Genomic DNA, 115,343 nt, shown 5'->3' with positions numbered 1-115,343 from the left:
TTGATTGATTAGGCGTAGAATACGTTGGGCATTCCGGTAAATCATGAGATAAACCGGTTGTTTCTCGGAATGTTCGGCTAACAGTTTCTCTAACGGGCTGATGATAAGAGTCATCGGGGTACGTATTTCATGTGAGATATTAATGAAGAATTGTAATTTGGCTTCGTTAATCTGTTCCATGTGTTTTTGTCGCATCACTTCTTGCCGGTGGCGGATACGTGACAGAATGTACATGGTAAGAGCATAGATTAGTAATGCTCCGAGGCATCCCCAGATTACTTTTGCCCACCAGGTCTGGTACCAGGGTGGAGTGATGGCAATAGTAACTGTGCGGATATTAGAGAAATTATTATGGTCGCGTGCCTGTACGGAGAAAGTGTATTTCCCCGGTTTCAGACTGCTATAAGTCACCCGGTTTGTTCCCGGTTGCGTACTGATCCATTCATCGCCTAATTCTTTTATCTTATATTGATAACTAATCCGGTCGGGATTGCTGAATTCCAAAACAGAAAAATCAATGCTGAATGTATTTTCATTATATGCCAGTGTAAATTGCTCGGTATCCATGACAGCAGTATCAGTGATGACATTGTTGCCGGATTTATCCCCTTTTTTCACAGGGCGGTTAGCAACGTGAAAGCCGGTAATCAATACATTCATTTCTTTTTTGATTTCGGTGATATCCTGGGGGTAGAAAGCTGTTACTCCATTGGTACCTCCAAAAAATATCTTGCCGCGTTTATCTTTAAATACAGCAGTGCGTGTAAACTCATTTCCTTGCAGACCGTCGCCTGCATAATAGTTGATAAACTTCTTTTCCGGAGGATTCAGTTTGGAGATTCCCTGATGGGTACTGATCCATATATTTTTTTTCTCGTCTTCAGCCAGGCCGCAAATAATATCACTGGGGAGTCCATCGGCAGTAGTGAAAAGTACCGGTGTTAGTCTGTCTTTATTCAGGCAGACCAGTCCTTCGGAAGTACCAGCCCAGATCTCTCCATTACTACTTTCCAATAAACTGTAAACGACATACCCGGGGAGGAGATTGTTTTGCTTTTTATAATTGATAAAATTGTCCGTTTGAGGATTGAGTACGGCCAGACCTTTATAAGTGCCGATCCATATCATTCCCTCTTTATCTTCCAGTAGGTAGCTGATCCAATCGTTCGGAAGACGGTTGATGCTCCAGTCATCGTTTTCGTTGCGGGTAGATTCGTAATAGGTGACATGTTGAGTTGGTAAATTGATTTTGTATAAGCCCGAACCATAAGTACCCACCCAGAGATTCTTGTTTTTGTCTTCAATGATGCAGGAAACTTTGGGCTTGCCTGCGTTAAGATTTCCTTGTAAAAGAGAGGTGGCATCTTGACATGTTCCGGTTTGTTTGTTCATCCGTGCCAGACCATCGAAGTAAGATCCTAGCCAAAGTTCCTGATTGGAATCTTCATAGAGACATAGGATAGTGCCGGGGACAGATTGGGGATTACCTGCCTGATGGGTGTAATGGCGTAATTGTTTTCCCTGATCGTTTATGGCATATAATCCGTCGTTATCCGTACCTATCCAGATTGTAGCTTGTTCATCTGTATGAATAGCCATAACACAGCTGGAACCAATAGTGTTGTTGTGTATTGATTTGTAGCCATAGTAGTCGAACTTGTTTGAAATGCCGGGCACTAGTATCAAACCTTTCTGAAAAATGCCCAGCCATAAATTGTGATCTTTATCTTCGATTAACGAGTGAACCTTGGATTTGGAGAAGTCAAAGGGACCCGCATTAATCTCACTGTCCACAATAATATCTTGTTGAGGCTGATATTCTTTTACTCCTTCACCGTCTGTTCCTATGATAAGTTTTCCACGGGTATCAATGATGAGAGTCCGGATATTCAAATTCATCCGGTTTTGGTAGAGGACAGGTTCGAAGTTTCCTTCCTGTCGGGATGATAGTCTGAAAAGACCTTTTGTCAAGGTTCCTACGAAAATTTGTCCGTGTGCATCCTCACAAATGGCAGAAACGTCATCGCCTGCTATATGATAAGGTGCTTTATAGCTTTTAAGCTCTTTACTTTCCGGAGAATAACGGTACAGTCCTTTTTCTTCTGTAGCAATCCATAAATTTTGCCGGGAATCTTCGAAAATGACATTCAGGTAGTTACTACCTATCCGGTCTGTCAGTTCGGTTTCGATATGGAAGGAGGCGGGATTGCTGTTCTTTTTTAGGGATATGGCGCCTTGTCCGGAAGTTGCTATCCAAAGATCTCCGTTCCGGCGTTCAATAATGGAAGTGATATGAGGATTTTTTCGTCCGTCTTTCCGAGAGATGAATAATTCGTGAAAGTTATCTGTGGCGCGGTCATATCGTTGTAAGCCATTGATGCATCCGATCCAGAAATTACCGCGACTGTCTTCGAATAATGTCCGTACATAGTTGTTTTTCAAGCTGGTGCTATCCGTAGCATTATGTCGATAGATCGAGAAACGTGTCCCGTCGAATTTATTAAGTCCGTTTTCGGTAGCTATCCAGATAAATCCTTTCCGGTCCTGATATACGGCATTGATCAGACTGTTGGAAAGTTCTTTGTCTGTTGAATAGAATTTGCCGGTCTGTGCTTTCATAACAGGAGTGCTTCCTATCAGGAAACAGTATATGGAAAAAAGGAATAGGATTTGTGCTTTCATACTCATTAATATAAGCAGGGTTTATTGGTGCTTTTTATATAGACAAAGATACTATATTAAATTAAAATAGCATTAGCTTTGTTACTTTTCCTTTTACTGATGTTACGTGCAAACCCTTTAGGGATGCTTCTGGGAGGGGTATGTAACGGGTGTGCAATAGCTTGTAACGTACATGCAAGTGTATGTAACCGCCTGTCAATTGCTTGAAACAAAATCTCCACCTATGCTTGATATATTATCCATAAATTTGCATTAACCAAAAAAATGAATTGTCGGACACCTTAAAATAATAACTGCTTATGGAAACATGAATTCCTTACTCTATTCCTTATTATAAATAAGAAGAGAAAAACCTATAACTTGGATTAACCACTATCATTATTAATTAAAAAAATGATTTTATGGAAAGCACAAATCATTATTTTCGACCGTTAGGTCTTATCATTCTTTTCTGCCTCTTCCCTGTATGGGTATTGGCACAGACTGTTTCCGTGACGGGAGTGGTCAAAGATGCATCGGGCGAACCGATTATCGGAGCCAGTGTAGTAGAAGCTGGCACTACCAATGGTATAGTTACCGATTTGGATGGTAATTTTAAGTTGAATGTATCAGCCAAAGGTAGCTTGAAGATTTCTTTTATCGGATATCAGACACAAACGATTCCTGTAGCCGGGAAAAAGCAGTTTGATATTACCCTCAAAGAAGATGCAAAAGTATTAGACGAAGTAGTAGTAGTTGGATATGGTCAGATGAAACGTAGTGACCTGACCGGTTCTGTTGTATCGGTCAACGATGAAGCCATTAAGAAATCTGTAGTGACTTCCGTTGACCAGGTACTGCAAGGACGTGCTGCTGGTGTGCAGGTACAGGCTAATAGCGGTATGCCCGGTGGTAGTTCTTCCATCCGTATTCGTGGTATCAACTCTTTGAATGCCTCCAATGAACCTATCTTTGTCATTGACGGTATTATCATCGACGGTTCCACAGGTTCGGGAAGTGATAATGCACTGGCATCTATCAATCCTTCGGACATCGTCTCTATGGACGTATTAAAGGATGCTTCCGCCACTGCTATTTATGGTGCGCGAGCTGCAAACGGTGTGATTATGATTACTACCAAACGTGGACAGAAGGGTGAGGCGCAAATAACTTATGACGGATATATAGGATGGCAGGAAATGCCTAAAAAACTGGATATGCTGAATCTGCGGGAATATGCGGAGCATAAGAATGTTCGTTCAGGAAAAGACTATTCGGGAAATGATTGGGGAATAGTGAACAAGGATAATAACTTTGTTCGTCCGGATTTACTAGGTGAGGGTACAGACTGGCAGGATGAGATGTTCTCTAAAGCTATGATGACCAGTCATAATCTTTCTGTGACCGGAGGTACTGATAAAAGTAACTATGCTTTGGGAGCAGGCTACCTCAATCAGGATGGTATTGCTGTTGGTTCAGGGTTCAGGCGTCTGAACTTACGAGGTAGTTTTGATGCCCAGGTGAAGAGCTATTTAAAAATGGGTATTAACTTTGCGTTTAGTAATTCCCGTCAGAAATTGACTGTATCTGACGAGTCGTTGATTAGAACTGCTTTATTGCAGAGTCCGAGTGTGGCTGTTCGTAATGCTGAAGGCACATTTGACGGACCGGATACGGACGAATGGGTACAAACGAATCCGGTGGGTCTTGCCATGATTAAGGATAACCGCAACGAGAAAATGGGTATTCGGGCAAACACCTATGCTGAAGCTACTATCATTGACGGACTGACGTTTAAAACGGAATTGTCTTTCGATTATGGGGTAGCTAATACTTATAAATTTGATCCCTCATATACTTTTGGTGCGATTGAAAATACGGACCGTCAGGGGACTTTCTCCAAATCATATAATAAGTTCTGGAGTTGGAGAAATATCGTGAATTACATGAAAACTTTTGGAGTGCACAATGTGAATGCAATGATTGGTCAGGAAATGCAGGAGAGCAAATGGGAATATCTGATGGGAAGCCGTATGGGATATTTGTCCAATGCCGCAACCGACCTGACATTGGGAGATGCCGCAACAGCCAAGAATAATGGTAATAGTGGAGAAAGTTCGATTTTATCTTATTTCGGCCGTCTGTTCTATTCATACGATGACAAATATCTATTGACATTTACTCTTCGTCGCGACGGTTCTTCCAAATTCTACAAAGATAATCGTTGGGGATGGTTCCCGTCGGCTGCTTTGGCTTGGAAGGTTTCCAATGAATCTTTTTTGAAAGACAACAATATTATTAATAATCTGAAATTGCGTTTAGGATGGGGCGTTGTAGGTAATCAGAATGTGCCTAATAATGCATATAAAGCCATTTATTCATCTGTTGCTACCGTTTGGGGAACAGGATTGCTGGCTGGCAATACTCCGAATCCCGAATTGAAATGGGAGTCTACTTATTCAAGTAATCTGGGACTTGATATTAATCTTTTCCAGAACAGGATTGAATTGATTGCCGATATTTATTATAAGAAAACAAATGATTTGTTGTTGCAAGTGCCTCTTCCTGCTTACGTGGGAACTTCAGGTCAGGGCTCTACTTCCGCACCCTGGAAGAATGTGGGTTCTTTGGAGAATAAAGGACTTGAGTTGACTTTAAATACAGTGAATATTGATAAAGGCGGATTCCAATGGAGAAGTAACGTGGTATTCTCTATGAACCGTAATAAAGTAAAATCGCTGGATACGGCAACCAGCCTGATAGATAAGAGTAATCAGACAGGCGAAACAATAACCGTACTGACGCGTACATCAGTAGGAAACCCTATCGGACAGTTTTATGGTTATAAAGTGATTGGCCGCTTTGAAAAGGCTACTGACTTTTACTATAAAGATGCTTCCGGAGCAATTAAGCCGGTAGCATTGCCTGAAGGTATGTCGATTTCCAAGAATAGTGTCTGGATTGGTGATTATATTTTTGAAGATGTAAACAAAGACGGTGTTATCAATGAACAGGACCGTACTTATATCGGTAATCCTGAACCGGACTTTACTTTCGGCTTCGGTAACTCTTTCTCTTATAAAGGCTTCGACTTGAGCATTAACCTGACCGGATCGGTGGGAAATGAAGTTGTAAACTGGGGGCGTCGTGAACTTGAAAATCCACGGGGCAATAATAATATCCTGAAATCGGCGTTGGATTATGCACAACTGGCTTTGATTGATCCGAATGGTCCGGATGATTATCGGAATATACAGATTGTAGGCGGTGACCCTTATGCTTGCCGTATGGCTATTGCCAAAGGGACAGATGATTCCAATTATCGTTTCAGTGACCGCTTTGTGGAAGATGGTTCTTTCCTGCGTATTCAGTCTATCTCTTTCGGCTATACGTTCCCGCGTAAATGGTTGGCACCGATTGGTATTCAGAATCTGAAACTTTATTGTAACCTGCAGAATGTATATACATTCACAAAATACAAAGGGATGGACCCGGAAATAGGTTCTGCCAATCAGGACGCTTTGCTTACAGGCTTTGATAACTATCGTTATCCTTCTCCGCGAATTTATACATTCGGTCTGAATTTAACCTTTTAATCATTTAAAGTGACTAAATATGAAAACAAGTAAATATATATACTCTTTCATGTTGGCTGTAGCTTTGGCGTTTGCAGGATGCAGTGACTTCCTCGATTCTGAAGATAACTCCAATATCGCAGGAGATAACTTTTATCAAACGGAAGATGATTTCCGGGCAGCAACAGCTCCTTTGTATAATAAGGTGTGGTTCGACTTTAACGATAAGTTCTATTATGGACTGGGTGATGGACGCGGATTCAACCTTTGTGCGACAACCTCCAATTATATCTATCCTTTTGCCGATTTGACCGAAACCGGATTGACGGGGCCGTTAGTTTCGGCTTGGGGCTCATTATACAATATAGTACAGCAAACTAATAAGATTATTAACGGGATCAAAGGTAACTCATCCAATAGCGAAGAAGTGAAGAACCCATATATTGCTGAAGCACGGTTCATGCGTGGAGTTGCTTATTCCTATCTGGCGATGTTATGGGGAAATGTTATTATTAATGAAGATACGGATGAATTGGTAGCTAATCCAATTGTCAATACCAGCCCGGTAAGTGATGTCTATGAATTTGCGATGCGTGACTTGGAATTTGCGGCAAAATATTTGCCGGAGGTTTCTTCTGCTGCCGGACGTGTCAATAAATACAGTGCCTTTGGTATGTTGTCGCGTGTTTATCTGACGTATGCCGGTTATAGTAGTAACCCTAATAGTGCGACCCGTAATCAGGACTATCTGGATTTGGCAAAGAAAGCGGCTTTAAAAGTGATAGAAAACAGAAATTTTGAACTGATGACTGACTATGCCGATTTGTTTATGATTGATAATAATAACAACTCGGAAACACTGTTTGCTTTGCAATGGGTTAGTAATGGTACGTATGGAGAATGTAATACGATACAGGATTATTTCGCTTGTGAGTCAGCTATTACTGGTAATGACCGTGCATGGGGCGGTTATGTTTTTGCACAACCGGACGTGATTTGGGAGTATGAAAAAGGAGATAAACGACGTCAGCCGACTTGGATGGCTTATGGCGATCATTATCCTGAAATACAGAAAGCAAACGGAGGATATACTTGTGAGAAGAAAGCATCGGGTACTGTTTCCGGAATTTATTGTAAGAAATATGTTTGTGGTTCTAGCAAAGATAATGCGAAGATCACTTCCGGAAGTACTCCTATCAATACTTACATGTTGCGTCTGGCAGAAGTATATCTGATTTATGCAGAAGCTATATTGGGAAATAATCCTTCAACAGATGATGCCGATGCAATGGAATACTTTAACAAAGTGCGCAAGCGTGCCGGTTTGGAACCCCAAAATTCGATTACTTACGAAGATATTCGTCGTGAGCGTAGACTGGAACTTTGTCTGGAAGGACAGTATTGGTATGACTTGGTACGTAGAGCTTATTATAAACAACAGGAAGTACTCAATTATATCACCGGACAGGATAGGGGTACTGCTATCCCTGTAGTATGGGATGCGGATACACAAACTTTGAAGAGAGATGAAGATTCGGATGAAACAAAACGTGCCATAGGTGATATCGATTCCAGTATATTTCTTCTTCCTTATCCGGAATCGGAGACAGTGCAAAATCCTTTGTTGAAAGCGGATCCTGTGCCTTATGCATTTAAGGAAGACAGAATAACCGATTTGTTTAACTAAAAACGAGAATACGAATGAAAAGCTTGATATATAAAAATAGTATGAAAGCATTTGGCTTATTGGTGAGCCTGCTCATCTGCTCTTGTTCATTTGTTTCGTGTGACGACGATGACGATAATGGCGGAAGTTCTGTGATGAACATAACCGGGATCTACCTGGAAGACGCGAAGTCGAATGTTCCTGACCGTTTGGTCGATTTTGCCCGTTTGGGACAACTGATCCGAATTGAAGGTGAAGGATTCAACGGATTGAAGAAAGTGTATATTAATGGATATAACTGTTATTTTAATCCGGTATTTGTTTCGAATAAATCTTTTCTGGTTAGTGTGAACAGTAAAGTTCCGACTACAGAAGCTGACGAGAATGTACGTAATACAATTCGTTTGGTAAAAGATGGCGGTGAATACGTTTATGATTTCCAGATTCGTGCTGCTGCACCGTCTATAACGAGAATCTCCAACTGTATGCCGAATGTAGGTGAACCTATCATTGTTTATGGAAGTGGATTGACGGAAATAGCAAAAGTCGTTTTCCCCGGAAATGTGGTGGTGACAGATGGTATTACTTCTGATCTTGACGGTGAATATTTTATGGTGGATATGCCTGCCGGAGTTTCTGAAGAAGGCGGTTCTATTTTCGTAGAAGGTTCGAATGGTGGTGCTTATTCTCCTGCTTATTTCAATTATAAGAAAGGCTTGTTGTTGAACTTCGATGGAGTGGGTGCACAAGGAGCATGGGGCGATTCTGAAAGTATGATTCAAACAACCGAACTGGAATCTGCTTCGATTGGTGAAGGTAATGTGTCGCAAGGTGCTTACTGTCGTTTGCCATTAGAAAGACAGTTGCCGGTGGCAGCAGCGAAGAATCGTTGTGCTGAAGTTTGGACAGCTGGTAATGGCACTGATCCTGACTGGTTGACGCTGGGTGTCCCTGCTGAAACTCCTGTTGCCGAATGTGCTATTCAGTTTGAAATTTATGTGCCCGAACCTTGGTCTGAATCCGGATTCCTGAAGATTTGTGGTCAGAACGGATTCAATGGTGGAGAATGGGAGAGAGACTGTTATAATTACGTACCGTGGCTTGTAGGCGGAAAGATCGTTCCTTTCCAGACAACCGGTTGGCAGACTGTAACTGTTCCGTTCAGTGAATTCTACAAATCGAAAGCATCCAGCGGAGCTTGGACCACTTTTGCCGATGTGGCCGCTACCCGTGCATCTGCTTCTTATGCCAACTTCGGTTTCTATTTTGAGAACTCTGATATTACATTGGATAAGATCACAGGTGCGAGCTCGGATAAAGAAACAGAGTTTCTATCCAAAACAACTTCCGTGAAGATTTATATTGATAACTGGCGTGTCGTACCTTTGACGAAGCCGGAATATACCGATTTCCCGGATGAAGAAGAGGGTGCAGAATAATAATGACTTTAAATTGAAAAGATTATGAAATACAGAAATATGCTTCCGTTTGTTGCCTTGTCGGTGCTGATATTGACATCGTGTGACGATAATAAGATGGAGTGGTATAAAGACCCTACACATGGAGCGGTTACTTCTTCCGAGCTGCCTTTACAGTTGGCTGAAAAGATTTCCCGTTACAAGCCGTTGAAAGAATATTTATCCGATCCCAACTTTAAGTTGGGTATCGGAGTGGGGATGGATGAATATCTTGGTGACGAGACAACGAATACCATTGTGAATGAGAATTTTAATGATCTGACGATAGGATATGCCATGAAGCACGGTCCTATGGTCGATTCTAAAGGGAATTTGAAATTTGATAAGGTCGATCAGTTGTTTACAAAGACCACAGAAGCGGGTATCAGCATTTATGGGCACTGTCTGATTTGGCACACTAATCAGAATGCGAGTTATCTGAATAGTCTGATTGCACCGGAAGTTATTCCGGGACCGGCGGGCAGTAATTTGTTGGATCTCTCGGGCATTGAAGATGGAACCTTTGATGGCTGGGATCGTAAAAATGGAAGTGATGCGATGTCCATTGTGGAAGGAGAAGGGTTGACAGCTACTTCCAAAGCATTGAAATTTGCAGTAGGATCTTCTGTAACGGCATCTCATTCTGTGCAATTATATACTCCTGGCATTTCAGCAGTAAGTGGGCATAATTATGAAATTTCATTTTTTGTCCGTTCGGATGAACCAGGCAAAGCCCGACTGACTTTTGTTGGATTAGAGAATAATTATCCATATAAAGACTGGTATGCTACAGGTGGCAGTTGGACGGAAGCTTTTGAGACAACGTCTCAATGGCAGCAGGTGAAGATCACAGTGAATGATTTTGTTAGTACTACATTTCAGATTGCATTTGAATTTGGTTATTTGCCGGATGTGACTTATTATGTAGATAATATTGTTGTGACAGACAAAGATGCGGAGCCTACTGTGGTTAATCTGATTTCTAACGGAGATTTTGAAAGTAAGGCTATTACTCCTTGGGGAGCTTGGAGTAGTGGAAAGGCCGCGATTTCGGAAGAAGGTGAAGGATATGGAAGTTCATATTCGATGAAGCTGACTAGTTCTGTTGACGGAGGGGCGGGCAATGCATATAAGGCACAGGCCGGATATGGCTTTGATACTCCTTTGGAAGTCGGCAAGACCTATGAGTTCTTTGCTATGATTAAAGCAAGTGTCTCAACTACTTTCCAAATTCAAATTCAGAACTCAACGAGTTATGCAGGTGAATGCTATGTAGATGGAAATGTGAGCACGACTTGGACAGAATTTAAGAAAGAGTTTACAGTGTCTAAAGAGGATATGAATCGATTCTGTATCAATTTCGGAGTTAGTGCGGGTGATTATTATATAGATAATATCGTATTGTCGGAGAAAGTGGTGGAGACACGTGCTGTCACTCGTGCTTCCGGTCCTACTATCATTGAGAAGACCGACGAAGAAAAAGCCGAGATTATCAGAGATGCTATGGAAGACTGGATTTCAAAGATGGTTACCCATTGCAAACCTTATGTTCATGCATGGGACGTAGTCAATGAACCGATGGATGATGCAAAAACATCAGACATTAAGACTGGTAAAGGCAAAACTGATCTGGCTTCTGATGAATTCTACTGGCAAGATTATTTCCTGACTCCGAAAGACTATGCAGTAGAAGCTTTCAAACTTGCCCGTCAGTATGGAAATCCGGATGACAAACTATTCATCAATGATTATAATCTGGAATATAACCTCAATAAGTGTGATGGTCTGATTAAATATGTGGAATACATCGAAAGCAAAGGGGCCACAGTGGATGGTATCGGTACACAAATGCATATTGCTATTGATTCCAATAAAGACAATATTGCTCAAATGTTCCAGAAACTGGGTGCTACCGGCAAGTTGATTAAAGTATCCGAGTTGGATATTAAGGTTAACACCTCGTCGCCTACTACTGAAAATCTGGCACAACAGGCAGAAATGTATCAGTATGTCATTGATATGTACAAGAAGTATATTCCGGTGGATAAACAATATGGTATTACCATCTGGGGAGTATCGGACAATGAAAAAGAACATGTGAATTGGATACCGAATGACGCTCCGAACCTTTGGGATGCTAATTATGCACGTAAACATGCTTATAAGGGAGTGGCCGATGGTTTGGCTGGTAAAGATGTCAGCGGAGACTTTACCGGAGATTTGGAATAAATGATTTTATAACGATTAAAGAAGGGGAGAGTGAGGGTTACAGTAGTTGTTATTATCTTGGAGTGGATCGAATGAATAACAATAACTACTGTAATCCGCTCGTTCTAAAACTTTCCCTTTCCTCTTGTTTATCGGTGGTTTCAGCTTGAATGTAACATTGCAACAAGTTTTTGTAACATACGTAAACGATGATGTAACAAGCGAGTAATGATTTGAATCAGAATTTCTGGGTAAGTGGGAAGAAACTTCCTAAGTTTGCAAAGTGGAATCCCGATGGATTTCTTCTCTTGCTAAATTATCATGAAATAAAGACATATAAAAGAAAAGACAGAATGAATAAGTATTGGTTTTATAAGGTAGGGTTAGTAGTTGTGTTCCTTTGCTTCGCCTTGTTGGGCGGAGCAAAGGTTAAACTTCCGACTCTTGTTTCCGACGGAATGGTACTTCAGCGTGGGGAACCTGTCAATATCTGGGGAACGGCTGATCCTGATGAAACCGTTGATATAACTTTCCTGAAAAAGAAATATAAGACTGTTGCCGATGCACACGGTAACTGGAAAGTGACTTTGCCTGTATTGAAAGCTGGCGGACCTTATACTATGACCATTAATGATATCGAATTAAAGGATGTTCTTATTGGTGATGTTTGGGTATGTTCGGGACAGTCGAATATGGAATTGCCTGTTTCGCGGGTTACAGATCGTTTTCGCGATGAAATATCTACGGACAGCAACTATCCGATGGTGCACTATATAAAAACACCTCTGCTTTATAATTTTCATGCTCCGCAGACAGACATTCCGGGAATTTCCTGGCAAGCGATGACTCCTGAAAATGTGATGCCTTTCTCTGCTTTGGTCTATTTCTTCGCTAAAGAGATCTATCAAAAGACTAAAGTTCCGGTAGGAATCATAAATTCCAGTGTCGGAGGTTCACCGATAGAAGCGTGGATCAGTGAGGAAGGTTTGAAGCCTTTTCCATTTTATTTGAATGAAAAGCGTATCTATGAGTCAGACGATTTGATGGAGTCGATGAAAAAAGAGGAGAGGAAGAAAAGTCATGCCTGGAATGTGGCGTTGTTTCAGGGAGATAAAGGGATGCATGAGGCTACCCCTTGGTATGCTGCCGATTATGATGATAGCAATTGGAAAGAAACAGATTTGTTTGCTTCCAGCTGGGCAACAAACGGACTAAATACCATCAATGGTTCCCACTGGTTTCGTAAAGACTTTCAGGTGTCTGCACAACAGGCGGGAGAGAAAGCGACTCTTCGCTTGGGATGCATTGTGGATGCGGATTCTGTTTATGTAAATGGCACATTTGTGGGGACTGTCTCTTATCAGTATCCTCCCCGTATCTATACCATTCCTGCCGGATTGCTGAAAGCCGGAAAAAATACAATAACCATACGCCTTTTCAGTTATGGCGGTCGTCCTCAATTTGTAAAGGAGAAGCCTTATAAAATTCTTTTCGGAAAAGGTCAGCCGGAAAAAGGAGAATCGGAGATCAATCTGGAGGGGAGTTGGAAATATCATCTCGGTGCTCCTATGCCCGCTGCTCCGGGACAAACGGCTTTTCATTATAAACCCACAGGACTGTATAATGCCATGATTGCTCCTTTGCTGAACTATACGGTATCTGGTGTTATCTGGTATCAGGGAGAATCGAATGTCTCACGCAGAAATGAGTATAAAGACTTGTTGACGGCTATGATTAGCGATTGGAGACAACGATGGAATAAGTCGGATATGCCTTTCTATATCATTGAGCTGGCGGATTTCCTTTCACCCACAGATAAAGGAGGACGCACTGCCTGGGCGGAATTCCGGAAAGCGCAGACGGAAGTAGCCGATACAAATAAAAATGTTACTCTGATTAAAAATAGTGATTTAGGAGAATGGAATGATATTCATCCATTGGATAAAAAGACGCTAGGGCAACGAGTGGCAGCAGCTATCTTGATAGAAATGAATACGAAAAACTGAAAATGACCAATTTATCTATTTTATGGAGAATACAATAAAGACCAATGAAGCGAAAGGTTTCTATAAACTCTCTTGGCTTCAACGTATAGGATTCGGTTCCGGTGATTTGGCGCAAAACCTTATTTACCAGACCGTATGTATGTATCTGCTGATTTTTTATACCAATGTATATGGACTTAAACCGGAGGTGGCAGCCGTGATGTTTCTTATTGTCAGGATAGTGGATGTGCTTTGGGATCCTCTGGTAGGTGCTTTTGTCGATAAGCACAATCCTAAACTAGGCAAATACCGTTCATACCTTATTTGGGGAGGAATTCCGCTGACAGGTTTTGCTATTCTTTGTTTTTGGAATGGTTTTTCGGGCTCACTATTCTATGCCTATTTCACTTACGTTGGATTATCCATGTGTTATACATTGATTAATGTGCCTTATGGAGCACTGAATGCGTCACTTACCCGCGATACGAATGAAATCACGGTGTTGACGTCAGTGCGTATGTTTCTTGCCAATTTGGGCGGTTTGGCCGTGGCATACGGTATTCCGATACTGGTGAAGGTGTTGTCTCCCGATGGTAAAATCAATACTACTGCATCTGCTAACGCATGGTTTATTACGATGACTATTTATGCTGTTATCGGATTGGCGTTATTGGTGTTCTGCTTTAGCCAGACGAAGGAGCGTGTGGTTATGGATCAGGAGGAGACATCTAAAGTAAAAGTGTCCGACTTGTGGGTAGAATTTTGTAGAAATAAACCTTTGCGTATTTTGGCGTTCTTTTTCATTACTGCTTTTGCAATGATGGCGATTGGTAATTCTGCCGGTTCATATTATATGATTTATAATGTACGTGCACCGGAGATGTTACCCTATTTCATGGCCTTGGGCTCGATACCCGCATTCATTTTCATGCCGATGGTACCTGCCATTAAACGTGCCATTGGAAAAAAGCAAATGTTTTATGTATTCCTTTCAGTCGCTATATTGGGTATGGCATTGCTGTATATTATTTCTGTGGTTCCGGTACTCAAAACGCAGATATGGTTGGTCTTTGTGGCGCAGTTCATAAAATCGACGGGAGTCATTATTGCGACAGGGTATATGTGGGCTTTGGTTCCCGAAGTAATTTCGTATGGCGAATATACTCATGGTAAACGTATTTCGGGTATAGTCAATGCTTTGACTGGTATTTTCTATAAAGCGGGAATGGCTCTTGGAGGAGTTGTACCGGGACTTGTTATGGCTTTTGTCGGGTTCGACCAGACAAATGAAGTGTCACAATCGCCTTTTGCCGAACAGGGAATACTGTGGCTCGTAGCCGTTATTCCGGCGTTGTTGCTTTTGGTCGCTATGTTCATTATTTCTAAATATGAATTGGAAGATAATGTGATTGACAATATAAATGAGGAGATAGAATCGCGCTGTAAAAAAGGCGAATAGATAAGATAGTAGAATGTTTATTACTCAAAAATATAACGTATGAAACTCAAACGAATAATTCTGTTGTTATTGACAGTGATGTTTTCTTTTTCTTATGGAGAAGTTTTTGCGAAAGATGGAAATTCGCTGAAAAAGGCTTTGAAAAACAAGTTTTTGATTGGCGTGTCAGTGAACACACATCAAAGTTCCGGTAAGGATGTCGCAGCTGTTGAAGTTGTAAAGAAGAATTTTAATTCCATCGTGGCGGAAAACTGCATGAAGTCTTCTGTCATTCATCCGAAAGAAAATAAGTATAATTTTGCGCAGGCAGATGAATTTGTCAGTTTTGGTGAGAGCAATCAAATGGCTATCATTGGTCACTGCCTGATTTGGCATTCACAATTGGCTCCTTGGTTTTGCGTAGATAAGGACGGGAACAATGTTTCTCCGGAAGTCCTGAAGAAGCGGATGAAAGATCATATCATGACTATCGTGAAACGCTATAAAGGCCGCATCAAAGGCTGGGATGTAGTAAATGAAGCGATTGAAGATAATGGAGCATATCGCAAGACAAAGTTTTATGAGATTCTGGGGGAAGAATATATTCCATTGGCTTTCCAGTATGCACACGAGGCCGATCCGGATGCCGAACTTTACTACAATGACTACTCAATGGCCCAACCGGGCAGAAGAGAAGCTGTCGTGAAGATGGTGAACGATTTGAAAAAACGTGGAATCCGTATTGATGCCATAGGTATGCAAGGACACATTGGCATGGACTACCCGAAAATCAGTGAATTTGAGAAGAGTATGCTGGCCTTTGCCGGAACAGGAGTGAAGATAATGATAACAGAACTGGATTTGACGGTGATACCATCACCGAATCCCAATGTAGGTGCAGAAGTTTCCGCTTCCTTTGAATATAAAAAAGAGATGAATCCTTATCCGGATGGATTGCCGGAAGAGGTATCGAAAGCATGGACTGAAAGAATGAATGACTTTTTCCGTCTGTTCCTGAAACATCATAACCTCATCACCAGGGTTACTCTTTGGGGAGTAGCCGATCAGAACTCTTGGCGTAATGACTGGCCGATGAGAGGCCGCACGGATTATCCGTTACTTTTTGATCGTAATTATCAACCGAAGCCGGTAGTCGACCTGATTATCAAAGAGGCTGAAAAAACAAAATAAGTTTCTAACAGAAAAAACAGAAATAGTATGAAAACAGAAAAAAGATATTTAGTTCCCGGTGATTATATGGCTGATCCTGCCGTACATGTATTTGATGGCAAACTGTATATTTATCCCTCTCATGATTGGGAAAGTGGTATTGCCGAGAATGATAATGGCGATCATTTCAATATGAAAGATTATCACGTGTATTCTATGGATGATGTGATGAACGGTGAAATAAAAGATCATGGAGTGGTGCTTTCCACAGAGGATATTCCTTGGGCGGGCCGTCAACTTTGGGATTGTGATGTGGTTTGTAAAGATGGTAAGTATTATATGTATTTTCCATTGAAAGATCAGAATGATATATTTCGTATCGGGGTAGCTGTGAGTGATAAACCTTATGGTCCTTTTATACCGGAAGCTAATCCGATGAAGGGAAGTTACAGCATCGATCCGGCTGTATGGGATGACGGAGATGGTAACTATTATATGTATTTCGGTGGATTGTGGGGTGGACAACTTCAACGTTACCGTAATAATAAAGCCTTGGAATCTGCTATTTTGCCGGAAGGAGAGGAGGAAGCAATCCCGTCGCGTGTCGCTCGTTTGAGTGAAGATATGATGGAGTTTGCCGAAGAACCCCGTGCAGTGGTAATTCTGGATGAAGACGGTAAGCCATTGACAGCAGGGGATACGGAACGCCGTTTCTTCGAAGCTTCGTGGATGCATAAATATAATGGTAAATACTATTTTTCCTATTCTACAGGAGACACTCATTTGCTCTGCTATGCAACAAGTGATAACCCTTATGGTCCGTTTACTTATCAGGGAGTCATTCTGACTCCGGTGGTAGGATGGACTACTCACCATGCTATTGTAGAGTTTAAAGGTAAGTGGTATCTGTTTCATCACGATTGTGTGCCATCAGAGGGAAAGACTTGGCTCCGTAGCCTAAAAGTCTGTGAACTTCAGTATGATGCAGACGGGCGAATCATTACTATCGAGGGAAAAGATGAATAATAGGATACATTAAAACAACCGCCTCTATTTGAAAAACATACCTACTTTTACCAGAATATTAGGTAATAGGGATTTTTCAGGTAGAGGCGGTTATTATTAACTATGAATGCTTAATTTACTTATGCTATCATACTGTAAATTAATTGTGATAACATACTTTGTACTATGAGAAATATATTTGCATTGACATTCACTTTGTTTTTTTGCTTTTCTTCTATTTGGGCAGAAGATGGAAGTGCCTTGTGGCTTCGTTATGCATCGGGAGCGAAAGCGGAAATTACCAGCAAGAAACAATCACCTACATTACGTATTGCGGTTTCCGAATTACAGAACTTCTGGCAGGGAGGAATCCCGGTTACTTTGGAGGTCCGGAACAATAAAGAACTTCGTGCACTTGGAAATGAGGGATATACGATTCAGACCTCCAAAGGTGGCAGTCAAATAACGATAGCTTCTTCCGGTGAACAAGGAGTACTTTATGGAACGTATCATTTACTCCGTCTGCAAGCTACCGGACAACTACCGGAATCAGCTTTGCAATCCCTCGATATCTCCGAACGACCTGATTATCGAATTCGTATCCTGAATCATTGGGATAACTTGGATGGTACAATCGAACGCGGATATGCCGGACATTCACTTTGGAAATGGGACGAACTTCCGTCTGTTGTCTCTCCCCGTTATGAAGTCTACGCTCGTGCCAATGCTTCTATCGGCATTAATGCCACTGTAATAAACAATGTCAATGCAAGTCCTAAGATACTATCTAATGATTATTTGCAGAAAGTCAAAGTCTTGGCCGACGTTTTCCGCCCTTATGGCTTGAAAATATATCTTTCTATCAATTTCTCTTCTCCCGCAGCTTTAGGTGGTTTGTCCACTTCCGATCCGTTGAATAAAGAAGTGATAAACTGGTGGAAGCAGAAAGCCAAAGAGATTTATTCTCTGATTCCCGATTTCGGAGGTTTTCTGGTGAAAGCGAATTCCGAAGGGCAGCCCGGTCCATGTGATTACGGACGCACTCATGCCGAAGGAGCCAATATGCTTGCCGATGTGTTGAGGCCCTATCATGGCATTGTGATGTGGCGTGCTTTCGTTTATTCTCCTACCGACAGCGACCGTGCTAAACAAGCCTATCTTGAATTTGAACCTTTGGATGGAAAGTTCCGGGATAATGTTATTGTGCAGATCAAAAACGGACCGATAGATTTCCAGCCCCGTGAACCATTCAGCCCGCTGTTCGGAGCCATGAAAAAGACGGCAGTTATGCCCGAATTTCAAATCACACAAGAGTATCTTGGTTTTTCCAATCATCTTGCATTCCTTGCTCCTATGTGGAAAGAGTGTTTAGACAGTGATACTTATCTACAAGGCAAAGGCTCTACTATTGCCCGTGTGACAGATGGTTCTTTATTCTCTCATCCGCTCACGGCTATTTCCGGAGTGGCAAACATCGGTGATGATACTAATTGGTGTGGACATCCTTTTGCTCAAGCCAACTGGTATGCTTTCGGACGATTGGCATGGAAACATTCGCTCTCTTCCGAACAGATAGGAGAAGAATGGTTGAAACAAACTTTTCTTCCCGTTACCGGTGTGCAAACCAGTACTCCGGCAGGAGAAGGCATTCAAAAAGAGCAAATCGACGCTCAACTCTCCTTTCTCAACTCCCAAGTGCTTCAGAAATCGAGAGAAGCAGTAGTAGACTACATGATGCCTCTCGGCTTGCATCATATCTTTGCATGGGGACATCATTACGGACCGGAACCCTGGTGTGATATTCCCGATGCCCGCCCGGATTGGCTACCTCCTTATTACCACCGTGCCGACAACATGGGAATAGGTTTCGACCGCAGCAGTACAGGAAGTAATGCTACCGGACAATACCATTCTCCATTATGCGAGCAACTGGACAATGTGAATACTTGTCCGGAGAACCTACTCCTTTGGTTTCACCATGTCCCTTGGAATCATCAGATGAAGAGCGGACGTACACTTTGGGCAGAACTGTGCTACGCGTATGATCGTGGTGTAAACGAAGTGAGGAACTTTCAAAAAGTGTGGGACAGGATGGAACCGTATATTGATTCCGAACGTTTTCGTGATGTACAACACCGCCTGAAGATTCAGGCACGGGATGCTGTCTGGTGGCGGGATGCTTGTTTGCTTTACTTTCAGCAATTCAGCAGACAACCGATACCTTACGAATTGGAACGTCCCATACACGAGTTGAAAGATATGATGGAATACAAATTGGATATTACCAATTTTGAATGTCCACCTTATGGGTTTAGTAAGTAAATAAAGATATTCCCTATACGGAACGAATAAGAATATGTTTGCAATCTGGCGTCTTTTATGATAAAATTGTTACCTTTGCGGGCAATAATAAAACAGAATAAAAGAATATGAACCAAAATACATTCTGCATGGCGGGGGGCGTAGCACGCAACCCGCTTGTGCGTTTAGCCAAACCCATCACGGCAACTATCGGAGCGAATGAGCACATAGCCATTGTAGGTCCCAATGGTGGTGGTAAAAGTCTTTTTATAGATACCCTGATCGGAAAATATCCATTGCGTGATGGAACCGTGCAATATGATTTTTCCCCCTCTGCCACCCAGACTCTTTATGATAATGTGAAATACATTGCTTTCCGCGATACTTATGGAGCTGCCGATGCCAATTACTACTATCAGCAGCGTTGGAATGCTCACGATCAGGATGAGGCTCCCGATGTTCGTGAGATGTTGGGAGAAATCAAGGACGAGCAACTGCAATGCGAACTGTTTGAACTCTTCCGTATCGAACCGTTGCTCGACAAGAAAATCATTCTCCTTTCCAGCGGTGAATTACGTAAATTCCAGCTAACCAAAACCCTGTTGACTGCTCCCCGCGTGTTGATTATGGATAATCCGTTTATCGGACTGGATGCTCCTACGCGTGAACTGTTATTCTCTTTGCTCGAACGTCTGACGAAAATGTCGTCCGTACAAATTATTCTGGTGCTTTCCATGCTCGATGATATACCGTCATTCATTACTCATGTCATTCCTGTGGACAAAATGGAGGTCTTTCCTAAAATGGAACGTGAAGCCTATCTCGAAGCTTTCCGTAGTAGAGATGTGGTTACCTCTTTTGATGATTTGCAGCAACGGATTATAGATTTGCCATCTGATGGCAACAATTACGATTCGGAGGAAGTAGTGAAACTGAATAAGGTCAGTATCCGTTATGGCGACCGAACTATTCTGAAAGAACTGGACTGGACAGTCCGTCGTGGTGAGAAGTGGGCGTTGAGTGGTGAGAACGGTGCCGGGAAATCGACTCTGTTGAGCCTTGTCTGTGCAGACAATCCGCAATCGTATGCCTGTGACATCAGTCTCTTCGGACGGAAAAGAGGGACGGGAGAAAGTATTTGGGAAATCAAGAAACATATCGGTTACGTAAGTCCGGAGATGCACCGTGCTTATCTTAAAAATCTGCCCGCTATTGAGATTGTAGCCAGTGGTTTGCATGACAGTATCGGTCTGTATAAACGTCCTCAACCGGAACAGATGGCTATCTGTGAGTGGTGGATGGATATATTCGGCATTGCAAATTTGAAAGATAAACCATTCCTGCAACTATCCAGTGGAGAACAACGTTTGGCCTTGCTGGCAAGAGCTTTCGTCAAAGACCCGGAACTGCTGATTCTGGATGAACCGCTTCATGGCTTGGATACCTATAATCGTCGCCGGGTAAAGAAAGTGATCGAGGCTTTCTGCCGACGCAAAGATAAGACGATGATTATGGTGACACATTATGAATCGGAACTTCCCAACACTATAACAGACCGTATTTTCTTAAAGAGAAACCGGTAAACATTATTTTCTGATATTTATTTTTCTTTGAAATCAGGTTTTAGTTGAGCGGATGCGTAAACCAGAAACAGGACCCTTCTCCCGGTTTCGATTCCACTCCGATTTTGCCACCCAGCTGTGTGACGATACTCTGACAGATGGAAAGTCCCAATCCTGTGCCGGCAATGAAATTATTCAATTTCACGAATCGGGTGAAGATAGCTTCCTGTTTTTCCGGTTCGATGCCCATTCCCGTATCCTGAACCGAGAATCTGACTTCATTTCCGTTGATTTGGTAATCAATGACAATACTACCCTTGGAAGTAAATTTCAGAGCATTCGTTATAAAGTTCAGCAATACCTGATACAACCTGTTTTTGTCGCTGGTAAAAGTAAGTTCGGGAAGTTCCGGTGCTAAAAGAATCTCTACTTGTTCAGTAGCCTTTACCTGCATAGCCTGTAGCAGTTCGTTGCAAAGTTGTTGTGCATCCACTTGTTCCGGGATAATGTCGAAAGTCCCGGCCTCGATCTTTGACAAGTCAAGAATATCCGAGATCAGTTGTAACAAGAGTTTGTTATTCTCTTCAATAATTGTTATATACAGATGTTTTTCTTCTGCATCCTCCGCTTCCTCAAGCAGACTGGAAAAGCCTACTATCGCATTGAGTGGAGTACGTATCTCATGACTCATATTCGCAAGAAAAGCAGATTTTAGCCGGTCGGCTTCTTCAGCTTTCTCTTTGGCGCCAATCAGCATCCGCTCTGTCTCTTTCAGTTCGGTAATATCAAAGTTAATACACAGCATTTCGATGATATTATCCTGCGGCTGATAATTCCTGACTAATACGTTAACCCGTGTCCAAGTGTAATTTCCATCTGCTCTGCGGATGCGGACATCGCGGGATAGCTTGGAACTTTCTCCTTTTATCACTTTATCCAGGAAGTCGATCATCACAGCCCGATCTTCCGGATGGAAATGGGAATGAATACCGATGATTTCCGGCAATGGGGTACCCTCTTCTTCACCTACATTCATGTACCAGCTTCTCAAAGCATACCCGTCCCGACTCAAAGCATCGAAGTGTGCGTAACCTACTTTTGCATAATCTCCCACCAGATCGAAAAAACTCTCGAATTCCTGAATCTTATTATAGGCAATTGTATCTTCGGTCTTGTCTACATTTATTAAGAGGTAGTTGATAGGTGCGTGGTTGTGATCGTATAGAGTGGTGACTTTCGTTGTTAAGTCAATGAAACCGGTTGTACTGTCAGGCTGATAATATTTGTTGATTTTGGAAAAGTCATACCGGAATGTAAAATCTGCGTTCTCATTGTCTCTAATCTTTTGTTTTATTTCCTCCGGCAATATAGGATTCTCGAAAATGTTGACTCCCAGAATATCTTCTTTATTGGAAATACGGAACATTTCCATATCTTTTTTATTCAGGTCGACCATTTGACCGTCCTTATCATATAATTCGATGCCGACCGGAAGATTCTTATAAATATTATGCAGGATCCGCTCGCTATTTTGTAGAGCCTGATGTGCAGAGGCTATATGAATTCCCTCTTGTGTTTCGGCAATTCCATATACTTTGGTGTTACCGTTTTCGTCTGTTTCCTGAAAGCATGCCTTGCTGCGAATCCATACATGGCCTTTGGGAGTATCAAACAAGTATATTTCTTCTACAGTCTGTTGCAATTTGTCAAAAGACGGAAAAGTGGCGTATCCCTGGTCTTCTTTTAGAATACGCTTGTTGAAATCTTCGAAACTGATGAGCCCGTCTTCTCCTATTCCGAGTAGTTGGGAGATAAGTTCCGAACACTTGTAAGTCTTTGCTTTTAAGTCAGCTTCCCACCATCCTATATTCGCTTTGTTCATAAGCTTTTGTAGGAATTCACTTTCGTTTTGTTCGTTTATTTTCAAGATATGTCTGTATTATCAGGAGTTAGACAATAATTTGCTCGTAAAAATAATCATTTTTGTTGAATTCCACCTTAAAAAAGTAAAAGATAGTATGATTGTATCATAAGGAAAGTCTGTACTACAAAGAAAACGGGCATATATGAACAGAATATCAATAAATTATCTTCGTGTAAAAAAAATAATCGAAGCATTCTGTAAGCGTAAAGATAAAGCGAAGATTAAATCAACATCCAGATGAATGGGAACGGTCGGATATAGTTGTGAATCGTATCTTTCTGGGGAGAAACAAGGTGTCAAAATATTAAGAGCCAGACGATGGGAATAGAATATGTCTATAACAACAAATGCATTTATATGAATTATAATCTTTTTTAATAAATAGAATGTTTTTTGCTCTAATTGGTTATCTTTGCGCTCTATAAAATGCAAAAAGTAACTGGAAATACATGAATGATAGTCAAAATGCTATAACTGTTATATACAGGGAACATTGGCAAAAACTCTATATTCATGCATATAATCTGCTGAATGATGAGGAAAGTGCAAAAGATGTGGTGAACGATGTCTTTTGTTCGGTGCTTGAGAGCAGCGAACGGTTGACAACGGAAGAGGATCTGCTGCCGTTATTCTTCGTCATGGTGCGAAATCGTTGTATTGACCAAATACGTCATCAGAACGTGGTGTATAAAAATGCGGAAAGGTATCTGGAAGAACTTTACAGTGGCTGGACTGTGAAAGAATACCGTGAGTATGAAGATAAGATAAACCGGATGCAGGAGAGTATTCGCCAGATGGCTCCACAAATGCGAACCGTAGTGGAAGAGTTTTTCTTAAATGAAAAAAAATGTGCGGAAATCAGTGAAAAGTTACGTATTAGTGATAATACCGTTAGAACGCACATTGCCAGAGCTTTAAAGATACTCCGAAAACAATTAACCATCTTTTTTTAAAAAAATCCTATCGGGGTGTCATCAGTTTCAGTAACCTCTACGTGTTTAATGAAACTATTGACACTATGATAGACCATTCAGATAAAAATTTAGATTATGCACTTCGTGCCATACAACATCCACAATTAAGGGAAACTGATGAATTCCTTCAGTGGATAAATATACCTGATAATAAAGAACTTTTCTTGGAATTAATGGCTTGTAAGGAAGCTGTGATACGTGAGAATCTGCAACGGAAACGCAAGTACAGAAAGAAAATGCGTATCTTGGCAATTGCTTCTTCTGCTGCAGCTGTCTTGATACTGGCTTTTCTGATTCCTTCTTTGCTTCCTTCCACTTCTTTACCTGCAGAACAGCCGATACGTTTTTTTGCTGCGAACAACAATGATGAACATGTGGTCCTACAAATGGATGGTCGTAGTGAACAGCAGTTATTGACAGACAGTGTGATGGATGTGAAAGACTGGAAAACTGTCTCGGCAGACACTGTATGCTGTCAGACTTTGACTACACCACGTGGAAAAGATTTTCTGCTGGTACTGGCTGATGGGACTAAGGTATGGCTCAATGCTGAAAGTCGTTTGCGCTACCCTGTGGCATTTAATGGAAAAGAACGACGTGTGGAACTAGAAGGGGAGGCTTGCTTTGAAGTGGCAAAAGATGCCGAACATCCGTTTATTGTATGTGCTAATGGCATGAATACCATGGTGCTGGGAACTAAATTCAACGTGCGTTCCTATAGTGTTGAAGATCGTCATGTAACTTTGGTGAATGGTAAGGTGCAGGTCACAAACACAGCTAACAATAAGTCGGTAACATTACGTCCGGGACAGGATTTGACCTATACGGAAACCGGAGAGGAAAAAGTATCAGAAGTGAATATCGCTACATATACAGCCTGGACAGAGGGAATGTTCTACTTTGAGGATGTGCCGTTGGAAGAAATCATGGGTGCTTTGGGAAGATGGTATAATGTGAATATCGATTTTGAGCGGTGCGAACTGTACCATATCAGATTGAACTTCTGGGCTAATAAAAATACCCATTTGGATGAAGCATTGGAACTGCTGAATAAGTTGGAGAAAGTGCAGGTGGACTATCAGGACGGGACCATTACAATCAAGCAGATTTAACTATACAAATACAACTCTTATGAAAAAGCAACAAATTACATTATTAGAAAAAAGAATTAAAAGAAAGCTTGTGTGGATGAAAACTGCCTTTCTATTGCTGGTGTTTACAGCAACAACCTTGCAAGGATGGGCGCAGAATGCAGAAAACAGGCAGATTTCTTTAGAGATGAAAAACGAACCGCTCGGTTCGGCCTTGAAACAGTTCAGCAATGTATCTGGTTATAAGGTGAATTTTCCCAGTGAAGACGTTGCACCCTATCGTGTAACTGTGAGTATATATCAGATGGCTCCTTTTGCAGCACTTCAGAAGATTCTGGAAGGAAAGCCTTTTGAGTATGATGTGAAACAAAATTTCATCACTGTCCGTAAAGTGAAAGCTACTTCGACAACTGCTTCAGGTAAGTTCAGAAATGTTGGGGGACAGGTAGTGGATGAGGGTGGTAATCCTTTGCCGGGAGCAAATATCAAAGTGCTCAATAGTCCTTTTGGTGCTATTGCAGATGCAGAGGGAAACTTTACTTGTAAAGTTCCGGTGGATGTACATACATTAGAAGTGTCTTTCGTCGGTATGCAGTCGGAAAAGGTTTCTGTTAAAGACCGTAACAATGTCCGGGTGATAATGCATGAGGACAAGCAACAGTTGGGGGATGTTGTGGTGACGGGCTATCAGCGTATTAGCCGTGAACGTTCTACTGCAGCTTTCGGTTTCGTTGATTCCGAACAACTGAACAGACAGATGCACAGTGACCTGGCCTCATCTTTGGAAGGGCAGATAGCAGGTTTGCGTATGAATATTAATCCGAATACGGGTGATATGAGTCCTATTCTTCGTGGAGTAGGTACGTTCTCGGATGACGTAGGAACAAATCCGCTGATCGTTGTGGACGATATGCCAACCAATTTAAGCTTGAGCGAGATAAATCCTTATAATGTGGAAAGTATCACAGTCTTGAAAGATGCTGCCGCTGCTAGTATTTATGGTGCTTTGGCAGCCAATGGTGTTATTGTAGTGACCACGAAACAAGCTCAGAAAGAAGGTGCGCACGTGAGTATTAATGCAGACTGGTTTATTACTACCAAACCAAGTTTCAAGAGCTTGAACTTAGCTTCAACAAGTGATATTATTGATTATCAAACAGCTGTTTTTGATGCTAATGTGGCGGAAAAAGGAAGTGCGGCGAATTTTTTATCTTCTTTTCAGTACAATTATTATAATCCCTTGTTCCAACTCTATCTGGATCAGGCCAATGGAGATATTACCAGTAGTGAAGTAAATGCTACGTTGGGACAATGGCGTAATAATGATTATTATAAGGAATATCGTGATAATGCTTGGCGTACGGCTATAACCCAGCGCTATAATGTAACTGTATCACAGAAAGCCGGAAATAGCAATCATTTCCTTTCTTTCAATTATGAAAAGGATAGTCAGCGCGTTATTAGTGGTAAAAGCAATAAAATTTCTTTGTACTATAAATCGAATTATGCGGTCACAAACTGGTTGAATCTGAATGCCGGAGTGGACGTACGTATGGGACGTAGTCATACTCCGAATAGCAGCTATACCAGCTATACCCTGCAACAACGATATGAGCGGATATTGGATGCCGACGGTAACCATTATACTTCTCCTTATGTGAATGTAGGTGCATATCCTTCCTATAATGGGAGTGTTGTAAGAAAAGCTGAAGGTGTCTCACCTTATAGAACGTTTGGTTTCAATGTACTTGATGCATTGGAGGAAAGCATAACAAAGTCACATGATGTTAGTATTCGTCCGTTTGTAAGTTTACAGGCTCGTTTCCTGAAAATGTTCAAATACAACTTCATGTATCAATATGAATGGAATAAAGGTAAGAGTGAACTATTTGAGTCGGAAAATACTTATGCAATGCGTATGCTACATAACAGTATGGTTGATACAAATGGAAAAGCACAATTGCCGCAAGGGGGACGTTTTTCTCAGACAGAAGTTGAAAGTAAGCGTTACACGGTACGAAACCAAATAGACTTTGATAAAACTTGGAAGGACCATGCAGTAACTGCCATTGCCGGTCTGGAATTTCGTGAAAATAAGATTCCGACACCTGCCCGCCAATTGTTGTATGGCTACGATCCGCAGACATTAACTTCTGATTTTATGAATTGGCAAGCCTATCGTGACGGTGTAGGAACCAGTGCTCTTTCTGACAGAACGATTACTTTATCGGGGCTGTCTGCTACTTTGCACGAGTCACGCCATCGTTATGCGTCTTTTTATGCAAATGCAGGATACTCTTATCTGTCACGTTATAATCTTTCCGGAAGTATTCGTTGGGATCAAGCCGATTTGTTCGGGCTCGATATACGTAATCAGCGCCATCCTTTGTGGTCAGTCGGTGCGTCTTGGATTCTGTCGGAAGAATCATTCATGAAAGAGATTTCCTGGCTGGATTACCTTAAACTACGTATGACGTACGGTATTAACGGTAATGTAGATCAAGCTTCGACTACCTATTTTGTTGTAAAGAAAAAAACACAGAGCAATCCCATCAAAACGACTTATCTGACTTACGAGGATGATGATCTGCCGAATCCGAAGCTTCGCTGGGAGAAAACGGCTACTTACAATATAGGATTAGATTTCCGTCTTTTCAAGAATCTGATAAGTGGTACTCTGGAGTATTATAATCGTCACTCATCTGATTTGTTGGTACGCCGATATATGGATCCGACTTTAGGAGCTGGCTCACGTGTAGTAAATAATGGTGAGATGCGTAATCGTGGTGTAGAGCTTTCCCTTTCAGCCAATATCATACGTAAGAAAGATTGGAACTTCGCTGTAGATTTTAACTTTGACCATAATAAGAACAAAATGTTGAAGGTGGATCATAGTGAATCCGACAATGCGAGCCTCTTTATAAAGAGTCCGCTGAACTATTTTATGGAAGGTACTAGTTATAATACGTTATGGGCTTACCGTATAGATCGTATGGAGAATGGATATCCGGTAGCAGTGGACAAAGATGGAAATGATCTGGTGAAATTCAATGAAGATGGTACGGTAGCCAGTATCACTTCTGGTTCTTCGCTCAAAGGTACTGATGACTTGGTGAACCTTGGTTCGCTGACTCCGAAATTCAGCGGGTCAGTAGGGTTAAGATTCAACTATAAGAATTTTGATTTGAATGCATTCTTTGTGTATGCTGGTGGTAATAAACTGCGTAACAGTGTATTAAAAATGGATGACCAGTTAGGTACTCAAACCTTGAAAGGAATTGCCAACCGTTGGACTGCGGATGATTCGAATGCACAGGTACGTATGTACCTCGATATACCGGCACAGGTAAAAACTTATGCAACAACTTTCCAGGATTGGTGGCAATTTGGTGACATCAATGTGAAAGATGCAGGTTATGTGAAATTGCGTAGTTTGAGTGTAGGGTATAACTTGCCGTTTACGGTTTGCCAGCACCTCCGCCTCTCTTCTCTGAAAGTGAAAGTGCAGGTAAATAATCTGTTTACCTGGTGTAAGGCAGGAAGTGATATTGATCCGGAAAGCTATGGAATGAATGACGGTACACGTGGCATCGCTTCTCCTAAGACTTACTCCATCGGATTATCAACAAGTTTCTAACCATTTAAAAGATATAAGATATGCGTAAATTACTTTATATATTGCCAGTTATTCTCATATTGGGTTTTGCAGCCTGTGAAGATTATGTGGATATTACTCCTACAGGCAAGAAAACGGTGGATTCTACTGATACTTATTATGAATTGATAGCCCTGCCCAACCGGGCCTACCATCCGGCAGCTTTTGCCTTGTTGAGCGATAATGTCTGGTCGAAAGAATCGAATATCATAGGTAATGAATTTATTTCATGGGATGGTATTAACATGACTTTTAATGAGGCAGCTAACCGAAAAGAGCTAAGTGATAACAATTTATATGAAAATTGTTATACATATATCCTACGGTCAAATATCGTAATTTCATTGGTTGATGCTAGTCTGGGTGATAAAGATGTTAAGGAATTGGCAAAAGCGGAAGCAAAGATCATGCGTGCCTGGGATCACTTTATTCTGATAAATACATTTGCGAAAGCATATAATCCAGAAACTGCAGCCACTGACGGTGGAGTTGCTATCATTGATAAATATGATTTGGAGGCTACTCCAACCAAATCTACGGTTGCTCAAGTATACGATTTTATTATTAAGGATATAGAAGAAGCGCTTCCTTATTTACAGGAAGAGCCGGTGAATGTATATCATCCGTCAAAAGCTTTTGGATATGCGTTGGCTGCTCGTGTTTATCTGTTCCATCGGGATTGGAAAAAAGCGAAAGAAGCTGCCGAAGAATCATTGAAGTTGAATAATACCCTGATTGATTATATTGATTTGGGAGCTAAAGGAGGTCCGACTAAGGTTACTACTTATGCCAAAGGCGGTAACCCGGAAGTGCTGAATTATGCTTATATGGGTGGTCCTACTGAAGTTTTGGCCTTTTGTTATGGTATGCTTAGCCCGGAGATGGTACAACTTTTCGGGCAGAATGATGAACGTTTGAACCAATTCTTTAAAACGAGTGACAACAGTATATACTACTTTGACGAAGGTTCAGGAGCTGCTTTGTGGAATACTTCGATTACTTATTCTAAGTTTCAGCCTATGTCTGTGGGAATGCGTACTGCCGAAGTTTACCTGATTCTGGCAGAAGCGAAAGCACGGCTGAAAGATATACCGGGAGCTGTCCAAACATTGAATCAGTTGCGTGAAAAACGAATCAAGGGAGCCGAAGCTGTATTGCCGGAACCTGCTACCGAACGTGCGATGGTGCAGGCAGTCATTGATGAGCGCCGTAAGGAGTTAATCTCCGGATTTAGTCGCTTCTGGGACTTGAAACGATACAATACGGAAGCTGATTACGCAAAGACAATCACCCGTACTTTCCCGCTGGTATCTACGGATGTCGAGAAAAAGACATATACGTTGAAGCCGGATTCACGGTTGTATATCATTCCATTTCCGTTGGCTGCCCGCGAAAAAAATCCGAACCTGACAATGAACACTAACGAATAAAAAAATAAAGAGAAAACTATGCGAAAGATTTTGGTGATGGCTGTGTTGGCGTTCCTGTCCTTGCAAGGTGTGGGAGCTCGTACCAGTGGTATATCTCTTCTGGAAAGTGGAAAGAAGAAACTGGTAGCACAGGAAGATACGGTCAAGAAAGACACTGTTAAGAAAGTAACGGCTTATGAAAAACTGTTGAAAGAGGGTGGAAGTGAATGTGAGGGTATGTTTACGGTACGCCACATCAAAGATAACTGGTATTTTGAAGTGCCGGATACTCTTTTAGGACGGTTGTTGTTGGCTGTGACCCGGTTTAAAGCAGTGCCACAGGGTTTCAAAATGCTTAGCGGAGAAGAGGTGAACCGGAGTGTTGTTTATTGGGAACAGCATGATGATAAGACTCTCTTTTTACGCGAATATGTGCAATCACAGTTTGCCCGTCCGGGTGATAACATTGCCGAGGCATTGAAACAATCGACTGTAGATCCTGTAATCTATAAATTTGATGTAATCGGTAGAAATCCGGAGACTCAGGCACAACTCATTGATGTATCAAAACTCTTTTTAGGTGATAATAAATTGTGTGGCTTTACCTCAAGCGACCGTTCTATTCTTGGCATCGGTACTTTAGCCCAGGACCGCACATTTATGGATACGATAAAAACCTATCCTATCAACGTGGAGGCAGTGACTTTGCGTACTTATAGTATTAGTGCCGGTAGACTACCGGCTGCACAGACTGGTTCGGTGACTGTGAAACTGAATACAAGCATCGTGATGTTACCCAAAGAACCGATGCAGCCACGGTTTGCCGATGACCGGGTGGGATTTTTCCAAAACTCGTTGACCGAATTTTCGGACGACCAGCAGACTACCGATCGTGGAGCCATCATTCAGCGCTATCGGTTGGAACCGAAAGATCCGGAACGTTACCGCCGGGGACAACTCTCCGAACCGAAAAATCCCATTATCTACTACATTGATCCGGCAACACCGAAGAAGTGGATACCTTATCTTAAAGCAGGTGTCGAAGACTGGAATACAGCATTTGAAGCTGCCGGATTCAAGAACGCTATAATAGCTAAAGAATGGCCGAACGATCCCAATATGAGTTTGGACGATGCGCGTTATAGTGTGATACGTTATCTACCCTCCGAAACGGAGAATGCTTACGGTCCGCGTATTGTCGATCCGCGTAGTGGAGAAATTATGGAAAGCCATATTTGTTGGTATCACAACGTAATGAACTTACTCAAAAAGTGGTATATGGTGCAGTGCGGGCCACTGGATAAGCGCGCGCGCACGATGACTTTTGACGACAAATTAATGGGCAGTCTGATTCAGTTTGTCTCTTCACATGAAGTGGGGCATAGTATCGGCTTACGGCACAATATGGCAGCCAGTTCGGCTACTCCGGTAGAGAAACTGCGTGATAAAGCTTGGGTAGAAGCCAATGGTCATACGGTATCGATCATGGATTATGCGCGGTTCAATTATGTAGCCCAACCGGAAGATCGGATTTCCGAAAAAGGATTGTTCCCTCGTATCGGTGTTTATGACAAATGGGCTATCCAATGGGGATATCGCTATCGTCCGGAATTTAAGGATCCTTATAAAGAAAAAGACGTATTACGTGCCGAAGTAACCAAAAAACTGCGGGGAGATCATCGCTTGTGGTTTGTTGGTGATGAAGGAAAGGGATTTGATCCCCGTAGCCAGAGTGAGGACTTGGGCGACAATAATATGAAAGCCAATGAATACGGTATAAAGAACCTGAAAAGAGTGATGGAAAACATACTGACCTGGACAGCACAGCCTGACGGAGAGTACACTGACTTAACCACCATTTATAATTCGGTTCGTGCCCAACATCTGAAGTATACCCTGCAAGTGCAGAAGAACATAGGAGGACGCTATACCAATAATTTGCCGGATCTCAAAGTGCATGATTATCTGCCACGCAGTTTGCAGAAAGAAGCTGTTGAATGGTTGGGACGCAATTTGTTTGTAGCTCCGCTCTGGCTCTATCCTGATGAAGTGGTGAGTCGTACCGGAGTCAAGCCGGTGGATGAGATTCGTGACCGCCAAAGCTCTGTTGTAGCTTTGCTACTTGCACCGGGAATGTTGTATAATATTTACTCAACCTCATTGTGTTCTTCGGAATCGTATGCACTCGATGATTATTTGAACGATGTATTTACTGCAATATGGAAACCGTTGAATGATCCCAATGAACTGGAGAATAATTTCCGCCGTCAGTTGCACCGGACTTATCTGGGGTTTGTCGAAGGCATGATTAAACCTAGTAGCAAAGATGGTGCCAATGCAAATCTGGCAATCAGCCGTTCTGATATTCAGCTTTTTGTAGAACAGCATTTAGATAAGATTGAAGAGTCGGTAAAAGAGCAACTTGATGCTTCTAAGGAGGGAGATCTCAATTACCGGCATTATGCGGCATTACTGCGCAACGTTCAAAAAATAAAAGAAGGATATTATGGAAAAGATGCTGATACGCAGGCTTCCGATAAATAACTTTGAGGAAAACGAACAATAGAAAAACAGAACAGATTTTCTTGTATATATAAACTCTCTCTCTAACAGGCTTACTCTTCTCTGACGATAAACTTGTTTTGATTCATAAGCGATCAATACATGCAAGTTTTGAGTTAGAGGAGAGTAAGTTTTTTTATATGCCTAATTACTGCACCTTACTTCTTAGCTGAAAGAATCATAATTTCTGGGTATTGATAACTATTTGTTTTCTAGTGAACTTTGTGAAGAAACAATCTGTTGTATATATAAAAAGAAGAAAGGAGACTTTTAGCAATGAAAAAGATAGTATTGCTCCGTCATGGAGAAAGTGCATGGAACAAAGAGAATCGTTTCACCGGTTGGACCGACGTAGACCTGACAGAAAAAGGGGTTGCCGAAGCCGAAAAAGCCGGAGAAACATTGAAAGAGTATGGCTTTAATTTTGATAAAGCATACACCTCTTATTTAAAACGTGCAGTGAAAACGTTGAATTGCGTACTCGATAAAATGAATCTCGACTGGATTCCTGTCGAAAAGAACTGGCGTCTGAACGAGAAACATTATGGTGACTTACAGGGATTGAATAAAGCCGAGACTGCCGGGAAGTATGGTGAAGAACAAGTGCTCATCTGGCGCCGTAGTTATGATATAGCCCCCAATCCACTTTCGGAAAAAGATTTGAGAAATCCGCATTTTGATTACCGTTATCATGAAGTGCCCGATGCAGAATTACCTCGCACGGAATCGTTGAAAGATACCATTGAACGTATTATGCCTTATTGGGAAAGTGATATATTTCCTAGTCTGAAAACAGCTCATACGCTGTTGGTGGTCGCTCATGGCAATAGTTTGAGAGGCATCATCAAGCATCTAAAAAACATCTCCGATGAAGATATTGTCAAACTGAATCTACCTACGGCTGTGCCTTACGTATTTGAGTTTGATGAAAACCTGAATGTATCCAACGACTACTTCCTGGGAAATCCGGAAGAGATTAAAAAGCTAATGGAGGCAGTTGCCAATCAGGGAAAGAAAAAATAAAATAGTTACATATTAAAAAGTAAAGTTATGAGTAAAGTAGTTGAGTTATTAAGAGATCAGGCCTGTTATTATTTGGAACATACCTGTGAAACCATCGATAAATCATTAATTCATGTTCCGTCTCCCGATACGATAGATAAAATCTGGATTGATTCGGATCGAAACATTAGAGTATTAAACAACCTGCAATCTCTGTTGGGACATGGACGGTTGGCAAATACCGGTTATGTGTCTATACTTCCTGTCGATCAGGACATCGAACATACTGCCGGAGCATCATTTGCTCCCAATCCGATCTATTTCGATCCTGAAAATATTGTGAAACTGGCTATTGAAGGCGGTTGTAACGGAGTAGCTTCCACGTTTGGAATTCTTGGATCCGTAGCACGTAAATATGCGCATAAGATACCCTTCATTGTGAAATTGAACCACAATGAACTGCTCTCTTATCCGAATAGCTTCGACCAGGTGTTGTTTGGCACTGTCAAAGAAGCCTGGAATATGGGAGCGGTGGCCGTAGGAGCTACTATTTATTTTGGCTCGGAACAGAGTCGCCGTCAACTGGTAGAGATTGCCGAAGCTTTTGAATATGCTCACGAATTGGGTATGGCAACCATCCTCTGGTGTTACCTGCGTAACAATGATTTTAAGAAAGGTGCAGTCGATTACCATGCTGCCGCCGACCTGACAGGTCAGGCCGACCGCTTGGGAGTGACTATCAAAGCTGACATTGTGAAACAGAAACTTCCTACTAATAATGGTGGCTTCAAAGCCATTGGTTTCGGAAAGATCGACGAACGTATGTATACCGAACTGGCTTCCGAACATCCGATTGACCTTTGCCGTTACCAGGTAGCCAACGGCTATATGGGACGTGTAGGCTTGATTAATTCGGGTGGAGAATCTCATGGTTCTTCCGATTTACGTGATGCTGTCATTACAGCCGTAGTTAACAAACGTGCCGGAGGTATGGGATTGATTAGCGGGCGTAAAGCATTCCAGAAGCCAATGAACGAAGGAGTAGAATTATTGAATGCCATTCAGGATGTATATCTTGATCCGTCAATTACGATCGCTTAATCAGGGATGAATAGAAATAAATTCTTATCTTTGACTATTAGATCGTTAACCATTAAAAATTAAGAGTATGAAGTTTTTTATTGACACAGCTAATCTGGAGCAGATTCAGGAGGCTTATGACCTCGGAGTACTTGACGGTGTGACTACCAACCCTTCGTTGATGGCGAAAGAAGGTATTAAAGGAACGCAGAATCAGCGTGAACATTACGTCAAGATATGTAAGATCGTTGAGGGAGATGTAAGTGCCGAGGTGATAGCAACTGATTATGAAGGGATGATTCGTGAGGGCGAGGAACTTGCCGCACTCAATCCGCATATCGTAGTAAAGGTTCCTTGTATTGCTGATGGAATCAAAGCTATCAAACATTTCACGCAGAAAGGAATCCGTACCAATTGTACGTTAGTGTTTTCTGTAGGACAGGCATTGCTGGCTGCTAAAGCCGGAGCTACCTATGTTTCACCTTTTGTCGGCCGTCTGGACGATATTTGTGAAGATGGGGTGAAGCTGGTGGGAGATATCGTACGTATGTATCGTACGTATGATTATAAAACACAGGTGTTGGCTGCTTCTATTCGCAATACAAAACATATTATCGAATGTGTGGAAGTAGGAGCCGACGTGGCTACTTGTCCGTTGAGTGCTATCAAAGGATTGCTCAATCATCCGTTAACTGATTCAGGATTGAAGAAGTTTCTGGAGGATTATAAGAAAGTGAATGGCTGAATGTAAGTGAGATGCAATGATAAAATGGGTGGTGAACATCATCGTGGATATTTTTTGTCCGCATGATGTTCACCTTTTTTATTTTCCTTCTTTCCTTTTTTGTTTCTGTTTTTCTTTGTATTGAGTCGGCGTTTCTCCTGTGTATTGTTTGAAAGCCGTACTGAAATAGCGTGAAGTAGTAAATCCGATCTTCTCGGCAATTTCCGTAAAAGACATATCCGTATGAGTGATGAATGTGATCGCTTTCTCCATCCGGAATTTATTGATGTAATCATTGGCTCCCATATCGGTTAGAGCTTTCAGCTTATTGTAAAGGGAAGCCCGGCTCATTCCTATTTCTTTGCAAATAAGAGTGACATCCAGATTGCTGTTATCCAGATTCTCCTGAATAATTTTATTCAGTTTCAACAGGAAGGTTTCATCTGCCTGGCTGAATGTGCTTTCTTCCGGTGCAGGAACCAATCCTGCATTTAAATATCTCTTTTTGATAGATTCGCGGTTTCTTAACCGGTTACGAATGATTTCCATTAACATTTCTATCTCAAAAGGCTTTGTAAGATAGGCGTCTGCTCCATTCTTATAACCACTTAACTGGCTTTGTTTATCATCTCTTGCTGTCAGCAGTACAATAGGAATGTGACTGATGGTAATGTCTTCCTTGATGTTTTTACAAAGTTCGTATCCATTCATTCTCGGCATCATCACGTCACTGACGATAATATCCGGAGTATGGCTTCTGGTCAGTTGGAGGGCTTCCACACCGTCCGAAGCAATGATTATCCGTTTGAAATATTCTCCTAGTGACTTTTTTAGGAAATCCGTCAGGTCCGGATTATCATCCACTACTAATATACTGTAAAAACTCGTATCGAAATTACTCTCCTCCGGCAATTGTTCTTTACTGTCATCGCTCATCAATTCGTTCAGATAGGCTTTCGGTTGGCAGATAATCTCTTCTGATTGTTGGCGAAGTGGGAGTTCAAAGAAGAATGTTGCACCGGCTTCCTGATTGTCTAGGGCACCGATGGAACCTCCGTGTAATTCGACCAGAATCCTGGAATAGGATAATCCGATTCCTGTCCCGCTCTGTTCTCCTGTACCCTGATAGAAACGGGTGAAGAGTTTCTGCGTATTTACTTGTTTGAGACCGTTTCCCTGATCTATGATGGAGACACGGACCCTGTTTTCCTCTGAAAGCAACTCCGAAGTAATGATTATTTCTGCATCTTGCGGACTGTGTTTTAAGGCATTGATAAGCAGATTGCTTAGAATAATCTCACACTTGTCTTTATCGAAACTAACAGTGTCGATATGCGGGTCAAGCTGATAACGGATACATACGTTCTTTGCTTCGCCTTCACTGGTGAAATCTTGTGATACATGTTCAATCCATTGATTGAGAGCGTATGGTTGTATCTGCAATTTGCTTTCTCCAACCTCCATCTTACGCACATCAAGTACCATATTGATAAGATTCTTCATTCGCTGTGACTGGCGATATATCGCTTTTATAGGTAGATATTGTGTATCTTCGGCAGAAAGCGATTTCAATATTCGGCTAAGTGGCGCATGTATGAGAGTCAATGGGGTACGCAGTTCGTGACTGATATTAATAAGGAAGCGCACTTTTTCTTCGTACACCTGTTGCTCATGTTCCTTCATTGCCCATTTCAGCTTTTCCTCTTTGCGTTTTAACGTTCTTCGGAAAGTTTCGATGACAGCAGCAGTAATGAACACTGCACAACTAATGATGAACCACCATGTCCGATACCAGGGAGGGAGAATCGTCAGTTCCAGTACCTCTTGACTGGGAATCCAACTACCATCTTTCGCTGTGCAGGAAGCCATGATCTTGTAACTTCCCGGAGGAAGTGAGCGTATGGCCAATTCGGGATTATATGATTCGATTTGCTGATCGTTCAGTCCTTCTATCTGATATCTGTATACTTTCTGCCGGAAGATATCTTTTTCTTTCGACATGATCCGAATGGTTATATTACTGTTCCAGGGAGCAGAAATTCCTATAGGGTTACTACTTAGCTTATCATTAACGGATTCTCCGTTGATAACCACATCCGAGAGTTGTAATTGCGGGAATTCGGAAGTGATTAAGGGCAAGTTGCTGTTAATATGCAGTAATCCTTTCACACCTCCCATATAGATATTCCCCTGTGAACTTAATAAACGGGGCTTGGATAGGTACTCATTCTGAATGACACCGTCGGATTCACCGAATAGAACAAATTTTCTTTCTTTGATTAACCAGGCGAAAAGCATATTGTCTGTTCCTATCCAGACTTTTCCTTGCTGGTCGCATACTATCAGAGTGACTTCTTCAAAGAGGGAGGTTGGTATCGGAGTTTGTTCTTGAGTGACAGGGTTATAATGTATCAGTCCGTAATTGTTTCCTATCCAGAAATTTCCATATTCATCTCGTGAGACAGAATTAATCAATGTGTCTTTACTGCATTGAAATATTATTTCGAGGCGGTTGGTACGGTTGTCCAGACAGAAGATATGTTTGCTGTCGTTCAGATATGTGTTATTCTGACTATTTGCTATAGGCAAAATGGTACCGATAATGTCTGCTCCTTGTTGTTCGGTAGCAATACTGAATGTTTGTTCTTTCAAGTTGTATTGGTAGATATGGTCTCCCAATAGCAGTACACTATGGGGGGAATTGAGGAATAGGTTTACTGTTTTTCCCCGGCTTCCTAGACGTTTGGAAGTTTCGGGATCAATAATAATAAAAGGAGTCTTCTTTCCCGTTGACGGGTTGAAAATAAATACGCCCTGTGAGAAAATAGAAAGCAATAGATTACCGGAGGTAAAAGGGCAGATAGAGGCTACTTTATCTTCCCATGTGGAAGGAAAGTGGGTGAACTTTTCTGTAAGGGGATTAAAAAGGTTAATACCTCCACCGTCCGTGCCTATCCAAATGCGACTATCAGATTCCTGATAGAGGCTTAGTACGGTATTGTTACTTAATCCGCGGTCATTGCCCGGCAATACATCCGTATAAGTTTTCATGGAAACCTCCCGGATGCTGATAAGACCGTTGCGAATACTTCCTGCCCATATATTATTGTTCCGGTCATTATAAAGACAGAGAATGGAGTTAGCGGGCAGTGAGTAGTTATCTCTTCCCGGTACATGCTCCAATAAAGAGAAATTTCCCGTTTCAGGTTCAAGAATATTGATGCCTCCTCCATCCGTTCCGATCCATATCTTCCCTTCCCGTTCAGCAAGACTTAAGACGACATTATTGCTTAAATCCGAGTTATGTGTGGTATACGAAGCCAATGGTCTTCCGTCATGGGAAAAACAGCTTATGCCTTCGTTGTAGGGGGGCTATCCATATCCGGTTTTGTGAATCAATAAGCATATTCATGATTTCCTTTCCGCAGTCAAAAGGAGGAGGTGTGTGTTTACCCGTATTTAAATCCAGAAGAAGTAATCCCTGCCATCGGCTGCAGCAAAGAAGAGTGTGCTCATTCCATAAACTTAGTAACGTGATATTGAAATTGGGCTCTCGATTAAACGTCTGTAAAAGGTGAAGAGAAGAATGCTGATAACTATAGAAATAGACTTTGTTTTGCGAGCCGAATAAAACTCCGTCTTTCATTAAACAAGTCGAGTAGGCTACTATATTATTTCCTTTCTCGTCCGTAGGTATGAAGAAATCATCACTTTGCCGTTGATAACATGCCACTCCTTTTTCTGTCAGAATCCAGATGTTATTCAGTTTATCTTCTGTTATCTGATTGATTTGGTTGTGGGGGATGGAATGAGGGTTGTCTGCTTGATGAGTATACTTTTTAAGTTCGTGGCCGTCGTACCGTCCTAGTCCGGAACGGGTTCCAATCCATACAAAACCTTGTTCATCGGTCAGGATGCATCGTACGGTAGAAGGTAACCCGTCTTTCAGGGAGATTTGCTTGTAATAATAATGTCCGGCTTGAAGGGAGGGAACACCGACAAACTGTATAATGAACGCTATACATAGCAGAATAAAGGTTCTTTTTCTCATGGTATTAGGTCAGTTAAACTGAAACAAAGATAATATATTCAAATGAATATTTGTTAAGAAAGCAAACTTATTTTATTATTCCTTTGAGTCAGAGAATGGTGTTTGAATGAAAATTCTTTTCTTTATTTAGCTGGATTCTCTATCTTTGCCCGAAAATATACGACTATGATTACCGAAGAACTACAGAAACTTTATCAGTCATATACAGGTGTTCCCGCTGAAAACATCGCAGAATTACCGTCTTCCGGTTCCAATCGCCGTTATTTCCGTCTGACGGGCATACAAACACTGGTTGGAGTATATGGAACCTCTATTGATGAGAATGAAGCTTTTCTTTATATGGCAGGACATTTCCGTAAAAACGGCCTGCCGGTTCCCGAAGTTTACATTGCATCGGAAGATAAAACTTGTTATCTGCAAGAAGATTTAGGTGATACTTTATTGTTTCATGCCATTGAGAAAGGCCGGGCCACCAGTGTATTTTCCGAGGAAGAAAAAGAACTGCTCCGCAAGACGATCCGTTTACTTCCCGCTATTCAGTTTGCCGGTGCTGACGGGTTCGACTTTTCCCGTTGCTATCCCCAACCGGAGTTCAATCAGCGTTCTATCCTTTGGGATTTGAATTACTTCAAATATTGTTTTCTGAAAGCTACCGGAATGGAATTTCAGGAAGACAAACTGGAAGATGATTTTCAGAAGATGAGCGATGTTCTGCTACGTAGTTCTTCCGCTACTTTTATGTATCGTGATTTTCAGAGTCGTAATGTGATGATAAAAGACGGGGAGCCGTGGTTTATCGACTTTCAGGGAGGACGTAAAGGTCCGTTCTATTATGACATAGCCTCTTTCCTGTGGCAAGCGAAAGCGAAATATCCGGATAGCCTCCGTAAAGAACTGCTGCAAGAATATATAGACGCTCTTCGCAAATACCAACCGATTGATGAATCCTATTTTTATAGCCAACTTCGTCACTTTGTTCTTTTCCGTACGTTGCAAGTGCTGGGGGCTTATGGCTTCCGCGGATACTTCGAAAAGAAACCTCATTTTATTCAAAGCGTTCCCTATGCTATCGAAAACCTGCGTGAATTGTTGAAAGAAGAATACCCGGAATATCCGTATCTCTGCGAGGTTTTGCGGGAACTTACCGGACTGAAACAATTTACGGACGACCTGAAAAAGCGGCAGCTTACTGTCAAAGTGATGAGCTTTGCCTATAAGAAAGGAATTCCTGATGACTCTACCGGCAATGGAGGAGGCTATGTATTCGACTGTCGGGCCGTCAACAATCCCGGTAAGTATGAGCGTTACAAACCTTTCACCGGACTGGATGAACCTGTAATCACTTTCCTCGAAGAAGATGGTGAAATACTCCGTTTCCTCGATCATGCCTATGCTTTGGTAGACGCCTCCGTAAAACGCTATATGGAACGTGGATTCAGCAATTTGTCCGTTTGTTTCGGTTGTACCGGAGGGCAACACCGTTCTGTTTATTCAGCCCAGCATCTGGCAGAACACCTGAATCAGAAATTTGGTGTGAAAGTCGAACTGGTGCACCGGGAACAGAATATAGAACGTACGTTTGAGGCAACCATCTAAAGAGATTAACTATAAAGGAGGAAGTTACGAATAAAATGAAAGCAATGATATTTGCTGCCGGTTTGGGTAGCCGGTTGAAACCGCTTACCGATACCATGCCTAAGGCTATGGTTCCCATAGCCGGACATCCGATGTTGGAACATGTGATTTTAAAACTGAAAGCTGCCGGATTCACGGAAATTGTGATTAACATCCACCATTTTGGCGATCAAATACTTGACTTCCTGAAAGTCAATGAGAATTTCGGGCTTACCATACATATTTCCGACGAACGTGACTTGTTGCTCGATACTGGTGGAGGAGTCAAGAAAGCCCGTTCTTTCTTTGAAAATTCGGATGAACCTTTCCTGATACATAATGTAGACATTCTTTCAGATGTGAATCTGAAGGAATTATATGACTATCATTTACAGAGTGGCGGTGTGGCAACTTTACTGGCAAGCCGACGTAAAACCTCTCGTTATCTGCTTTTTGATGAAAAGAAGAAACTTTGTGGCTGGACTAACAAGGATACGGGACAGGTGAAGCCGGAGGGATTCCAATATGATGAATTATGCTATCAGGAATATGCATTCAGCGGTATCCATGTCCTTTCACCTGCCATTTTCCAATTTATGGATACGCCTCGTTGGGAAGGGAAGTTTTCTATTATGGATTTCTATCTTGCCACTTGTCGGCAAATAAACTATTCCGGTTATCTTGCAGAGAATTTACAACTGATTGACATCGGTAAACCGGAGACATTGGCTAAAGCTGAAAGTTTTCTATACCAAAGCACCAAATAAAGATACAGAAAGGGACCAAAAGGTCCCTTTTCTAATATGTAGCAAAATATTTGTTTAACTTTGCCCGGCTGAACAAACGAAATTGCAATACTATACAAATCTTGCTACATGGAACAGATTCGGATAAATGGGATAGCTGATAATTTATTACATGACATTTTTAATGATTTGTCTGTAGGACTCGAGTTGTATGATAAGGATGGCATTATGATAGATGTCAATTATTCCCGGTTGAGATCAATGGGGATAAAAGACAAAAAAGACATTTTGGGTTATAATCTATTCAACTATACGAGTTTCTCTGATGAAATCAGAGAACAAATTAGAAAAGGGGAGACTGTGCGTTTCGTTGCAAAATATGATTTTGATGCCTTACGTCATCTTTTCCCTACTTGTTTGTCCGGTACTCGATTCTTTGAGATCACTGTTTCTTTCGTTCATAATGAAAAGTCTGAAATTACGAATTATATGGTGATAACTCAGGATGTCACCGAGCGTATCTTATGGCAAAACAAATATGATAATCTCTATGAAGAAGCTGTGCGCTCGAAAAAAGAACTCCTTGAGAGCGAACAAAGGATGATTCATTTGATTCGTCAGAATGAATTGGTGCTGAACAATATTAATTCAGGCTTGGCGTATATTGCAAACGACTATATCGTACAATGGGAGAATATCTCGCTTTGTAGTAAAAGCCTTTCGTATGAGGCTTATAAGAAAGGAGAACCTTGCTATTTGACAGCCCATAATCGCAACGCTCCTTGTGAGAATTGTGTGATGCAACGTGCCCGCCAATCCGGTCAGGTAGAGTCTATTTTGTTTAATCTGGATAACAAGCACGTCATTGAAGTATTTGCTACTCCTATATTTAATGAACAGGGAGATGTTGATGGTGTGGTAATTCGCGTGGATGATGTGACCGAGCGGCAGCACATGATTGGTGAACTTGAAAAGGCGAGGAGCCGGGCTGAACAATCCGATAGGTTGAAGTCTGCTTTTCTAGCAAATATGAGTCACGAAATCCGTACTCCGCTAAATGCTATCGTTGGTTTTTCCGACTTGCTGATGGTGACGGAAGATAAAGAAGAAAAAGAAGAGTTCATTCAGATTATCAATGCCAATAATGAATTACTTCTGAAACTGATTAATGACATACTGGATCTTTCGAAAATAGAAGCCGGCTCGGTAGAATTGAAATACGAGGATTTTGATCTGGCTGTTTATTTCAATGAATTGGCTGCTGCAATGCATCGTCGTGTAGTGAATCCACAGGTTCGTTTGGTTGCTATGAATCCTTATGAATCTTGTATCGTTCGTCTGGATAAGAACCGGTTGGCACAGATTCTCACCAATTTTGTAACTAATGCCATCAAATATACCTGCGAAGGAATGATTGAAATGGGATATGAAAAGATAAACGGGAGTATTCATCTTTATGTTCGTGATACAGGCATCGGCATACCGGAAGATAAAAAAGACAAGGTGTTCCAGCGTTTTGAAAAACTGGATGAGTTTGCGCAGGGGACCGGATTGGGATTATCTATTTGTAAAGCCATAGTTGAGGCTTTCAAAGGAGAGATAGGTTTTGAGTCGGAATTTGATAAAGGATCCCTGTTCTGGGCGGTTCTGCCGTGCCAGTTCGAATCGGTCGACAGCGGACTGTATATTTCCCGTCAGCGCCTTGGGAGGGAAGTGGAAAAAGAAGAACCTCATGCTTCCGAAGAGATGAAGTCTTCTAAAAGAGTGCTTGTAGTAGAAGATATTCAAAGTAACTTTTTTTAGTATCTTCTATATTGAAAAATAAATTTCAGTTGTTACATGCTCCGAATGGGCTGAAGGCGGTTGAGATCGTCCGGACTCAACCGGTGGATCTGATATTGATGGATATGAAGATGCCTGTTATGGATGGGCGTACTGCAACTTCCGAGATCCGGAAGTTCAATACGGAAATACCAATTATCGCCTTGACCGCTCATGCTTTTGATGCCGACCGGGTGGCTGCTTTGAAAGCCGGTTGCGATGATTATCTAGTGAAGCCGATCAATGGAGCGAAGTTGATGCAGACGTTGAAAGAGTATGGTTGTTAGATGATTTCTTTTTGAGAATCTTTTACTTGCGAAATGTGCTAATCATGCAAAGCTGATTAAGAATATACTAATATGAAAAAAAGTATATTATATCCTTGCTGCTTCTAATATTTCGACCACTTATTTGTAGTATATAGAAAAATGCCCGGCATTTCAAATTATGGAATGTGAAATTGTTTGGTATTTTGTAATATTGCTATTAAAATGTCTGTGATGAGGCTTACTTATCATAGATGTATGTGCTGTTTTTTCTTATTTCCTATCCTTTATGTTATTTAAAACGTCCGACTGTTTGGAAGTAAACTAGCTTACAAATGCCTTTTTAAGAGGGCTACTATACCTTGGTCGGTGGCTAAGGAGGACTTCCTCGGTGAGCAACGGAACCTTGCTCACCGAGGAACGACCTGTTGCACACCGGGGAAACTTATCCATCTCTTAAAGAAAAATGCATATTATCAGAGAATAAATGTGGTATTTCTCTGATAGTATGCATATATATGTAATATCTCAATGCTTTTCTATGCTAAGACACTTCTTTCTGCAGTTATTTTTTCTTCTTGAATCTGAAAAATAGCACACATATAGTGTCTGGAGGAGAATAGGATTGTTATATTTGCTAACTATTATATTTAAAGGTTTCCATATTTGGTTTGGAAGATGTTCAATGATGTCTATAATGCTCTAATTTGTCGATGAATTGGACGATTTTAGACAAAATTGGAAGAATTATAGTAAAAATAGAACATGTGCTTTCGATAACCACATCTATATTTGCGTATCGATTTCAGCAAATAAACTGGAATAAGCTTTTTAATCTTTAAATTTAATAATTTATAAAAATGACTTCTATGAAGAACCTATCAAAAGTTTTTCTGCTATGTTTCATCACATTGTTTGTGTTTTCTGCGCAATCCATGGGACAAGGAAAGACCATTACCGGTCAGGTAGTGGATGCTCTAAATGAAAGTATGCCTGGTGTCAATGTACAAGTAAAAGGTACTACTAATGGAACAATTACCGACATTGATGGAAAATTCTCCATTTCCGTTCCAAACTCAAAATCTGTGTTGATCTTTACTTTTATCGGTTATTCCAAACAGGAAATCATGGTTGGAAATCAGACTAAAATGAATGTTCAATTAAAAGAAGATGCACAAAATTTGGATGAAGTAGTTGTTGTCGGTTATGGAACGGCTAAAAAGAGCGATTTAACAGGTGCCACTGCCAGTCTCCGTCCTGATGCAAATGATGCTTCAAAAGCTGTATCCATCGATGGATTATTACAAGGTAAGATTGCAGGTTTAAATGTAACTGCTTCAATGTCTACTCCGGGTGCTGCTTCTTCTGTTACTATCCGCGGTGCTAACTCGTTACGTGGAGATAATCAGCCATTATATGTGATTGATAATGTGCCGCAAGCATCTACTGGTGAATTTGCCGAGTCTGCTGTAGGCAGTGGTGACTTCCAAATAGCTCAAGATCCGTTGAGTGCAATCAATCCTAATGATATCGAGGATATTACCGTCCTGAAAGATGCTTCCGCTACTGCAATTTACGGCTCTCGTGGTGCTAATGGTGTAATTCTTATTACAACTAAAAAGGGAAAGGCCGGAAAGGCAAAAGTGAATGTCACAGCAAATTTTACGATAGCTAATGCGCGTAACTTGCACGATATGTTAAATTTGGAAGAATATGCCGATTACTCAAATTCTAAATTGGACCAGCCGCGATATTATTTGCAACCTAATGGTGAAATGCGGTACGTATTTAGTGGTAATGAGTCCGCTTATCAGGCAGATCCGAATAATCCGGAATTATATAAGGTTATTACCTATCGTGACTGGCAAAAAGAGGCATATGCATCAGCTTTCTCACAAGTCTACTCGGCTTCTGTCAGTGGAGGAACTGCTGGTATGAAATATTATATATCGGGTAACTTTAAAGATATTAATGGTATTGTAGAGAATACAGGAATAAAACAGGGTGACTTGCGTGCCAATTTAACTGCTGAATTATCTAAAAAAGTAACTTTAAATTTGATATTGAGTGGTTCATTGAAGCAGAATGACATGATGACGGGTGGTAATACAACTGGAGGCGTTGCCGGATCTTTGGCTCGTACGGTTCTCGATACAGCTCCTTATATTGTTCCTGATGATGATCCGGGTGCTTTGGAATCAAAAATGAATGTTTTTAGTTGGGTAAATGATTACGATGATATTACGAATGATAAAACATTCAACGGAAGTTTGAATCTGAATTGGAATATTAATAAATATTTCTCGTATAGCCTGCGTGCAGGAGGAAATATTATAGTGAATGACCGTAAGCGTTGGTACGGGATTCAGTTGCCTCCGGGAGAAAACGTGAAAGGTTTATTGGCAATCAGTAATGTCAATAAGTCTAATTATACAGTGGAAAACCTGTTAAACTTTAACATGGATTTGACAAAGGATTTTCGTCTGTCGGCTACTGCCGGTATCACTTATGATGAATATCATTTTCTGACAGAGAATGTTTCAGGTAATACTTTTTCTATCTATGACTTGCGTACAAAAGGATTATCCAATGCTGGAAAAGTAGATGTGAAACAACCTATACAAAAAGATTATCAGCTGCTTTCTTATTTAGGACGTGTTAATTTATCTGCTTATGATAAGTACTTGTTGACAGCTTCATTGCGTGCTGACGGATCCAGTAAATTTAAAAAAGGTAATCGTTGGGCATATTTCCCTTCTTTCTCATTAGCATGGCGTATGGAACAGGAAGCTTATATGAAGAGCATCGATTGGTTAAGTCAGTTGAAGGTACGTGTGGGTTATGGTGAGACAGGTAATCAAGGTATTGATCCATATCAGTCTCTTTCTATTTATGAGAATAAGGTGGACTATGCTGATGGAGATGGAAATAAATTGACGTCTATGCAAATCAAAAGCCTGCAAAATGAGGGCTTGAAGTGGGAACGTACTTCTTCATGGAATGCTGGTCTTGACTTTGGTTTCTTTAATGGCCGTCTGAATGGTGCATTTGATTATTACCGTAAAAATACAAAGGATTTGTTGGTTGAACGTGCTTTGCCATATTCCAGTGGGTTTGCAACAGTGATGATAAATGAAGGATCGTTATTGAATAAAGGTTTTGAATTTAGTTTAAATGCTGATATCATTCGTAGTAATGGATGGAAATGGAATATAGGCGGAAATATTGGTTTCAACAAGACTACTATTGAAAATTTAGGTTTGGAAATTTCTGATATAGGTTCTTTGAAAGGAGTACGTGGTTATTTAGGAAAGACGATTGGCGATCATTTCGGACCTGCAAATATTTTTATTGAGGGTAAAGCTCCGGGACTATTTTTCGGTTATAAGACACAAGGAATTATTCAGGAAGAAGATGTAGTTGATGGTAAAGTAGGATATATCTCATCGGATGGTTCCACTAAATATTACACTTCATCTGCAGGAAATGATATGGCAGCTGGTAATATTAAATGTGTGGATGTGAATGAAGATGGTGTAGTGGATGCTAACGATATGGTTGTGATAGGTGATCCGAATCCCGACTTCACCTATGGTTTCCAGACACGCCTGGAATGGAAGAATATCTCTCTTTCAGCTTCTTTCACAGGCGTTTATGGTAATGATATTCTGAATACAAATATCCGTTACGAACAAACTCCTTCCAGACAGGCCGGAAACTTGAGAAAAGATGCTTATTATAATGCATGGACTCCGGAGAATCGTTCTAATTTATATCCGTCATCTACTTCAAATGTAAAAGGCGTTGTTTATGATCGCTACATAGAAGATGGAAGTTATTTGCGCTGTTCGGATATTACGCTGAATTATGTTTTGCCTAAAGAGTGGATGACTAAGATAGGGTTTCAGAATACCAGCATTTTTGCTTCAGTGAAGAATGCATTTGTGATTACCAATTATAGTGGATATGATCCGGAAGTAAATAGTTTTGCATTTGACGGTCTGCGTCGGGGTGTTGATATGAATGCTTTCCCCAATATGCGTTCTTTTGTGTTTGGCTTGAATGTAACCTTTTAATTTACAATAAATGATTATGAAAATGAAGAAATTAACCTATATATTTTTATTGGCAAGCTGCTTATTACTGGCTTCTTGTGAATCGTGGTTGGATGAAGATCCGCAATATACATTGAATACACAAATTCAGTTTTCTACTTCTGAAAAGGCGCGTGCAGCATTGTATGGATGCTATGGTTATTTTGCATTGACTAGTGGAGGATATGGTCAGCATTGGCAGGAAATTCCGGTACGGTATAGTGGTTTCGGATGGGCCCAGACCAATGGGGGAACAAATGATATGTGTGGATGGTTGCAATGTGACTATACAGATGATTTGCTGACAAATGCATGGTATGTGATGTATAAAGTAATTAATGAAGCTAATGCATTTATAGCCAATGTGGAAAGCACCTCTTTAGAAGATAAAGACGAAATGGCTGCAGAAGCTCATTTCTTGCGTGCCTTGTCTTATTATAATCTTGCGGTATGTTGGGGAGATGTACCTTTGAAAACAAGCCCTTCTTCTCATGATGGAGTAGCTGTGTCTCGTTCTCCGCGTTTAGAGGTGCTGGATGTGGTACGGACGGACTTGGAATTTGCTGCGAGATATTTACCGGAAACAAATTCTGACGGATTTCCAACGAAATGGGCTGCAGAAGCATATTTAGGAAAATTATATCATACTTTAGGCTGTTTGGGTGATGCCACAGCTTGGGAAAAAGCAAGGACCTATTTTGAAGGAGTGAAAGGTAAATATGATCTGGAACCGAAATTTTCTAATTTATTTGTTGATAAGATTAAAGGTTCAAAAGAGTCTATATTCCAACTGGGATTTCAGGTGAATGGTGAGTTGTCTTCTTTCAATAGAGGGTCTTGGGTCTTTAATCCTGCTGCATCATCTTATGGTAAGAGTTTTCATAGAGTTAAGTGTACGAAAGCATTTTATGATTTTTTTGCGGGAACCTATTTCGGAGATCCTCGTATTGAAACTACATTTATGGCAAAATGGAGAAAATGTACAAACAATGTCGGACCTGTAGCTCAAGTAGAACCTGTGCCGTCTGCCCGCGACTCCACCTATGAATATCCTTATTTCACTTATGATAGTGGTGTAAAACCGGCAGGTTGGAAAAATAACAAGTTGTTAGTTGGTAGAATTCCTTATGAGTTATTGACTAATAAAGAGAATCCGAGCGCAGATGAAATTCTGGCTATCACGGATGATGAAGCGAAATTTGATGAGAAATACCGTAAAGGATTGAAAGATTATCTAAATGTATGTACTGCTGCAGGTAGAACAGGAGAAAGAGCGGCATGGCCTCATTTTGCAAAAACCTTTGATATGAATATGGCAGGTATTGCCAGTCATAAAAATCTGATTTTATATCGTTATGCAGATTTATTATTGATGTTGGCTGATGTCTATAATGAATTGGATAGAAAAGACGATGCTATTAATACGGTAGATCTCGTGTTGGCGCGTGCACGTAAGTCGGGAGCTAAGGTTTCTGCACAACCAGCCAAATGGGAGTCAACCTTAACAAAAGATCAAGTACGTGAAAAGATATTCTTCGAAAGACTTTTTGAAGGTGCCGGTGAAACTGAAATGTATCAAATGATGCGCTTGCGTGGAACTGAATATTTGAAAAAAGCGCTTACTGTGAATAATAATCACTCCATAACTAAAAAGTGGCAGGAAAATAATCCCAATGCAACGGGAGTCTGGGGAGAACGTATTTACAATAATGGAAATTTGGATGATGAGACTTTCTTGAAGAAGAATCTGTTGTTCCCCATTCCGCGCGATGAAATGAATACTAATATAGCTATTACGGAAAATAACTTCGGCTATTAAAAAAATGTAGTTATAACAGGTAATTTTAGATTTCCCGGATGCAGAGGAGGGGTGTTTCTGCTCTTCATTCGGGTTTTCTGTTATTAGTAGAAATCATTGTATATGTTTTCTAGGATTTGCTGGATTGGGAATGAGTCGTAAATAGTGTTTTTTACTACTTTTTCTTTATGAAACAGCTAGAAGTGGAGAATATTGGAAATTAATTGGTGATTTGTGAACATAGATTTGGTCGACAGCCCCCTACCTTTGTCACAACAATCTTATACAAAATAGTATTTATGGAAAAACTGCAATCAAACTTATTTTTTCCTTTAGCGGGAGTAGCTGCTATAGCTTCCCTAGCTTCTTGTGCAGGCAAGCAAAAACCTGCGGAACAGCAACCTCTGAACATTGTTTATATCATGACAGACGACCATACGGCTCAAATGATGAGCTGTTATGACACTCGCTATATGGAAACTCCGAATCTCGACCGTATTGCAGCTGACGGAGTACGTTTTACTCAAAGTTTTGTGGCCAATTCTTTAAGTGGTCCCAGCCGTGCCTGCATGATAACGGGTAAACATAGCTGTGCAAACAAATTCTATGATAATACCACTTGCGTTTTCGACAGTTCTCAGCAGACTTTCCCTAAACTCTTGAGAAAAGTCGGTTATCAGACCGCATTAGTCGGTAAATGGCATCTTGAGAGTTTGCCATCAGGATTTGATTACTGGCAAATCGTCCCCGGACAAGGAGATTATTATAATCCGGACTTTATTACGCAGGACAATGATACCATTCAGAAACATGGTTATATCACCAATCTTATTACGGATGATGCCATTGACTGGATGGAAAACAAGCGTGACCCACAAAAGCCTTTCTGCCTTTTGATTCATCATAAGGCTATTCATCGTAACTGGATGGCAGATACTTGCAATCTGGCTTTATATGAAGACAAGACCTTCCCGTTGCCGGATAATTTCTTTGATGATTATGAAGGCCGTCCGGCTGCCGCTGCACAAGAAATGAGCATCGTGAAAGATATGGATATGATCTATGACCTCAAAATGCTGCGTCCTGACAAGAACTCGCGGTTAAAATCACTGTACGAAAGATTCTTAGCCCGAATGGACGAAGGACAACGTGCTGCATGGGATAAATTCTATGGTCCGATTATCGATGACTTCTACAAACAGAATCCGCAAGGCAAAGACCTTGCCAATTGGAAATTCCAGCGTTATATGCGTGACTATATGAAGACGGTTAAATCGCTGGATGACAATGTAGGTCGTGTACTCGATTATCTGAAAGAAAAAGGATTGCTGGATAATACACTTGTGGTCTATACTTCCGACCAGGGCTTCTATATGGGCGAACATGGCTGGTTCGACAAACGATTTATGTATGAAGAATCCATGCGTACACCGCTTGTCATGCGCTTACCGAAAGGCTTCGACCGTAGAGGGGATATCACCGAAATGGTACAGAATATCGACTATGCACCCACTTTCCTCGAATTGGCAGGAGCAGAGGTGCCATCGGATATTCAGGGAGTCTCGCTTGTTCCTCTGTTGAAAGGAGAACATCCGGAAAACTGGCGCAAGGCACTTTATTATCACTTCTATGAATATCCGGCCGAGCACATGGTGAAACGCCATTATGGAATACGCACAGAACGCTATAAACTGATTCATTTCTATAATGATATCAACTGGTGGGAACTCTATGACATACAGGCAGATCCGACAGAGATGCATAACCTCTACGAGCAACCTGAATACGAGCCGGTAGTGAAGGAATTGAAAGAAGAGATGTTGAAACTACAAGAACAATATAATGACCCTGTCCGATTCTCCCCCGAAAGAGACAAGGAATAACCCTGAAATAATATCATGATAAAATATATCTTCATACTGTTGACCGGATTTCTGGCATCAATAGTGACAGGATGTGATAATACAAACTTAACACGCAGTATTTCTATGGTTCCGCGCCCGGCACAGATGATGCCGGGCAGTGGCAACCATTTATTCTCCGATCAGACAGTTTTTGCAGTGGAGAATGAGGAGCAGGCGGAAATTGCAAGAGGTTTGATTACTTTGTTTACTCGTACAGCCGGTTTTACCCCCAAACTGAATGTAGGAGGAGAGGGGAATGTCCGTTTGCTGACAGACCCTTCTTTGAAGAGCGAAGCCTATTCTTTGGAAGTTTCTCCCCAAGAGATCGTTATTAAGGCTTCGGATAACAAAGGCTTTTTCTATGCCTTACAAACAATTCGCCAATTACTTCCTCCCTCCATTGAAAGAGAAAGTTTGTTGGACAAGAAATTGGAATGGAGCATTCCGGTCGTAATCATTCAGGATGAACCACGTTTCGGATACCGGGCATTGTTGTTGGATGCATCCCGTTTCTTTATTCCTAAAGAAAATGTATTACGTATCATTGATTGTATGTCAATGCTTAAACTGAATACACTTCATTTTCATTTGACAGACGACAATGGCTGGCGGGTGGAAATAAAGAAATATCCCCGATTGACGGAAGTCGGTGCGTGGCGGGTGGATCATCAGGATTTGCCTTTTCCTGCCCGTCGCAATCCGAAAAAGGGAGAACCTACCCCGGTAGGAGGCTTCTATACCCAAGAGGACATCCGGGAAATGGTGGCTTATGCTGCTGAACGTCAGGTTGAGATTGTGCCCGAAATAGATATGCCTGCTCATAGCAATGCTGCATTGACAGCGTATCCCAGACTGGCTTGCCCGACGGTGAAGGATTATATTGGTGTATTGCCCGGCTTGGGAGGACGAAATTCCGAGATCATTTATTGTGCAGGAAACGACAGTGTTTTCAACTTTTTGCAAAATGTGATGGATGAAATCATGGAATTGTTTCCCTCACGCTATATCCATATTGGTGGTGACGAGGCTCAAAAAACACATTGGAAGAAGTGTCCGTTGTGTCAGGCACGGATGAAAAAAGAAAATCTGGCTAATGAAGAGGACCTGCAAGGATATTTCATGAAGCGGATAAGTGACTATGTACGTAGCAAAGGCAGAGAGGTGATCGGTTGGGATGAACTGACCAATAGCAGTTTTCTGCCGGAAGAGTCTATTATTCTTGGTTGGCAAGGGTTTGGACAGGCTGCATTGAAGGCGGCAGAGAAAGGACATCGTTTTATTATGACTCCGGCACGCATCATGTATCTGATTCGTTATCAGGGACCGCAGTGGTTTGAACCGTTGACATATTTCGGGAATAATACCCTGAAAGACGTGTATGACTACGAGCCGGTACAAAAGGATTGGAAACCGGAATATGCTTCGTTATTGATGGGTGTACAGGCTTGTATGTGGACAGAATTCTGTAATAAACCGGAAGATGTGGACTATCTTTTATTTCCTCGTTTAGCCGCGTTAGCCGAAGTAGCCTGGACACAACCGGATAAGAAAGACTGGGCTTTGTTCCTGAAAGGAATGGACAGGTATAATGAGCATCTTGCAGAGAAGGGAATTGTTTATGCTCGTTCCATGTATAATATCCAGCATAAAGTGACTCCCGAAAATGGTGTGTTGCAAGTGAAGTTGGAGTGTATTCGTCCTGATGTGGAAATCCGTTATACAGTAGATGGTAGCGAGCCGACGGCTAGTTCATCTTTATATACCGATTCATTAACGGTAACGGCGACTCAAACCATTAAGAGTGCTACCTTTGCACAAGGTGAGCAGATGGGGCAGACGCTTGTATTACCTATTGTCTGGAACAAAGCGACCGGCAAACCTATCCTCGGAAATAAACCGAATGAGAAACTCATGACGAACGGATTACGTGGTAGCTTGAAGTATACAGACTTTGAATGGTGTTGTTGGGAGAAGAGCGACCACATATCTTTTACGATAGATTTGCTGCAAAAAGAAAAATTGAATGCTTTTACTATAGGTTGTATCACTAATTACGGCATGGCGGTACATAAACCGAAATCAATCCGTATCGCAGTTTCAGATGATAACGAAACCTATCGTGAGGTAGCAGGTCTGAATTTTACTTTCCGGGATATATTCCGTGAAGGAACCTTTATCGAAGATTTCTCCATGGATATGAAAGGAACGGAAGCAAGATATGTCCGTGTAACGGCAGAAGGGGCGGGAGAATGTCCTGCCGACCATGTACGTCCGGGACAAGAGGCGAGAGTTTATTTTGATGAAATAATGATTGAATAATCAATATTGGTTATTTGAGGCATGGATTACACGGATTAACACTGTTGCTTTGCGTAATCATAGTACTGAAGCTGTGAAATCTGTGTAATCCGTGCCTTAAAATAATAGCTTTAAGAAATAGTATGAACTAAATTAATAATGAGTACTTAACCATGAATAACCTGAAGAAACGAACGTTTTTAATCTTATCAGCAGTACTGGCTGCCACAACTTTCATGTTAGCGCAACAACAACCGTTGCCCGAATGGCAAAGCCAATATGCGGTGGGACTGAACAAACTCGCTCCTCACACATACGTATGGCCTTATGCCAACGCTTCCGACATTGAAAAGCCGGGAGGATACGAGCAGTCTCCATTTTATATGAGCCTGAACGGAAAGTGGAAATTCCATTGGGTGAAGAATCCCGATAACCGTCCGAAGGACTTTTACCAACCTTCTTATTATACAGGAGGATGGGCGGACATCAACGTGCCCGGTAACTGGGAACCACAGGGGTATGGTACAGCTATCTATGTCAACGAGACGTACGAGTTTGATGATAAAATGTTCAACTTCAAGAAAAATCCGCCGCTGGTTCCTTATGCAGAGAATGAAGTCGGCTCCTACCGCCGTACCTTCAAAGTGCCTGCCGACTGGCAAGGACGCAGGGTTGTACTTTGTTGTGAAGGAGTTATTTCTTTCTATTATGTATGGGTGAATGGAAAATTACTGGGATATAACCAGGGATCAAAGACGGCTGCCGAATGGGATATTACAGATGTACTGAATGAAGGTGAAAATGTGGTCGCTTTGGAGGTGTACCGTTGGAGTTCGGGCGCTTATCTGGAATGTCAGGATATGTGGCGTTTGAGCGGCATCGAACGTGACGTGTATCTTTACAGTACCCCCAAACAGTATATTGCAGACTATAAACTGAATGCTTCTTTAGACAAAGAGAAATACAAAGATGGTATTTTCGGACTTGAAGTGACCGTAGAGGGACCTTCCGCTACTACTTCTTCCATTGCTTATACACTGAAAGATGCTGATGGTAAAGCTGTTTTGCAGGATGCTATCCGGATAAAATCCCGTGGATTGAGCAATTTTATCGCATTTGAAGAAAAGAAGCTCCCCGGTGTAAAGGCTTGGAGCGCGGAGCATCCTTATCTTTATACATTAATGCTCGAATTGAAAGATGAACAAGGCAAGGTCACTGAACTGACCGGCTGTGAAGTAGGTTTCCGTATCTCGGAGATTAAAGACGGACGTTTCTGTATCAACGGCGTTCCGGTACTGGTGAAGGGAACCAACCGTCACGAACACTCCCAACTGGGACGTACTGTGAGCAAGGAACTGATGGAACTGGACATCAAACTGATGAAGCAGCACAATATCAACACCGTGCGTAACTCACATTATCCCACGCATCCTTACTGGTATCAACTTTGCGACCGTTACGGCTTGTACATGATTGACGAGGCAAACATCGAATCTCACGGAATGGGATATGGTCCTGCTTCCCTTGCTAAGGATAGTACTTGGCTGACTGCGCACATGGATCGTACCCACCGCATGTATGAGCGTTCCAAGAATCACCCGGCTATCGTTATCTGGTCGTTGGGAAATGAAGCCGGAAACGGAATCAACTTCGAACGTACCTATGACTGGCTGAAATCGGTAGAGAAAACTCGTCCCGTGCAGTATGAACGTGCTGAATTGAACTATAACACAGATATTTATTGCCGTATGTACCGCAGTGTGGACGACATCAAAGCGTATGTAAACGAGAAAGACATCTATCGTCCTTTCATTCTTTGTGAATACCTCCATGCAATGGGTAATAGTTGCGGTGGACTGAAAGAATACTGGGATGTATTTGAAAACAACCCGATGGCACAAGGCGGCTGCGTTTGGGACTGGGTGGATCAGTCATTCCGCGAAATAGACAAGAACGGTAAATGGTACTGGACGTATGGCGGTGATTACGGACCGGAAGGAATTCCGAGTTTCGGCAACTTCTGCTGTAACGGCTTGGTAGGTGCTAATCGTGAACCGCACCCGCATTTGCTCGAAGTAAAGAAAGTATATCAGAACATAAAAGCAACGCTCGCAAATCAGAAGAATCTGACCATCCGTGTTAAGAACTGGTATGATTTCTCTAACTTGAACGAGTATATACTGAACTGGAATGTGACGGCAGATAATGGCAAGATATTGGCGGAAGGTACGAAAATGGTTGATTGTGCGCCGCACGCCACCGTCGATGTTACTTTGGGTGCTGTAAAATTTCCGAATACAGTCCGTGAGGCTTATCTGAATATCAGCTGGACCCGTCGTGAAGCTTCTTCAATGATAGATAAGGACTGGGAAGTGGCATACGACCAGTTTGTACTTGCCGGTAATAAGAATTACACAGGCTACCGTCCGCAAAAAGCAGGCGAAACGACTTTCACCGTTGATGAGAAAACAGGAGCGCTTACTTCATTGAATCTGAACGGCAAAGATTTATTGGCTGCTCCGCTGACATTGAGCCTTTTCCGCCCGGCAACGGATAATGACAACCGGGATAAGAACGGCGCACGCCTGTGGCGCGATGCAGGACTGGATGGTCTGACCCAGAAAGTAATTTCACTGAAGGAAAGTAAGACTTCGACTACTGCCCGTGTAGAAATTCTAAATGCGAAAAATCAAAAGGTAGGAACAGCCGACTTTGTGTATTCGTTGGATAAAAACGGTGCACTGAAGGTACACACTACTTTCCAACCTGATACGACCATCGTGAAATCCATAGCCCGCTTGGGACTGATATTCCGGGTAGCGAACTCTTACGATCAGGTTTCTTATCTGGGACGTGGGGACAATGAAACATACGTTGACCGCAATCAATCCGGCAAAATCGGTGTATATCAGACCACACCGGAACGGATGTTCCATTATTATGTTGCTCCGCAGGCTACGGGTAACCGCACCGATGTACGTTGGGCAAAATTGGCAGATACTTCCGGTGAAGGCATCTTTGTTGAGTCGGATCGTGCTTTCCAGTTTAGTATCATTCCTTTCTCGGATGTATTATTAGAGAAGGCCCGCCATATTAATGAACTGGAACGTGACGGATTGCTGACTGTACATCTGGATGCCGAACAGGCAGGCGTGGGAACGGCCACTTGTGGTCCCGGAGTATTACCGCAATATCTGGTTCCATTAAAGAAACAGAGTTTTGAATTTACCCTTTATCCGGTGAAATAGATACTGAATCAATAGGTTTTTAGATAATATATACAGGTGGGGGTTGCACTGATTGGATGGAATATCGTAAGAAAGTATTCTGTGATAATCGTTGAAATCTGCACCTTTATTTTATCTTTGTACGATTACAATAATGAATAGACCATGAATAAACTACTAACCTCTCTTTTATTGTCTGTTACTCTCATGGGTGGAGTGCAGGCGCAGAAAAAAGAAAACTATTATGTGAAGCATGTTGAGTTTCCTCAGGGTGCAACTCTTGAACAGAAAGTCGATATGGCAGCACGGCTGGTACCCACTCCGCAGCAATATGCCTGGCAGCAAATGGAACTGACTGCTTTCCTTCATTTCGGAATCAACACCTTTACCGGACGTGAATGGGGCGACGGAAAAGAGGACCCCGCACTTTTTAACCCTTCGGAACTGGATGCTGAACAATGGGTACGTACCCTCAAGGAAGCCGGCTTTAAAATGGTGCTTCTGACTGCAAAACATCACGACGGTTTCTGCCTGTGGCCTACGGCTACTACCAAACATTCCGTAGCCTCTTCTCCCTGGAAAAACGGACAAGGCGATGTAGTGAAAGAACTTCGTGCTGCCTGTGATAAATATGATATGAAGTTTGGAGTATATCTTTCTCCCTGGGACCGGAATGCGGAATGTTATGGAGACTCTCCCCGTTACAATGATTTTTTTATCCGGCAACTGACTGAATTGCTCACTAATTATGGTGAAGTGCATGAAGTCTGGTTCGACGGAGCGAATGGAGAAGGTCCGAACGGAAAGAAACAGGTGTATGATTGGGATGCTTTCTATCAGACCATCCAACGCCTTCAACCCAGAGCTGTGATGGCAATTATGGGGGATGATGTCCGCTGGGTAGGAAACGAAAAAGGATTAGGACGTGCAACTGAATGGAGTGCAACTGTGCTAACTCCCGGCATATATACCCGTTCACAAGAGAATAATAATCGTCTGGGAGTTTTTGGTAAAGCGGAAGATTTGGGAAGTCGTAAGATATTGGAGAAAGCTACGGAATTATTCTGGTATCCTTCGGAGGTGGACGTATCCATTCGTCCGGGATGGTTCTATCATGCGGAAGAAGACAGCAAAGTGAAGTCTTTGAAACATTTGGCGGATATTTATTTTCAATCAGTAGGTTATAATTCCGTTTTGTTGCTGAATATTCCTCCGGATCGTAGGGGATTGATTAATGAAGCCGATGTGCAGCGATTGAATGAATTTGCAGTTTATCGTGAGCGGGTATTCGCTTCTAACAAGGTTGTGAATGGTCGAAAATATTGGAATGCAACTTTCGGCAGTGAAAAGGTTTATTCATTGAAGCCGAATGCAGAGATAAATGTGGTGATGCTTCAGGAGGATATAACGAAAGGGCAGCGGGTAGAAGCCTTTACGGTGGAAGCCCTGACTGATAATGGTTGGAAGGAAGTTGGAAAAGGTACGACGATAGGATATAAGCGTATGTTGCGTTTTCCGACAGTTAAAGCCAGTAAGCTTCGCGTGAAAATAGACGAATGCCGGTTGACCGCATCTATTAGTCAGGTTGCTGCCTATTATGCGGAACCTTTGCAGGAAGAAACAAAGAAAGAAGACTGGAATAATTTGCCGCGTTCCGGATGGAAACAAGTGGCCGTCTCTCCATTAACGGTTGATTTGGGGAAGACAGTAACATTGAACAGTTTTACGTATGCTCCCGCGAAAGCCGAGGCTAAGCCAACGATGGCATTCCGTTATAAATTCTTTGTAAGTGTGGATGGTAAGAATTGGAAAGAGGTGCCTACTAGTGGGGAGTTCAGCAATATCATGCATAATCCGTTGCCACAGACGGTTGCTTTCAATCAGAAAGTGAGGACACGTTTCATTAAACTGGAGGCCACTACACCTGATGCTGCCGTTGCTAAAGTAAATATGGATGAAATAGGAGTGATGGTGGCTCCCTGATAGAGCCCTCATCGGAAGATATGTTTAGAGAATAGCAGTGTAGACCGGCCTCTTGATTTTTAATGAATCAGGTGCCGGTCTCTTTTTTTTCTAAACCAAATGAATATTTTACTGTTATTAATTAAAAAAAGACAGAAGTTATGTTAGTAGTAGATTTAGGAAAATGGATGAATAAAACCCTCATAAATTGGGGAATAGATCCGGCTGTTGCCGATCGTTTTGATGAGACTATTATGGCTTTATTGATGATAGTGGTTGCCATCGTTCTGAATTACCTCTGCCAGGCGATTCTAATCGGAGGAATGAAACAGTATACGAGGCGGAAGCCCCATCAGTGGAATACATTGCTGATGAAGCGCAAGGTGTTTCATCATTTGATTCATACCATCCCGGCTTTTTTGGTTTATGCTTTGTTGCCGATGGCTTTTATCCGGGGAAAAGAGTTGTTGTTGATTTCTCAAAAGGTATGTGTCATTTATATTATTTTCTCTTTACTATTGGCTATCAATGGGATTCTGTTGATGATAATGGATATCTATGATGGAAAAGAAACGATGAAGGATCGCCCGATGAAAGGGTTTATTCAGGTCTTGCAGGTGCTTCTTTTCTTTGTAGGTGGAATTGTGATCGTTGCCATTATCGTGAATAAGTCTCCTGCCACTTTGTTTGCCGGGTTGGGTGCTTCGGCAGCTATTTTGATGTTGGTGTTCAAGGATTCCATATTAGGCTTTGTGGCAGGTATCCAGCTTTCTGCCAATGACATGGTCCGTCCGGGCGACTGGATAACATTGCCTTCCGGCGACGCAAATGGTACGGTACAGGAGATAACATTGAATACGGTCAAGATTCAGAATTTTGATAATACTATTTCCACTATTCCCCCTTATACGTTAGTGAGCAGCCCTTTCCAGAATTGGCGGGGAATGGTGCAGTCGGGAGGACGACGGGTGATGAAGAATATCACTTTGGATTTAACTACACTTCAATTCTGTACGCCGGAAATGCTGGACCGTTACCGGAAAGAAATTCCATTAATGGCGGATTATCAACCGGAAGAAGGAGTGGTTCCTACCAATTCTCAAGTGTACAGGGTGTATATTGAGCGCTATTTGTGCAGTCTGCCTGTGGTCAATCAGGATTTGGATCTGATTATCAGCCAGAAAGAAGCTACCATGTACGGAGTACCTATTCAGGTTTACTTCTTCTCCCGCAATAAGGTTTGGAAAGAATACGAGCGTATTCAGTCCGATATCTTCGATCATTTGCTGGCAATGGTTCCGAAGTTTGATTTAAAAGTTTATCAGTACTCGGATTAGTCAACCATCAACAGGGGAATATATATTCTCAAGTATTCTCACCACTATGAGAATTTATTCTCATAGTGGTGAGAACTTTTTCTCATTGCAATGAGAATATTTTCTCACTACGGTGAGAATGATCTCTTGTCAGAATATACTGTGACGTCGTTTAGTGAGTTCTAATCAATAGGGAATCAGTTCGAAGTCTGCATAAACAGGAAGATGATCGCTGATACCTCCCTGATATTTCATTCCTTTGTAGGTGCGGAAAGGTTCTTTATCCCCATATTTCTCGTCTTCTTTCAGTAAAAAGGGGAGAAGACAGACGTTTGCTCTTTCTTCACTGGTGAAAAAATGGCTCGATTGATTTAATAGAGTGCCCGATACAATCAGGTGGTCAAGCAACCCCCATTCACCGCGATATTTGTAAGAACCGAAGCTTTTTGACTTTGCTTTCCGGGCAAGCAGATGATATAGTTTTAATGAGGAAGGAACAATTGTTGAACGGTTGGTGGAGTTGAGTGTTGAGGCTGGATCTTGGGTAGTAATGGGAGGTGCTTCGGCTTCCAGTACTTTCTGGATAGATTGATTCGTGGGATAATCATTGAAATCTCCCATAATAATAACTTGTGGATGAGAACGAATATTCAGAATGTGATCGACTTCCGTGCGCAGAATTTGAGCTGCGTATAAACGATAGGGTTCCGATTCTTTAGCTCCACCCGAACGGCTTGGGAGATGGCAGACAAATACATCTAATGTATCTCCTGTCAACAGAAGTCCGCTGACGTGCAGTAAATCTCTTGTCGGGCGGTATTGTCCCAATGGAGGAATGGGGATAGAACGGGAAGATAACAACTTGAATAAATCCCGTTGATAAAGCAAGGCTACGTCAATCCCTCTCAAATCAGGGGAATCAGTCATTACATAACGATAGTTAAGCTCTTTTAAAGGAGAACGGCGGGTCAGATCACGCAGCACCGTATCATTTTCTACTTCGCATAATCCGACTAGCGCAGGAGGATTCCATTCTCCAATAGCTGTGATTACGCGCGCCACATCAGCCAGCTTTTTCTTATATCTGCTATAATTCCAATGACGCAGCGCATCGGGAAGAAACTCACGGTCGTTCTTTAAACTATCATGATGCGTATCAAACAGGTTTTCTATGTTCCAGCTGACAACACGGAAAGGGATTCTTTCTTCCTGACAGGGAGCTTGTTTGCTATGATAGTCTTGTGCGATGACATAACAAGGAGCGAAGAAACTTACGACAATTAAAAACATTGTGAAAAAGAGCATGGCAACAGCATTTTTTTTTCGCTTGTTACCATACTCTTCTTTGTGATATTTGGTCTGTCTGTTATTTCTTGGCAGGTACATGTGCCAAGATATCCAATAGATGTTTCCAGAACTTCTCTACGGTAGGAATAAGCATCCGTTCGTCGGGAGAGTGAACGCCTGTAAGTGTCGGTCCGAAAGAAACCATATCCAACGTTGGATACTTATCAAGGAACAGGCCGCACTCCAATCCTGCGTGGATTGCTTTTACTTTCGCATCTACGCCGAATAAACGTTTGTATGATTCAACAGCTACTTCGAGGATGGCCGAATGTGGATTCGGTTTCCATCCCGGATAACCTTCTCCGAAAGTAACATTGGCTCCTGCCAGTTGGAATACGGCACGAACCGTGTTCGCCATATCGTTGCGTGCGGACAGTATAGAACTTCTCTGACTGGTTTCAATGCGGATGATATGGTTGGGCTTCATCTTGACAGATGCCAGATTGGTAGAAGTTTCCACCAGTCCGGGAATATCCTGGCTCATGGCATATACACCGTGAGGAGCTGCATACAGAGCTTTTAATAAACGGGCGGTAGTATCTTGGTCGATAGCCATTTTGCGCGGAGTTTCCGATTCGAGAACCAGCTTTAAGTCAGGCTCTACAACGGACAATTCGTCTTCCATTTCGCTGGTGAAGATATTCAGTTCGGTGCGGACATCGTGTTTGGCATCTTCGGGAACAGCACAGATGGCATAAGCCTCGCGGGGAATAGCGTTGCGCAGGTTACCTCCGTTGATTTCACATAGGTACAGATCGTGTCTGGCAGCCATGCGGGAAAGGAAGCGGTTCAGAATTTTGTTGGCATTGCCACGTCCCAGGTGAATATCGCCACCGGAGTGACCGCCTTTCAGCCCTTTCACTTCCACCTTGAAGAAGAAATATCCGGCGGGAACTTCCACTTCCTTATAAGCAAATTCTGCAACGGAGTCAATACCTCCGGCACATCCGATAAAGATTTCCCCTTCATCTTCCGAATCGAGGTTCAGAAGGATGTCACCGCTCATAAAACCTTCTTGCAGGGCAAAAGCTCCGGTAAGTCCGGTTTCTTCGTCTACGGTAAACAGGCATTCCAGCGGACCGTGCTCAATGCTGTCGTCAGCCAGGATAGCCAGCTCGGTAGCTACACCGATACCGTTGTCGGCTCCGAGGGTAGTACCTTTGGCTTTCAGCCATTCACCGTCAATTTCCGTTTCGATGGGATCGGTGAGGAAGTCATGTTGAACGTCGTTATTCTTTTCGCATACCATGTCGATATGCGATTGCAGAACGACGGTTTGCAGATTTTCTTTTCCCGGAGTAGCGGGCTTTTTAATCAATACGTTGCCGGCTTCGTCCACCTTGGTTTCCAGATTATGTTTTGCTCCGAATGCCTTCAGGTAGGCAATCATTTTCTCTTCCTTCTTCGAAGGGCGCGGCACTTGGCAGATTTCCTCGAAATACTTGAATACGCCAGCCGGCTTTAAGTCTTTTTTTCCATGCTGTTTCTATTTTATAATAGGAATAGAAGGGCTGTTTTCGCTTCTTCTATTGCTAAATATGGTTAATTTGATTGACTTATCTGAACTCATATCTCATTAAAGCCTATCTTTGCACTCACAAAATTAATAGAAATGGTTGAGACTATACTGATAACTTTGTTAATAGTTGCTATTTCCCTGGTATTATTAGGGGTGAAAGTATTCTTTACGAAGGGCGGGAAGTTCCCGAATGGTCATGTGAGCGGGAATAAAGCGTTGCGTCAGAAAGGAATCGGATGCGCACAATCGCAAGATCGCGAAGCACAAAAGAAACCGCGTTTTTCTATTAACGAGTTGGAAAAAGCCTTGAACGATAGTATGAATTAAATTTATTAAAAACAATACTTATTAATTATGAATAGAATGAACTACCTCATGAACGGTTTGGCTGCTCTTGCGTTTATCGTTTTATTTTCACAATGTGCTGGCAAAACTGACAATCAAACTACAAATGCTCCGGCGCAGGCTAATGCCGAACTGTCAGGAATGAAAATTGCCTATGTTGAAATAGATACGCTGCTTGCCAAATACAATTTCTGTATTGACTTGAATGAGGCGATGGTAAAGAAGAGCGAAAACGTTCGTATGACATTGAATCAGAAGGCTACCTCTTTGAACAAGGAAAAACAAGATTTTCAGAAGAAAGTTGAAAATAATGCTTTCCTGTCACAAGATAGAGCGCAGCAAGAGTACAACCGTCTGGTGAAGTTGGAACAAGATTTGCAAGAGTTGAGCAACAAACTTCAGAATGGTCTGATGGAAGAGAACAATAAGAATAGCTTGCAATTCCGCGATTCTATCAACGCTTTCCTGAAAGAATATAATAAGACTCACGGATATAGCCTGATCTTCAGCAACACTGGTTTCGATAACCTGCTTTATGCTGACAGCACTTTCAATATTACAAAAGAAATTGTTGATGGGTTGAATGCAAGATATTCACCTGTGAAGAAATAAATGATATTAAACTGTTCCGTTCCTTATAAAAAGGACGGAATATTATCGAATTAAAAAAGTTATGCCTGTTCAAGACTGCGAAGCCATGAACGGGCTTTTTTTATGATCTTTCTTTTTCTTCTTCCTGTGGAATACGGAAAGCGGTGTAAAGTTCGAGGATGGCAGCAACTGTGAGGCAGGCAATCCATTCATTGCCTCGTGTGGTAAACATAAAGGCTCCGGTCAGGATAAGTGCCAGTGCACCGAATATCTGCTGAACGCGCAGGCGTTTCAATGTTTTGCTCTTTCCTTTGACGGGTGTGTTCACTTGTGCCAATGCGATACATCCGGCTCCAACAGTATATATGTAAGGAGCGTATATCCATCCGGTGATAAATACGGCTGCTCCGGCGAGAGCCATTATGGCGCCCACGACAAAAAGGGCAGGTACTAATTGTTTCATTCTTTAATCTTCAAAAACGTAAATATCTTCGTTGGGTTTCTTCATCAGATACTTTTCACGGGCGATCTGTTCGATGGCGTCCGGATTGGTACTTATTTCGTTGAGACGTTTGGTATTCTCTTCGTAATCTGTCCGGTACTTTTCTATCTCTTCTTTCAACTGGCTGATTTCCCGTTCATATCCGAAACGACGAATCAGGCTGTTCTCGTCCAGAAAGCCAATGATAACAGCAAATGCAACGACCGTAATGAGGTACTTGCGTCTGCATATGAAACTCCAGATACTGATTAGTTTACCCATAATTTCTCCTTTTAATATCTGCAAAGATAAAACTAATAACTTAAAAACTTATCGCTTCGGCTTCAAAACTTCTCTCTTTATCCCTTATTACTTATCACTTTTTTTGTGTACATTTGCAGAATAAGCGAAAATTCAAAAAACAGAGAGAATCCCGGATATGGAAAACTATATCGTTTCAGCCCGTAAATACCGTCCGTCCACGTTCGAATCGGTGGTGGGACAGCGGGCGTTGACTACTACGCTGAAAAATGCAATTGCTACCCAAAAACTGGCTCATGCTTATTTGTTTTGCGGACCGCGCGGGGTAGGAAAGACGACTTGCGCGCGTATCTTTGCCAAAACCATTAATTGTATGACGCCCACCGCTGACGGAGAGGCTTGCAATCAGTGTGAGTCATGTGTAGCTTTCAACGAACAGCGGTCATATAATATTCACGAACTCGATGCTGCTTCCAATAACTCGGTGGATGACATTCGCCAATTGGTGGAGCAAGTACGCATCCCGCCACAGATTGGTAAGTATAAGGTATATATCATCGACGAGGTGCATATGCTCTCGGCATCTGCTTTCAATGCGTTCCTGAAAACGCTGGAAGAGCCTCCCCGCCATGCAATCTTTATTCTGGCTACGACGGAGAAGCATAAGATTCTTCCTACTATTCTTTCCCGTTGTCAGATTTATGACTTTAACCGGATAAGTGTGGAAGATACGGTGAGCCATCTGTCGTACGTTGCTTCGAAAGAAGGAATCACGGCAGAGCCGGAAGCGCTGAATGTGATAGCCATGAAGGCGGACGGTGGTATGCGTGATGCTTTGTCTATCTTCGACCAGGTGGTTAGTTTCACCGGAGGAAATATCACCTATAAGAGTGTGATTGATAATCTGAATGTACTTGATTATGAATATTATTTCCGTCTGACGGATTGCTTCCTCGAAAACAAGGTGAGTGACGCATTGTTGCTTTTCAATGATATATTGAATAAAGGTTTTGACGGAAGTCACTTTATTACCGGATTATCGTCTCATTTCCGTGACCTGTTGGTCGGGAAAGACCCGGTGACATTGCCTTTGCTGGAAGTGGGAGCGAGCATACGCCAACGCTATCAGGAACAGGCGCAGAAATGTCCGCTACCTTTTTTGTACCGGGCTATGAAGCTGTGTAATGAGTGCGATTTGAATTACCGCATCAGCAAAAATAAGCGTTTGCTGGTAGAACTGACCTTGATACAGGTTGCACAGCTTACCACCGAGGGGGATGACGTGAGTGGTGGGCGTGGCCCTAAGAAGACCATAAAACCCGTATTCACTCAGCCTGCCGCAGCACAGCAGCCGCAGGTAGCTTCTGCCACTCAGGTTCAGCAGGCTCCAGTTCATTCGTCTCCGTCTTCAGTTACAACACAGGCTGCTAATGGCACTACTGCCCAGTATCCGCAGGCTTCTGCGGCTGTGCAACAGGGAGCACCGGCTTCTCCTAGGGCGGCTTCGTCTGCTCCGTCGCAAGGAGCGGGAGTTGCTCAGACTGCCAAGGAAGAACGGAAAATTCCCGTGATGAAGATGTCCAGCTTGGGGGTATCTATCAAGAATCCGCAGCGTGACCAAGTATCGCAGAATGCGACTACAACTTATGTTCCTAAGGTGCAACAACCGGAAGAGGATTTTATGTTCAATGACCGGGATTTGAATTATTATTGGCAGGAGTATGCCGGCCAGTTGCCGAAAGAACAGGATGCTCTCGCAAAACGTATGCAAATGCTCCGTCCGGCGTTGCTTAACAACTCAACGACTTTTGAAGTGGTGGTTGATAATGAGTTTGCTGCAAAGGATTTTACAGCTTTGATTCCCGAATTGCAGGATTATCTTCGCGGCAGACTGAAGAACAGTAAAGTGATGATGACAGTGCGGGTAAGTGAGGCAACAGAAACAGTGCGTCCTGTGGGACGTGTCGAGAAATTCCAGATGATGGCTCAAAAGAATCAGGCATTGATGCAACTGAAAGATGAGTTCGGGTTGGAATTATATTAATGTACTTACTTCTATCAGATTACCATCCGGATCTCTGAAATAAATACTCCGGATGGCATCCTGCGCACCTTGACGCTGGACTATACCGACTTCTATTTCTATTCCTTTGGATTCTACTTCGGCTTTTATTTCCTCTATGTTTCCTTCTGTCAGTAAACAGATGTCCGCACTTCCGAAAGCAGGATGCTTGGCGGCAGGAAGGAACTGTGCTTTTCCTACGTGAAGATTGATTTTCTGATTACCGAACTTGACGGCAAAGCGTTGGTTGCTTGTATCGGCTTCCATTCCCAGGACTTCTGTGTAGAAATGTAGGCTTTTATCTATATCGGACACCGGTATGACGATATGGTCGATATTCTTGATTTTCATATCAATGTAGGCGTTGATTCATGCGGTCTTCATATCCGTCTGAAGGTTTTCTTCCCGGCATGACAATCCACAGGATAATATATATAATCACTCCGGCGAAAGCGGTGAAGAATGTAGCCAATATATATACTATTCTCAATAAAGTAGCATCCCATCCGAAATATTCAGCTATTCCGGCACATACACCTGCAATCATTCGATTGGAAGAGCGGGTTAATTTCTTTTCATTTTCCATGATATACTATGTTCTTTTAGTGCAAATGCTACACAAATATAGAGAATATATTTGGTTTATGGGTTAAACGGAAAGATTTATGTATTATTTGTTAGCATTTTAACTTACTTAATTGGGGGTCAACAATAGACCAACAATAAGGAATATTAGGTAGGATTTAGCATGATTTACTCTCTAAGATGCCTATTTCCTGAAAGCAGAAAACCCTCATAAGCGATTGACTTACAAGGGTTTTTGTTGGGTGGAAGACCGGACTCGAACCGGCGACATTCAGAACCACAATCTGACGCTCTAACCAACTGAACTACATCCACCATGTCTGCGTTTCTCTAACGCGGTGCAAAGATAGATATTATCTTCTAATCTCCAAAAGATTCTGCTATTTTTTTCGAAAAAAGTATATTCTTTTATTCCCCGATTGTGCTTGCTGAAAAGGGTTCGCGCATCATTTACAAAGATTTTCAGAGAGTTACGTGCTTGTAAAGGAATTGAATCAATCGGCAAATTGACAGGGAGCAATTGATGATTTTTTTTTCCTGATTGAATGGGACGGGCTGTCCATACCAAACTATAATCACAATTATTGAGGCGGACAGTGCTGTCTTTTACTAATTCCATTCTTACCATCAGTCCTCCGTCAGTGCGGCGGGCGGACATATTGGAAATATAATTTCCCAGCGAATAGACTACGAGATGTTTGTCATTCGTCAGGCTGTCTGTGCGAACTTCGATGGGCTGAACTACGTGAGGATGGGAGCCGATGATATGGTTTACTCCTTTTTCAATCAGCCAATTGGCGAGGAATTTTTGCTCTTTGTCCGGGAGTGACTGGTATTCGATTCCCCAATGCATACAAGCTATGATGGCATCCGGCTTCATTGCTTTACTCTCTTCAATATCTTTGGCGATGATGGCTGTATCGATATAGTTCACGATATTAGGAGAGGTAACGGGGATGCCGTTTGTTCCATACGTGTAGTTGAGCAGAGCGATGCGGAATCCGTTCTTTTCTAATAAAAGAGGATATTTCTTTTCGCGTTCATCAGCGTTGATATACGTGCCTGCGTGTGGAACCTTTAAAGAGTCTATTAATTGAATGGTTCTCTCCAGTCCGGATTTACCACGATCGAGACTGTGGTTGTTGGCAGTCACTAAAACATTGAAACCTGCATCGTGAATTGCGGTCAGAAATTCGTCCGGCGCGCTGAAAGCAGGATAACCTTTGTAAGGTTTGCCTCCTAATGTCACTTCCAGGTTGGCGATAGAGAGATCGGCTTTTTTTATCTCTTCTTTGACATACGCAAAGCATGTGGAGTAATCATAACCGGTCGATGTTCGTGCAGCGTTGATTTGTCCCTGATGTTGCATGAGGTCACCTACAAAAAGGAGGCGTAGGGTGTCGGTGGGGAAGATGCTGTCGGAAAGTCCGTCCGATAGGGTGTCAATGATAGAATCTCTCTTTGCCTGCGACCGGGAGGTGCAGGACAAAGAGAGAAGCAAAATCATCAGAAACAGGGTATGTCTCATTGATAAATAGCTTTCTTACCAGCTAAGAGTGTATTTTTCATTAACGATACAATCGTCATTGGTCCGACACCGCCCGGTACGGGAGTGATGAATGAGCATTTCGGTGCAACTTCGTCAAACTTTACGTCACCTGTCAGTTTAAAGCCGGATTTCTTGGTTGCATCCGGCACACGGGTAGTACCTACGTCAATAACTACCGCGCCTTCTTTCACCATTTCGGCTTTTACAAAGTTCGGTTGTCCCAAAGCAGCGATAATAATATCAGCTTCCTGACATTCTTTTACCAGGTCTTTGCTACGGCTGTGGCATACGGTTACTGTGGCATCGCCCGGATAGGCTTTCTGCATCATCAGGGCAGCCATCGGTTTGCCGACAATATTGCTGCGTCCGAGTACGACGCATTTTTTTCCGGAAGTTTCTATGTTATAACGTTTCAACAATTCGAGAATGCCGTTGGGAGTAGCAGATACGTAACATGGAAGTCCGATGGACATACGGCCTACGTTGATCGGGTGGAAACCGTCTACGTCTTTACGGTAATCAATTGTTTCGATTACTTTCTGTTCGGAGATATGTTTGGGTAGGGGAAGTTGTACGATAAAGCCGTCCACGTCGTTGTCTTCGTTCAGTTCACGTACTTTGGCAAGCAGTTCTTCTTCGGTCACGTCACTTTCATAACGGATGAGGGAAGACTTGAATCCACATACTTCACAGGCTTTTACTTTGGCAGCTACATAAGTCTCGCTACCACCATCGTGTCCTACAAGAATAGCGGCCAGGTGCGGGCGTTTTTCGCCATGAGCCACCATTTCGGCTACTTCGGCTGCAATCTCTTGTTTTACTTGTTCGGAAATTGCTTTTCCGTCTATCAGAGTCATATTTTCAGAGTATTTATTGGTGATGGACAAAAGTAAAATAAATAACTGAACTCTCCAAAGGGATTGGAATTTTTGTCAAGAGATGAGTGGTATAAAAAAGAGGGAGCCGAAACTCCCTCTTCTTACTTATCATTAGATTTGGATCTATTGAATGATTACTTTTTCATCTTAGGCATCATCTTACCCATTTTGCTGCTAGTCACCATTTTCATCATTTTGCGTGTCTGGTCGAACTGTTTCAGCAGGCGGTTTACTTCCTGGATAGTCGTTCCGCTACCTTTGGCGATACGCGTACGGCGTGAACCGTTCAGTATTTCCGGGTTGGAACGTTCTGCCGGAGTCATGGAATAAATAATGGCTTCGATGCTCTTGAAAGCATTGTCGTCAATATCAATGTCTTTGATTGCTTTTCCTACTCCCGGAATCATGGAAGCTAGGTCTTTCAGATTACCCATTTTTTTGATTTGTGCAATCTGGCTAAGGAAGTCGTTGAAGTCGAATTGGTTTTTGGCAATTTTCTTCTGTAAGCGTTTGGCTTCTTCTTCATCGTATTGTTCCTGAGCACGTTCTACCAATGAAACGATGTCACCCATACCGAGAATACGGTCGGCCATACGGGCAGGGTGGAACTGGTCGATTGCTTCCAGTTTTTCACCTGTACCTACGAATTTAATCGGTTTGTTCACTACCGAACGGATAGAAAGAGCCGCACCACCGCGGGTATCACCATCGAGTTTGGTCAGTACCACACCGTTAAAGTCCAGACGTTCGTTGAATTCTTTAGCAGTGTTTACAGCGTCCTGACCGGTCATGGAGTCTACCACGAACAGAATTTCGTCCGGGTTGATTGCTTTTTTAATAGCGGCGATCTCGTTCATCATCTGCTCGTCTACTGCCAGACGTCCGGCTGTATCGACGATAACGAGATCGTATCCTTTGGCTTTGGCTTCCTGAATGGCGTGTTGTGCGATTTCTATCGGATCCTTGCTGTCCAGTTCACAGTACATCGGTACTTCAATCTGTTCTGCCAATACACGCAACTGTTCGATAGCTGCCGGACGGTAAACGTCACAAGCGACCAATAATGGCTTACGGTTCTTCTTGGTTTTCAGCATCCGTGCCAGTTTACCGGAGAAAGTGGTCTTACCCGAACCCTGCAAACCTGACATCAGGATAACTGCCGGACGGGCGTCGATATTGATCTCGGCTGTCTCTCCACCCATCAACTGTGTAAGTTCATCATGCACGATCTTCACCATCAACTGGCTTGGCTTCACAGCCGTAAGAACGTTCTGGCCAAGCGCTTTTTCTTTCACTGTATCCGTGAAATTCTTTGCAACCTTGTAGTTTACGTCGGCGTCGAGAAGTGCTTTACGTACGTCTTTCAGTGTCTCCGCCACGTTGATTTCGGTGATTTTGCCTTCACCTTTCAGAATCTTGAATGACCGTTCTAGTCTTTCACTTAAATTATCGAACATAGTTATTTAATTACGAATTACTAATTACAATTTACTTGGGCAAAAGAGAGACTTTTCCGTCTACTCTTTATTTGAGCTTGCAAATGTACAAAAATCTCTTGTATTTATATCTTTTTATTTTGCCATTTTGCTTTTTTGAGATAAATATAACTTGTGATCAACAGTAAGCTATAATACACAATCTCAATTGTAAAGCAGATTTCAATCGGTGCTTTCAGCCACATTCCGATGAAAACTATGTAGGACCCGTAGATGATGATTGTAATTGTTTCGAGCAACAGGGCTGCTTGTGTATTTCCTGTTCCGGAGATGCCGTTGAACACCACGTTGGCTACAGATGCGATAAGCATGGCGCAACAAATAACGTATACTGAGGGCACGGATTCCGTAATGAGTGCCGCTTCACTGGTGTAGATGGAGAGCAGGAACTCTGGAAATAATGCTGATACTGCTACTAATCCCAGCATGATGAAAAAGGAGAACCGGGCAATTTTATTGATGAGCGGCATCACGTGCTGGATACCTCCCGCACCGATGGCGTTGCTGACAAGACTGTTGGTGGTAGTAGCCAATGCATTGACCGGAATCAGCAGTACGACGTAGATACTCCGGACGATATTGGCAATCGCCAGTTCCCGTTGTCCCAACCGTTCTACGGCTACGAAGAATACGAACCAGGTAGCCATTGACAGGAAATATTGCAGCATAGTGAAACAGGAGATACTAAGTATCCGCATCAGCAATGCCGGGTCGAATGTACGCAGACGGTTCAGACCATATTTCTTCAAATCGACGGTGAGGTATGTGTAAATGACGAAAAAGAGAATGGAGGAAGCTTCTGCCAGTACGGAGGCGATAGCCGCTCCCTTGATACCCATTTCCGGCAAACCGAACTTTCCGAAAATTAATGCGTAGTCCAGTACTACATTGGTTAATGCCATGACGATGGCATTGATCGTTAGTACTTTAGTGCGTGTAATGCCGATATACAATGCCCGGAACATGACATTGATGAACGAGAAAAAGAATCCGTAAATACGCCAGTCCAGAAACTCCATCGTTCCCTCGTAGATGGATTCTGAAGAAACCAGTAAACGCATGATGTTTCCGCCGAATGCTTTGGTGAATCCGAATAGCAGCAGTGCCATCACGAATAGGAACATGACTCCTTGAATCATGACGGGACCGACATCCGAATAGCGTCCTTCGCCGTTGCGTCGTGCTATGACTATCTGCGAACCGGTACTGAATCCGAATGCGATGGTGAATACGCATATATAGAATAACCCACCCATAGCCGATGCTCCAAGGGCTACCTCACTCACGTGTCCGAGGAATGCTGTGTCGGTGACATTGATGACATTTTGTGCCAGCAAGCTTAGTAGTATCGGATAACTGACACTCCAAATCTGTTTGTTGGTGTACATAATTAAGTGTTTAAGTTTACACTTTGCAAAGATAGTGCTTTATTTCGATTCGGAAACGATGGGGTAGATGAAAACAATTTCCGGACCTTCGGGAGTTTTATCGTTGACGAGATAGTTTCCTCCGAAATGTTTTAGCAATAACAGGTTTATATCATGCCGGATGATGGTTTCCTGTGATACGAATGCATGGTCTGCCAAAGGTGAATTAGTGATCCGGAAACGGAGCATATCTTCATCCCGGTTTAATGTGAATCGGATGATTCGTGCTTGTCTGTGTTCTTGCGGGTATACCAGTGCGCTAAGCAAGGCCTGCGTCAGTCGTGTTATATCGGTATGGATTTGAGCGTCTGTTTCACTGGAAAACTCAATCTGGATACCTGTTTTCTCGTTTTGCATCTGCGCCATGCAACATGCTTCCTTACATAGGGTAGTGGCATCATAGTCTTGCAACTGGAACTTCATCATTTGGGCTTCCAAACGGGATAAGTCGAGAACGTCATTGACAAGTCTCATTAACTTCTCCGAACTTTTGTGGATGATGTTTGAGTATTCTTGCCTTATTTCCTTGTCTATGTTGGGTTCACTGGCTATGAGTTGTGAGAAACCGACTACATTGTTGAGCGGGGTACGGATGTTATAGCTCATGTTGGACAGGAAGCGATTTTTTATTTCATTGGTTTTCCGCACGTTTTCTGTTGTTTTCCGGATTTCGTTTTCTGCGTATTTGAGTGCTTTCCGTACCATAAAGAGTCGCGCCATAAAGATAAAAAGCAGAAGCAGGATAACAAATATAAAGATCAGATAGGTGAGCTGGAGCCGGTTGTTTTCCCTTTTTTGATCCAGTTCTGTTTTTTCGATATTGTATTTGCTCTGTATCTGTGCCATCTGATTGTTTGAGAGTACAGTGGCTGTCGAGTCTTTGATGGCGAGTGCCTCCTCATACAGAGGGATGGCTTTTTCGCTTTGCCCTGCCTGTTTCCATATTCTGGCCTTTTCGAGTAGCTGTTCGGCATAGTCGCTTGTGAAGTCTTTCTTCAACATCGTCAGTGTCGTGTCGATATAATCCGATGCCTGTTGGTAGTCTCCAATTGCTTGGTGATATTTGGCAAATGTGTCGAAATAGAGTACTTTATACATGAAATAAGTATTCTCATCCAGATATTCTTTAGATTTTACAAGATGTTCATAAGCTTGTTGCGGCTGATGGGTATTCAGGTAATAATAGCTGTAGAACAGTTCATTGAACAGATATACATCGGCAAACCCCGTTTTTAAAGATGGGTTCGCACTGATATGGTTATGAAGGGTGTTTTCCAGTTCCTGCAGATATTTGAGTAGTTTTTTATTATCCTTCTTTTCTTTGACAACGGATACTAACTGTGATAATACCGAGATACGGACCACCGGATTTTCTGTCGGGGTGAGTAGCTGGTAGGCAGTCTCCAGTGCTTCTATTCCTTTATCCCAGCGTTGACTGCCGATATATGCATTGCTCAGGCATTGATAGGCGGCTATACTCCCCCGGTTACTATTCCTTTGGGAGGCTTGCTGTTGCATCTTTTGAGATTCGTTGATAGCAAGTTCATATTGTTCGTTGAATGTGTACAGATCTATCTGGAAACGTTTGGCATCAAAGAAGTAATTCCATAAATCTGATTTCCGGGCATGAGGCTCCATTATGGTGAGCCATTTCGCTACACTGTCTTGATTATTACGATTGTAATAGTATAAGATATGGTAGTAAGCGGCCAGACCGGCGTATCTGTCGTTTCTCAGTTGCAATGCTTCTTTCATTAATACATCTGAATATTGGATACATTGCTGGTTGTTTTGTTCTATTCTGATGATTTTATTAAGAACATTCAGCCGTGTCGTATCGTATGGTAACGTTTGCAACACCTTTATCAGGCTATCTGATTCCAAAACAATCTCGGTACTGGCTTTTCCGGTGAAGGCGCAGCATAATAGAAGGAACAGGAGCAGGACTTGTTTCATTCTGCTTCCTCCTTTCCTGGTTGCTCATGGTAAATAGGGTGTGTGAACAGGAAACGGGCTCCTTCCTTATAATTGGAGTCAAGCCATATTTTGCCGCCCAGCTGCTCGATAATGAGTTGGCAGATAGACAAGCCGAGTCCTGTGCCTTGAGCATTTTCATTTAGTTTCTCAAAACGGTTGAATATTTTATTCTGATTCTCCGGAGAGATACCGCAACCGGTGTCGGTCACAGAAAACAGTGCTATATCTTCTGTCTGTTTTTCCAATTCCATGGTGATGGAGCCTTGCGGAGTAAATTTGGTTGCGTTGATGAGAAGGTTGATTAATAATTGTTGCAACCTTGCATTGTCTGTCGTCAGTTCTAATGAATGGAGAGAGGTTGAAAAACGGACGTTTGCATTTGTCTGTTTTATTTTCTCAACCATGTCGATAACATTTCTGCATATTGCTACTGCATCACACCGCTCATATTTGAATTTCATCTTGCCCACTTCGAGACTGGACAAGTCGATTACGTCGTTAATCAGCTTGAGTAACAGTTCTGAATTTTGCTGAATAATATCGCTACACTGTTTCCGGGTCTCGTTGTCGATGGATTCTTCCGTCAGGATAGAGGAGAAGCCGGACAACGCATTGAGTGGTGTCCGAATTTCATGGCTCATGTTGGAAAGGAAAAGGCTCTTTGCCCGGATGGAATTTTCTTCTTGCTTTTTCGCTTTTTCCAGCTCCTGTTGTGATTGGCGCAGTTTTTTATTCCCTCGTTTGACCAAAAGGATGAAAAATACAATCAGTATGACAATGAATAGGATGGTAAACCAACTCCAGAAAAGGATTGTCTTCTGTCTGTTTAAGTTGTCCAGTTCGTTTTTGTCTATTTGGTAGAGGGTGTGTAATTCGTTGATTTGGCGAATATAATTCATTGCGTCCAAAGAGTCTTTGTACGTATTGAATATTTCATAGGCTTCACATGCTTCCTTGCCTTTTCCCATCAGGGCAAGTATGTGGGCACGATCCTTTTGTACTTGTAAGGATGTGTATGAGTTGGTAGTTTTCGTATGTGAAAGTAATTCATCAAGTGTGTTTAATGCCTGAATGTACTCTTTAGATTCAGTGTAGTAGCAAGAGTACAAGTATTTAATCATTAAATGAAAATATGGGTACAGATGCTGCTGACTGATTTGCTTGGCTTGCTGTATGTGGTTTAATGCTTCGGGAAGATGGTGTGTCTGAATACGGTAGAATGCCTGACAGTAAACTAGATGAAAGTCGTCTTGTGGATTCCCGCCTTTGTCAGTAACAGATTCGAGTTCCCGGATATTGTCTTCTATATCTGTCATTTGATGATATTTGAGTTTGGTCAGAATGAGTTGGGGCAGAATTGTTTTGACATATTGGCTGGCATGAGGGATTTTCCGGATCACTTCTAATGCTTCCCTGTATGATTCGATGGCGGCTTGTGGCGTTGATGAACTTAAATAAGTATTTCCAATGGCGTGTAATGCGAGTGCTGTCCCCAGAGGATAATCCATTTCTTTGGCTTTCTGGTACATCTGGTTGGCCTGATTGATGGCAAGACTGATGTTGCCTTCTGCTATCAAGGCCTGAACGGTCAGCAAATTTATTTGAAATAGGAGTGGATATTGTTGTTTCTTTTGTAATTCCGGTTCTAAAAGTTTTTCCCAGGCAATGATGCTGTCGATAGGGATGTCCGGACTGAATGGATGATTATATTCAAGTAAAGGTTGTAATAAAGAAAGACGATCTGAATTTGTACGTGCTGCATATAAGGTGACCGATATTAATACGGTTACGACTATTGCAATTATATGACGTCTGTATTTTTTCACTTGATATAAGAATTGCTTGCTTGTAAGTTTATCTGCAAAAGAACTAAAAAGAGTGAAGATTACAAAGAAATCTTCACTCTTTTTTATAATTTATTTTCTTTTGAGTATCTCTCGTGCCCCAGGGCCCTCGTGGTTGGGGTAGCCGGGAGTATGGTTTCTGCATCGTGGATCGGCATCTACTTTCAAACTCCGGTAATCATCTTTGGTGCGGGCGATGTAATCATCAAGCATGGCACGGTGTTCGGCGAGAACCTTACTGTATTTAGGGTCTTTGGCGAGATTCTTGCGTTCTCCCGGATCCTTTTTCATATCATATAGCTCTTCTCCGTTACCTTCCAGATAGTGAGTGTACTTGTATCTCGGTCCGCGTACCATACGTCCGGGAGTAACGACATATTCATATTCGCTATGCCATTCGGAAACTACATAAGGGTGAGTTTTTTTCTGTTTCTCCCCTTTTAATATAGGTGCAAGGCTGATTCCCGGTTTTTCGGCCGGAACGGGAATTCCTGCCAAATCACAAAGGGTAGGCAGAAGATCTAACGTAGGCTGTGTCAATACTTGGTCTACGGGCTTTTTCTGTTGTTTGATGCCAGGACCTGCAAAAATAAACGGTACGTTGGTCATTTCATCATAGAAACTGATGTGCTTGGTCACCATGCGGTGTGAAGCCATTCCATCACCATGGTCAGCCATGATAATAACGATTGTGTTTTTTCCGGCAGGAGTGGAGTAGAGGGCTTTCAATACGCTGTCTACTTGCTTGGAAACCATCTTGGTATAGTGTTGGAAAGCGGCAATGTAATGACGGTAATTCTCTTCATTCCAATGAGCGGCCTGGGTCATGCGGCGATGGCTGCAGCAGATGTATTGCACTGGTTTAGGGATATTGCTCCAGTCTTCTACATCGAAATTGGCCGGTAGCTCCGGAAGGGTTCCACTGATGGCGCGGTCGGTATGTATTCCTTCGTTTGCTCCTACAAATCCGCAGATATTGTGAGGGTTCTGAAAATCGGCAATACAGATGAATGGTTCTTCCGGCGGATTACTTAGATAAGCAACAGCGTCTTCACATGTTCCTACGTCCAGGAAACTGTCGTTATTGACCGGGAATTCCGGATCGGTGAATGGCTTGGCTACCGGTTCTTTATGCTTGAATCCTCTAAGTGAACCCATGTCGTGTGTTTTTCCGAAGTGTACGGCTTCATAACCGTTTTCAGAGAAAAGGCTTCCTAATGTCGGTATGTTTTCGGGAATACGTGAGTTGATAGGTTCGCTGGAGTTGGAGCGTACATTGGTTTGATGAGGCATCATGCCACTCCATAAAGCAGCACGTGAGGGTTGGCTGAGAGGGCAACCTACATAAGCATTGGAGAAGATAACTCCTCGTGAAGCGACTTCGTCAATAGGGAGGGTACAGCCTTGTGTTTGTCCGTAAGCTCCCACAACACGTTGTGTAAGATGGTCGCACTGAATAATCAGGAAATTGGGCTTTTCTTGAGCCTGTGCTGTCACGCTGCACAGGGCTAATCCCATGAATGGATAAATAGTTTTCATTACTGGTTAGAATTAAGTAATATTTGATTTGGAAGCAAAAATAGGAAAAAAGGAAACGTAAAAAAGGGTGAGGTAGTGGTTTTGGACGCAAATGAAAGTATTTTGTACAAAAATGAAAGGTTGGCTGGCCATTAGGGGGAACTATCGGTGATGGGAGTTGAATGATAAGTGATAAACGGCAGGTGATAAGTCATAAAACGGGTTACTGAAAAAGAAAACGGTGAATAAACTGCACTTGTTATGGCGCAGTTTGTTCACCGTTCATTTATAAGTTTGCTGTTGATTAGCTGTTCATGCTCATCAGGAATTCGTCGTTGTCTCTGGTTTTTTCCAGACGGTCTTTAACGAAGTCCATTGCTTCGATCGGATTCATGTCGGCAAGATATTTGCGTAATATCCACATGCGGTCAAGGGTTGTTTTATCAAGCAACAGGTCGTCACGACGAGTGCTGGATGCGGTAATGTTGACTGCCGGGAAGATACGTTTGTTGGACAGGTTGCGGTCGAGCTGCAACTCCATGTTACCTGTACCCTTAAATTCTTCGAAGATAACTTCGTCCATTTTAGAACCGGTATCGATCAGTGCGGTAGCAATAATGGTCAGTGAACCGCCGTTTTCAATATTACGGGCAGCACCGAAGAAGCGTTTTGGTTTATGAAGTGCATTTGCATCCACACCACCAGAAAGAACTTTTCCGGATGCAGGAGATACTGTATTGTATGCACGAGCCAGACGAGTGATAGAATCAAGGAAGATAACTACGTCGTGACCGCATTCTACCAGACGTTTTGCCTTTTCCAATACGATACCTGCAATTTTTACGTGACGTTCTGCCGGTTCGTCAAAAGTAGAAGCGATTACTTCTGCATTAACACTGCGAGCCATGTCAGTTACTTCTTCCGGGCGTTCATCAATCAGCAACATAATCATGTAAACTTCCGGGTGGTTGGCTGCGATAGCATTAGCGATATCTTTCATTAAGATGGTCTTACCTGTCTTTGGCTGGGCAACGATCAATGCACGCTGACCTTTACCGATAGGAGCGAAAAGATCGACAACACGGGCAGACATAGAGTCTGAATAACCGCCTTTGCAAAGTTTGAACTTTTCATCCGGGAAGAGAGGTGTCAGATGTTCGAAAGGAACACGGTCGCGAACGAAAGCTGCGTCACGTCCGTTGATTTTCGAAACCTTTACCAATGGGAAATATTTTTCTCCTTCTTTGGGTGGACGGATAACTCCTTCTACTACATCACCGGTTTTCAGACCAAATAGTTTGATTTGAGACTGTGATACATAAATATCGTCCGGAGAAGAAAGGTAGTTATAGTCGGAAGAACGGAGGAATCCGTATCCATCCTGCATAATTTCCAGAACGCCTACTCCGTTGAGAATATCATCGAATTCATAAGGCTTTTCGCGTTCAATAACCTTGCGTTCCTGCTGCTGTTGTTGTACCGGAAGATTTTCACCCGCATTGTTCTGCTGAGCGGCACGTGGCATCGGTAAGCGTTGTTGGTTTTGGTTCTGATTTTGATTTGGAATCTGAGCCTGATTCTGGTTATTGTTGTTACGCTGGAAATTATTATTGCTATTATTATTGGCGTTATTGCCATTGTTAGTAGCATTATTATTGCCGTTGTTATTGTCGCGTGGGCGAACAATACGCGGACGTTGCTGCTGGGATTGCTGTTGTTGGGATTGTTGTTGCTGTTGAGGATGAGGTGATTGTTCCGGTGCTGTCTGTGCTGATTCTGTTTTGGTAGCTTCGAATTTTCCGAATAGTTCGGTAGGAAGCTCTATTTTTTCAGAAGGCAGATCTTCGATTGGAATAAAATCATCGTCGTCAACGTTGGACAGGATATTACTTTCCTCGTCGATAACGGGGGCAGCTTTCTTTTGTGGTTTATCTATAACCTTTTTCTCTACAACAGGATTGTTAGGTTCTGCAGCCGGTTTATTTGTTTCTGCAACAGGCTTATTCGCTTCTGATGCAGGTTTGTTTTTTGCTTTCTTCTCGGCTGTTTGCTGTTGTACCGGAGCCGTTTTTTCCTCAGTACCAGTAGCTTTCTCTGCAACAACAGGCTTAGACTCCACTACTTTGGGTGCTGCCGGTTTTGCATTTTCTACTTCTTTTTTCTCTTCTGCGTCAGAGTTCTTACGAGGACGGCCTACTTTACGCTTGGGAGTAGCAGTGTTTTCTGCTTTAGCTTCTACAACAACAGTTTCTTTTTCTTTGTTTGTACTCTCTTCTTTTTGGGAAGGTTGTGGTGCCGCTTTTACAGGAGTGGGCTCTTTTGTCTTGTTAGCCTCTCCACTCTTTGTTGCGGAAACCACCTTGTCTTCTTTTTTGGTAGGAGCTACCCGTGAACGCTTTTTCTTTTGTTCTTCATTTTTGCGTTCTTCTTTTAGTTTATCTGCGGCAACTTTTTTTGTAGCTCCTACAATGGCCTGTTCATCGAGTATTTTATAAACAAGGTCTTCTTTTTTGTATGAGTCTGCTTTTTTTATGCCTAACTCTTTGGCAATAACTTGAAGTTCCGACAGATTTTTGTCGTTTAATTGGATAATGTTATACATATAGTATGGTAAGTTATTAATATTTCTTTTTTTGCTGAATTATGGACAGCATTACTACAGCTCATGGCTACAGATATGCGAGCATACGTTTTGTTTTTTATTCTGAATTAGGGATGTATATGTTGAATCGTAGAATGTTTCAACGGGGCAAAGATAATAATTTTTTTTGGTTTCATGAACAATCAAACATTTTTTTCCACGTAAAAGTGTATCTTTGCTACATAAAAGAAAATAGTATGACAGTAAATGAAGCTCATTTAATTTATTTTTCGCCTACACACACATCTAAACAAGTTGCGGAGGCGATTGTTCACGGAGCGGGCATAAAAAATATTTTTCCTATCAATGTGACACAGCAGATTGCAGATGAAATTGTGATTCCTACATCTTCTTTGGCTATTATTGTAGTGCCTGTGTATGGAGGACATGTCGCTCCTCTGGCAATGGAGCGTTTGCAGTATATCCGTGGAGTGGATACTCCTACCGTTTTGGTAGTGGTTTATGGAAATCGTGCTTATGAAAAAGCTTTAATGGAACTGGATGCTTTTGCTATTCCTCATGGATTTAAAGTAATAGCCGGGGCAACTTTTATTGGAGAACATTCATATAGTACCGACAAATATCCGATTGCAATGGGACGTCCTGATGAAACGGATTTAGCCTTTGCGGTGGAGTTTGGGAAGAAAATCATGGAAAAAATACAGACAGCTGATAATATGGATACCCTTTATCCGGTGGATGTACGTGCTATCAAGCGTCCGAGTCAGCCATTTTTTCCTTTGTTCCGTTTTTTGAGGAAAGTCATCAAGTTACGTAAAAGTGGGACACCGCTTCCCCGGGCTCCTTGGGTGGAAGATGAGAATTTGTGTACCCATTGCGGGTTGTGTGTGGTCCGTTGTCCGGCAGGGGCTATAACGAAAGGGGACGAGCTACATACGGATGAGGCTAAATGTATTAAATGTTGTGCCTGTGTAAAAGCTTGCGTTAGGAAAGCAAGGGTATATGATACCCCTTTTGCAGTTTTGTTGTCAGATTGCTTCAAGAAACAGAAGTTGCCTCAAACTATTTTGTAGATCACGACGCGCTTGGTCGTTTCATCAATACGAAAGCGGTTGTCTGTTCGTTCGCCTATCAGCCATGCGATGTGTTCTCCACAGCAGAGTACCCATTGGCGTTCTTTTTGGCTGATAGAAAATTTGCGGTCGGTCAGATAATCGCTTATTTTTTTCTTTCCTTTCATTCCAAAAGGGATAAAAGTGTCTCCCGGTTGCCATTTCCGGTAATGAATTTCTCCATTCAGTTTGTCGGCATCAAAACAGGCTATTTCCTTTTCACGTGGAATGAGAAAATCCGGGGTGTACTCTCTTTCCTCTTTGATGATTTGAAAAGGAGGAAGAACCTCATTTTCAGATTCAATGGTTTCTATTAATAAGAATTCTCTGTCTTTTATCACTCTCCATTCTTTGCTGCAGAATTGCTTGCCCGGTTGGCTATGAAGCGAATGGGCGATATCTTTGATTTGTGCGGAATTGAATCCTAGAGGATGCAGGACTTCGAATAAAATAGCTTCGGGTGCCGGTTCCTTAACCAAATCACTGATTCGGACACCTTCTGCTGTAATGATTTTCTTTTTAGTCGCCTCTATACATTTATTATATATAGTGGCTACATCATTCAGATAATTACTCGTATCTATCAGAGTGTTTTTGACTGACGGATTAATTTCCTGCATGAGGGGAAGGAGGTTGAGCCGGATTTTATTACGGGTATATTCGTCTTCCAGATTGGTGCTGTCTGTCACATAATCTTGTCCGATGTTTTGCAGGTAACGAATTATTTCTTCCCGGTTGATGCAAAGCAGAGGGCGTACGATGGCTCCATTACGGGGGCGGATTCCTAACAGACCGGTAATTCCTGTTCCCCGAATCAGGTTAAGTAGTATAGTTTCTATGCTATCATCTTGGTGATGGGCCACAGCGATAACATCTGCCTGACATTCTTTTCTAATTTTCTCGAACCATTGGTAGCGGAGTTCCCGTGCGGCCATTTCAATCGAAATATGTTTTTCCGTTGCATATTGGGTCGTGTTGAAATCAATGGTATGTAAATGGATTTCCATTCTTTCGCAAAGTTGGCGGACAAATAACTCGTCCCGGTCTGACTCTTTGCCTCGCAAGTGGAAATTACAATGTGCGGCTTCGCAATGATAACCTGCTGTATGCAGAATATATAGCAATGCTACCGAGTCGGCACCACCACTCAATGCGATCAGGATTTTATCATCCGGTGAGAACAAATGTTCCTTTTCTATATATTTTGTAACGCGTTGTTGTATCATGCCTGCAAAGATACGAGTTTATCAATAAGTTTTTTTATTTTTTCTGAATCTTTTAGAGGATGAAAAAGGCTGCTATTTAAAAACATTCTAAATAATTTGCATGCTCCGAAGTTATGAATTATCTTTGCCAAAAATTTTGAGAGTTATGCGTTTGTCCGAATTAAAAACAGGAGAAAAAGGTGTTATTGTAAAGGTATTGGGGCACGGTGGTTTTCGTAAACGTATTGTGGAGATGGGCTTTATTAAAGGTAAAACGGTTGAAGTGCTGTTGAATGCCCCGCTAAAAGATCCCATAAAATATAAAGTTTTAGGTTATGAAATTTCTCTTCGTCGTCAGGAAGCTGAAATGATCGAAGTGATCAGCGAGGAGGAAGCAAAGAAGCTGGCCGAAAAGACCGTTTATCATGAAGGATTGCCTGAAGACCTTTCAGTAAAAGAAGAAGATATGAAACGGTTGGCGTTAGGTAAACGCCGTACCATCAATGTTGCTTTGGTCGGAAACCCGAACAGTGGCAAGACTTCTCTGTTTAATCTTGCATCCGGTGCTCATGAGCATGTCGGAAACTACAGCGGTGTAACCGTGGATGCCAAAGAAGGTTATTTTGATTTCGAAGGCTATCATTTCCGTATTGTCGATTTGCCGGGAACTTATTCTTTGTCTGCTTATACGCCGGAAGAAATCTATGTCCGTCGTCATATTATCGATGAAACTCCGGACGTGATTATTAATGTGGTCGATTCCTCCAATCTGGAGCGAAACTTATATCTGACTACCCAATTGATAGATATGAATGTCCGCATGGTAGTAGCTCTGAATATTTATGATGAGTTGGAAGCCAGTGGAAATACCTTGGATTATCATCTGTTGAGCAAGTTGTTCGGGGTGCCGATGTTGCCTACTGTCAGTAAGAAAAATCGTGGATTGGACACCTTGTTTCATGTTGTTATCAATCTGTATGAAGGAGTAGACTTCTTCGACAAACAGGGAAATATGAATCCGGAAGTTCTTAAGGATTTGACTGAATGGCATGACTCCTTGGTGGATCGCAAGAAACATGAGGAAGAGCATTTGGAAGATTATGTGCGTGAACACAAAAAGACGGGACGTGTCTTCCGACATATTCATATTAATCATGGACCTGATATCGAAAAAGCGATTGAGGCTGTAAAAAGTGAAGTGTCTAAGAACGAATTTATCCGGCATAAATATTCTACCCGTTTCCTTTCCATTAAATTGTTGGAGAATGATCCTGATATTGAACGTATTGTGCGCACATTGCCAAATGCGGATGAGATATTCCATGTCCGTGACAAGATGTCGAAGCGTGTTCAGGACACAATGAATGAGGATTGTGAATCGGCTATTACGGATGCTAAATATGGATTTATCAGCGGTGCACTGAAAGAGACATTCACAGATAATCACTTGGAGCAGGCGCAGACAACGAAAGTGCTGGATTCGATCGTAACTCATCGTGTTTGGGGATTTCCTATTTTTTTCCTTTTTATGTATCTGATGTTTGAAGGTACGTTTGTCATTGGAGAATATCCGATGATGGGGATTGAATGGGTTGTTGAGCAGATTGGTGACTTGTTGCGCAATAATATGGCAGAAGGTCCATTTAAAGATTTGCTGATTGATGGAATTATTGGTGGGGTAGGAGCGGTTATTGTCTTTTTGCCGAATATCTTGATTTTGTATTTCTGCATTTCTCTTATGGAAGATTCGGGTTATATGGCTCGTGCGGCTTTTATCATGGATAAGATCATGCATAAAATGGGATTGCACGGAAAATCATTCATACCTTTGATTATGGGATTTGGGTGCAATGTGCCTGCTATTATAGCTTCCCGTACTATTGAGAACCGGAAGAGCCGCCTTATTACAATGTTGGTGAATCCTTTGATGTCTTGTAGTGCGCGTCTGCCGATTTATTTATTGTTGGTGGGTGCTTTCTTCCCGAACAATGCAAGTCTGGTGTTGTTAAGTATTTATGTGATTGGTATTGTATTGGCTGTGGTAATGGCCCGCTTATTTAGCAAGTTTTTGGTGAAAGGTGATGATACTCCATTTGTGATGGAGCTTCCACCTTACCGGATGCCGACAGCGAAATCGATCTTCCGTCACACATGGGAAAAGGGAGCGCAGTATTTGAAAAAGATGGGAGGAATTATTATGATTGCTTCTATTATAATCTGGTTCCTGGGATATTATCCGAATCATGATGCTTATGAAACGGCTGCTGAACAGCAGGAAAATTCTTATATCGGCCAGTTGGGGCGTGGCATAGAGCCGGTTATAAAACCACTGGGATTTGATTGGAAACTAGGTATTGGCTTGCTTTCCGGTGTGGGAGCGAAAGAGTTGGTAGTAAGTACATTAGGTGTCTTATATGCAGATGATCCGGATGCTGATTCGGTAAGTTTGGCAGAACGAATTCCGATTACTCCATTGGTTGCTTTCTGTTATATGTTGTTTGTATTGATTTACTTTCCGTGTATTGCGGCGATAGCGGCTATAAAACAGGAATCGGGTAGTTGGAAATGGGCGCTCTTTGCTGCTTGTTACACAACGGGCTTGGCTTGGCTTGTATCATTTGCTGTTTATCAGATTGGAGGACTGTTTGTATGAATAATTGGCAAGATTGGGTAGTCGGAGTACTGGTTGTACTCTGTATTGCCCGCGTTATATATGGAATATTTCTTTTTTTTCGTCGTACGCGAGAAAATCAGAATCCTTGCGATAGCTGTGTAAGTGGCTGTGAACTAAAGGATATGATGGACAAGAAACGCGGAGAGTGTGATGTAAAGAAAAAAAGTACAAAGAAAAATTGCTGCGGATAGTTGGTAGTTTCAAAATTTGTACTACCTTTGCAACCGCAAACGAGAAATAATGGTTCCTTGGATGAGTGGCTTAGTCAGCGGTCTGCAAAACCGTGTACGGCGGTTCGAATCCGCCAGGAACCTCAAGCAAAGCTCCGAAACTACTTATAATAAAGGGTTTCGGAGCTTTTTGTTTTTGAAGAGGACGCAAATAGGGGCGCAAGCTTTGGATAAGTTTATTTTTAAGCAAATCAAGAAAACTCCGAAAGTATGAAATCAATATTCAACGAAGAGCAACAGAAGAAGGCTGTATTTATCTTAGAAAGTCCTTTGGCTAAGTTATCCGAACTTTATTCTAATGAAATAAAGGACTTGGCAGTGGTATGGTGTTATTACTCTGGAAAGATAGAGGGCAATACTTATACCTACGTTGAAACGGAAGCGTTATTGAAAGATGGCATTACTTCTGAAAAGAAGTATGAGGATGCCAAGATGCTTAAAAATCTTTATAACACATTCATTTTTGAACTGGAATATATTAATAAAGGAAACAACAAAGAAGCCATAGATGAACGCACTCTGTTTAGGATACATCAATCTATCTCGACTGGACTGGTTTCAAATGAGGAATCTCCCTACTGACAATTATGGAATTCACTTCCTGTTGGAATAGGTTTCTTCACAGCCGATGGCACTCTGGTAAGATGCAATGAAAGCTTCTGCCGAATTTTTGGAGCTGACTCACAAACGCTTCTTGGTAACAAACTCAACATAAATGAAAATTCAGTGGTTCCTGACGTGTGAAGGAAGCAGTCCGTCGTTGTGTTCCGGTACAGATGAGTTTTTTTGTATGATTTTGATAAACAGAGAACCGATAAACGCTTTTTTTCAACGTGTACCCGGACTTGCTACTTGAAATGTAACGGTAATTAATAAAAAAATGCTGCTTATCTGATGTGATAAACAGCATTCATTCTGGAGAGCCTCTTGTCGGATTCGAACCAACGACCCCGAGATTACAAATCACGTGCTCTCGCCAACTGAGCTAAAGAGGCGTTTTTCTTTTGCGGGTGCAAAGGTATGAATTTCTTTTAAAAATGCAAATACATCGCATACTTTTTTTATATTTGCAAAGTTACCAATGATTAGATGAAAATGAAAATTATGAATGTATGTAGTATGGCGCTTTTAGCCATAGGTATATGGGCTTGTTCCGGACAGAAGAAAGGAACGGCGAATGTTGAAGTTGCAACAGATAGTGTAGAAGTAGCTACGGATGCAAAATCTGTTCAGGCAGATAGTACAGGATATATTGTCCGGGTAGGAGAGATGGCTCCGGATTTCACGATTACCTTGACAGATGGGAAACAAGTGAGTTTATCTTCCCTTCGTGGTAAAGTAGTCATGTTGCAGTTCACAGCAAGCTGGTGTGGAGTTTGCCGTAAAGAAATGCCGTTTATCGAGAAGGATATTTGGTTGAAGCATAAAAATAATGCAGACTTTGCTCTGATTGGCATTGACCGTGACGAACCGCTTGACAAAGTACTGGCTTTTGCTAAATCTACCGGAGTCACTTATCCGTTAGGACTGGATCCGGGAGCTGATATTTTTGCGAAATATGCATTACGTGAATCCGGAATAACGAGAAACGTGTTGATTGATAAGGAAGGGAAAATTGTAAAGCTGACTCGTTTATATAATGAGGAAGAGTTTGCTTCTCTTGTGCAGGCAATTAATGAAATGCTAAAATAAAAGAAAACCCTCATCAGATGTTTCTAACGGAACAGGTATGAGTATATAAAAATAGTAACGCTATCCTGATGTGATGGCGTTACTATTTTGGTTATATAGTGACGCTATCCGGAGTGCATACCGTCACTATATGATGATGTATTTTCAAGCAATGCTAAGTTTGACCAGATAATCGTAATGCTTTCCTTCTTTTATCAATTCTGCCTTAAAACCACATTCGGAAGCATATAAGCTAAGAGTCTGGAAATCTACATATAACCAGTCGAATGTGTCTCCTTCTACATCTTTATACTGCATTTGGAAGTCAATCTCTCCGTAATAATCTCCGGCAAGGTCGATGACTATGCTACCGTCTTCCTCTTCAAAAAGATAACGCAAATCACTGGAATCCATAAGTATGCATCCACCAGGGCGGAGAATACGTTTCATCCGTTGGAAAAAAACGGGCATATTATTCAGCCGTCCGATAATTCCGGAACCATTCATGAGCATTAGGATCGTATCGAATGTTTCGGAAAATGTTTCATCAAAAAGGTTGATGAGGCGGGGATCGTTCACTCCGCGTTGTTTCATTACTTCGACAGATAAGGGAGAAATGTCAATGGCGCATACGTTTTTTTCCATTTCCTGAAGTGCCAGCGCATGGCAACCACTTCCGGCACCTACATCCAAAATCCGTCCGGTAGCCATTTGCAGGGCGGTACGCTCTAGTATAGGCATAGACTGTATATTACGAAACAGTTCTTTGACGGGAATTTCATCTTCTTCGAATTGAGAAGAAAATACCCGCAAACGATCAGCTCTGTGATGGTTGAAATAGTCAGAAATAGCGGCTCCCATCGGGTCCTTTTCTGCAGAAAGAATTGTTGTTGCCATTGGTGGTTACGATTGTTAACTTTGCAAAGATAAATAAATCCGCAGAAAAGGGTTATCTTTGCCATCGGAAATATTGAATACTAATAAATGATTATATGAGTATAGAAGAAGCAATCATGGGTGGCATCGTTTTTAAAGGTAAGAAAGATAAGCCCAAAGAAGAGGAAAAGGTGAAAACGAAAGCGAAAAAAGCGACGTATATTCGTGGTCAGCATGGTTCGGGTGCAGCGAAGATGAAAGCAGATATCCGGAAGAAAAGAGCTAGTCGACATAAAAAATAAAAATATGTTTATAAATATAATAGTTTGTATAGTTGCTGTTATACTTCTATTGCGAGGTGCTTTTCTTGTTCTGCAAATGGGAATCTTGTGGATAATTCATTGCAAGATAATAAAAGCGTATAGCAAGAAAACATATGGGAAGGTAGTGGATATAGAGATACTAAAGTCTGATGGTGTGAATATTACTGATGTATGTATACCAAAAATAAAATATAAATTGGAGGGAGAAAAAGAGGTATGTTGCCAATTTCTTCCTTCTGCTCCAAAGAGTGAAGGGGAAAGTCATGTTTATCTTTATCCAAAACAGTATCATGTAGGTGATAAGGTTGTCATATTGTATGATAAAAATAAGAAAGATGATATGTTTGTGTTGCCAAGCATGCAAATAATGAGGCTGTTTATTAGCCATTTTGTTCTTGGTAGTTTTTTTATAATGTCGGCAATTTTAGGGCTATCCTTTGTTTTTTAGAAACAGCGTTCTATATATAAAAGGTGGGGCAGGATAATTATCCTGCCCCACCTTTTATATAAAATCACTTCTGTGGAAGTATTTCAATCCAGTAATCATCCGGGTCGTTAATAAAATAAAGCCCCATGGCAGTATTCTCAAAACATACACAATTCATTTCTTTGTGATAGGCCCTGATTGCATCGTAATCACCGGCTACACGAAAACAGAGGTGACTTTCGTTTTCCCCCAGTTCGTATGGAGCAGTATGATCTTTGAGCCATGTCAATTCCAATAGGAAACCTGTTTCATTATCTGTCAGGTAAACCAGTGTAAATGAACCGTCGGATGCTTCTTTCCGATGATGTTCTTTTAAGCCGAGTGCTTTCTCATAAAAAGCGATACTCCGCTCCAGGTTTGTAACGTTGATATTAAAATGGTCAAATTTACTTTTTATTTCCATTGTTGCAATTTTCCTTATTTTTTCATTAAGAGTTTCACAATTTCTCCAACATAGGTACGGGGTTGTCCGGCTTGCGGAGTTGTCTGTGAAGGCATTTTCTTACATTCGATAACAGCTGAAGGAGTTGTTTGGTTCGGAGCATACAATTTTAGTGTATAGCTGTCTGCCTTTTCTATTGCGTCATAAGGTTGATCGGGTGAAAGTGTGCAATATGCAACAGCTTTTCCTGATTGATAACCCAATGCACCACCTGCATTTGCAGTCATATTGGTCATGTTGAACTCATCTTTTCCGATGCTGATCACTAATTTGCCACTTCCCATTAAAGCATATACTTCGCCCGGAATTTGTTTCAAATCAATTTCTGTATAACCGGATGCGTCGGATGCAACTTTGGTAGCCGGAGTGGCGGGAGTCAAAGTAGCCGCAGGAATGGTGGTTTGAGCAGATTCGGTAGTGGTAACTTTACCTCCCTGACCGATAATGATCGGACCGGCAGCGGCCACAACAGATGTTTTTTGTTGCTCTTCTTCTTTTTTCTTTTTCTCTGTCTTCGGACGAGTATCAGGTGCTCCGAAAGCTACTGCTACATCCATAAACATATCATCTGCGAAATCTACAGTTTTTCTACGCCATTTAGCTAAGCCGCGCACTAATTTGGTCTTTGCTTTATTGAGCGCATATTTATCAGTGATCCATTCTTCTGCTTTGTATTTCTCTGTTTCACGGTAAGTGAAACGGATTTTCTCAAGCTCTACCAAGCAGTTGCCGGGTTTACAGGTAACGGTAATCTGATAGTTGACCAGTGTACGATCTAATGAAAGGGCGCTTGAACTGAAAACAATCCATTCTTCTCCAACACCGGCAATTGTCCCCTTTGCTTCGTCAGAGAAAACAATGCGGCTATCAATATTTTTATTTTCTTTCAGACGTTCGTCCATCCACTTTGTCATTGTGTCGTAGATTTGTGCCTGACTCATTCCGGGAATCTGGAATTCTTTGGAAAATACTACTTTACCATCTACTTCAGGAACAGCTCCTACAAGGTACCTGGTGTCGTCTTTCTTCTCTTTTGCAGAATCTGCCTTCATCGCCATCGGCAATGCAAGGAACAGGGTAAGAAACAGAATCGTAAATTTATTCATAATTATCATGTGTTTATTTGGTAATCTCAAAACTTTCGCCCCGATGGGTGATGCTGATAAAACGGCATCCGGCATTTTCAGCAAAACTACGAAGCGCATTTCCCCCCTCATAATCTTCACTGAAGTGCATGGGCACAAATATAGTAGTTTTTATTTGTTCGATGAACTGTTTTGCCCCTTTCATGTAATCTTTTCCCATTCTCCGATCCACCGGGAATAGTACTAAATCGATGTTTGGCGCTTTTTCTTTTAAATATTTAACTTCTGCAAGGAAATCACCATTGGCTTTTCGGATCTCTTCTTCAGTAGATTCCTCACTCCAATGCCAGTTGTTCAAGTCGCCGGCATGGAAAATACTCCAATCTTGCAGGTGAAGCAGGAACGAACTGCCGACATCCGTTGAGCCGAAAGCATCGATACGAATTGTCTCGTCTTCGTATGTTTCTCCTTTTTTAATATAGAAAGCATCTTCGGCTTTGGCACGATGGGATTTCAAGATATCTTTGGAGAAAATATATTGAATGTCGGGGCGTTGTTCTTTCCAGGTCAATATCTCACGGTTAAAGTGGTCGGGATGGAAATGGGTGGCCAATACATATAGCTTACCCGGCCTTTTCAGGAGATAATCATGTACGATTCCCCGGTTATGTTCCGTTTCGGAAGAATCTTTGTAGTAATCGATGATAACGGTTACACCTTCCATTTCGATGGCGAAACCGCTGTGATAAATATAATCCAGTGTCATAAGCTGACTATTTTATAGTTGCAATATTACGTATTCTAGTTGGAGTTGCCAAGAAAAATCGACGAAATCAAGGAGCAAGACGACTGATTTTCCATTCCCCGTCCGGTTGCAGGGTATATAGAAAACGGTCGTGCAGGCGGTTGGGACGTCCTTGCCAGAATTCAATCCTTGTGGGGGTAACGGCGTATCCGCCCCAATTATCAGGTCTTTCCACTTCTTTACCGATCCACCGGGCTGCCTCCCTGACAAAAGACCGTATTAATTGCATTCTGCTTATTATAGGTTGACTTTGAGGAGAAATTCGTGCACCGACCCGGCTTTTATAAGGACGTTTCCGGAAATATTCATCCGATTCTTCCGGAGGAACTTTCGTCGCTATTCCCTCTATATGTATTTGTCTTTCGAGGGCGTGCCACACAAAAGAGAGGGAGATATACGGATTTTGTGCCAATTGCCTGCCTTTACGGCTTTCGTAATTGGTATAAAAGACAAATTTTCCATCATGGAGCCCTTTTAATAATACGGTACGGGTAGACGGTCTCCCTTCGGGAGATACGGTTCCTACAATGACTGCAGTCGGTTCGTCCACCTCTGCCTCAATTGCTTCTTGTAGCCAACGATTGAAAAGCGAAAGCGGGTCGCCGGGAAGTTCACTTTCCCGCAACCCGCCTTTCGTATATTCCTGTCGGATATCTGCTATGTTTAATTTCGCCATAAGATTATCTGGCTGTTTTTAGTTCTTAATTTCTAATGATGGAATCACATAGGTACTTCTATTAATAGGATATGTGAATCTTTCAGTGTCTCCAGTTCGAAACTGTTGGTATCGTAAACACCCATACCATCGCGGCGTTTCAATACTTCGCCGTCTACTACAATTTCTCCCTCAATGAGGAAAATATAGACGCCTGCATGACTTTGATGCATATGATAACCCAGTTTCTTTCCGGCTTCAACTTTACCGATTGAGAACCAGGTGTCTTGTAAAAGGGAAGCAGGTGTACTGCCGTCGGGAGATACGATGACTGCCAGTTCATTCGGACGTTCCAGCTCTGCAATGCTAAAATCCTGATAAACGGGACGGGTGTTCCGTTCTCTCGGCATAATCCAGATCTGCAGGAATTCTACCGGTTCTACAGGGCTTGCATTCACTTCACTGTGGAAGATTCCCGTTCCGGCACTCATTGTCTGAATTTCTCCAACAGTAATGATGCGGCTGTTCTTCTTGCTGTCTCCATGTTGCAGATGTCCTTTCAGAGGGATGGAGATGATTTCCATATTCTTATGCGGGTGAGTCTGAAAACCTTCTCCGGGTGCAACCTTATCATCATTCAATACGCGAAGGGCACCGAAGTTGATACGATTGGAGTCGAAGTATTCGTCAAAACTAAAAGTATGGTAACTATCCAACCAGTCATACTGGGAATGTCCTCTTGTATCTGCTTTATGTATTACTTTTTTCATAAAATCTGTCCTTTCTCTTATTTGTTTATATGTTTTGTAAACAAAGAAAGGAGCTTAAAAGTTTTATTTCTTCACTTCATTTAGCAAAGGCTTATGTTTGATAAAATCTTTTATGTTTTGCAGGGTGGTCGCAGCAATATTCTCCATCGCTTCATGTGTGAAAAAAGCTTGATGAGAAGTGACGATCACATTGTTGAATGAAAGCAAACGGGCAAGTACATCATCGTCGATAATACGGTCGGATTGATCTTCGTAGAAGTATTCACTTTCTTCCTCATATACGTCCAGTCCTGCAGAACCTATTTTTTTGTTCTTCAATCCTTCGATCAGTGCGTTGGTATGAATCAGCTGTCCACGGCCGGTATTGATAATCATTACTCCGTCTTTCATTTTGCTGATAGAGTAGTCATTAATCAGGTATTTGGTCGCTTCGGTGAGCGGACAATGTAAGGAGATGATATCCGAATTGTGATATAGTTCGTCCAATGAAGTATAAACTATTTGTTCTTCACGGGCGAAGTTATGGTCCGGATAGAGGTCGTAAGCCAATACGTTCATTCCAAACCCTTTTAAGATGTGAATCAGTATTTTCGCTATTTTTCCTGTGCCGATGATGCCTGCAGTTTTTCCGTGCATGTCGAATCCCATCAGACCGTGCAGGGAGAAATTGCCGTCTTTGGTACGCCAGGAAGCACGGGGAATTTTCCGGTTTAGCGATAACATAAGAGCTACGGTGTACTCTGCAACGGCATAAGGAGAGTAGGCAGGAACCCGTACTACGGTAATTCCGGCAGCGGCGGCAGCATCTAAATCTACATTATTAAATCCGGCACAGCGTAGTGCCAATAGTTTTACTCCGTTGGCTGCCATCACACGGATTACTTCTGCGTCGGCAACGTCGTTCACAAAGATACAGACAGCATCTACTCCTTGTGTCAGTAGTACGTTGTTTTTATTCAGATGCCCTTTGTAGTAGCGTATCTCAAACCCGAACTCTTTGTTTTTGTCATTGAAAGAGGACTCATCATAAGGCTTTGTGCCGAAAAATGCAATTGTATAGGCCATAATATTATTCTATAAATTATATAATATTAAACGTTGGAGCAGGTGAATTTGTTTAATCAATCCATCATTCGAAAAACAGATTGTTTCATTAGAAACAGTTTGATTTTTCAATTAAAATGGCGGATATATGAAAATAAATGCACAAATGTGTGCTCCCTGTGCAATATTATTATATCTTTGCGCCGAAATAATTTTAAAAAAGATTTAGATGAGAAAAATTTCGTTGATTGGTCTTGCAATGTTGATCGTTTCAATTCCAACTTTTGCCGGAGATTATCTAACCAATACGAATCAGAATGCTGCTTTCTTACGCATGATAGCCCGCGGCGCTTCCATCGATGTTGATGGAGTTTATAGTAATCCTGCCGGACTGGCATTTCTTCCCAAAGATGGTCTTCAAGTAGCACTTACTATTCAAAGTGCATATCAGACCCGTGATATTGCTGCAACAAGTCCTTTATGGACCATGGACGGACAGACTACTGTGCGTAATTATGAAGGGACGGCTTCTGCTCCCGTTATTCCTTCCATACATGCTGTATATAAGAAAGGTGACTGGGCGTTTTCCGGTAGCTTTGCCATTGTGGGTGGCGGTGGAAAAGCTTCTTTCAACACAGGCTTGCCTATGTTTGATGCCGCTGCTATTAGTTTGGCAAATTCTGCGAGTGGAGGAATGTTGAAACCTAATATGTACAATATTAATTCGGCTATGGAAGGTCGTCAGTACATCTATGGTTTTCAGTTAGGAGCAAGTTATAAGATTAATGAACACTTCTCTGTTTTTGCTGGTGCACGTATGAATTATTTTACTGGTGGATATAAGGGGCATTTGAATATTAGTCTGAAAGAGGGTGTGGCTCAACAGTTGGGTGCTGCCATAGTACAAAAAATCATGGCTGCTAATCCTGATATGAGTTTGGAACAAGCAACTCTGGCAGCGCAGGCGCAATCGGGTCCTTTGCTTCAAAAACTGGATGATACAAAGATTGAGCTTGATTGTGACCAGACAGGTTGGGGATTGACACCTATTATCGGCGTAGATGCTAAATTCGGAAAGTTGAATTTGGCAGCGAAGTACGAATTTAAGGCTAATATGAATATTGAAAATGATACGCATACACGTGAGTTTCCGGATGCAGCTGCGGATTTTATGGCACCTTATGCGAATGGTGTGAACACGCCGAGCGACCTTCCTTCTATGCTTTCTGTAGCAGCAAGTTATGAATTTTTGCCATCATTGAGAGCTTCGGTAGAATATCACTTTTTTGATGATAAGAATGCCGGTATGGCGGATGGTAAGCAGAAAACACTGAAACATGGTACACACGAGTACTTGGCGGGTGTCGAATGGGATATCAATAAACTGTTCACAGTCAGTGGAGGTTATCAGAAAACAGACTACGGATTGAGCGATGCTTTCCAATCAGATACAAGTTTTTCTTGTGATTCTTATTCAGTTGGTTTCGGAGGCCGTATTAATTTCACGCAGGCATTGAGCCTTGATGTTGCTTATTTCTGGACTACGTATAGTGATTACACTAAAGAAAATGTACGTGGATTAGGTGCATCTATTGATAAAGACGTTTATAGCCGTACCAATAAAGTATTTGGTGTGAGTGTGAACTATAAGTTCTAGATTTCTAATCCTTTATATGTATAGAAAAGCCGTCTCGACACCATGTTCGAGACGGCTTTTTTGTTTTACTGTTCTATGTTAGTTTAGAAAGAATACTGTACCAGCATATTCAACCGGTTGGCGTGGCGGGTTGAAGAACTGAAATCAGTACGCCATCCTCTTAAATATTCTACGCCCACTTGCAGGTTACTGCTTACATTCCAGAAAGCATTAGCCACTAAATACTGTCCTTTCCGATAGGATTCCGGATTTTCACTTGGATATCCGTTTTCAGAATAAAGTCTGGATAAACTATATGTGCCGGATATAAAGATGCTCGGACAAAGGTTATATTGCAACCCTGCATACCATCCCAGCATCGGGAGAACCTGCATTTTTCCCTCATTATCAGGATCGGGAACGATATCTACGTTCAGATTACTTAAATCGTTCAGGTAAGATCCGATACCTTTTCCATAATTAAACTGTCCGAATGCTTGTAATTTCTTGGTAATATTGAATGTTGTAGATGCTTGCAACCCGAATCCGGTGGCGGAATAGGCTTTCTCATGTACGTTACTTGAGTAAGTCATACTACGGACAATAGCACCTAATTTAACGTGACTGCTACTATTCCAGTTATACTGTACGGAAGTGGCGAAGTCCGGCATCCGTTGGGTGTTGATAGACAAGTCATTGTTGGTTGTACCGTCTACTGAAGGCATTTCCATTGAAACACCGAATTTCCAGTTTTTCAACTTATCGTACATATAACTCAATTGCGTGGTGCGGTAAAATGCCGACCCGTTAGGACCTGCAAAGTCGATGGTAGGAGGCAGTGCGGAGAGGTCCATGAACGAACCGTAGCTGTATCCGATCGTGAAACCGAGGAATTGCGCATAAGCGTTCTGCAATTCAAAGGTTTTTCCGTCACCCCGGAAGTTTCCGGCTGTGTAGACAACGAAGTCTCCCAGATGTTTCGTACGTCCTACCAGTTTGAGGAATAGGGTAGAAGTGGTGATGTCCATCTGGAATTGATTCTTGGCAAAATTGCCGCTTCCGCGTTGTGGAATCAATGCCGGATAGAAATCGACATCATTTACGATACCGTTAAAGTCATACTCTGCCGTTGCACGGACATATCCTCCGATGCCCAGGGCAAATTTCCCTTTCTGGTCGGTGAGCAGGAAGCGGGGAGCATTCGGGTCGTGGAAACGCATCTGCGAACGGTCGTTCATGATTCGGATGATTTCATCTCCTGCTTTGTTCTTCGAAACAAACATGATGGAATTGGGTTCTTCATCTTCGATGATTACTTTCTTTTGTGCATGAGCACAGAGGGGAAAAATTCCTATCCCCAGTAGCATGGCTACCATTTTAAAGCTTGTTCTCATTATCAGTTAAGTTTTAGGTGAATGCCCAATGAACAACTAAAAAAAGAAATGGTTGAGAGGGGCAAAGGAAAAATAGCCAAACTAATCGGAAGAATTGCTATTTATAATGATTCTAAAAAAGCGGATCTTTGTATCGTACTAATTAGATAAAAGAAATACGATGATGGAAAAAGTGGATTTTACTAAAGGAATATTGGCGATACAACCGGATTTGCATCGCTTCGCATATAAATTGACGGCAGATCGTGACTCTGCCAATGATTTGGTTCAGGACTGTGTGTTGCAGGCACTGGATAATCGTGAAAAGTTTACATATAGTAAGAATCTGAAAGGATGGATGTATACGCTTATGCGTAATATTTTTGTCAATAACTATCGTCGTACAGTTCGCGAAATGAATCTGATTGATGACAGTTATTCTATCAATCAGCAACATTTGATCGAGGATGAAGATGCCGACAGGTTTGAGTTTACGTATGATATGAAACAACTGTATCGGGTGATACATTCCATACCGGAAGAAATGAAAGTTCCTTTTCAGATGTTTGTTGCCGGATTTAAGTATCGAGAAATTGCCGAAAAATTAGGATTGCCGATGGGAACGGTAAAGAGCCGTTTGTTTTTCATCCGTAAGCGGTTGAAAGAGGAACTGAAAGATTTTTCTTCCTGATGCAGGTGCCTGATTGAGTGATGTGTTTTAAGGTCAAAGTGATGAGCCTTCCTGTCAGAATACGACGACTGATGGGGAGGCTTATTTATTTTCTGCTGAATGCCGTCCATCAACGTTTTAATACTATCTTCAACATAGGGATAAATCCACAGCAGTAGCATAGATATCGCCTTAGCTGTTCGGAAACTCCGAACAACTGGAGCTTGTTGAAGCTTTCTTTTTTCAAAGATAAAACAATTTTATATTTTCGCTCTCCGAAATAGTTAAAAAAACAGTCTTCCCACCGTAGTAACCGATAAGAAGACTTGATGTTCCATGATATATATTTTTTGATTAAATATGCACTTAGAACAACAGAGCGACTAAAAGGATTTCGATGTTAGGGAAATTTCATGATTGTTTTCATTCATCCAAATATTTATAGAGATAGCACCCTTCTTCATCATCAAGGATATTCAACTGTTTCAGTCGGTTGATTAACTTATTTAGTGAGGTCGGACCAATGTTCGGTAGTTTATTTATTCTATTCCATCCGTATTTATAGGTGATTTTTAATAAATCCCGAAGTGTCTGTACACCGTTTTCGCCTAGCACCCGACTTGATCTTGGGTCAAACTCAAAGTCACGAATAGGAGTATTGAGCAGGTGGATGGCATTTTTCTTTTCCCGGGCTGCCGGACTTTCCTTTTCTAAACTATTCTTGCTGAATAGATTTCTGCCGAAGTTCATTTCGTATAGTCGCAGTGCCGCTTTGAGATACGTCATTTCGTCTTTGTATGTCTTTAGAAATCCGATTCGGGATTGAATATCCCGAATAAGTATCTGAAACTCTCTTCGAATATAAAAGAAATCTTGGCAGGATTCTTCTGCATATTTTTTGAAATTACCTTCCAGTGTGACAAACAGGAACATGCGTCTTCTGTTTTCATTTTGAATCATTCCGGCAAGTTCTTTTATTATCAGACGCATCATTGGGGTTAGTGGCGCTAATGATTGGAGAATAAATAGATTTTCTTCGTTTTCTCTTATGAGTTTTTCTTTGCGTCGTTCAAACTCTTCATTTGTAAGGGCAAGCTGTGTGTTTCGTTCGATACATTCCAGCAAACTGTTTTCATCCAGCATCAGGTAATGGTCAATTTCTGTGAAAGTAATTTCCTGTCTTTTGCACCACGTATTGATACGTCTGATAGATACTTGATACTTCTCTGCGGCTTCTTCAATGCCAATCCATTGTTTTGTTGTCATACCTCATTTGTTTTTTTAGTGTATGCGCCGCAGCCGGATTATAATAAAATAAGAGGCACGGACGATACATATATTCCTTACTAGAGGCAGTCGCGCGAGCCCACAGAAATCGAATATAGTATGCCCGCACCTGTACTTATATGTCTTAATTTGGATATAAGTTCAGTGCGGACATCTAATTTTGATTTCTGTTTCGAAAACGCGACTTTTCTAATAAGATAAATTAAATGTCCTAAAACATGAAGATTGGCTGTCAATAATGGTCCAATCCTCGCTGCAAATATAAATATTTTTTCGAGAAGAAAGGATATGAAAAGGTCGTTTTTTGTCAATCTCATAGAAAATAAGTAATCGCTAAAAAATAAGTTGGGACACTTTTATATACTGTTGCAGATGAACAAGCCGGACAACTGCACCAAAAATTACTTTAAATGGTACGATAAGGAATATATTTTAGGCACGGATTACGCGGATTAACACGGTTTTTAATAGTCTATCCAATCTCTTAAAACCGTGAAATCCGTGTAATCCGTGCCTGTTTTTTTATGACTTGACTTATTTCAAAACGATTATAGTATGAGTAGAAAAAGATAGGTGTTTAAAATGTTGTTCTTTTCTTTTTGCCCTCTCGCTTTTTTCTTATACCTTTGCCCCCGAAAGATAAAAATAAAGTATGATGCCGTGAATAGCGGTCGTGTATTCTAGAACACCACGTAAAAAACAGGAATAATGAAAGAGAAAGTATCTGTACCCTTTATGCTGCTGGGCATTCTGTTTAATGTCTGTCTCATTGCAGCCAATCTTCTTGAAACAAAAGTAATCCAGGTGGGTAGTCTGACCGTGACAGCCGGATTATTAGTTTTTCCTATTTCTTATATTATTAATGATTGTATCGCCGAAGTTTGGGGATTCAAGAAAGCGCGGCTCATCATTTGGAGCGGTTTTGCCATGAACTTCTTCGTGGTTGCTCTTGGGTTGATAGCTGTTGCCATTCCGGCTGCTCCTTTCTGGGAGGGTGAAGAACATTTTGATTTTGTATTCGGCATGGCGCCTCGTATCGTGGCTGCCAGTCTGATGGCTTTTCTGGTAGGCTCATTTCTCAATGCGTATGTGATGAGTAAGATGAAAGTAGCCAGTCAGGGACGTAACTTTTCGGCCCGTGCCATCTGGTCTACTGTAGTAGGTGAGACTGCCGATTCACTGATTTTCTTCCCGGTAGCTTTTGGCGGAATCATTGCTTGGAAAGAACTGCTTATCATGATGGGGATTCAGATTGTGCTGAAATCCATGTATGAAGTTATGATCCTTCCGGTGACAATCCGTGTAGTGAAAGCCATTAAGAAGGTAGACGGTAGTGATGTGTATGATACCGATATCTCCTATAATGTGTTGAAAATCAAAGATATTTAAGATAGAATATGAATAGAGAAGCAGCATTGGTTGTGTTTAGCGGTGGACAGGACTCTACTACTTGTTTGTTTTGGGCAAAACGCAACTTTAAGAAAGTATATGCTTTGAGTTTCCTGTATGGTCAGAAGCATCAGAAAGAGGTGGAACTTGCACGGGAGATAGCCCGGAAAGCAGAAGTGGAATTTGATGTGATGGATGTTTCCTTTATCGGACAGTTAGGTCACAATTCATTGACCGATACTACGATGGTGATGGATCAGGAAAAACCAGTAGATAGCGTTCCCAATACCTTTGTTCCGGGACGTAATCTGTTTTTTCTAAGTATCGCAGCGGTATATGCCCGTGAACGTGGTATTAATCATTTGGTAACGGGAGTTTCTCAAACGGATTTCAGCGGTTATCCCGATTGCCGTGATGCCTTTATTAAGTCTCTTAATGTAACTCTCAATCTGGCTATGGATGAACAATTTGTGATTCATACCCCTTTGATGTGGATTGATAAGGCAGAAACATGGGCATTGGCCGACGAACTGGGAGTGCTGGAACTGATTCGCACCGAGACTCTGACTTGCTATAATGGCGTTCAGGGAGATGGTTGTGGGCACTGTCCGGCTTGTACACTACGTCGGGAGGGATTGGAGAAATATTTAAAAAGTAAGAATCAATAATATCTCTACATAGAGATTAAAATGCATTTTTTGTTGTCATCTGTCACATTGTTGTAGGTAAGTGTTTGATTATGAAATGTCTGGTCTGTGACAGCAAGTAGTGACAGCAGCTAATTTTGATATTTTGCTGTCACTACTTGCCGTCACCGGTACGTTCTAATTAATAAATGGTAGTAGCTTCTATCCGGAACGTATAGGCTTAGATTAGTTTCAACAGCATGAAACTGTTGTTTCATCGGTGAGAAACTAGAGTTTCAACGGTAGGAAACTAAAGTTTCTAACGCTTGAAACTATAGTTTCAAGGCTTGAAACAGTTTGTTCCAAGTAATGAAACACTTTGTTTCAGCACGGGAAACACATTGTTTCAGGCAATGAAACTCACCGTAACAAGTAAGATGAGGAGAAAGCAAACGTGGGCTAAGAGTTGATGGTGATAGGTGATAGATGCGGTGATAGGTTGTAAAATGAATCTTTCACCACTGAAACCTCGATGAATAAAGCGTTTGAGACTGGACGGTGATAGGTGAAAGAGGAAATGCATTTTTTTGTTTAGGGTAGAGGTTGTAGTTAACGAGTGCAATGACTGAATTAAAAGACCAACTTTCCTTGTTAGGAAGAAAAACCGAGTATAAGCAAGATTATGCTCCTGAAGTACTGGAAGCCTTTGATAATAAGCATCCTGAAAATGATTACTGGGTACGTTTCAACTGCCCGGAGTTCACAAGTCTGTGTCCTATTACCGGACAGCCGGACTTTGCCGAAATACGTATCAGCTACATTCCTGATATAAAAATGGTGGAAAGCAAGAGTTTGAAACTCTATCTTTTCAGTTTCCGCAGTCATGGAGCCTTTCATGAAGATTGTGTGAATATCATCATGAAAGACCTTATCCGGTTGATGAATCCCAAATACATAGAAGTAACCGGGATATTTACTCCTCGCGGTGGTATTTCCATTTATCCGTATGCCAATTATGGTCGTCCGGGAACAAAGTTCGAACAGATGGCAGAACATCGTTTGATGAATCGGGAATAATAAAAATAAAGGAATTCACTTGCTAAAAATATCGAATATGACTCATCATGTGCCTGTTGAATTGCAAAACTATGTTCGGCAAAGTATTATCCCTCAATACGCTAACTTTGATAAAGCGCATCAAATAGACCATGTAGAAAAGGTTATGGAGGAAAGTCTGAAATTAGCGGCACATTATGAAGTCGATTATTCGATGGTTTATGTCATTGCTGCTTATCATGACCTGGGATTATACGAAGGACGTGAATTTCATCATATAACCTCCGGCAAAGTGTTGCTAGCGGACGAAACTTTGCGGCGTTGGTTTACGGATGAGCAGCTGTTGCAGATGAAAGAGGCGATAGAAGATCATCGGGCTTCTAATAAACAGGCTCCCAGAACAATCTATGGGATGATTGTTGCCGAGGCTGACCGAATTATTGATCCCGAAGTCACTTTACGTCGTACCGTACAATATGGGCTGTCTCATTATCCGGAGATGGATAAAGAAGAGCAATACGCCCGTTTTCGGAAACATCTTACTGAAAAATATGCAGAAGGAGGGTATCTGAAGTTGTGGATATCCCAATCGGATAATGCCGGACGGTTGGCAGAACTTCGTCAACTAATTGCGGATGAAAAAAAACTTTGTAGAGTTTTTAATAAAATCTATGAAGAAGAGAATAATACAGTTTTGTGAAATATAGCTATTAGCTTGCGTTCGATTCATTTTTTATTTTTATCTTTGTCATATTAAGGATTGCAATACGATAGATAATGGAAGAATATATTACTCGATTTTCAACATATCTTTTTTGGGATGTCAATAAAGATGATTTGGATATGGAGAAGCATTCACAATATATAATAAAGAGAGTGCTTGAATATGGTATGTTGCAAGATTGGAATATTGTAAAACAATATTATGGACTTGGGAGAATCGTCGAAATAGCTAAAGGGTTTCGTGAATTGGAGCCTCGGGCTTTAGCTTATCTTTCTGCCATTTCACAAACTCCTAAAGAACAATTTAGATGTTACACTTATCAACGGTCGAATCCACAACACTGGAACTTTTAAAACAGTTGCAACAGTTACCTGTACTTTGTAATACTCGTCTAGTCGGTGGTACTGCATTAGCTTTGCAATTAGGACATCGAAAGTCGGTCGATTTGGATTTTTTTGGTCAGATTAATGTAGATTCTCAAGATTTGAAGGAAGCTTTGCGAACACTTGGGACACTGACTATCTTAAATGATTCTAAGAATATACACATTTACGTATTGAATGAGGTTAAAATAGATATCGTGAACTATACTTATCCTTGGCTTGATGATGTCGTATATAAAGATGGGATACGTTTGGCAAGTCCTAGAGATATTGCGGCAATGAAAATTACTGCTATTGAAGGGAGAGGTACTAAAACAGATTTTTCAATGAATACTTTTTGTTGAAAAAGTATTCATTGAAAAATCTGTTGGATTTCTATTCTCAAAAATATCCTGACTCATCTTCTTTTATGGCTATGAAAAGTTTAGCTTATTTTGAAGATGCGGAGGAGGAGCCAATGCCTTATATGTTTGTGGATGTATCTTGGGACGAAATTAAAAAGTCTATTTTGTCTCGTTTATAATAGTATATGAGATAAGTTACTATTCATGATGATACGGCCCTCCATTCAATATAGTCATCGCCCGATAAATCTGCTCAACGAATATCAGCCGGATCATCTGATGTGAGAAAGTCATCTTGGACATTGAAATCTTTTCGTGTGCCACTTGATAAACTTTTTCAGAAAAGCCATAAGGCCCTCCGATAATGAATACCAGTCGTTTGTTGACCGTGTTCATTTTCCGCTTCATATATTCGGCGAACTCCAGAGAACGCATTTCTTTTCCGTGCTCATCGAGCAATACCACCACGTCGCCCGGTTGAAGAGCTTTCAGTATCAGTTCCCCTTCCTTTTCTTTCTGCACTTCCATTGAAAGGCTCTTGGTGTTTTTCAGTTCGGGGATCACTTCCATATCGAAAGTGATATAGCGTTTAGTACGCTGGATATAGTCGTTGATCGCAGTTATATAGTGTTGTTCTACGGTTCGTCCTACGACGAGCAGGGTTGTTTTCATACGTTTACAATTCTGATTATTGCACAAAAATAGGCATTTTTTATGTTATTCTGCAATTAATGCTTACCTTTGCCTATCATTAGTTGAAAGTTTAAAGCTTTAAACTTCAACTTAAAAGCTTGTATTTATGAAAAAACGAGTGCTTGCAGGAATGACCGCTTTGCTTCTTTCTCTCTCGTTGCTGATGGCGCAGGAGATACCGGCAGGAGTGATAACGGCATTTAAAAGAGGAAGCTCGCAAGAGCTGAGTAAGTATATGGGGGACAAGGTAAACTTGGTGCTCCAAGGTCGCTCGACAAACGTTGACAAACAGAAAGCAACAGCTACCATGCAGGAATTCTTTACGAAGAATAAAGTCAGCGGATTTAACGTGAACCATCAGGGAAAACGGGATGAATCAAGTTTCGTTATCGGTACGTTGGCTACTACTAATGGGAACTTTCGTGTGAACTGTTTCCTGAAGAAAGTGCAGAATCAATATTTAATACATCAAATAAGAATTGACAAGATCAATGAATAAGGAAAAAGAACTGATCGACAAGTTGATCGATCTTGCTTTTGCAGAAGATATAGGTGATGGTGATCATACCACCCTTTCATGTATTCCCGCTACGGCAATGGGAAAATCAAAATTGCTTATCAAAGAAGCCGGTGTGTTGGCTGGCATCGAAGTTGCTAAAGAAATCTTCAACCGTTTCGATCCTACCATGAAAGTGGAAGTGTTTATCAATGACGGAACAGAAGTGAAACCGGGTGACGTAGCAATGGTAGTGGAAGGAAAAGTGCAATCTTTGCTTCAAACCGAACGCCTGATGTTGAACGTGATGCAGCGTATGAGCGGTATTGCAACAATGACCCGTAAATATGCAAAGGTGTTGGAAGGCACAAATACCCGTGTGCTTGACACCCGCAAGACAACTCCCGGTATGCGTATCCTTGAAAAAATGGCAGTGAAAATCGGTGGCGGAGTAAACCATCGTATTGGTCTGTTCGACATGATTCTTCTGAAAGACAATCATGTGGACTTTGCCGGAGGTATCGACAAAGCCATCACCCGTGCCAAAGAATATTGCAAGGAAAAAGGCAAAGACCTGAAAATAGAAATAGAAGTCCGCAGCTTCGACGAACTGCAGCAAGTTCTTGATCTCGGTGGAGTAGACCGTATCATGTTTGATAACTTCACTCCCGAAATGACGAAGAAAGCAGTAGAGATGGTGGCAGGTAAATACGAAACTGAATCTTCGGGTGGTATCACCTTTGATACGCTCCGCGACTATGCCGAATGTGGCGTAGACTTCATCTCTGTAGGAGCTTTGACTCATTCAGTGAAAGGACTGGATATGAGTTTCAAAGCGTGCTGATTTTTTTTCACCACAGAGGACACAGAGTACACAGAGGATTTAAATTTATTTTATAGGAAGAATTTCCTATCATTGTTCCTCTGTGTACTCTGTGTCCTCTGTGGTGAATCGTATTCTTTAACTTCTTTTAGCAATATTCCTTGCAGCATTCCTCAAACTCTCGCGTCTAATAAGCAAACGACGCAGACATACGTTCGATTTTAAAAAAAGTAATTGACTTTGGAAAACGAGATAGAACTGATAAAGGGCTGTCGGGCAGGAAAGGATTCAGCCCGAAAGGAACTTTACACCCTCTATTCCAAACAGATGCTGGCGGTATGTTTCCGCTATACGGGCGATATGGATGCGGCGCACGATGTACTGCATGACGGTTTCATCAAGATTTTTACCAACTTCTCGTTCCGGGGTGAGTCTTCACTCTGTACATGGATCACCCGGGTGATGGTCACTCAATCACTCGATTTCCTGCGACGGGAGAAACGAGTCAGTCAGTTGGTAGTGCATGAAGAGCAGCTTCCCGATATACCGGATATATCGGATTCGGGAGGAGGGGCTGGAATCTCCGAAGAGCAGTTGATGGCTTTTATTGCCGAATTGCCGGATGGTTGCCGAACCGTTTTCAACCTTTATGTGTTTGAAGAGAAATCGCACAAGGAGATAGCCAAGATGCTTCACATTAAAGAGCATTCATCTACTTCGCAGTTGCACCGGGCCAAATATTTGTTAGCAAAAAGAATTAAAGAGTATAGGAATCATGAAGAAAGAAAATGATGAAATAACCGATCTGTTTCGCACACGTCTCGCTGATGCCGGGATGAGTGTACGGGATGGCTTTTGGGAAGAGCTCTCGCAGGAAATTCCTGTGGCTTGCCAGCATCGTCGCCGGATTCTGCTCTTCCGTGTGGCGGCTGCGGCATCTGTATTGCTCGTTTTGGCAGCCTCGTCGGCTACTTTCTTGTATTTCTCTCCAAAGGAAGATATGGAAGAAGCATTTACAAAGATAGCCGTGACGAATGGAGGACAGATGGATGGAGATGGAATACGCGTCAATCAGTTACCGCTGCCGGTAGAACCGGTGTTGCCGAAACCGGCTCCGAAATCTTACGGTATGCTGTCGCAATATACAGAGGAAGAAGATTCTCTTTCTATCACTTTCTCCATGTCGTTTTCTTTTTCTTCCACTACTTCTACGGGAAATGGCAACCAATATGGTAATCAGGGGCATAATGGTTATTGGCAGGCAACAAACGGTAATACAGAGTCATCTGTCGCTCCGGAAGAACAGTCGAATGTCAATATGGTTCAACCCAAAGCAGTGAAAAAGCATCGCTGGGCGATGAAAGTTCAAGTGGGTACAGCACTTCCGGCAGATAACGGTACTTATAAAATGCCGGTTTCCGCAGGGGTGACGGTAGAACGTAAGTTGAACGATTTTCTCGGCATAGAAACCGGACTGCTCTATTCGAACCTCCGTTCTGCAGGGCAGCACTTGCACTATCTGGGGATCCCCGTTAAAGTGAACGTGACGTTGGTAGATACGAAGAAAGTTGACCTTTATGCTACTGTGGGAGGAATAGCCGATAAATGTATTGCCGGTGCACCGGACAACAGTTTTAAAGAAGAACCTATCCAGCTGGCAGTGACTGCCGGTATTGGAATCAACTATAAGATTAATGACCGACTTGCTGTTTTTGCCGAACCCGGAGTTTCGCATCATTTCAAGACAGATTCGAAATTGGCTACGGTACGAACGAAACGGCCGACTAATTTTAATTTACTTTGCGGACTTCGCATGACGTATTAATCCTTATGAAAATGAAAAAAACACTACTAATGCTGTGGATGGCTGTTTGCCTGATTGTATCCTTTACAGGATGCACCAGCGAAGAAATGGATTATAACAATCCGGACGTTGCCCTTTTTGTGAAACAATTGAAGGCGGGTACGTATAAGATGAAGAATGATAAAGGAGTAGTGGAAGTTCCTCATTTCACGGAAGAGGACATTCCCGAACTTTTAAAATATGCAGAAGATCTGACTATTATCCCTTCTTTTCCGTCGGTTTATAATATGAACAACGGTAAGATTCGGTTGGGTGAGTGTATGCTTTGGGTGATTGAATCTATCCGTCAGGGCACACCTCCGTCATTAGGTTGCAAAATGGTATTGGCGAATGCTGAAAATTATGAAGCAATCTATTTCCTGACCGATGAGGAAGTACTCGATGCGGCCGCTTGTTATCGTAGTTGGTGGGAAGAACGCCAATATCCGAAAACGAGATGGACAATTGATCCGTGCTACGATGAGCCGCTTTGTGGATCGGGTTATCGTTGGTGGTAATAAAGGGGGAGGAGCCTTCGGAAAGTAAAAAATAGGAAACATTCATGTGGGAACATTTGTTTGTATCAGTAGTCTTTTGCTGCTGACAGGGGGATTATTACGCTCAAAAGATAGCTTCTCATACGTGCAAAATGTATATGAAGTGCTCCGAAATATAGGTAATGAAAGAGTAAAAAGGATGGATGGATTGAAACGGTTTATAACAACGATGGCACTGTGTCTGACTGCTTTATTTGCATATGCGCAAGTATGGACGGCACAAGATTCTTTGCATTTGAAGAAATTGCTGGAGAGTGACCAGGAGTTGCATTTAAATATGGATGCTGTGAAGTCGATTGATTTCGGAAGCGCAGTGGGTACTCCCCGGATGTCGGAGGAGAAAAGCTGGATGATGCCTGACGAATCGCTTCCTGAAGCATTGCCTAAACCGAAAGTGATGTTGACTCTGATGCCATATAAAGCAAATACCCGCTATAACTGGGATCCCATCTATCAGAAGAAGATAAAGATCGATAAAAATACCTGGCGGGGTGATCCTTTCTACGAGATACGTCATCAAAGATCTTATTCAAACTGGGCACGCAATCCGATGGCAAAGGGAATGCGTAAGTCGTTGGATGAGATACAGGCGAGTGGGGTACGTTTCCGCCAGTTGGGTGAACGTGCTAACGGAATGATGGTGAACACGGTAGTGATGGATGCACCTATTCCCTTGTTTGGTGGGAGTGGAGTGTATATCAATGGTGGAACTATCGGCGGACTTGACCTGATGGCTGTCTTTACAAAAGATTTTTGGAATAAGACGGGACGGGATAACCGTGCCCGCACATTGGAAGTGTTGAGAACTTATGGAGATTCTACCACTGTGTTGATAAATAAACCAATTGAACAGATTGCCCGTTGAAGGCGTTATAATGATGTGTTGATGTAGCAATGCGCTCATGTCAACCTATTAACACATAGATAAATTATTGGTTATGAATAGAATTACTTCTCTTCTGGGTATTCAATATCCTATTATTCAAGGTGGCATGGTGTGGTGCAGCGGTTGGCGTCTTGCTTCTGCTGTGAGCAATGCCGGTGGACTGGGATTGATCGGTGCCGGTTCCATGCATCCGGACACTTTACGCGAGCATATCCGTAAATGCAATGCGGCCACGAAATTGCCTTTTGGTGTAAACATTCCTTTGATGTATCCTCAGATAGAAGAGATCATGAATATTGTGGTGGAAGAGGGAGTGAAGATTGTTTTTACCTCTGCCGGAAATCCGAAAACGTGGACTGGGTGGTTGAAAGAGCGTGGAATAACGGTTGTTCATGTTGTTTCTTCTTCCCGTTTTGCTGTAAAATGTGAGGAGGCCGGAGTAGATGCGGTAGTGGCAGAAGGGTTCGAAGCCGGAGGGCATAATGGACGCGAAGAGACAACGACTTTCTGTTTGATTCCCGCTGTACGTGAGGCTACAACATTGCCTTTGATAGCTGCAGGAGGTGTCGGCACAGGAGAAGGAATACTGGCTGCTATGGTATTGGGAGCCGAAGGTGTGCAGATAGGAACCCGTTTTGCTCTGACTGACGAGAGTTCAGCGAGTCCGGTATTTAAGGATTATTGCTTGAGTCTTGGTGAAGGAGATACTAAGTTGTTATTGAAAAAGCTGGCTCCGACGCGTTTGGTAAAGAATACTTTCCGCGAGGCGGTGGAGAAGGCTGAAGATAGTGGTGCTTCTGCTGAAGAATTACGAAGCTTGCTAGGAAAAGGACGTGCAAAGAAAGGAATGTTTGAAGGAGACTTGGAAGAAGGTGAACTGGAGATAGGTCAGGTTTCGGCAATAATATCCCGTCGACAGTCGGTGGCAGAGGTGATGAACGAATTGGTTGAGTCTTATTGGCAGGCGGTGGAGAAGAAATATTTGTTTGAAAGATAAATGATAATTTCTATTTCACCACAGAGGACACGGAGGACACAGAGGTTTAATCTTTTTAATAACACAGAGTCTCACGTATTGAGAATCGTATTGATCGCTCTGTTTTACTTACGGAAAGAGAGAGAAGAACTCTGTGTCCTCTGTGTCCTCTGTGGTGAAATTATAGGCTGACAGGTTCGCACTTCAAACCAAATACGTCGGCTACGGCCTTATAAACGATTTTTCCTTCTACGATATTTAATCCGAGTGCTAATGCTGGATTCTCTTTGCAGGCTTTTTTCCATCCCTTATTTGCTAAAGCCATTACGTAGGGGAGGGTAGCATTAGTCAGTGCAAGAGTGGAAGTGTAAGGCACAGCTCCCGGAATATTAGCTACTGCATAATGAACAATTCCATCTACAATATAAGTCGGTGCGCTGTGAGTAGTCGGGTGAGACGTTTCGAAACATCCTCCCTGATCGATTGCCACATCCACTAATACTGTGCCGGGCTGCATTATTGAAAGCATCTCTTTGGTAATCAAATGTGGTGCTTTATCACCGGGAATCAGTACAGAACCGACAACTAAATCAACATCCGGTAATTCTTTTCTGATTCTTAGTTCGGATGCGTACAATGTCTTTACATTCTTCGGCAGTGTTTCGCTCAAATAGCGCAGACGTGCCAGATTTATATCTGTAATAGTGACATCTGCCCCCATTCCTGCAGCTATTTGTGCGGCATTGCTACCTACAACTCCACCTCCTAAAATTAATACTTTAGCAGGTTTAACACCTGGCACGCCTCCCAAAAGAATACCTTTTCCACCTTGCGGTTTTTCCAGAAAACGGGCGCCTTCCTGGATAGACATACGTCCGGCAACTTCACTCATAGGAATTAATAAAGGCAATGAGTGATCTGCTTCTTCTACAGTTTCATAAGCCAGGCATATTGATTTGTTGGAGAGCATGGCAAGAGTTAATTCCCGGTCGGAAGCAAAATGGAAATAAGTGAATAGTAACTGTCCTTTTCTAATTAAGTTATATTCGGTGACTATCGGTTCTTTCACCTTTACGATCATCTCGGCAGTGGCGTAAATGTCTTCTATTGTTGGCAGGATATGCGCGCCGACAGCTTGATATGCTTCATCCGGAAAACCGCTATTTATTCCCGCTGTATGTTGGATAAATACCCGATGCCCTTGTTTTACCACTTCGGCCACCCCCGAAGGTGTCATGCCAACACGGTTCTCATTGTTTTTGATTTCCTTTGGTACTCCGATAATCATAATGTTACGTATTAAAGATTTAACATGTTCGAATGTACGAAAAATCCCCTTACGTTGTTATTCGTAAGGGGATGTTTTAGAACAGAATGCCTCGCGTGTTGAGATGAATAAATGCGTAGAGTGGTTATTTTATAGACATTCACTGCCCTGCTTGTTGATTTTCATGTTTTTTCCATAGAGACCCACTCGAGCTATGTTGTTATAAAAGGGTTCTGCAATATCGTACTTAAAAGGAAGTACTTCTTGGTTGTCTTTGTTTATATACCCCCACTTGGACGACTGGCTTTCAATACAGACAGCAGCCAATCCTTCAGAAAAAGAGCATCCATTATCATATTTCAGGGGAATGACAACTTCTCCTTTCTTATTAATGAATCCTACTTTGTTGTGTAGCGAGACGAGGGCTAATCCTTCCGCGAATTGTTCTATTTGACTGTAAGTCGGTGGAAGAATGTAGTTTCCTTGTCTGTCAATCAGTCCCCATAATCCATCGTGGCATACACGTGCGCATTCTTGCTCAAACGAGTGAGCGGCTGCGTACTTAAACGGAATCCGTATCTGTCCGGTATGGTCGATGAATCCGTATTGGGAATTGAGTACTACCATTCCTAATCCTTCTTTAAAAGAGAAAGCCCGTTCATACATTAGAGGGATGACAACGTCATATCCTTTATTGATGTATCCCCATTGGATTTTTCCTTTAACGGGAGCCAATCCTTCGGAGAAACGGCCAATTGCCGAAAAACGCTTTTTCTTATTAGCTACCCCATAAGCTAAAAAAGAAGCAAAGAACTTTGTAATAGTGTTGCTCATTTTTCTTATTGTTTGTGTGGTAAGCGTCCGGATACCATTATATACAAGAGAAGCGTGGACGTCGTTAGTTCATTCTATTCAAGGTTCTGGTAAACCTATTGGGAAATGAACAACAGAGTCCACGCCCTTGTATATAACAAAGACGTGAACGCTTAGTTGCCATTATCTCCCCAATTAAAGAATTTACCAGATTCTGAATAGAGATAATATTCTAAACGCTTCTACGTTATTAATCGTAATAAGTCGCTACAAAGATATGGATTTCTTGTTAAAGAACAATATATTTGAGGGATAAAGATGTTACGATGGCCAACATCTGTAAGAGAGGAATGTGGAGATGGTAAATGAGATATCTTGAAATAAAAAACTCCTTTTGCAAATGAGAATACAAAAGGAGTTTGATATTATTATAAAGGTTAGATAAACTTTAGTCCATTAAATTGGGATTAGCGTTGGTAGCACTTAAAGGAATACGTAATGTGTAACGATCATCATCTTGTTCAAGAACAATCGTTTGTCCTCCGCTTAATACCTTTTCAATTCTCGGTCTGGTAGTTCGACGTAAATCGAACCAACGGTGACCTTCAAATGCTAACTCACGGGTCCGTTCATTTAATATTTCTGTAATCAGTTTTTCCTGATTCATGCTATTTACTTCATTTTTCTTTTGCTCATATCCAGCTGTTGTATATCTTTTTTCCATCAGTTGTAATAGACGGTTGCGAGCTTCAGGCAGATTGTTCAAATGGGCAGCTGCTTCCGCAGAATTAAGGTAAAGTTCGCTAATACGAAAACTACATTTGTAGGCAGACTTTCCGTCTGTTTTAATAATAGGGTAGTTGCCGTCTTTATTCTTCTCGCCAAAGTAGCTTGCAGGTCGCAGATCTTCTTCATTGAACATGTCAACAAATGATTGTGTAGCTTGTGAGGCGTCTAATGTTGTTGTCGCATTGTAAATTTTCTCATAAGCGGTAATAGACTCTACAGATGTGTATAGGTTAGGCAATTGTAGGTTGGTGCTATTGTAATCTTCAAGTGTTGCTTTTTGTGCCAACGTGCGTTCAGCTGCATCGTAAGCAAGTTGCCATTCTCCCATATAAAGATATACTCGTGATTCGAATGCATCTATGGCGAGTGTACTGAAGCGATAATTGTAACCGGATTCCCACTCTTTTTTTGTTATAAGTTGACGAGCGTTTTCTATGTCGGAAAGAATGGAACTATATATTTCTTCTACTGTATTCCGTGTTGGAATCTCTTCTAAATCAAGAGTCAGTTTCAAGGGGACGGCTTTTGTGTCTTTTGCACCCTCTTTTGTATATGGCTGTCCGTACAGGTTGACTAGAAGGAAGTGCATATATCCTCTCATAAAGTAGGCTTCTCCTACTAATTGATTGATATCTTTTTCATTTCCATCTGTTATATCGTTCTTTTTGTCGATGATAGCATTGGCATAATAGATGTTTTCGTAGTAGTCTATCCAGCCGAGCTCTTTGGCTGTTGTACTGTTGGTAATCCATTTTTCTATATCGCCATAATCGCTTTGGTCATAACTATCATTTCTGACAGTAATTTCTTTGGTTCGCATATCACAGACACTTCTGTCAGTCAAATCTTGTGCATAAATGTTAGTCATTAATGCCCTATATTCCTCTAATGTGTTCGGAATCACTTTTCCAACAGGCTGTATTTCTAAAAAATTGCTGCATGAAGTCATCGTAAAACATCCTGCTAGCATGGAAAATAAATATAGTCTTTTTATTCTTTTCATATTTCTTGATTACTTAAAAGTTAAGACTTAGGTTGAATGTCACAGATTTTGCTACCGGAGTAGAATAGAGATTACTCATAGATTCCGGATCCATGTAGTTTTTATAACTGGAACCGAAGACAAGTAGGTTACGACCTTCTACAGCAACAGTTGCTCCATTGATATTGAATTTGCGTAACCATTCTTGTGGCAATGTATAAGCTAATCGTATGTTTTGGAGACGCATATAATTGAGTTTCTTTACCCACATATCCAGATTTCTATAAATGGCAGGTATGTCACCAAAAAGTGCATAATCGGCAGGATAGTTATTCCGGCTAAGAAGAGCTGGTAGCTGATCACTATGATTTTCTGGTGTCCAACGGTTGAGGATATCTTGGTTTACATTATGTCCAGAGTCGAAATTTACTATATTATATGAAGGACTTGTACGTACATGAGCTCCAAAATAGAATGAAAAATTAAAATTAAGTTCCCAGTTGCGATAAGAGAGTGTGTTAAGTAACCCCCCTGTATAAGGTGCATCATTCGTACCTACATATTCATATAGACTTTGTTGAAAGTCTGCATCTGCACTATATTCATAGAAACCACCCATTCCTCCAGTCAAGTCTTCCATCTTAAATAGTTCTTCTACTGTGACAGCCTCATTGCTGCCTTTAGGATAGATGAGTATGCGGCCGGTTTCCGGATCTACTTTGCTCTTAATTGCAAAAATAGCTCCAACAGGATACCCTTCCAGACCGGGTGTCGGGCTGTTTTCTTTTACATAGTCTTTTAATACTTTGTTATTGTTATAAGCAAAATTGAATGTGGTATACCAGGAGAAATTCTTGGTTGTGATATTACGTGTTTGCAAGTTTATTTCTAAACCTTTGTTTTCTAGGCTAGCCCAGTTAATCGTTTGCGTAAGAAATCCATTTTCCAAAGGTAGATTTTTATAGCCGATAAGATCTGTTCCTTTTCTATAATAGTAATCTACGCTTAAATTAATGGCAGATTTGAGTGCGGAAAAATCAATTCCAATATTATAAGATGCTGTTTTCTCCCAACGTAGCTTATCATTAGGAGCTGAACCGATAGAAATACTCGTTTCATTTGGGTTGTTAGGCAATATCGTTTGATTTCCGTAACTTCCTACTAAATAAGGTGAGGTGTTTTTGTCAATATTTCCTTGAAGCCCGTATGATAATCGTAGAGCTAAGTTATCCATCCATTGTCTGGCAGGCTGTAGAAACGATTCGTTGGAAAGTCGCCATAGTCCGCTAGCCGAATAAATAGGCAGAAAACGATATTTTTTGT

Annotated in this window: 80 protein-coding genes, 3 tRNA genes and 6 pseudogenes (2 of these 89 running past the window's edge); 55 read left to right on the top strand and 34 right to left on the bottom strand. The window is 41.8% G+C overall.

Features of this window, described 5'->3' with window-relative positions; genetic code table 11:
- Positions 1 to 2,688, bottom strand: the 5' portion of a protein-coding gene (locus NXV01_RS22530) for a two-component regulator propeller domain-containing protein (RefSeq protein ID WP_195649536.1). The gene continues 1,446 nt to the left of window position 1, outside the view; 2,688 of the gene's 4,134 nt are visible here — the first part of the coding sequence; its start codon is at positions 2,686 to 2,688; the stop codon falls past the left edge of the window.
- Positions 2,689 to 3,083: 395 nt separating this feature from the next.
- Here NXV01_RS22530 and NXV01_RS22525 point away from each other — a divergent pair, with 395 nt between their 5' ends.
- The 10 genes from NXV01_RS22525 (at position 3,084) to NXV01_RS22480 (ending at position 21,049) form a co-directional block, all read left to right on the top strand.
- A complete protein-coding gene (locus NXV01_RS22525) occupies positions 3,084 to 6,257 on the top strand; it encodes a TonB-dependent receptor (RefSeq protein WP_195649535.1) in 3,174 nt (1,057 codons plus the stop codon).
- Between the two features lie 19 nt (positions 6,258 to 6,276).
- On the top strand, positions 6,277 to 7,923 hold the full coding sequence (locus NXV01_RS22520) for a RagB/SusD family nutrient uptake outer membrane protein (RefSeq protein WP_195649534.1): 1,647 nt from the start codon (positions 6,277 to 6,279) through the stop codon (positions 7,921 to 7,923).
- 41 nt (positions 7,924 to 7,964) lie between these two features.
- Positions 7,965 to 9,341 carry a glycan-binding surface protein gene (locus NXV01_RS22515; RefSeq protein ID WP_258981390.1) on the top strand — a complete coding sequence of 459 codons (1,377 nt, stop codon included), beginning with the start codon at positions 7,965 to 7,967 and terminating at the stop codon, positions 9,339 to 9,341.
- Positions 9,342 to 9,365: 24 nt separating this feature from the next.
- Positions 9,366 to 11,588, top strand: coding sequence for an endo-1,4-beta-xylanase (locus NXV01_RS22510; RefSeq protein WP_195649532.1), 2,223 nt, complete (start codon positions 9,366 to 9,368; stop codon positions 11,586 to 11,588).
- 332 nt (positions 11,589 to 11,920) lie between these two features.
- Complete coding sequence (locus NXV01_RS22505) at positions 11,921 to 13,573, top strand: sialate O-acetylesterase (RefSeq protein ID WP_195649531.1); 1,653 nt, start codon at positions 11,921 to 11,923, stop codon at positions 13,571 to 13,573.
- A 22-nt stretch (positions 13,574 to 13,595) separates the two neighbouring features.
- Complete coding sequence (locus NXV01_RS22500) at positions 13,596 to 15,011, top strand: MFS transporter (protein ID WP_122137759.1); 1,416 nt, start codon at positions 13,596 to 13,598, stop codon at positions 15,009 to 15,011.
- 39 nt (positions 15,012 to 15,050) lie between these two features.
- Entirely contained in the window at positions 15,051 to 16,181 is a 1,131-nt protein-coding gene (locus tag NXV01_RS22495) for an endo-1,4-beta-xylanase (protein ID WP_258981387.1), read from the top strand.
- A 27-nt stretch (positions 16,182 to 16,208) separates the two neighbouring features.
- Positions 16,209 to 17,186 (top strand): glycoside hydrolase family 43 protein, encoded by a 978-nt coding sequence (locus NXV01_RS22490; RefSeq protein ID WP_195649529.1) that lies wholly within the window; start codon positions 16,209 to 16,211, stop codon positions 17,184 to 17,186.
- 165 nt (positions 17,187 to 17,351) lie between these two features.
- Positions 17,352 to 19,487 carry an alpha-glucuronidase family glycosyl hydrolase gene (locus tag NXV01_RS22485; RefSeq protein ID WP_259023257.1) on the top strand — a complete coding sequence of 712 codons (2,136 nt, stop codon included), beginning with the start codon at positions 17,352 to 17,354 and terminating at the stop codon, positions 19,485 to 19,487.
- Between the two features lie 107 nt (positions 19,488 to 19,594).
- Positions 19,595 to 21,049, top strand: coding sequence for an ATP-binding cassette domain-containing protein (locus NXV01_RS22480; RefSeq protein ID WP_148364713.1), 1,455 nt, complete (start codon positions 19,595 to 19,597; stop codon positions 21,047 to 21,049).
- A gap of 40 nt (positions 21,050 to 21,089) precedes the next feature.
- On the opposite strand, the gene NXV01_RS22475 is transcribed toward NXV01_RS22480, so the two are convergent.
- A complete protein-coding gene (locus NXV01_RS22475; protein ID WP_195649526.1) occupies positions 21,090 to 22,910 on the bottom strand; it encodes a PAS domain-containing protein in 1,821 nt (606 codons plus the stop codon).
- Positions 22,911 to 23,401: 491 nt separating this feature from the next.
- On the opposite strand from NXV01_RS22475, the gene NXV01_RS22470 reads away from it, so the two are divergent.
- The 8 genes from NXV01_RS22470 to fsa all read left to right on the top strand — a co-directional run bounded on the left by NXV01_RS22470 (position 23,402) and on the right by fsa (position 35,470).
- Positions 23,402 to 23,905, top strand: coding sequence for an RNA polymerase sigma factor (locus NXV01_RS22470; protein WP_148364714.1), 504 nt, complete (start codon positions 23,402 to 23,404; stop codon positions 23,903 to 23,905).
- Positions 23,906 to 23,970: 65 nt separating this feature from the next.
- Positions 23,971 to 25,038, top strand: a complete 1,068-nt coding sequence (locus NXV01_RS22465) for a FecR family protein (RefSeq protein ID WP_195649524.1) — start codon at positions 23,971 to 23,973, stop codon at positions 25,036 to 25,038.
- Between the two features lie 19 nt (positions 25,039 to 25,057).
- The gene (locus NXV01_RS22460; RefSeq protein ID WP_195649523.1) at positions 25,058 to 28,654 is read left to right on the top strand and encodes a SusC/RagA family TonB-linked outer membrane protein; all 3,597 of its coding nucleotides are present in this window, start codon (positions 25,058 to 25,060) and stop codon (positions 28,652 to 28,654) included.
- 20 nt (positions 28,655 to 28,674) lie between these two features.
- Positions 28,675 to 30,102, top strand: coding sequence for a RagB/SusD family nutrient uptake outer membrane protein (locus tag NXV01_RS22455; RefSeq protein ID WP_004304371.1), 1,428 nt, complete (start codon positions 28,675 to 28,677; stop codon positions 30,100 to 30,102).
- Between the two features lie 18 nt (positions 30,103 to 30,120).
- Positions 30,121 to 32,625 (top strand): zinc-dependent metalloprotease, encoded by a 2,505-nt coding sequence (locus NXV01_RS22450; protein ID WP_259023256.1) that lies wholly within the window; start codon positions 30,121 to 30,123, stop codon positions 32,623 to 32,625.
- 294 nt (positions 32,626 to 32,919) lie between these two features.
- Positions 32,920 to 33,666, top strand: a complete 747-nt coding sequence (gpmA, locus tag NXV01_RS22445) for a 2,3-diphosphoglycerate-dependent phosphoglycerate mutase (RefSeq protein WP_148364718.1) — start codon at positions 32,920 to 32,922, stop codon at positions 33,664 to 33,666.
- Positions 33,667 to 33,693: 27 nt separating this feature from the next.
- The gene (locus NXV01_RS22440) at positions 33,694 to 34,746 is read left to right on the top strand and encodes a class I fructose-bisphosphate aldolase (protein WP_148364719.1); all 1,053 of its coding nucleotides are present in this window, start codon (positions 33,694 to 33,696) and stop codon (positions 34,744 to 34,746) included.
- Between the two features lie 67 nt (positions 34,747 to 34,813).
- The gene (fsa, locus tag NXV01_RS22435) at positions 34,814 to 35,470 is read left to right on the top strand and encodes a fructose-6-phosphate aldolase (RefSeq protein ID WP_148364720.1); all 657 of its coding nucleotides are present in this window, start codon (positions 34,814 to 34,816) and stop codon (positions 35,468 to 35,470) included.
- A gap of 78 nt (positions 35,471 to 35,548) precedes the next feature.
- Here the strand turns inward: fsa and NXV01_RS22430 are convergent.
- Positions 35,549 to 39,500 (bottom strand): annotated as a pseudogene (locus NXV01_RS22430) (two-component regulator propeller domain-containing protein).
- A gap of 165 nt (positions 39,501 to 39,665) precedes the next feature.
- On the opposite strand from NXV01_RS22430, the gene NXV01_RS22425 reads away from it, so the two are divergent.
- The 10 genes and pseudogenes from NXV01_RS22425 to NXV01_RS22380 all read left to right on the top strand — a co-directional run bounded on the left by NXV01_RS22425 (position 39,666) and on the right by NXV01_RS22380 (position 60,567).
- Entirely contained in the window at positions 39,666 to 41,096 is a 1,431-nt protein-coding gene (locus tag NXV01_RS22425) for a phosphotransferase (RefSeq protein ID WP_259023255.1), read from the top strand.
- Positions 41,097 to 41,131: 35 nt separating this feature from the next.
- On the top strand, positions 41,132 to 41,881 hold the full coding sequence (locus tag NXV01_RS22420) for a nucleotidyltransferase family protein (RefSeq protein WP_167511756.1): 750 nt from the start codon (positions 41,132 to 41,134) through the stop codon (positions 41,879 to 41,881).
- A gap of 108 nt (positions 41,882 to 41,989) precedes the next feature.
- A pseudogene (locus tag NXV01_RS22415) lies at positions 41,990 to 43,968 on the top strand (response regulator).
- 848 nt (positions 43,969 to 44,816) lie between these two features.
- On the top strand, positions 44,817 to 48,023 hold the full coding sequence (locus NXV01_RS22410) for a TonB-dependent receptor (protein ID WP_259023254.1): 3,207 nt from the start codon (positions 44,817 to 44,819) through the stop codon (positions 48,021 to 48,023).
- Positions 48,024 to 48,045: 22 nt separating this feature from the next.
- Complete coding sequence (locus NXV01_RS22405) at positions 48,046 to 49,860, top strand: RagB/SusD family nutrient uptake outer membrane protein (protein ID WP_148364730.1); 1,815 nt, start codon at positions 48,046 to 48,048, stop codon at positions 49,858 to 49,860.
- A gap of 278 nt (positions 49,861 to 50,138) precedes the next feature.
- On the top strand, positions 50,139 to 51,722 hold the full coding sequence (locus NXV01_RS22400) for a sulfatase (RefSeq protein WP_148364731.1): 1,584 nt from the start codon (positions 50,139 to 50,141) through the stop codon (positions 51,720 to 51,722).
- A gap of 15 nt (positions 51,723 to 51,737) precedes the next feature.
- Complete coding sequence (locus tag NXV01_RS22395) at positions 51,738 to 54,062, top strand: family 20 glycosylhydrolase (RefSeq protein ID WP_217721164.1); 2,325 nt, start codon at positions 51,738 to 51,740, stop codon at positions 54,060 to 54,062.
- Between the two features lie 152 nt (positions 54,063 to 54,214).
- Positions 54,215 to 57,289 (top strand): glycoside hydrolase family 2 TIM barrel-domain containing protein, encoded by a 3,075-nt coding sequence (locus NXV01_RS22390; RefSeq protein ID WP_259023253.1) that lies wholly within the window; start codon positions 54,215 to 54,217, stop codon positions 57,287 to 57,289.
- A gap of 144 nt (positions 57,290 to 57,433) precedes the next feature.
- Positions 57,434 to 59,251, top strand: coding sequence for an alpha-L-fucosidase (locus tag NXV01_RS22385; RefSeq protein WP_259023252.1), 1,818 nt, complete (start codon positions 57,434 to 57,436; stop codon positions 59,249 to 59,251).
- A 140-nt stretch (positions 59,252 to 59,391) separates the two neighbouring features.
- The gene (locus NXV01_RS22380; RefSeq protein WP_148364735.1) at positions 59,392 to 60,567 is read left to right on the top strand and encodes a mechanosensitive ion channel family protein; all 1,176 of its coding nucleotides are present in this window, start codon (positions 59,392 to 59,394) and stop codon (positions 60,565 to 60,567) included.
- Between the two features lie 165 nt (positions 60,568 to 60,732).
- Here NXV01_RS22380 and NXV01_RS22375 read toward each other — a convergent pair whose 3' ends face one another.
- Complete coding sequence (locus NXV01_RS22375; RefSeq protein ID WP_195649511.1) at positions 60,733 to 61,932, bottom strand: endonuclease/exonuclease/phosphatase family protein; 1,200 nt, start codon at positions 61,930 to 61,932, stop codon at positions 60,733 to 60,735.
- Complete coding sequence (locus tag NXV01_RS22370) at positions 61,913 to 63,322, bottom strand: aminoacyl-histidine dipeptidase (protein WP_259023474.1); 1,410 nt, start codon at positions 63,320 to 63,322, stop codon at positions 61,913 to 61,915. The genes NXV01_RS22375 and NXV01_RS22370 overlap by 20 nt, the downstream gene beginning before the upstream one ends.
- A gap of 183 nt (positions 63,323 to 63,505) precedes the next feature.
- Here NXV01_RS22370 and NXV01_RS22365 point away from each other — a divergent pair, with 183 nt between their 5' ends.
- The gene (locus NXV01_RS22365) at positions 63,506 to 63,739 is read left to right on the top strand and encodes a hypothetical protein (RefSeq protein ID WP_004300805.1); all 234 of its coding nucleotides are present in this window, start codon (positions 63,506 to 63,508) and stop codon (positions 63,737 to 63,739) included.
- 27 nt (positions 63,740 to 63,766) lie between these two features.
- On the top strand, positions 63,767 to 64,369 hold the full coding sequence (locus NXV01_RS22360) for an OmpH family outer membrane protein (protein WP_004300804.1): 603 nt from the start codon (positions 63,767 to 63,769) through the stop codon (positions 64,367 to 64,369).
- 100 nt (positions 64,370 to 64,469) lie between these two features.
- Here the strand turns inward: NXV01_RS22360 and NXV01_RS22355 are convergent, their stop codons facing one another.
- Together NXV01_RS22355 and NXV01_RS22350 are read right to left on the bottom strand one after the other, a co-directional pair.
- Positions 64,470 to 64,811 (bottom strand): hypothetical protein, encoded by a 342-nt coding sequence (locus NXV01_RS22355; protein ID WP_148364738.1) that lies wholly within the window; start codon positions 64,809 to 64,811, stop codon positions 64,470 to 64,472.
- Positions 64,812 to 64,814: 3 nt separating this feature from the next.
- Positions 64,815 to 65,111 (bottom strand): septum formation initiator family protein, encoded by a 297-nt coding sequence (locus NXV01_RS22350; protein WP_148364739.1) that lies wholly within the window; start codon positions 65,109 to 65,111, stop codon positions 64,815 to 64,817.
- 157 nt (positions 65,112 to 65,268) lie between these two features.
- On the opposite strand from NXV01_RS22350, the gene NXV01_RS22345 reads away from it, so the two are divergent.
- On the top strand, positions 65,269 to 67,134 hold the full coding sequence (locus NXV01_RS22345) for a DNA polymerase III subunit gamma/tau (protein ID WP_195649508.1): 1,866 nt from the start codon (positions 65,269 to 65,271) through the stop codon (positions 67,132 to 67,134).
- On the opposite strand, the gene NXV01_RS22340 is transcribed toward NXV01_RS22345, so the two are convergent.
- From NXV01_RS22340 to rho, 11 genes and pseudogenes are all read right to left on the bottom strand, one after another.
- Positions 67,126 to 67,503: a VOC family protein gene (locus NXV01_RS22340; protein WP_259023251.1), complete on the bottom strand. Its 378-nt coding sequence runs from the start codon at positions 67,501 to 67,503 to the stop codon at positions 67,126 to 67,128. The genes NXV01_RS22345 and NXV01_RS22340 overlap by 9 nt on opposite strands.
- A 1-nt stretch (position 67,504) precedes the next feature.
- Positions 67,505 to 67,738, bottom strand: a complete 234-nt coding sequence (locus NXV01_RS22335) for a PspC domain-containing protein (protein WP_004300799.1) — start codon at positions 67,736 to 67,738, stop codon at positions 67,505 to 67,507.
- Positions 67,739 to 67,977: 239 nt separating this feature from the next.
- A tRNA-His gene (locus tag NXV01_RS22330) sits at positions 67,978 to 68,053 on the bottom strand.
- Between the two features lie 69 nt (positions 68,054 to 68,122).
- Positions 68,123 to 69,265: pseudogene (locus NXV01_RS22325) on the bottom strand (CapA family protein); the annotation flags it as partial.
- Positions 69,262 to 70,143, bottom strand: coding sequence for a bifunctional methylenetetrahydrofolate dehydrogenase/methenyltetrahydrofolate cyclohydrolase FolD (gene folD / locus NXV01_RS22320; protein ID WP_148364743.1), 882 nt, complete (start codon positions 70,141 to 70,143; stop codon positions 69,262 to 69,264). The pseudogene NXV01_RS22325 and the gene folD, both read right to left, overlap by 4 nt.
- 155 nt (positions 70,144 to 70,298) lie before the next feature.
- Positions 70,299 to 71,621: a signal recognition particle protein gene (gene ffh, locus NXV01_RS22315; RefSeq protein WP_259023250.1), complete on the bottom strand. Its 1,323-nt coding sequence runs from the start codon at positions 71,619 to 71,621 to the stop codon at positions 70,299 to 70,301.
- 104 nt (positions 71,622 to 71,725) lie between these two features.
- Positions 71,726 to 73,048 (bottom strand): MATE family efflux transporter, encoded by a 1,323-nt coding sequence (locus tag NXV01_RS22310; protein WP_195649505.1) that lies wholly within the window; start codon positions 73,046 to 73,048, stop codon positions 71,726 to 71,728.
- 39 nt (positions 73,049 to 73,087) lie between these two features.
- On the bottom strand, positions 73,088 to 75,043 hold the full coding sequence (locus NXV01_RS22305) for a HAMP domain-containing sensor histidine kinase (protein WP_148364746.1): 1,956 nt from the start codon (positions 75,041 to 75,043) through the stop codon (positions 73,088 to 73,090).
- The gene (locus NXV01_RS22300) at positions 75,040 to 76,890 is read right to left on the bottom strand and encodes a HAMP domain-containing sensor histidine kinase (RefSeq protein WP_259023249.1); all 1,851 of its coding nucleotides are present in this window, start codon (positions 76,888 to 76,890) and stop codon (positions 75,040 to 75,042) included. Before NXV01_RS22300 ends, NXV01_RS22305 begins: the two co-directional genes overlap by 4 nt.
- 90 nt (positions 76,891 to 76,980) lie before the next feature.
- A complete protein-coding gene (locus NXV01_RS22295) occupies positions 76,981 to 78,447 on the bottom strand; it encodes a sulfatase (RefSeq protein WP_167511758.1) in 1,467 nt (488 codons plus the stop codon).
- 283 nt (positions 78,448 to 78,730) lie between these two features.
- Positions 78,731 to 81,028: a transcription termination factor Rho gene (gene rho / locus NXV01_RS22290; protein ID WP_217721156.1), complete on the bottom strand. Its 2,298-nt coding sequence runs from the start codon at positions 81,026 to 81,028 to the stop codon at positions 78,731 to 78,733.
- Positions 81,029 to 81,264: 236 nt separating this feature from the next.
- Here rho and NXV01_RS22285 point away from each other — a divergent pair, with 236 nt between their 5' ends.
- A complete protein-coding gene (locus tag NXV01_RS22285; protein ID WP_195649502.1) occupies positions 81,265 to 82,101 on the top strand; it encodes a 4Fe-4S binding protein in 837 nt (278 codons plus the stop codon).
- Here NXV01_RS22285 and tilS read toward each other — a convergent pair.
- Positions 82,086 to 83,366, bottom strand: a complete 1,281-nt coding sequence (gene tilS, locus NXV01_RS22280) for a tRNA lysidine(34) synthetase TilS (protein ID WP_195649501.1) — start codon at positions 83,364 to 83,366, stop codon at positions 82,086 to 82,088. The two genes, NXV01_RS22285 and tilS, sit on opposite strands and share 16 nt — an antisense overlap.
- A 145-nt stretch (positions 83,367 to 83,511) precedes the next feature.
- On the opposite strand from tilS, the gene feoB reads away from it, so the two are divergent.
- From feoB to NXV01_RS22255, 5 genes and pseudogenes are all read left to right on the top strand, one after another.
- Positions 83,512 to 85,998, top strand: coding sequence for a ferrous iron transport protein B (gene feoB, locus NXV01_RS22275; protein WP_148364750.1), 2,487 nt, complete (start codon positions 83,512 to 83,514; stop codon positions 85,996 to 85,998).
- Positions 85,995 to 86,210, top strand: a complete 216-nt coding sequence (locus NXV01_RS22270; protein WP_148364751.1) for a hypothetical protein — start codon at positions 85,995 to 85,997, stop codon at positions 86,208 to 86,210. The genes feoB and NXV01_RS22270 overlap by 4 nt, the downstream gene beginning before the upstream one ends.
- 51 nt (positions 86,211 to 86,261) lie before the next feature.
- Positions 86,262 to 86,333 (top strand) — tRNA-Cys (locus tag NXV01_RS22265).
- Positions 86,334 to 86,459: 126 nt separating this feature from the next.
- Positions 86,460 to 86,828 (top strand): annotated as a pseudogene (locus NXV01_RS22260) (Fic family protein); the annotation flags it as partial.
- 15 nt (positions 86,829 to 86,843) lie between these two features.
- Positions 86,844 to 86,993: pseudogene (locus tag NXV01_RS22255) on the top strand (PAS domain-containing protein); the annotation flags it as partial.
- Positions 86,994 to 87,170: 177 nt separating this feature from the next.
- Here NXV01_RS22255 and NXV01_RS22250 read toward each other — a convergent pair.
- Positions 87,171 to 87,244, bottom strand: a tRNA-Thr gene (locus tag NXV01_RS22250).
- A 94-nt stretch (positions 87,245 to 87,338) separates the two neighbouring features.
- On the opposite strand from NXV01_RS22250, the gene NXV01_RS22245 reads away from it, so the two are divergent.
- The gene (locus NXV01_RS22245; protein WP_148364800.1) at positions 87,339 to 87,941 is read left to right on the top strand and encodes a TlpA disulfide reductase family protein; all 603 of its coding nucleotides are present in this window, start codon (positions 87,339 to 87,341) and stop codon (positions 87,939 to 87,941) included.
- A 144-nt stretch (positions 87,942 to 88,085) separates the two neighbouring features.
- Here the strand turns inward: NXV01_RS22245 and NXV01_RS22240 are convergent, their stop codons facing one another.
- Positions 88,086 to 88,817, bottom strand: a complete 732-nt coding sequence (locus tag NXV01_RS22240) for a bifunctional 2-polyprenyl-6-hydroxyphenol methylase/3-demethylubiquinol 3-O-methyltransferase UbiG (RefSeq protein ID WP_195649488.1) — start codon at positions 88,815 to 88,817, stop codon at positions 88,086 to 88,088.
- Between the two features lie 95 nt (positions 88,818 to 88,912).
- Here NXV01_RS22240 and NXV01_RS22235 point away from each other — a divergent pair, with 95 nt between their 5' ends.
- Together NXV01_RS22235 and NXV01_RS22230 are read left to right on the top strand one after the other, a co-directional pair.
- Entirely contained in the window at positions 88,913 to 89,098 is a 186-nt protein-coding gene (locus NXV01_RS22235; RefSeq protein ID WP_004300779.1) for a hypothetical protein, read from the top strand.
- Positions 89,099 to 89,102: 4 nt separating this feature from the next.
- The gene (locus NXV01_RS22230) at positions 89,103 to 89,567 is read left to right on the top strand and encodes a DUF3592 domain-containing protein (RefSeq protein ID WP_117934026.1); all 465 of its coding nucleotides are present in this window, start codon (positions 89,103 to 89,105) and stop codon (positions 89,565 to 89,567) included.
- Positions 89,568 to 89,631: 64 nt separating this feature from the next.
- On the opposite strand, the gene NXV01_RS22225 is transcribed toward NXV01_RS22230, so the two are convergent.
- From NXV01_RS22225 to NXV01_RS22200, 6 genes are all read right to left on the bottom strand, one after another.
- Positions 89,632 to 90,009 carry a VOC family protein gene (locus tag NXV01_RS22225; RefSeq protein WP_004304308.1) on the bottom strand — a complete coding sequence of 126 codons (378 nt, stop codon included), beginning with the start codon at positions 90,007 to 90,009 and terminating at the stop codon, positions 89,632 to 89,634.
- Between the two features lie 14 nt (positions 90,010 to 90,023).
- The gene (locus tag NXV01_RS22220; protein WP_148364801.1) at positions 90,024 to 91,154 is read right to left on the bottom strand and encodes a DUF4468 domain-containing protein; all 1,131 of its coding nucleotides are present in this window, start codon (positions 91,152 to 91,154) and stop codon (positions 90,024 to 90,026) included.
- A 13-nt stretch (positions 91,155 to 91,167) separates the two neighbouring features.
- Positions 91,168 to 91,899, bottom strand: a complete 732-nt coding sequence (locus NXV01_RS22215; protein ID WP_217721151.1) for an MBL fold metallo-hydrolase — start codon at positions 91,897 to 91,899, stop codon at positions 91,168 to 91,170.
- A gap of 67 nt (positions 91,900 to 91,966) precedes the next feature.
- The gene (gene pdxH, locus NXV01_RS22210) at positions 91,967 to 92,614 is read right to left on the bottom strand and encodes a pyridoxamine 5'-phosphate oxidase (RefSeq protein ID WP_259023248.1); all 648 of its coding nucleotides are present in this window, start codon (positions 92,612 to 92,614) and stop codon (positions 91,967 to 91,969) included.
- Between the two features lie 44 nt (positions 92,615 to 92,658).
- Positions 92,659 to 93,363, bottom strand: coding sequence for a pirin family protein (locus NXV01_RS22205; RefSeq protein ID WP_148364804.1), 705 nt, complete (start codon positions 93,361 to 93,363; stop codon positions 92,659 to 92,661).
- Between the two features lie 63 nt (positions 93,364 to 93,426).
- Complete coding sequence (locus NXV01_RS22200) at positions 93,427 to 94,428, bottom strand: 2-hydroxyacid dehydrogenase (RefSeq protein ID WP_195649410.1); 1,002 nt, start codon at positions 94,426 to 94,428, stop codon at positions 93,427 to 93,429.
- 208 nt (positions 94,429 to 94,636) lie between these two features.
- On the opposite strand from NXV01_RS22200, the gene NXV01_RS22195 reads away from it, so the two are divergent.
- The gene (locus NXV01_RS22195; RefSeq protein WP_234132799.1) at positions 94,637 to 96,064 is read left to right on the top strand and encodes an OmpP1/FadL family transporter; all 1,428 of its coding nucleotides are present in this window, start codon (positions 94,637 to 94,639) and stop codon (positions 96,062 to 96,064) included.
- Positions 96,065 to 96,147: 83 nt separating this feature from the next.
- On the opposite strand, the gene NXV01_RS22190 is transcribed toward NXV01_RS22195, so the two are convergent.
- The gene (locus NXV01_RS22190; protein ID WP_074559100.1) at positions 96,148 to 97,437 is read right to left on the bottom strand and encodes a DcaP family trimeric outer membrane transporter; all 1,290 of its coding nucleotides are present in this window, start codon (positions 97,435 to 97,437) and stop codon (positions 96,148 to 96,150) included.
- 163 nt (positions 97,438 to 97,600) lie between these two features.
- Here NXV01_RS22190 and NXV01_RS22185 point away from each other — a divergent pair, with 163 nt between their 5' ends.
- Positions 97,601 to 98,107, top strand: coding sequence for an RNA polymerase sigma factor (locus NXV01_RS22185; RefSeq protein WP_074559099.1), 507 nt, complete (start codon positions 97,601 to 97,603; stop codon positions 98,105 to 98,107).
- Positions 98,108 to 98,509: 402 nt separating this feature from the next.
- Here NXV01_RS22185 and NXV01_RS22180 read toward each other — a convergent pair whose 3' ends face one another.
- Entirely contained in the window at positions 98,510 to 99,352 is an 843-nt protein-coding gene (locus tag NXV01_RS22180) for a DNA-directed RNA polymerase subunit alpha C-terminal domain-containing protein (RefSeq protein WP_217721148.1), read from the bottom strand.
- A 729-nt stretch (positions 99,353 to 100,081) separates the two neighbouring features.
- Here NXV01_RS22180 and NXV01_RS22175 point away from each other — a divergent pair.
- The 6 genes and pseudogenes from NXV01_RS22175 to NXV01_RS22150 all read left to right on the top strand — a co-directional run bounded on the left by NXV01_RS22175 (position 100,082) and on the right by NXV01_RS22150 (position 104,074).
- Entirely contained in the window at positions 100,082 to 100,762 is a 681-nt protein-coding gene (locus NXV01_RS22175; RefSeq protein ID WP_148364806.1) for a queuosine precursor transporter, read from the top strand.
- An 8-nt stretch (positions 100,763 to 100,770) separates the two neighbouring features.
- Positions 100,771 to 101,430 carry a 7-cyano-7-deazaguanine synthase QueC gene (gene queC / locus NXV01_RS22170; protein ID WP_148364807.1) on the top strand — a complete coding sequence of 220 codons (660 nt, stop codon included), beginning with the start codon at positions 100,771 to 100,773 and terminating at the stop codon, positions 101,428 to 101,430.
- A 579-nt stretch (positions 101,431 to 102,009) separates the two neighbouring features.
- Positions 102,010 to 102,465 carry a preQ(1) synthase gene (queF, locus tag NXV01_RS22165; protein WP_004304260.1) on the top strand — a complete coding sequence of 152 codons (456 nt, stop codon included), beginning with the start codon at positions 102,010 to 102,012 and terminating at the stop codon, positions 102,463 to 102,465.
- A gap of 37 nt (positions 102,466 to 102,502) precedes the next feature.
- Positions 102,503 to 103,144 (top strand): HD domain-containing protein, encoded by a 642-nt coding sequence (locus tag NXV01_RS22160; RefSeq protein WP_148364808.1) that lies wholly within the window; start codon positions 102,503 to 102,505, stop codon positions 103,142 to 103,144.
- Positions 103,145 to 103,221: 77 nt separating this feature from the next.
- The gene (locus NXV01_RS22155; RefSeq protein ID WP_004311349.1) at positions 103,222 to 103,521 is read left to right on the top strand and encodes a DUF6922 domain-containing protein; all 300 of its coding nucleotides are present in this window, start codon (positions 103,222 to 103,224) and stop codon (positions 103,519 to 103,521) included.
- Positions 103,476 to 104,074, top strand: a pseudogene (locus NXV01_RS22150) (nucleotidyl transferase AbiEii/AbiGii toxin family protein). Before NXV01_RS22155 ends, NXV01_RS22150 begins: the two are co-directional and overlap by 46 nt.
- Positions 104,075 to 104,093: 19 nt before the next feature.
- Here the strand turns inward: NXV01_RS22150 and rlmH are convergent.
- Positions 104,094 to 104,567, bottom strand: coding sequence for a 23S rRNA (pseudouridine(1915)-N(3))-methyltransferase RlmH (rlmH, locus tag NXV01_RS22145; RefSeq protein ID WP_074559125.1), 474 nt, complete (start codon positions 104,565 to 104,567; stop codon positions 104,094 to 104,096).
- 127 nt (positions 104,568 to 104,694) lie between these two features.
- Here rlmH and NXV01_RS22140 point away from each other — a divergent pair, with 127 nt between their 5' ends.
- The 7 genes from NXV01_RS22140 to NXV01_RS22110 all read left to right on the top strand — a co-directional run bounded on the left by NXV01_RS22140 (position 104,695) and on the right by NXV01_RS22110 (position 110,190).
- Positions 104,695 to 105,087, top strand: a complete 393-nt coding sequence (locus NXV01_RS22140) for a DUF4783 domain-containing protein (RefSeq protein WP_148364809.1) — start codon at positions 104,695 to 104,697, stop codon at positions 105,085 to 105,087.
- On the top strand, positions 105,080 to 105,928 hold the full coding sequence (gene nadC / locus NXV01_RS22135; protein ID WP_004314515.1) for a carboxylating nicotinate-nucleotide diphosphorylase: 849 nt from the start codon (positions 105,080 to 105,082) through the stop codon (positions 105,926 to 105,928). The genes NXV01_RS22140 and nadC overlap by 8 nt, the downstream gene beginning before the upstream one ends.
- A 219-nt stretch (positions 105,929 to 106,147) precedes the next feature.
- Positions 106,148 to 106,699 (top strand): RNA polymerase sigma factor, encoded by a 552-nt coding sequence (locus NXV01_RS22130; protein ID WP_004300758.1) that lies wholly within the window; start codon positions 106,148 to 106,150, stop codon positions 106,697 to 106,699.
- Positions 106,683 to 107,732: an outer membrane beta-barrel protein gene (locus NXV01_RS22125; protein ID WP_195649413.1), complete on the top strand. Its 1,050-nt coding sequence runs from the start codon at positions 106,683 to 106,685 to the stop codon at positions 107,730 to 107,732. The genes NXV01_RS22130 and NXV01_RS22125 overlap by 17 nt, the downstream gene beginning before the upstream one ends.
- 11 nt (positions 107,733 to 107,743) lie before the next feature.
- The gene (locus NXV01_RS22120) at positions 107,744 to 108,268 is read left to right on the top strand and encodes a DUF4943 family protein (protein ID WP_074559124.1); all 525 of its coding nucleotides are present in this window, start codon (positions 107,744 to 107,746) and stop codon (positions 108,266 to 108,268) included.
- A gap of 178 nt (positions 108,269 to 108,446) precedes the next feature.
- Entirely contained in the window at positions 108,447 to 109,172 is a 726-nt protein-coding gene (locus NXV01_RS22115; RefSeq protein ID WP_234132933.1) for a DUF4858 domain-containing protein, read from the top strand.
- Between the two features lie 73 nt (positions 109,173 to 109,245).
- Complete coding sequence (locus NXV01_RS22110) at positions 109,246 to 110,190, top strand: nitronate monooxygenase family protein (RefSeq protein ID WP_259023247.1); 945 nt, start codon at positions 109,246 to 109,248, stop codon at positions 110,188 to 110,190.
- Positions 110,191 to 110,350: 160 nt separating this feature from the next.
- On the opposite strand, the gene ald is transcribed toward NXV01_RS22110, so the two are convergent.
- From ald to NXV01_RS22090, 4 genes are all read right to left on the bottom strand, one after another.
- The gene (gene ald, locus NXV01_RS22105) at positions 110,351 to 111,457 is read right to left on the bottom strand and encodes an alanine dehydrogenase (protein WP_259023246.1); all 1,107 of its coding nucleotides are present in this window, start codon (positions 111,455 to 111,457) and stop codon (positions 110,351 to 110,353) included.
- Positions 111,458 to 111,586: 129 nt separating this feature from the next.
- Positions 111,587 to 112,270 carry a WG repeat-containing protein gene (locus tag NXV01_RS22100; RefSeq protein ID WP_074559093.1) on the bottom strand — a complete coding sequence of 228 codons (684 nt, stop codon included), beginning with the start codon at positions 112,268 to 112,270 and terminating at the stop codon, positions 111,587 to 111,589.
- A gap of 427 nt (positions 112,271 to 112,697) precedes the next feature.
- The gene (locus tag NXV01_RS22095; protein WP_195649416.1) at positions 112,698 to 114,041 is read right to left on the bottom strand and encodes a RagB/SusD family nutrient uptake outer membrane protein; all 1,344 of its coding nucleotides are present in this window, start codon (positions 114,039 to 114,041) and stop codon (positions 112,698 to 112,700) included.
- Positions 114,042 to 114,054: 13 nt separating this feature from the next.
- A protein-coding gene (locus NXV01_RS22090) for a SusC/RagA family TonB-linked outer membrane protein (protein ID WP_259023245.1) crosses the window boundary here: on the bottom strand, positions 114,055 to 115,343 show its final stretch. Its footprint extends 2,044 nt past the window's final position; 1,289 of the gene's 3,333 nt are visible here — the last part of the coding sequence; the start codon falls outside the window, past its right edge; the stop codon is at positions 114,055 to 114,057.

It is taken from the genome of Bacteroides sp. BFG-606, from assembly GCF_024788145.1.
Lineage (GTDB): Bacteria > Bacteroidota > Bacteroidia > Bacteroidales > Bacteroidaceae > Bacteroides > Bacteroides vicugnae.
The sequence above is the reverse complement of the archived record's forward strand: the minus strand, read 5'-3'. Positions and strand labels throughout refer to the sequence as shown.

Bases quoted from the DNA above. Each gene is read 5' to 3' on its own strand.
- NXV01_RS22340 (WP_259023251.1), bottom strand. From the start codon at position 67,503: ATGAAAATCAAGAATATCGACCATATCGTCATACCGGTGTCCGATATA.
- NXV01_RS22095 (WP_195649416.1), bottom strand. From the start codon at position 114,041: ATGAAAAGAATAAAAAGACTATATTTATTTTCCATGCTAGCAGGATGT.
- NXV01_RS22460 (WP_195649523.1), top strand. From the start codon at position 25,058: ATGAAAAAGCAACAAATTACATTATTAGAAAAAAGAATTAAAAGAAAG.
- NXV01_RS22230 (WP_117934026.1), top strand. From the start codon at position 89,103: ATGTTTATAAATATAATAGTTTGTATAGTTGCTGTTATACTTCTATTG.
- NXV01_RS22115 (WP_234132933.1), top strand. From the start codon at position 108,447: ATGGATGGATTGAAACGGTTTATAACAACGATGGCACTGTGTCTGACT.
- NXV01_RS22490 (WP_195649529.1), top strand. From the start codon at position 16,209: ATGAAAACAGAAAAAAGATATTTAGTTCCCGGTGATTATATGGCTGAT.
- NXV01_RS22110 (WP_259023247.1), top strand. From the start codon at position 109,246: ATGAATAGAATTACTTCTCTTCTGGGTATTCAATATCCTATTATTCAA.
- NXV01_RS22505 (WP_195649531.1), top strand. From the start codon at position 11,921: ATGAATAAGTATTGGTTTTATAAGGTAGGGTTAGTAGTTGTGTTCCTT.
- NXV01_RS22175 (WP_148364806.1), top strand. From the start codon at position 100,082: ATGAAAGAGAAAGTATCTGTACCCTTTATGCTGCTGGGCATTCTGTTT.
- ffh (WP_259023250.1), bottom strand. From the start codon at position 71,621: ATGTTCGATAATTTAAGTGAAAGACTAGAACGGTCATTCAAGATTCTG.
- NXV01_RS22160 (WP_148364808.1), top strand. From the start codon at position 102,503: ATGACTCATCATGTGCCTGTTGAATTGCAAAACTATGTTCGGCAAAGT.
- NXV01_RS22410 (WP_259023254.1), top strand. From the start codon at position 44,817: ATGAAGAACCTATCAAAAGTTTTTCTGCTATGTTTCATCACATTGTTT.
- NXV01_RS22245 (WP_148364800.1), top strand. From the start codon at position 87,339: ATGAAAATGAAAATTATGAATGTATGTAGTATGGCGCTTTTAGCCATA.
- NXV01_RS22240 (WP_195649488.1), bottom strand. From the start codon at position 88,817: ATGGCAACAACAATTCTTTCTGCAGAAAAGGACCCGATGGGAGCCGCT.
- NXV01_RS22375 (WP_195649511.1), bottom strand. From the start codon at position 61,932: ATGTACCTGCCAAGAAATAACAGACAGACCAAATATCACAAAGAAGAG.
- NXV01_RS22360 (WP_004300804.1), top strand. From the start codon at position 63,767: ATGAATAGAATGAACTACCTCATGAACGGTTTGGCTGCTCTTGCGTTT.
- NXV01_RS22365 (WP_004300805.1), top strand. From the start codon at position 63,506: ATGGTTGAGACTATACTGATAACTTTGTTAATAGTTGCTATTTCCCTG.
- NXV01_RS22515 (WP_258981390.1), top strand. From the start codon at position 7,965: ATGAAAGCATTTGGCTTATTGGTGAGCCTGCTCATCTGCTCTTGTTCA.
- NXV01_RS22350 (WP_148364739.1), bottom strand. From the start codon at position 65,111: ATGGGTAAACTAATCAGTATCTGGAGTTTCATATGCAGACGCAAGTAC.
- NXV01_RS22450 (WP_259023256.1), top strand. From the start codon at position 30,121: ATGCGAAAGATTTTGGTGATGGCTGTGTTGGCGTTCCTGTCCTTGCAA.
- NXV01_RS22510 (WP_195649532.1), top strand. From the start codon at position 9,366: ATGAAATACAGAAATATGCTTCCGTTTGTTGCCTTGTCGGTGCTGATA.
- NXV01_RS22525 (WP_195649535.1), top strand. From the start codon at position 3,084: ATGGAAAGCACAAATCATTATTTTCGACCGTTAGGTCTTATCATTCTT.
- NXV01_RS22305 (WP_148364746.1), bottom strand. From the start codon at position 75,043: ATGAAACAAGTCCTGCTCCTGTTCCTTCTATTATGCTGCGCCTTCACC.
- NXV01_RS22355 (WP_148364738.1), bottom strand. From the start codon at position 64,811: ATGAAACAATTAGTACCTGCCCTTTTTGTCGTGGGCGCCATAATGGCT.
- NXV01_RS22420 (WP_167511756.1), top strand. From the start codon at position 41,132: ATGAAAGCAATGATATTTGCTGCCGGTTTGGGTAGCCGGTTGAAACCG.
- NXV01_RS22425 (WP_259023255.1), top strand. From the start codon at position 39,666: ATGATTACCGAAGAACTACAGAAACTTTATCAGTCATATACAGGTGTT.
- pdxH (WP_259023248.1), bottom strand. From the start codon at position 92,614: ATGGCGAAATTAAACATAGCAGATATCCGACAGGAATATACGAAAGGC.
- folD (WP_148364743.1), bottom strand. From the start codon at position 70,143: ATGACTCTGATAGACGGAAAAGCAATTTCCGAACAAGTAAAACAAGAG.
- NXV01_RS22495 (WP_258981387.1), top strand. From the start codon at position 15,051: ATGAAACTCAAACGAATAATTCTGTTGTTATTGACAGTGATGTTTTCT.
- tilS (WP_195649501.1), bottom strand. From the start codon at position 83,366: ATGATACAACAACGCGTTACAAAATATATAGAAAAGGAACATTTGTTC.
- queC (WP_148364807.1), top strand. From the start codon at position 100,771: ATGAATAGAGAAGCAGCATTGGTTGTGTTTAGCGGTGGACAGGACTCT.
- NXV01_RS22385 (WP_259023252.1), top strand. From the start codon at position 57,434: ATGAATAAACTACTAACCTCTCTTTTATTGTCTGTTACTCTCATGGGT.
- queF (WP_004304260.1), top strand. From the start codon at position 102,010: ATGACTGAATTAAAAGACCAACTTTCCTTGTTAGGAAGAAAAACCGAG.
- NXV01_RS22440 (WP_148364719.1), top strand. From the start codon at position 33,694: ATGAGTAAAGTAGTTGAGTTATTAAGAGATCAGGCCTGTTATTATTTG.
- NXV01_RS22295 (WP_167511758.1), bottom strand. From the start codon at position 78,447: ATGAAAACTATTTATCCATTCATGGGATTAGCCCTGTGCAGCGTGACA.
- NXV01_RS22140 (WP_148364809.1), top strand. From the start codon at position 104,695: ATGAAAAAACGAGTGCTTGCAGGAATGACCGCTTTGCTTCTTTCTCTC.
- NXV01_RS22100 (WP_074559093.1), bottom strand. From the start codon at position 112,270: ATGAGCAACACTATTACAAAGTTCTTTGCTTCTTTTTTAGCTTATGGG.
- NXV01_RS22190 (WP_074559100.1), bottom strand. From the start codon at position 97,437: ATGAGAACAAGCTTTAAAATGGTAGCCATGCTACTGGGGATAGGAATT.
- NXV01_RS22380 (WP_148364735.1), top strand. From the start codon at position 59,392: ATGTTAGTAGTAGATTTAGGAAAATGGATGAATAAAACCCTCATAAAT.
- NXV01_RS22470 (WP_148364714.1), top strand. From the start codon at position 23,402: ATGAATGATAGTCAAAATGCTATAACTGTTATATACAGGGAACATTGG.
- NXV01_RS22235 (WP_004300779.1), top strand. From the start codon at position 88,913: ATGAGTATAGAAGAAGCAATCATGGGTGGCATCGTTTTTAAAGGTAAG.
- NXV01_RS22185 (WP_074559099.1), top strand. From the start codon at position 97,601: ATGGAAAAAGTGGATTTTACTAAAGGAATATTGGCGATACAACCGGAT.
- NXV01_RS22125 (WP_195649413.1), top strand. From the start codon at position 106,683: ATGAAGAAAGAAAATGATGAAATAACCGATCTGTTTCGCACACGTCTC.
- NXV01_RS22200 (WP_195649410.1), bottom strand. From the start codon at position 94,428: ATGGCCTATACAATTGCATTTTTCGGCACAAAGCCTTATGATGAGTCC.
- ald (WP_259023246.1), bottom strand. From the start codon at position 111,457: ATGATTATCGGAGTACCAAAGGAAATCAAAAACAATGAGAACCGTGTT.
- fsa (WP_148364720.1), top strand. From the start codon at position 34,814: ATGAAGTTTTTTATTGACACAGCTAATCTGGAGCAGATTCAGGAGGCT.
- NXV01_RS22395 (WP_217721164.1), top strand. From the start codon at position 51,738: ATGATAAAATATATCTTCATACTGTTGACCGGATTTCTGGCATCAATA.
- NXV01_RS22475 (WP_195649526.1), bottom strand. From the start codon at position 22,910: ATGAACAAAGCGAATATAGGATGGTGGGAAGCTGACTTAAAAGCAAAG.
- NXV01_RS22390 (WP_259023253.1), top strand. From the start codon at position 54,215: ATGAATAACCTGAAGAAACGAACGTTTTTAATCTTATCAGCAGTACTG.
- NXV01_RS22310 (WP_195649505.1), bottom strand. From the start codon at position 73,048: ATGTACACCAACAAACAGATTTGGAGTGTCAGTTATCCGATACTACTA.
- NXV01_RS22285 (WP_195649502.1), top strand. From the start codon at position 81,265: ATGACAGTAAATGAAGCTCATTTAATTTATTTTTCGCCTACACACACA.
- gpmA (WP_148364718.1), top strand. From the start codon at position 32,920: ATGAAAAAGATAGTATTGCTCCGTCATGGAGAAAGTGCATGGAACAAA.
- rlmH (WP_074559125.1), bottom strand. From the start codon at position 104,567: ATGAAAACAACCCTGCTCGTCGTAGGACGAACCGTAGAACAACACTAT.
- NXV01_RS22480 (WP_148364713.1), top strand. From the start codon at position 19,595: ATGAACCAAAATACATTCTGCATGGCGGGGGGCGTAGCACGCAACCCG.
- NXV01_RS22500 (WP_122137759.1), top strand. From the start codon at position 13,596: ATGGAGAATACAATAAAGACCAATGAAGCGAAAGGTTTCTATAAACTC.
- NXV01_RS22215 (WP_217721151.1), bottom strand. From the start codon at position 91,899: ATGACACTGGATTATATTTATCACAGCGGTTTCGCCATCGAAATGGAA.
- NXV01_RS22225 (WP_004304308.1), bottom strand. From the start codon at position 90,009: ATGGAAATAAAAAGTAAATTTGACCATTTTAATATCAACGTTACAAAC.
- NXV01_RS22465 (WP_195649524.1), top strand. From the start codon at position 23,971: ATGATAGACCATTCAGATAAAAATTTAGATTATGCACTTCGTGCCATA.
- NXV01_RS22155 (WP_004311349.1), top strand. From the start codon at position 103,222: ATGGAAGAATATATTACTCGATTTTCAACATATCTTTTTTGGGATGTC.
- NXV01_RS22195 (WP_234132799.1), top strand. From the start codon at position 94,637: ATGAGAAAAATTTCGTTGATTGGTCTTGCAATGTTGATCGTTTCAATT.
- NXV01_RS22270 (WP_148364751.1), top strand. From the start codon at position 85,995: ATGAATAATTGGCAAGATTGGGTAGTCGGAGTACTGGTTGTACTCTGT.
- NXV01_RS22400 (WP_148364731.1), top strand. From the start codon at position 50,139: ATGGAAAAACTGCAATCAAACTTATTTTTTCCTTTAGCGGGAGTAGCT.
- NXV01_RS22455 (WP_004304371.1), top strand. From the start codon at position 28,675: ATGCGTAAATTACTTTATATATTGCCAGTTATTCTCATATTGGGTTTT.
- rho (WP_217721156.1), bottom strand. From the start codon at position 81,028: ATGTATAACATTATCCAATTAAACGACAAAAATCTGTCGGAACTTCAA.
- feoB (WP_148364750.1), top strand. From the start codon at position 83,512: ATGCGTTTGTCCGAATTAAAAACAGGAGAAAAAGGTGTTATTGTAAAG.
- NXV01_RS22335 (WP_004300799.1), bottom strand. From the start codon at position 67,738: ATGGAAAATGAAAAGAAATTAACCCGCTCTTCCAATCGAATGATTGCA.
- NXV01_RS22405 (WP_148364730.1), top strand. From the start codon at position 48,046: ATGAAGAAATTAACCTATATATTTTTATTGGCAAGCTGCTTATTACTG.
- NXV01_RS22345 (WP_195649508.1), top strand. From the start codon at position 65,269: ATGGAAAACTATATCGTTTCAGCCCGTAAATACCGTCCGTCCACGTTC.
- nadC (WP_004314515.1), top strand. From the start codon at position 105,080: ATGAATAAGGAAAAAGAACTGATCGACAAGTTGATCGATCTTGCTTTT.
- NXV01_RS22205 (WP_148364804.1), bottom strand. From the start codon at position 93,363: ATGAAAAAAGTAATACATAAAGCAGATACAAGAGGACATTCCCAGTAT.
- NXV01_RS22520 (WP_195649534.1), top strand. From the start codon at position 6,277: ATGAAAACAAGTAAATATATATACTCTTTCATGTTGGCTGTAGCTTTG.
- NXV01_RS22220 (WP_148364801.1), bottom strand. From the start codon at position 91,154: ATGAATAAATTTACGATTCTGTTTCTTACCCTGTTCCTTGCATTGCCG.
- NXV01_RS22120 (WP_074559124.1), top strand. From the start codon at position 107,744: ATGAAAAAAACACTACTAATGCTGTGGATGGCTGTTTGCCTGATTGTA.
- NXV01_RS22485 (WP_259023257.1), top strand. From the start codon at position 17,352: ATGAGAAATATATTTGCATTGACATTCACTTTGTTTTTTTGCTTTTCT.
- NXV01_RS22180 (WP_217721148.1), bottom strand. From the start codon at position 99,352: ATGACAACAAAACAATGGATTGGCATTGAAGAAGCCGCAGAGAAGTAT.